93 protein-coding genes (1 of these 93 running past the window's edge) are annotated in these 115,343 nt (G+C 62.0%); 36 read left to right on the top strand and 57 right to left on the bottom strand.

Annotated elements, in window-relative coordinates; genetic code table 11:
- The 5 genes from CH292_RS28095 to rho (CH292_RS28075) all read left to right on the top strand — a co-directional run.
- Nucleotides 1-4,301, top strand: the 3' portion of a protein-coding gene (locus CH292_RS28095) for a non-ribosomal peptide synthetase (RefSeq protein WP_094656336.1). 556 nt of this gene lie to the left of the window's left edge; 4,301 of the gene's 4,857 nt are visible here — the last part of the coding sequence; its start codon lies beyond the left edge, outside the window; it ends in the stop codon at nucleotides 4,299-4,301.
- Between the two features lie 56 nt (nucleotides 4,302-4,357).
- A complete protein-coding gene (locus CH292_RS28090; protein WP_094656337.1) occupies nucleotides 4,358-5,329 on the top strand; it encodes a thiamine pyrophosphate-dependent dehydrogenase E1 component subunit alpha in 972 nt (323 codons plus the stop codon).
- Entirely contained in the window at nucleotides 5,326-6,312 is a 987-nt protein-coding gene (locus CH292_RS28085; RefSeq protein ID WP_094656338.1) for an alpha-ketoacid dehydrogenase subunit beta, read from the top strand. Before CH292_RS28090 ends, CH292_RS28085 begins: the two co-directional genes overlap by 4 nt.
- 89 nt (nucleotides 6,313-6,401) lie before the next feature.
- The gene (locus CH292_RS28080) at nucleotides 6,402-6,995 is read left to right on the top strand and encodes a maleylpyruvate isomerase family mycothiol-dependent enzyme (RefSeq protein WP_218830212.1); all 594 of its coding nucleotides are present in this window, start codon (nucleotides 6,402-6,404) and stop codon (nucleotides 6,993-6,995) included.
- Between the two features lie 533 nt (nucleotides 6,996-7,528).
- Nucleotides 7,529-9,154: a transcription termination factor Rho gene (gene rho / locus CH292_RS28075; RefSeq protein ID WP_094656339.1), complete on the top strand. Its 1,626-nt coding sequence runs from the start codon at nucleotides 7,529-7,531 to the stop codon at nucleotides 9,152-9,154.
- Between the two features lie 101 nt (nucleotides 9,155-9,255).
- Here rho (CH292_RS28075) and CH292_RS28070 read toward each other — a convergent pair whose 3' ends face one another.
- Nucleotides 9,256-9,768 carry a recombinase family protein gene (locus CH292_RS28070; RefSeq protein ID WP_256978610.1) on the bottom strand — a complete coding sequence of 171 codons (513 nt, stop codon included), beginning with the start codon at nucleotides 9,766-9,768 and terminating at the stop codon, nucleotides 9,256-9,258.
- A gap of 217 nt (nucleotides 9,769-9,985) precedes the next feature.
- Here CH292_RS28070 and CH292_RS28065 point away from each other — a divergent pair, with 217 nt between their 5' ends.
- Nucleotides 9,986-10,534 carry a recombinase family protein gene (locus CH292_RS28065; RefSeq protein ID WP_032406393.1) on the top strand — a complete coding sequence of 183 codons (549 nt, stop codon included), beginning with the start codon at nucleotides 9,986-9,988 and terminating at the stop codon, nucleotides 10,532-10,534.
- 124 nt (nucleotides 10,535-10,658) lie between these two features.
- On the opposite strand, the gene CH292_RS28060 is transcribed toward CH292_RS28065, so the two are convergent.
- The 4 genes from CH292_RS28060 to CH292_RS28045 form a co-directional block, all read right to left on the bottom strand.
- The gene (locus CH292_RS28060) at nucleotides 10,659-13,211 is read right to left on the bottom strand and encodes a DEAD/DEAH box helicase (RefSeq protein ID WP_032406392.1); all 2,553 of its coding nucleotides are present in this window, start codon (nucleotides 13,209-13,211) and stop codon (nucleotides 10,659-10,661) included.
- Complete coding sequence (locus CH292_RS28055) at nucleotides 13,208-15,226, bottom strand: site-specific DNA-methyltransferase (protein WP_032406391.1); 2,019 nt, start codon at nucleotides 15,224-15,226, stop codon at nucleotides 13,208-13,210. The genes CH292_RS28060 and CH292_RS28055 overlap by 4 nt, the downstream gene beginning before the upstream one ends.
- 316 nt (nucleotides 15,227-15,542) lie before the next feature.
- Complete coding sequence (locus CH292_RS28050; RefSeq protein WP_052060480.1) at nucleotides 15,543-15,902, bottom strand: hypothetical protein; 360 nt, start codon at nucleotides 15,900-15,902, stop codon at nucleotides 15,543-15,545.
- Entirely contained in the window at nucleotides 15,899-17,095 is a 1,197-nt protein-coding gene (locus CH292_RS28045) for an ATP/GTP-binding protein (protein WP_094656341.1), read from the bottom strand. The genes CH292_RS28050 and CH292_RS28045 overlap by 4 nt, the downstream gene beginning before the upstream one ends.
- Before the next feature lie 200 nt (nucleotides 17,096-17,295).
- Here CH292_RS28045 and CH292_RS28040 point away from each other — a divergent pair, with 200 nt between their 5' ends.
- Nucleotides 17,296-17,577, top strand: a complete 282-nt coding sequence (locus CH292_RS28040; protein ID WP_052060479.1) for a hypothetical protein — start codon at nucleotides 17,296-17,298, stop codon at nucleotides 17,575-17,577.
- Between the two features lie 1,045 nt (nucleotides 17,578-18,622).
- Here the strand turns inward: CH292_RS28040 and CH292_RS28030 are convergent.
- Nucleotides 18,623-19,525, bottom strand: coding sequence for a DUF2637 domain-containing protein (locus CH292_RS28030; RefSeq protein WP_052060478.1), 903 nt, complete (start codon nucleotides 19,523-19,525; stop codon nucleotides 18,623-18,625).
- 440 nt (nucleotides 19,526-19,965) lie between these two features.
- Complete coding sequence (locus CH292_RS28025; RefSeq protein ID WP_032406388.1) at nucleotides 19,966-20,736, bottom strand: ParA family protein; 771 nt, start codon at nucleotides 20,734-20,736, stop codon at nucleotides 19,966-19,968.
- 458 nt (nucleotides 20,737-21,194) lie between these two features.
- Between CH292_RS28025 and CH292_RS28020 the strand changes: the two genes are divergently transcribed.
- Both CH292_RS28020 and CH292_RS28015 read left to right on the top strand, forming a co-directional pair.
- The gene (locus CH292_RS28020; RefSeq protein WP_032406388.1) at nucleotides 21,195-21,965 is read left to right on the top strand and encodes a ParA family protein; all 771 of its coding nucleotides are present in this window, start codon (nucleotides 21,195-21,197) and stop codon (nucleotides 21,963-21,965) included.
- A 440-nt stretch (nucleotides 21,966-22,405) separates the two neighbouring features.
- Complete coding sequence (locus CH292_RS28015; RefSeq protein ID WP_052060478.1) at nucleotides 22,406-23,308, top strand: DUF2637 domain-containing protein; 903 nt, start codon at nucleotides 22,406-22,408, stop codon at nucleotides 23,306-23,308.
- A 1,045-nt stretch (nucleotides 23,309-24,353) separates the two neighbouring features.
- Here the strand turns inward: CH292_RS28015 and CH292_RS28005 are convergent.
- Entirely contained in the window at nucleotides 24,354-24,635 is a 282-nt protein-coding gene (locus CH292_RS28005; protein ID WP_052060479.1) for a hypothetical protein, read from the bottom strand.
- Nucleotides 24,636-24,835: 200 nt separating this feature from the next.
- On the opposite strand from CH292_RS28005, the gene CH292_RS28000 reads away from it, so the two are divergent.
- From CH292_RS28000 to CH292_RS27985, 4 genes are all read left to right on the top strand, one after another.
- Nucleotides 24,836-26,032: an ATP/GTP-binding protein gene (locus tag CH292_RS28000; RefSeq protein WP_094656341.1), complete on the top strand. Its 1,197-nt coding sequence runs from the start codon at nucleotides 24,836-24,838 to the stop codon at nucleotides 26,030-26,032.
- Complete coding sequence (locus CH292_RS27995) at nucleotides 26,029-26,388, top strand: hypothetical protein (protein ID WP_052060480.1); 360 nt, start codon at nucleotides 26,029-26,031, stop codon at nucleotides 26,386-26,388. The genes CH292_RS28000 and CH292_RS27995 overlap by 4 nt, the downstream gene beginning before the upstream one ends.
- Nucleotides 26,389-26,704: 316 nt before the next feature.
- Entirely contained in the window at nucleotides 26,705-28,723 is a 2,019-nt protein-coding gene (locus CH292_RS27990; protein ID WP_032406391.1) for a site-specific DNA-methyltransferase, read from the top strand.
- On the top strand, nucleotides 28,720-31,272 hold the full coding sequence (locus tag CH292_RS27985; RefSeq protein ID WP_032406392.1) for a DEAD/DEAH box helicase: 2,553 nt from the start codon (nucleotides 28,720-28,722) through the stop codon (nucleotides 31,270-31,272). The genes CH292_RS27990 and CH292_RS27985 overlap by 4 nt, the downstream gene beginning before the upstream one ends.
- Before the next feature lie 124 nt (nucleotides 31,273-31,396).
- Here CH292_RS27985 and CH292_RS27980 read toward each other — a convergent pair whose 3' ends face one another.
- Complete coding sequence (locus tag CH292_RS27980) at nucleotides 31,397-31,945, bottom strand: recombinase family protein (protein WP_032406393.1); 549 nt, start codon at nucleotides 31,943-31,945, stop codon at nucleotides 31,397-31,399.
- 217 nt (nucleotides 31,946-32,162) lie between these two features.
- On the opposite strand from CH292_RS27980, the gene CH292_RS27975 reads away from it, so the two are divergent.
- The gene (locus CH292_RS27975; RefSeq protein WP_256978610.1) at nucleotides 32,163-32,675 is read left to right on the top strand and encodes a recombinase family protein; all 513 of its coding nucleotides are present in this window, start codon (nucleotides 32,163-32,165) and stop codon (nucleotides 32,673-32,675) included.
- Between the two features lie 101 nt (nucleotides 32,676-32,776).
- Here CH292_RS27975 and rho (CH292_RS27970) read toward each other — a convergent pair whose 3' ends face one another.
- From rho (CH292_RS27970) to CH292_RS27925, 10 genes are all read right to left on the bottom strand, one after another.
- Entirely contained in the window at nucleotides 32,777-34,402 is a 1,626-nt protein-coding gene (rho, locus tag CH292_RS27970; RefSeq protein WP_094656339.1) for a transcription termination factor Rho, read from the bottom strand.
- 533 nt (nucleotides 34,403-34,935) lie between these two features.
- Nucleotides 34,936-35,529: a maleylpyruvate isomerase family mycothiol-dependent enzyme gene (locus CH292_RS27965; RefSeq protein ID WP_218830212.1), complete on the bottom strand. Its 594-nt coding sequence runs from the start codon at nucleotides 35,527-35,529 to the stop codon at nucleotides 34,936-34,938.
- Nucleotides 35,530-35,618: 89 nt separating this feature from the next.
- Nucleotides 35,619-36,605, bottom strand: a complete 987-nt coding sequence (locus CH292_RS27960; protein WP_094656338.1) for an alpha-ketoacid dehydrogenase subunit beta — start codon at nucleotides 36,603-36,605, stop codon at nucleotides 35,619-35,621.
- Nucleotides 36,602-37,573, bottom strand: a complete 972-nt coding sequence (locus CH292_RS27955; RefSeq protein WP_094656337.1) for a thiamine pyrophosphate-dependent dehydrogenase E1 component subunit alpha — start codon at nucleotides 37,571-37,573, stop codon at nucleotides 36,602-36,604. The genes CH292_RS27960 and CH292_RS27955 overlap by 4 nt, the downstream gene beginning before the upstream one ends.
- A gap of 56 nt (nucleotides 37,574-37,629) precedes the next feature.
- Nucleotides 37,630-42,486, bottom strand: a complete 4,857-nt coding sequence (locus CH292_RS27950; protein WP_094656336.1) for a non-ribosomal peptide synthetase — start codon at nucleotides 42,484-42,486, stop codon at nucleotides 37,630-37,632.
- 83 nt (nucleotides 42,487-42,569) lie between these two features.
- Nucleotides 42,570-44,567, bottom strand: coding sequence for an amino acid adenylation domain-containing protein (locus tag CH292_RS27945; RefSeq protein WP_179278121.1), 1,998 nt, complete (start codon nucleotides 44,565-44,567; stop codon nucleotides 42,570-42,572).
- 1 nt (nucleotide 44,568) lies between these two features.
- Entirely contained in the window at nucleotides 44,569-45,609 is a 1,041-nt protein-coding gene (locus tag CH292_RS27940) for a cytochrome P450 (RefSeq protein WP_179278120.1), read from the bottom strand.
- A 185-nt stretch (nucleotides 45,610-45,794) separates the two neighbouring features.
- Nucleotides 45,795-46,937, bottom strand: coding sequence for an LLM class flavin-dependent oxidoreductase (locus CH292_RS27935; RefSeq protein WP_094656333.1), 1,143 nt, complete (start codon nucleotides 46,935-46,937; stop codon nucleotides 45,795-45,797).
- Nucleotides 46,938-47,047: 110 nt separating this feature from the next.
- The gene (locus CH292_RS27930) at nucleotides 47,048-47,311 is read right to left on the bottom strand and encodes an acyl carrier protein (protein ID WP_094656332.1); all 264 of its coding nucleotides are present in this window, start codon (nucleotides 47,309-47,311) and stop codon (nucleotides 47,048-47,050) included.
- 456 nt (nucleotides 47,312-47,767) lie between these two features.
- Nucleotides 47,768-48,910 (bottom strand): GAF domain-containing protein, encoded by a 1,143-nt coding sequence (locus CH292_RS27925; protein ID WP_143545843.1) that lies wholly within the window; start codon nucleotides 48,908-48,910, stop codon nucleotides 47,768-47,770.
- 240 nt (nucleotides 48,911-49,150) lie between these two features.
- Between CH292_RS27925 and CH292_RS27920 the strand changes: the two genes are divergently transcribed.
- Complete coding sequence (locus CH292_RS27920; protein WP_143545842.1) at nucleotides 49,151-49,399, top strand: hypothetical protein; 249 nt, start codon at nucleotides 49,151-49,153, stop codon at nucleotides 49,397-49,399.
- 338 nt (nucleotides 49,400-49,737) lie between these two features.
- Here CH292_RS27920 and CH292_RS27915 read toward each other — a convergent pair whose 3' ends face one another.
- The 4 genes from CH292_RS27915 to CH292_RS27900 form a co-directional block, all read right to left on the bottom strand.
- Nucleotides 49,738-50,826 (bottom strand): BsuBI/PstI family type II restriction endonuclease, encoded by a 1,089-nt coding sequence (locus tag CH292_RS27915; protein WP_256978609.1) that lies wholly within the window; start codon nucleotides 50,824-50,826, stop codon nucleotides 49,738-49,740.
- Entirely contained in the window at nucleotides 50,823-52,580 is a 1,758-nt protein-coding gene (locus tag CH292_RS27910) for an Eco57I restriction-modification methylase domain-containing protein (protein WP_094656329.1), read from the bottom strand. The genes CH292_RS27915 and CH292_RS27910 overlap by 4 nt, the downstream gene beginning before the upstream one ends.
- 177 nt (nucleotides 52,581-52,757) lie before the next feature.
- A complete protein-coding gene (locus CH292_RS27905; protein WP_094656328.1) occupies nucleotides 52,758-53,606 on the bottom strand; it encodes a hypothetical protein in 849 nt (282 codons plus the stop codon).
- A 111-nt stretch (nucleotides 53,607-53,717) separates the two neighbouring features.
- Nucleotides 53,718-54,086 carry a hypothetical protein gene (locus CH292_RS27900; RefSeq protein WP_143545841.1) on the bottom strand — a complete coding sequence of 123 codons (369 nt, stop codon included), beginning with the start codon at nucleotides 54,084-54,086 and terminating at the stop codon, nucleotides 53,718-53,720.
- Between the two features lie 369 nt (nucleotides 54,087-54,455).
- Here CH292_RS27900 and CH292_RS27895 point away from each other — a divergent pair, with 369 nt between their 5' ends.
- Entirely contained in the window at nucleotides 54,456-55,235 is a 780-nt protein-coding gene (locus CH292_RS27895; RefSeq protein WP_143545840.1) for a hypothetical protein, read from the top strand.
- A 128-nt stretch (nucleotides 55,236-55,363) separates the two neighbouring features.
- Here the strand turns inward: CH292_RS27895 and CH292_RS27890 are convergent, their stop codons facing one another.
- Nucleotides 55,364-55,732 (bottom strand): Lsr2 family protein, encoded by a 369-nt coding sequence (locus CH292_RS27890; protein ID WP_042940532.1) that lies wholly within the window; start codon nucleotides 55,730-55,732, stop codon nucleotides 55,364-55,366.
- Between the two features lie 584 nt (nucleotides 55,733-56,316).
- Between CH292_RS27890 and CH292_RS27885 the strand changes: the two genes are divergently transcribed.
- Together CH292_RS27885 and CH292_RS27880 are read left to right on the top strand one after the other, a co-directional pair.
- Nucleotides 56,317-57,540: an IS110 family transposase gene (locus CH292_RS27885; protein ID WP_143545839.1), complete on the top strand. Its 1,224-nt coding sequence runs from the start codon at nucleotides 56,317-56,319 to the stop codon at nucleotides 57,538-57,540.
- A 20-nt stretch (nucleotides 57,541-57,560) separates the two neighbouring features.
- A complete protein-coding gene (locus CH292_RS27880; protein WP_032406394.1) occupies nucleotides 57,561-57,776 on the top strand; it encodes a hypothetical protein in 216 nt (71 codons plus the stop codon).
- 182 nt (nucleotides 57,777-57,958) lie between these two features.
- Here the strand turns inward: CH292_RS27880 and def are convergent, their stop codons facing one another.
- Entirely contained in the window at nucleotides 57,959-58,525 is a 567-nt protein-coding gene (gene def / locus CH292_RS27875) for a peptide deformylase (protein ID WP_072692221.1), read from the bottom strand.
- Between the two features lie 176 nt (nucleotides 58,526-58,701).
- On the opposite strand from def, the gene CH292_RS27870 reads away from it, so the two are divergent.
- The 3 genes from CH292_RS27870 (at nucleotide 58,702) to CH292_RS27860 (ending at nucleotide 60,431) form a co-directional block, all read left to right on the top strand.
- Nucleotides 58,702-58,926, top strand: a complete 225-nt coding sequence (locus tag CH292_RS27870) for a hypothetical protein (protein WP_032406395.1) — start codon at nucleotides 58,702-58,704, stop codon at nucleotides 58,924-58,926.
- A 125-nt stretch (nucleotides 58,927-59,051) separates the two neighbouring features.
- Nucleotides 59,052-59,981: a hypothetical protein gene (locus CH292_RS27865; protein WP_032406396.1), complete on the top strand. Its 930-nt coding sequence runs from the start codon at nucleotides 59,052-59,054 to the stop codon at nucleotides 59,979-59,981.
- A 237-nt stretch (nucleotides 59,982-60,218) separates the two neighbouring features.
- Nucleotides 60,219-60,431, top strand: a complete 213-nt coding sequence (locus tag CH292_RS27860; protein ID WP_139278526.1) for a hypothetical protein — start codon at nucleotides 60,219-60,221, stop codon at nucleotides 60,429-60,431.
- Here the strand turns inward: CH292_RS27860 and CH292_RS27855 are convergent.
- The 3 genes from CH292_RS27855 to CH292_RS27845 are packed head-to-tail and all read right to left on the bottom strand — an operon-like array spanning nucleotide 60,421 to nucleotide 61,950.
- Complete coding sequence (locus tag CH292_RS27855; protein WP_094656324.1) at nucleotides 60,421-60,759, bottom strand: hypothetical protein; 339 nt, start codon at nucleotides 60,757-60,759, stop codon at nucleotides 60,421-60,423. The two genes, CH292_RS27860 and CH292_RS27855, sit on opposite strands and share 11 nt — an antisense overlap.
- A 30-nt stretch (nucleotides 60,760-60,789) precedes the next feature.
- Entirely contained in the window at nucleotides 60,790-60,993 is a 204-nt protein-coding gene (locus tag CH292_RS27850) for a hypothetical protein (protein ID WP_139278527.1), read from the bottom strand.
- A gap of 15 nt (nucleotides 60,994-61,008) precedes the next feature.
- The gene (locus tag CH292_RS27845; protein WP_072692222.1) at nucleotides 61,009-61,950 is read right to left on the bottom strand and encodes a hypothetical protein; all 942 of its coding nucleotides are present in this window, start codon (nucleotides 61,948-61,950) and stop codon (nucleotides 61,009-61,011) included.
- Nucleotides 61,951-62,137: 187 nt separating this feature from the next.
- On the opposite strand from CH292_RS27845, the gene CH292_RS27840 reads away from it, so the two are divergent.
- The gene (locus CH292_RS27840) at nucleotides 62,138-62,350 is read left to right on the top strand and encodes a hypothetical protein (protein ID WP_032406401.1); all 213 of its coding nucleotides are present in this window, start codon (nucleotides 62,138-62,140) and stop codon (nucleotides 62,348-62,350) included.
- Nucleotides 62,351-62,370: 20 nt separating this feature from the next.
- Here CH292_RS27840 and CH292_RS27835 read toward each other — a convergent pair whose 3' ends face one another.
- Nucleotides 62,371-62,877: a hypothetical protein gene (locus tag CH292_RS27835; protein ID WP_032406434.1), complete on the bottom strand. Its 507-nt coding sequence runs from the start codon at nucleotides 62,875-62,877 to the stop codon at nucleotides 62,371-62,373.
- Nucleotides 62,878-63,005: 128 nt separating this feature from the next.
- The gene (locus CH292_RS27830; protein ID WP_032406402.1) at nucleotides 63,006-63,551 is read right to left on the bottom strand and encodes a hypothetical protein; all 546 of its coding nucleotides are present in this window, start codon (nucleotides 63,549-63,551) and stop codon (nucleotides 63,006-63,008) included.
- 273 nt (nucleotides 63,552-63,824) lie between these two features.
- Between CH292_RS27830 and CH292_RS27825 the strand changes: the two genes are divergently transcribed.
- Nucleotides 63,825-65,081, top strand: coding sequence for a hypothetical protein (locus tag CH292_RS27825; protein ID WP_032406403.1), 1,257 nt, complete (start codon nucleotides 63,825-63,827; stop codon nucleotides 65,079-65,081).
- 37 nt (nucleotides 65,082-65,118) lie between these two features.
- Here CH292_RS27825 and CH292_RS27820 read toward each other — a convergent pair whose 3' ends face one another.
- Both CH292_RS27820 and CH292_RS27815 read right to left on the bottom strand, forming a co-directional pair.
- Nucleotides 65,119-65,769 carry a M48 family metalloprotease gene (locus tag CH292_RS27820; protein ID WP_032406404.1) on the bottom strand — a complete coding sequence of 217 codons (651 nt, stop codon included), beginning with the start codon at nucleotides 65,767-65,769 and terminating at the stop codon, nucleotides 65,119-65,121.
- Complete coding sequence (locus CH292_RS27815; protein ID WP_139278519.1) at nucleotides 65,769-66,056, bottom strand: hypothetical protein; 288 nt, start codon at nucleotides 66,054-66,056, stop codon at nucleotides 65,769-65,771. Before CH292_RS27815 ends, CH292_RS27820 begins: the two co-directional genes overlap by 1 nt.
- A 175-nt stretch (nucleotides 66,057-66,231) precedes the next feature.
- On the opposite strand from CH292_RS27815, the gene mobF reads away from it, so the two are divergent.
- The 3 genes from mobF (at nucleotide 66,232) to CH292_RS29585 (ending at nucleotide 80,063) form a co-directional block, all read left to right on the top strand.
- A complete protein-coding gene (gene mobF / locus CH292_RS27810) occupies nucleotides 66,232-72,033 on the top strand; it encodes a MobF family relaxase (RefSeq protein ID WP_162182871.1) in 5,802 nt (1,933 codons plus the stop codon).
- A gap of 24 nt (nucleotides 72,034-72,057) precedes the next feature.
- Nucleotides 72,058-72,852, top strand: a complete 795-nt coding sequence (locus CH292_RS29535; RefSeq protein ID WP_256978608.1) for a hypothetical protein — start codon at nucleotides 72,058-72,060, stop codon at nucleotides 72,850-72,852.
- A 659-nt stretch (nucleotides 72,853-73,511) separates the two neighbouring features.
- Nucleotides 73,512-80,063: a helicase-related protein gene (locus CH292_RS29585; RefSeq protein WP_306437493.1), complete on the top strand. Its 6,552-nt coding sequence runs from the start codon at nucleotides 73,512-73,514 to the stop codon at nucleotides 80,061-80,063.
- 20 nt (nucleotides 80,064-80,083) lie between these two features.
- On the opposite strand, the gene CH292_RS27800 is transcribed toward CH292_RS29585, so the two are convergent.
- On the bottom strand, nucleotides 80,084-81,160 hold the full coding sequence (locus tag CH292_RS27800) for a toll/interleukin-1 receptor domain-containing protein (protein WP_032406407.1): 1,077 nt from the start codon (nucleotides 81,158-81,160) through the stop codon (nucleotides 80,084-80,086).
- Nucleotides 81,161-81,195: 35 nt separating this feature from the next.
- Complete coding sequence (locus CH292_RS27795) at nucleotides 81,196-81,912, bottom strand: hypothetical protein (RefSeq protein WP_143545838.1); 717 nt, start codon at nucleotides 81,910-81,912, stop codon at nucleotides 81,196-81,198.
- 173 nt (nucleotides 81,913-82,085) lie between these two features.
- Here CH292_RS27795 and CH292_RS27790 point away from each other — a divergent pair, with 173 nt between their 5' ends.
- From CH292_RS27790 to CH292_RS27780, 3 genes are all read left to right on the top strand, one after another.
- The gene (locus CH292_RS27790) at nucleotides 82,086-82,607 is read left to right on the top strand and encodes a hypothetical protein (protein WP_081371410.1); all 522 of its coding nucleotides are present in this window, start codon (nucleotides 82,086-82,088) and stop codon (nucleotides 82,605-82,607) included.
- A gap of 96 nt (nucleotides 82,608-82,703) precedes the next feature.
- On the top strand, nucleotides 82,704-83,729 hold the full coding sequence (locus CH292_RS27785; protein WP_139278520.1) for a hypothetical protein: 1,026 nt from the start codon (nucleotides 82,704-82,706) through the stop codon (nucleotides 83,727-83,729).
- 430 nt (nucleotides 83,730-84,159) lie between these two features.
- The gene (locus CH292_RS27780) at nucleotides 84,160-85,578 is read left to right on the top strand and encodes a hypothetical protein (protein ID WP_032406411.1); all 1,419 of its coding nucleotides are present in this window, start codon (nucleotides 84,160-84,162) and stop codon (nucleotides 85,576-85,578) included.
- A 4-nt stretch (nucleotides 85,579-85,582) separates the two neighbouring features.
- On the opposite strand, the gene CH292_RS27775 is transcribed toward CH292_RS27780, so the two are convergent.
- The 22 genes from CH292_RS27775 to CH292_RS29145 all read right to left on the bottom strand — a co-directional run bounded on the left by CH292_RS27775 (nucleotide 85,583) and on the right by CH292_RS29145 (nucleotide 106,601).
- Nucleotides 85,583-85,981, bottom strand: coding sequence for a thermonuclease family protein (locus CH292_RS27775; protein ID WP_256978607.1), 399 nt, complete (start codon nucleotides 85,979-85,981; stop codon nucleotides 85,583-85,585).
- A gap of 182 nt (nucleotides 85,982-86,163) precedes the next feature.
- Entirely contained in the window at nucleotides 86,164-86,859 is a 696-nt protein-coding gene (locus CH292_RS27770) for a hypothetical protein (protein WP_139278521.1), read from the bottom strand.
- Between the two features lie 47 nt (nucleotides 86,860-86,906).
- The gene (locus CH292_RS27765; RefSeq protein WP_032406413.1) at nucleotides 86,907-87,302 is read right to left on the bottom strand and encodes a hypothetical protein; all 396 of its coding nucleotides are present in this window, start codon (nucleotides 87,300-87,302) and stop codon (nucleotides 86,907-86,909) included.
- 31 nt (nucleotides 87,303-87,333) lie between these two features.
- Nucleotides 87,334-88,173 carry a DUF4913 domain-containing protein gene (locus CH292_RS27760; protein WP_052060484.1) on the bottom strand — a complete coding sequence of 280 codons (840 nt, stop codon included), beginning with the start codon at nucleotides 88,171-88,173 and terminating at the stop codon, nucleotides 87,334-87,336.
- On the bottom strand, nucleotides 88,163-90,127 hold the full coding sequence (locus tag CH292_RS27755) for a TraM recognition domain-containing protein (RefSeq protein WP_052060485.1): 1,965 nt from the start codon (nucleotides 90,125-90,127) through the stop codon (nucleotides 88,163-88,165). The genes CH292_RS27760 and CH292_RS27755 overlap by 11 nt, the downstream gene beginning before the upstream one ends.
- Nucleotides 90,127-90,525 carry a hypothetical protein gene (locus CH292_RS27750; protein ID WP_139278522.1) on the bottom strand — a complete coding sequence of 133 codons (399 nt, stop codon included), beginning with the start codon at nucleotides 90,523-90,525 and terminating at the stop codon, nucleotides 90,127-90,129. Before CH292_RS27750 ends, CH292_RS27755 begins: the two co-directional genes overlap by 1 nt.
- Nucleotides 90,526-90,536: 11 nt before the next feature.
- Nucleotides 90,537-91,085, bottom strand: coding sequence for a hypothetical protein (locus CH292_RS27745; RefSeq protein ID WP_052060486.1), 549 nt, complete (start codon nucleotides 91,083-91,085; stop codon nucleotides 90,537-90,539).
- The gene (locus tag CH292_RS27740; RefSeq protein WP_032406415.1) at nucleotides 91,082-91,765 is read right to left on the bottom strand and encodes a hypothetical protein; all 684 of its coding nucleotides are present in this window, start codon (nucleotides 91,763-91,765) and stop codon (nucleotides 91,082-91,084) included. The genes CH292_RS27745 and CH292_RS27740 overlap by 4 nt, the downstream gene beginning before the upstream one ends.
- Nucleotides 91,766-91,807: 42 nt before the next feature.
- Nucleotides 91,808-93,430: a M23 family metallopeptidase gene (locus tag CH292_RS27735; RefSeq protein ID WP_032406416.1), complete on the bottom strand. Its 1,623-nt coding sequence runs from the start codon at nucleotides 93,428-93,430 to the stop codon at nucleotides 91,808-91,810.
- Nucleotides 93,431-93,434: 4 nt separating this feature from the next.
- Nucleotides 93,435-93,704 carry a hypothetical protein gene (locus CH292_RS27730; RefSeq protein ID WP_032406417.1) on the bottom strand — a complete coding sequence of 90 codons (270 nt, stop codon included), beginning with the start codon at nucleotides 93,702-93,704 and terminating at the stop codon, nucleotides 93,435-93,437.
- A 1-nt stretch (nucleotide 93,705) separates the two neighbouring features.
- On the bottom strand, nucleotides 93,706-95,481 hold the full coding sequence (locus CH292_RS27725) for a hypothetical protein (RefSeq protein ID WP_052060487.1): 1,776 nt from the start codon (nucleotides 95,479-95,481) through the stop codon (nucleotides 93,706-93,708).
- Nucleotide 95,482: 1 nt separating this feature from the next.
- Nucleotides 95,483-97,000, bottom strand: coding sequence for an SCO6880 family protein (locus CH292_RS27720; protein WP_052058295.1), 1,518 nt, complete (start codon nucleotides 96,998-97,000; stop codon nucleotides 95,483-95,485).
- Entirely contained in the window at nucleotides 96,997-98,793 is a 1,797-nt protein-coding gene (locus CH292_RS29150) for a hypothetical protein (protein ID WP_176580241.1), read from the bottom strand. Before CH292_RS29150 ends, CH292_RS27720 begins: the two co-directional genes overlap by 4 nt.
- Nucleotides 98,787-99,668 carry a hypothetical protein gene (locus CH292_RS27710; protein WP_052060488.1) on the bottom strand — a complete coding sequence of 294 codons (882 nt, stop codon included), beginning with the start codon at nucleotides 99,666-99,668 and terminating at the stop codon, nucleotides 98,787-98,789. Before CH292_RS27710 ends, CH292_RS29150 begins: the two co-directional genes overlap by 7 nt.
- Nucleotides 99,665-100,297, bottom strand: a complete 633-nt coding sequence (locus CH292_RS27705) for a hypothetical protein (RefSeq protein ID WP_032406419.1) — start codon at nucleotides 100,295-100,297, stop codon at nucleotides 99,665-99,667. Before CH292_RS27705 ends, CH292_RS27710 begins: the two co-directional genes overlap by 4 nt.
- A 26-nt stretch (nucleotides 100,298-100,323) precedes the next feature.
- Nucleotides 100,324-100,593, bottom strand: a complete 270-nt coding sequence (locus tag CH292_RS27700) for a hypothetical protein (protein WP_139278523.1) — start codon at nucleotides 100,591-100,593, stop codon at nucleotides 100,324-100,326.
- Nucleotides 100,590-100,883, bottom strand: coding sequence for a hypothetical protein (locus tag CH292_RS27695; protein ID WP_052058297.1), 294 nt, complete (start codon nucleotides 100,881-100,883; stop codon nucleotides 100,590-100,592). Before CH292_RS27695 ends, CH292_RS27700 begins: the two co-directional genes overlap by 4 nt.
- Before the next feature lie 14 nt (nucleotides 100,884-100,897).
- Nucleotides 100,898-101,539 (bottom strand): hypothetical protein, encoded by a 642-nt coding sequence (locus tag CH292_RS27690; protein WP_094656322.1) that lies wholly within the window; start codon nucleotides 101,537-101,539, stop codon nucleotides 100,898-100,900.
- The gene (locus CH292_RS27685; protein WP_081371413.1) at nucleotides 101,536-102,675 is read right to left on the bottom strand and encodes a MinD/ParA family protein; all 1,140 of its coding nucleotides are present in this window, start codon (nucleotides 102,673-102,675) and stop codon (nucleotides 101,536-101,538) included. Before CH292_RS27685 ends, CH292_RS27690 begins: the two co-directional genes overlap by 4 nt.
- A gap of 25 nt (nucleotides 102,676-102,700) precedes the next feature.
- Nucleotides 102,701-104,440: a cutinase family protein gene (locus CH292_RS27680; protein WP_094656321.1), complete on the bottom strand. Its 1,740-nt coding sequence runs from the start codon at nucleotides 104,438-104,440 to the stop codon at nucleotides 102,701-102,703.
- The gene (locus CH292_RS27675; RefSeq protein ID WP_052060491.1) at nucleotides 104,440-105,270 is read right to left on the bottom strand and encodes a hypothetical protein; all 831 of its coding nucleotides are present in this window, start codon (nucleotides 105,268-105,270) and stop codon (nucleotides 104,440-104,442) included. The genes CH292_RS27680 and CH292_RS27675 overlap by 1 nt, the downstream gene beginning before the upstream one ends.
- Before the next feature lie 59 nt (nucleotides 105,271-105,329).
- Entirely contained in the window at nucleotides 105,330-106,601 is a 1,272-nt protein-coding gene (locus tag CH292_RS29145; protein WP_155290478.1) for a hypothetical protein, read from the bottom strand.
- Between the two features lie 1,049 nt (nucleotides 106,602-107,650).
- On the opposite strand from CH292_RS29145, the gene CH292_RS29695 reads away from it, so the two are divergent.
- The 5 genes from CH292_RS29695 (at nucleotide 107,651) to CH292_RS27635 (ending at nucleotide 111,291) form a co-directional block, all read left to right on the top strand.
- Nucleotides 107,651-108,094: a helix-turn-helix transcriptional regulator gene (locus CH292_RS29695; protein WP_032406423.1), complete on the top strand. Its 444-nt coding sequence runs from the start codon at nucleotides 107,651-107,653 to the stop codon at nucleotides 108,092-108,094.
- Nucleotides 108,095-108,427: 333 nt separating this feature from the next.
- Nucleotides 108,428-109,075: a hypothetical protein gene (locus CH292_RS27650; RefSeq protein WP_052060493.1), complete on the top strand. Its 648-nt coding sequence runs from the start codon at nucleotides 108,428-108,430 to the stop codon at nucleotides 109,073-109,075.
- Between the two features lie 18 nt (nucleotides 109,076-109,093).
- A complete protein-coding gene (locus CH292_RS27645; RefSeq protein WP_032406424.1) occupies nucleotides 109,094-109,537 on the top strand; it encodes a hypothetical protein in 444 nt (147 codons plus the stop codon).
- A 48-nt stretch (nucleotides 109,538-109,585) separates the two neighbouring features.
- Nucleotides 109,586-110,101, top strand: coding sequence for a hypothetical protein (locus tag CH292_RS27640; protein WP_072692217.1), 516 nt, complete (start codon nucleotides 109,586-109,588; stop codon nucleotides 110,099-110,101).
- On the top strand, nucleotides 110,098-111,291 hold the full coding sequence (locus CH292_RS27635; protein WP_306437492.1) for an MAB_1171c family putative transporter: 1,194 nt from the start codon (nucleotides 110,098-110,100) through the stop codon (nucleotides 111,289-111,291). The genes CH292_RS27640 and CH292_RS27635 overlap by 4 nt, the downstream gene beginning before the upstream one ends.
- A 31-nt stretch (nucleotides 111,292-111,322) precedes the next feature.
- Here CH292_RS27635 and CH292_RS27630 read toward each other — a convergent pair whose 3' ends face one another.
- On the bottom strand, nucleotides 111,323-112,006 hold the full coding sequence (locus CH292_RS27630; protein WP_032406426.1) for a class I SAM-dependent methyltransferase: 684 nt from the start codon (nucleotides 112,004-112,006) through the stop codon (nucleotides 111,323-111,325).
- A gap of 768 nt (nucleotides 112,007-112,774) precedes the next feature.
- On the opposite strand from CH292_RS27630, the gene CH292_RS27620 reads away from it, so the two are divergent.
- Together CH292_RS27620 and CH292_RS27615 are read left to right on the top strand one after the other, a co-directional pair.
- On the top strand, nucleotides 112,775-114,631 hold the full coding sequence (locus tag CH292_RS27620) for a hypothetical protein (protein WP_052060495.1): 1,857 nt from the start codon (nucleotides 112,775-112,777) through the stop codon (nucleotides 114,629-114,631).
- A gap of 100 nt (nucleotides 114,632-114,731) precedes the next feature.
- Entirely contained in the window at nucleotides 114,732-115,220 is a 489-nt protein-coding gene (locus tag CH292_RS27615) for a hypothetical protein (RefSeq protein WP_032406428.1), read from the top strand.
- Nucleotides 115,221-115,343 lie beyond the last annotated feature (123 nt).

Below are 115,343 nucleotides of genomic sequence, written 5' to 3'. Positions count from 1 at the left end.
ATGAACTCGACGGGTTCGAGCCACTACGACTACCGATCGACCAGCCTCGTTCAGCCACTCCCCAGTTCGCAAGCGATCACGTAGATTTCGAGCTACCAATCGAATTGACATCGAAACTCCGGGCGTTCGCCTTACGCCAACGAAGTCCTCTCTCGAGCACGATGGCCGCACTGTTTCAGGCCCTGCTATCCCTCCATTCTGGGCAAGAAGACATCACAATCGGAACGGTGCTGGCTGGACGCGACGACCGCCGGTTCGCTGACGTACTTGGCTTCTTCGTGAACACGGTCGTCCTGCGCACCCACGTAACCCAGTCCACAACATTCCGAGATCTACTGCAAGTGGCGCGGAACAAGATGGTCGAGGCATACGCCCATCAACAGGCACCGTTCGAGCAGGTAGTTGCACAAGTTCGACCTAATCGAGAAGCCGGTCGAAACGCGATCTTCGATGTCGTGGTCGTGCACAACGGGGAGATTGCTTCAGCCGACGATGGTGAAATCACGACTGTGCCGTGGGCAGGCGTCGCCACCCGATTCGACCTGGAGCTTGTGACCCACGTGCAGGACGGCCGACTTTGCGGATCCTTGGTATTCCGCTCCAGCCTTTTTCGTCGCTCAACCGCTACGCGTCTGGTCAGCAGGCTCGCCTGGCTTATCGAACGTGCACTCGACCATCCGGACGAACCGATCTTCGGATCCTTGTCCGAACAAATCGACTACTGGCGCTCAGAACTGGCCAATACACGACCTGCACTGGACATATCGTTCAATCATCTACGCCCAGAGGTGTTTCCGCGCGATAGCGCATCAGTGTCTTTCGATGTTGAACCCTTCGTTGCCGAGCGCCTACGTGGTCAGGAGTCTCGTCGCGGAATCGGCCTGTTCACAGCGTTGCTAGCTGGGTACGCCGTCGTTCTATCCCGCTACGCGCGTGTCAATAAAGTTGCGGTCGGTACATCTGTAACAGCGCGCCTTCTCCCTGAACCACTTGTCGGCCACGAGGTCAACACTCTGGTGATGGGTGTCGACCTGTCCGGCGACCCCACCTTTTCGGAACTGATGGATCGCGTGCAAACCACTGTCTCTGGCGCATATGCAAACCCAGACGTACCGTTCGAGCGCCTCGTGGCAGAGCTGGTACAAACACGCGAATTCAACCGCGGCGACCTCACCCAAGTCGGCCTTCAGGTCGTGAGCACTCCGTTCTCAGAGGAACTCCCTGACAGCTCGGGTGCTGGCCTGTACGACCTTCTGTGCCGCATGTCGGATGTAGACGGTCGTCTGGAAGGCCGACTTGACTACGCCCCCGAACTGTTCGATCGAGTCACGATCGAACGATTTGCCAACAACTTCCGGCGGCTGCTCTCGTCCGCTGCGGACAACCCGGACCGATCACTGTCTGCGTTGCCGATGTTGAGCGACGTCGAGGTCCGTCAGCTGACAATTGATTTGAACGACACCACGGTGCCGTTGCCCACGCCGGCTACCGTGCCGTCGGCTTTCGCCGATCAGGTCCGTCACCGACCTCACGCAACAGCCCTGGCTTGCGGCGACGCCTCGTTGACCTACGCTGAACTCGACATCCGATCGACCCAATTTGCTCACCGGTTGCAAACATTGGGTGCCGGGCCGGGCACTCTTGTCGGGGTCTGCATGCCACGGTCTATCGACCTGGTCATCGCGCTGCTCGCAGTTCTCAAAACCGGTGCCGCCTACGTACCGGTCGACCCAGAATTTCCTGACGAACGCCAAGAACTCATTCTCGGCGACAGCGGGGCCCTGTTTGCGATCACCGCCGACCTGATCAACGATCCCAGCGTCTACAGCGAACCCACGATCGCGCTCCAAGTTGCGGCAAAACCTGACGACTTGGCCTACGTCATCTACACATCTGGTTCAACAGGGATCCCCAAAGGGGTCGAGATAGAACATCGATCCATCATTCGACTGGTCACTGGACTACCAGATGGGGTCCTAGGTCCGAGCAAAGTAGTTCTTCACGCTTCCGCGATCTCGTTTGATGCTGCCGTTTTCGAAGTCTGGGGCGCGCTCTTGACCGGAGCCACCTGTGTCGTGTCGACCGACAGGGTCCTTACGGCCCTGCCACTGGCCGCAGCGATCGCTCGTCACCGGGTGAGCACCCTCTGGCTGACGTCATCGTTGTTCAACCACGTTGTCGACGAGGACACCACGGCTCTGACCGGACTACGGCATCTCCTTGTCGGCGGTGAGGCACTATCTGTCGCTCACATCCGGCGCGCCGCCACTGTCCTTGGCGATACACAACTTTTCAACGCTTATGGTCCCACCGAGTGCACAACGTTCGTCACGTGCTATCCCATCTCTGCTCCGCTACCGAATGGCATCAACAACATCCCAATCGGCCGACCAATCGGCAACACCCGCGTGTACATCCTCGACGACCACGACCAACTCGTCCCAATAGGAGTTCCGGGCCACCTCCACGTGGCCGGAATCGGAGTCGCACGAGGCTACCGCGGACAACCGGACTTGACCGCTCAGCACTTCGCCACCAAGAACCACGACGCGATCCGCGACCGGCTGTATGCAACTGGAGACTTGGTCCGCTACAACGAGAACGGCCAAATGGAATACCTCGGGAGGATCGACAGCCAGGTCAAGATTCGTGGCTATCGCATCGAGCCTCGCGAGATCGAGGCCGCGCTACATGACCATCCGGACATCGCGAACGCCGCGATCGTGACCCGCGAAAGCTCGTCCGGGGAGAAGGAGCTTGTTGCCTACCTGCAACCATCAGAGAAGGCCGTTCTGAACGAGAACACCGTACGCTCCCACTTACGTCACAAGCTGCCCGAGTATATGGTGCCCTCCTTGTACGTGAGCCTTCTTCAGCTGCCGCTGACAATAAACGGAAAACTGGACTACAAGGCCCTTCCGCCGGCAACCGGTGATATTCGATTGAACACAGCCCCGACGCTCGCTCCACCACGCAACCAGACCGAGGAAACGTTACTGCAGATTTGGACCACCGTTCTCAACACCGACACGATGGGAAGAGACGACAGCTTCTTCGACCTCGGCGGCCACTCGCTGAAAGCCGCTCAACTCGTCGTCCAGATCGAGAAGAGCTTCGGTGTGCTCCTACCGTTACGGACGCTTTTCGAACGGCCGACGATCGCAATGCAGGCCAGAGAAATCGAGGGCGGGCCGGAGAGGCAGACCGCCCCTTCCCGTACCTTCGACCCTCACAGAGCTCTACACGACGTAGTTCCGCATCACTTACCACCTCGCAAACGCCGTCAGATCTCGAACATCTTGCTTACAGGAGCTACCGGCTTCGTGGGTGCATTCCTGCTTCGGGAATTGCTGGCCCAAACCAACGCACGGATCTTTTGCCTCGTTCGCGCCGACGACGAACGATCGGGACTGGAACGTCTTTGCGCCAACCTCAAGCGGTACGAGCTGTGGCATGACGTCGACCAAGAACGAGTCACCGTTGTTCGGGGGGACCTGGCGCTGCCGGGTCTCGGTCTGTCAAACCCCGCCTTCGAGCAACTGGCGAGTGACATCGACTTGATTTGCCACAATGGTGCCCACGTCGACGCGTTGTCTAGCTATGAACAGCTCGAAGCAGCCAACGTAGGCGGTACCCGCGAACTCATCCGACTCGCCAGTACTACTAGCTCGAAGCACCTACAGTTTGTATCCACAATTTCAGCCGGCGACGTCACAGGTCCCCGGAGCGGATACGCAGAGACCAAATTGGATGCTGAGGAACTAGTCCACGCCGCGAACCGTCTGGGCGTGTCTGCCGCGATCTATCGGCTACCCCGGGTTGTCGGAGATACACACTCAGGTCAAGGGAATGCGCGCGACATCATGTTGCGGGTTCTGCGGATCATCCTCGAACTGGGGGCTGCACCCGATACGGCGCTCGAAGAACCGTGGATCGCGGTGAACGATGTAGCCAGCCGACTCGTCAAGCTCGCAACACGACAGGCAATTGAAGGAAGCCGATTCGTGCTGACCAGCGAGCCCCCGGTACGTTTGACCCACCTCGTGGACTTGCTTCGACATGCCGGCACATATGTCGCAACTCAGCCCCTCGTCGACTGGCTGACATCGCTTGAAGCGTATTCGCCAGAAGAACATGCCATTCTCAAGGTCCTTTTCGACGCCGCTCCGCGCGACTCCAACAATATACTTTCGCCGCAGACTAATGAGTTCACATCTGTTGTCGTTCGACGCCCAGATGACGTTGCGCTTCTGCGCTATATCGACAGAATGCTGGTTCGGTCTCCCCAACTCGCGACGTAGAGCGAGCATCAGGTCGAAATGTTTGTGCCGAGGAATTAGGAAAGGGTTGACGAACCATGACCGCAAATCAAGTGGCTTTGTATCGCTCGATGAAGCTGATTCGAGAGTTCGAAGAACAGTGTCTGGAGATGGCAATTTCAGGGGAGATAATCGGCGGGATTCATCCGTATATTGGTCAAGAAGCGGTGGCTGCTGGCGTGTGCGCCCACTTGACGACGCGTGACTACATCACCAGCACTCACCGGGGGCACGGGCACGTCCTCGCTAAAGGTGCGGAGCCGCGTCGCCTTCTGGCGGAGCTTCTTGGCACCGTCGAAGGTTTCAACAAGGGTCGCGGCGGATCTATGCATGCTGCTGACATCGAGCTGGGCATCCTCGGCGCGAACGGGATCGTCGGTGCTGGCGGTGCAATTGGCACCGGCGCTGCGTGGGTCGCAAAAACGAGCGGCAGCTCGGACATAGTTGTCAGCTTCTTCGGCGACGGAGCTATGAGCCAAGGGGTGCTGCTTGAAGCTTTCAATCTTGCCTCGCTATGGTCTCTTCCTGTGCTGTTCGTCTGTGAGAACAACAGATACGCCACCAGTCTCAAGCTCGAATCCGGCTTAGCCGGCAACGCAGCACGACGCGCCGAAGGTTTCGGGATGACTGCGCATACCGTGGACGGTATGGACGCAGAAGCCGTATCAAGTAAGGCCGAGGAACTCATAGAGCGGTGCAGACTTGGTGCCGGTCCGGCGTTCTTAGAGTGCTTGACCTACCGCTTTTTCGGGCACCATTCGATCCTTGAGAAGCTCGGAATCGAGTTCCGCGACATCGACGAGGTTGCCGAATGGCGTCAGCGCGACCCTATCCTTGCCCTTCGAAATAAACTGCGCACTGAAACCGTCACCGAGATCGACAGTGCCGTTAAAGAAGAAGTTGCGCGTGCTGTTGATTTTGCCAGAGGAGCCGAGACCCCAAACCCGAGAGATGCGCTTTTGTACCTCTACTCGGGCTTGGGCGCGGCCAAAACAGGAGTGACCCAATGACTGACGTGCAATCTCCCTCAATTCCCGGTTACCTTCAAGCACTGAACCGCGCACTACATGACGAAATGGCAGCAGATGATGCCGTACTCGTGATCGGCGAAGATGTCGGAGTCGGCGCGAGCGGGGTCACTGCGGGACTGCTGCCACAGTTCGGAACAGAACGCGTACTGGACATGCCCTTGTCCGAGCAGGCATTTACAAGTTTCGCAACCGGCGCTGCAATGCTCGGTAAACGACCCGTCATCGAGTACGCCATTTCATCCCTGATATATCTAGTATTCGAACAGATCGTCAACCAAGCCCACAAGTTTTCCTTGATGACTGGTGGCCAAGTCCAGGTACCTGTGACGTACATGGTCTCGGGATCCGGCTCGCGATACGGGTGGGCCGGGCAACACTCGGACAGCCCCTACAGCTTGCTCGCACACGCAGGTATCAAGACCGTCATTCCAAGCACACCCGCAGATGCGTATGGACTGCTGCGGTCTGCAATTCAGGACCCCGATCCCGTCGCCATCTTTGCCCCTTCATCGCTGTTGGAGACGTTCGGGGCCATGGACTCCGGGTCAGTTGAGCTGATCCCACTCGGGCAAGGCAACGTCCTGCGGGAGGGTCGGGATCTGACGGTAGTGGCTGTTGGGCAGCATGTGGACACAGCGCTACACGTGGCAGAGAGCATGAGTGGTCTGGTGGATCTAGAGGTAATCGATCCCCGGACGATCTACCCACTCGACTGGGATTGCCTTCTCAACTCAGTACAGAAGACTGGCAGACTGGTTGTGATCGACGACTCGAACCGAATGTGCGGTCTAGGGGCGGAGATTATTGCGACCGTGGCTGAGCACTGTGAGCTACTGGCACCCCCAAAACGGGTATGTCGGCCCAGCGGGACGGTAATTCCGTACTCTCTGGCACTCGATAAAGAGTTGATTCCTGGGCCTGAACAACTGACACAGGCAATAACTGAAGTGTTGGCTCGATAGATCGGAGAGTCAAGAGTCGAGATGCACAAGCCGCAGGGGCAGCAGACGGTCTCTGTAGAGGCTTTCCTACGATAACCCGGCAAGGACCAATGGAAACAACAAATATCGACATCTTGGATAACTATCGTCGGTCCCAGGACGCCTTCGACGCGGTGCTCAGCGTTGTTCCCACAGACTTATGGGGCAATGCGTCGGCGTGCAAACACTGGTCACTGCGCGACGTTGCAGGGCATGTCACCTGGAGCTTGGAAGTGCTACGCCACCACCTCGCGGGCCACGACTACATCACCGATGTAGGTCCACCTGGGTCTACTAATCCGGGCGCCCTGGCAGGTGACAACCCCCTGGCCACCTGGCGTGCCGCTCGGTCCACGACCGCCCACGCCATTGTCGAGGAGACCCTCCTTGAACCCGCGCCGGCGTGGTTTGTGGACCGCCGACCCCAATCGACCCTTGCAGACTTCGTCGAGTTGTCGACACTCGATACTCTCGTGCATGCCTGGGACATCGGGTCCGCAGTCGGCATAGACGTTCGCATGGAACCCGATCTTGCTGCGCGGTCGTTCTCCCTCGCGCGCTTGATCGTGATTCGTTCCCCGACCACCTTCGGCCCCAAACTGACACCGCCTCCAGGTGCGGACAAACAGGCTCGTCTGTTGTCGTTCCTTGGGCGAGCAATCTGACACCCAAGAAGCGAGACAAGGTCCTGACACGACAACCAACGGTTGCAGGGAGATTGTTCGCTGGGCAGGCTAAGGCGGTCACGCAGAACCAACTCGTCATTATCGCAGCAGCCCAATAGATTTCGCTCTGCGGGCGAACTGCAGAACGCCACCTAACGATATTCACGTCCGCGTGCCACCCCAAGGACAAAGGAGAACCCTCCTGGAGTCGTCCACCATCGAGGGAAACTCCGGCTGAAGAGCATCAGACTTGATATCTGACGAACCCTCGCGTACTGTCGGTCTCAATCCCAACGCACCGACCGTATCGTGTAGCGTTCAGGGTAACAAATCGTCCTTCACGACGTAACGCTGGCACAAGCTCGAATGTTCACCAGCAAAGATCAATGTCCGACATCGCGGATTGTCTCCGATTCTCTTCTCGCCAATATACGTCTAGATAATCAGGCGCAAAAACCGCGATCTCGCAAAGTTCACATCTTCCGAACTATCCTTATTCACTGGAACAAGACTGGAATCGAAAGGATTTTCTTATGACGAACACGGACATTATAATAATGTCGAGTTCCGACTCGGGTGCCGACTGGCCGCCCAAGGACTTGTCATCAATGAAGCTTCCAGAATTGAAGTCGGTTGCGTCAGATATGGGCGTTAAAGGCGTATCAGGCATGCGGAAACCTGAATTAGTACAATTGATTTCCGATCTGATGAATGCGAATACCTCTGAGTTTGTTGATAGAGCCGACGCGACGACAGCGCTAAAGGTCTCGCAATCAACAACTAAATCGACAGAAGAGATTGCAGAGCCAGACGGGAGTCAGCCACGGTCAAACAATCCTCAGCCCGAACCCGATGCGGATGACACACCAGACGACCGGACTACGGGACGGAACGGTGACGGAAAGAACAACCGACGAAATCGTAACGGCGCACGCAGTGATGGTCGCGGAAGAGGACGCAACCGACGACGACCACGCGAAATCGATCAACAACAGGACAGCGATCCACAGGACAATCGATACTCCAATGATGATGCTGTTTTGCAGCCCGTCGCGGGTATCCTCGATGTCCTTGACAACTACGCCTTTTTGCGCACGTCCAGTTATATGTCGGGCCCGGACGACGTCTACGTCGCTATGAACATGGTTCGCAAGAACGGTCTTCGCCGGGGTGATGCGATTACTGGGAAGGTTCGGATTGTTCATGAGACCGAACAACGAAACCAGCGGCAGAAGTTTAATTCGTTAGTTGAGCTGGACACCGTAAATGGAGGTGGCGTCGAAGCCGCCAAACGCCGTCCTGAATTCGGCCGACTAACGCCACTCTATCCGAATGAAAGACTGCGTCTCGAGACAACGTCCGATCGCTTGACCACGCGAGTAATCGATCTGATCATGCCGATCGGGAAAGGCCAACGTGCACTGATCCAGTCTCCTCCAAAAGCGGGTAAAACAACGGTTCTGCAGGACATAGCTAATGCAATCTCTACCAACAACCCCGAGTGCTATTTGATGGTTGTGCTGATCGACGAACGGCCTGAAGAAGTCACCGATATGCAGAGATCGGTGAAAGGAGAGATTATTTCGTCAACCTTCGACCGGCCGCCTTCCGACCATGTGTTGGTCGCTGAGCTCGCTATCGAACGCGCAAAACGGTTGGTCGAAGATGGTAAGGATGTCGTTGTGCTGCTAGATTCGATTACCCGACTGGGCCGTGCCTACAATAATGCGTCGTCAGGCTCGGGCCGAATCTTGTCCGGTGGAATCGACTCAGCAGCGCTATACCCACCGAAGCGATTCCTCGGTGCCGCCCGGAACATCGAGAATGGCGGGTCACTTACCATCGTTGCAACATGCCTGGTAGAGACTGGCTCGACCGGCGACACGGTGATATTCGAGGAATTCAAGGGCACCAGCAATGCAGAACTGAAACTGGACCGGAAAATCGCCGAACGCCGCGTTTTTCCTGCCGTCGACGTCTCCCCATCTAGTACCCGAAAAGATGAGCTGATCCTAGCCCCGGACGAAGCGCCAATAGTATACAAGTTGCGACACGTCCTTAGCGGGCTCGATTCCCAGCAAGCAATTGACCTGTTGATTGGACAGTTGAAGAAGACCCGTAACAACGCTGAATTTTTGATGCAAGTACTGAAACAATAGATTCTAGAACGGCCTAAATCCCAGATTGTCAGTCGTCCTGCACCTCGGATTCTAGGTGTCAGTTTCAGAATACGGCTGCACTGTTTCAGAAGTGGACTGCACTACTCACCTCTCGCGACAGCCAGAGCGTCTCGCTCGTCCCGCGCGAGGGTGAGGTTGTTGTAGAGGGCGGATCGTTTCAATCCGGTGTTCTTGCAGAGCGTTTCGATCTTGAACTGCCGTGTCTCATACACCTGAAGTAGGTATGCGCGCTCTTCTGGTGTGAGTGTGTGGGGCCGTCCTTTCATCTTGCCGGCCGCGGCGGCTGCGGCGATGGCGTCGCGGGTGCGGGCTCGGATGAGGTCGGATTCGAATTCGGCCATCAGACCGAGCATTCCGATGAACATCTTGCCCATGGGGTCCGACGGGTCGTAGACCTTCCCGTCGATCGACAATGCCACTCCCCTGGCGACCAGTCGGTTCACGGTTTCGTGGAGGTCGCCGGCCGATCGGGAGAGTCGGTCGAGTTTGCTGACGCAGAATTCGTCACCTTCGCGGCTGGCGTTGATGGCGTTTGTCAGTTTCAGAAGACGAGTGCACGAGTTCAGAAGTGCGCTGCACTTGACACCTCTCAAGTAATCTAGCGAAAACGCTAGATTGCTCCTTTGGTGCTTTGACTGCCCGATCGTCCGAACCTAGGCGCTCACTTATGACTACGTGTCTTTAACCATCGTTTTAGACACATCGAGCTATTGACACAGGGTCGACGAGCAATGTATGTGTCAAAACTCATGTCCAAAACCTGCCGAACGCAATGTGTCTATATGACGAGTTCTGACACACTTGATCGTTGTGGGTGAACTTTTGGGGTACGCGAGGGTGTCGACGACCGAGCAGAGCGCCGATGCGCAGAGGGACGCTCTCAGCGCTGCGGGGTGTTCGCGAGTGTGGGTGGAGACGGCGAGCGGCGCGACGACGTCACGGCCGGAGTTGTCGGACCTGTTCTCGCATCTGCGGTCCGGGGACACTCTGGTGGTGTGGCGGCTCGACCGTCTCGGGCGATCACTCCCCCACCTTCTACAGACGGTCGAAGATCTCGACTCCGATGGTGTGGGGTTTCGGTCGCTGACGGAGTCGATCGACACAACCACCTCGGGCGGCAAGTTGATCTACTCGATTTTCGGTGCCCTGGCGGAGTTCGAGCGCAACCTCATCCGCGAGCGCACGCAGCTCGGGCTGGCGGCCGCGCGGGCGCAGGGCCGAACGGGTGGCCGACCGCGATCGATGTCGGAGGCGAAGATCAAGCAGGCCCGGCGAATGCGTGCCGGCGGCATGTCACTGGCCGATATCCGAGACGTCGTGGGCGTATCCCGATCGACGCTATACCGGTACCTGAAATAGCGCGCGTAGCAACGGGAACCCCCAAACCGTGTCCCGAATTGCCAAGGTGACAGGGATGTCGGACTCAGTCACGTAGACCAACAAAGTAGTTGCTAGCCTCCCCTGGTTGCCAACGATCCGGGTCTCAGGGATAGGCCATTCCTTCTGCGGCGAACAGGGCCTCGATAAGGTTCTGGTTGGTCGCTGCGGCAATCCGCGCCTCAATTCCGGCTGCTGTGAGGTCCAACGCTCGTAGCGCCCCACTCACCTCGGCGACGGCGAGACAGCGGCGGACTCGATCTGGATGTTCATGGGCATAACGCGCGAGCGTCGACCACTTCGACGAAGTATCAGCGAGATCAAACCTGTGCGGATCGACGATGTCCATGACGTACTCTCCATCACCGTCGTCGTGCCAGAACAGGAAATCGGGGTGCATCAGTTGGTGCTTGTCCCCGAATTCATAAGGAACTGCGAGCGCGTGCCGACCTGACGAGGGGTTGCGATACCACCCGACGAGAGTCTCGACTGCTAGTTCGGCATCGAGCACCTCCGCTTCCCACGACGACCGGGACGTGTCGACAGGAAAGCGGCCGGCGTGGGGCTTGCCGTCTGGGATGACGAAAAGGTGCGCCGGGTATGTTTCGATGGACTCGACGGTGTTACCACGAATCTTCTCTGTAGCGGCCGGATAAGTATCGCGCGTCTCGACGGTGGTGGGGAGCATCGGTTCCGAGCCGAGGTGCCAGAGCGGTTCTGTCTGGTCGCGGATATGGCGGGGTTTGGCAGATACCTTCGCAGCGTGTTGATTTCGCCAGTCGGTGATCAGAAGCGTCGCCTGGTTCTCCACGACGGATGCGAATCCAAGATCGGCCATCGCAACCAGACGCGCGGATGCATCGATTTCGTCCTCGCCGCGGTCGCAGAGCTCGTTGAAATACCAGTTGGCGGATCCGTCCGGGAGCAAACGCTTGGCTCGCTGGAAGTAACCTTCAAGGTCGCGTTCATTAGTTGGGGTGTCGGTTTTACCGACACTCTGCATGATTGATTCTCCGTAGGAGACCATCGTCGTACTGATGGACAGCGACATGATGTCGTCGACCTTGGCGTCGATCTCGCTGCTTCGCTGACTGTCGGCCGCGTGCATCTGATCGACGATCCATCGCTTGGCCTTGGCCGAGCCTTGATCGATCAGACCATGCTCCGTGAGCGTTGCGGCCAGTCGCATCAACTGCCCGGTGCGGGAACCGAACGATGTCCTCTGTCTGGTGTACGAGGGAAGCGTGTCCAGCAGGTCGAACAACGCCGGGGGAACAGCTGTCGATCTCCCGCATAGGACGGGGGCGATGACGATGTCGATCTCGACAGTCTCGTCTTCGGTCAGCGCGTTCACTACTCGCGCCACGTGCTCGGTTCGGAACCCTGGCAGGTAGGCCGCCACCTCCCCCAGTCGCTCGTCGCCCCCCTCGATGCGCTTGGCCAGCGGTGTTCGGACCAGTCGGCCGATGAGCTGGGCGATCTCGGTGTAGCTGTCCTTGTTCTGGAACGAAATCATCACTTCTGCTCGCGGGCAGTCCCAGCCGGTGGTCAACGCCGATTTGAACAGCACCACGCGTGCCTGGTCGTCGCCGGAGATCGCCTCGGGAGGAAGGTAACGAATCGTCTTGTCACCAACCTTGTACTGGGCGTGATCGCCGAAGGCGTGAGCAATCGCGTAGTCGGAGAGCTTCGGCCATGTCGATTCCATTACTGCGAGGATTTCGGCGAGCCTTGCTTCTTCCTTCGCCGGCGAAAGCCCTTGTTCGACTTGAACGACCAGAAGCGGCTCGACGAGCCGGTCGCCGGTGGCTTCGTGGTGGCTTCGCCAGGATGCATCGGAAGACCTCAGATCCTCCACGGCGAGGGCGAGCATCGTGTTGTCAGCCGACTGCGACTCCCCCAGGCTTCGCAGCAGGATGCGGTCTTTGAGAAGACCAGACTCACGGACGTCGCCGGCTTTGACTTCGACCAAGCGCGGTGTCCGATTTGCGGCGTTCATAGCGGCGAGGAAGCGATCGGGGGTGGCTGAGATGCCCAGTACGACTGGAGCGGGCGGTTGGTTGGTGCCGATGTTCGTGGTGCCACCGTCGACAATGGTTCCGGCGATCGACTTGCGGTCGGTGTTCTTGGTGCCGGAGCCGCGGTGCGCTTCGTCCCAGATGACAAGGAAGTCCTCGCCACGTTCGCGGACGGTGTTGGCGATCATGTCCCATGCGCCGTGGGTTCGTTTGTCGTTAGGAGTGCCGTCGGCGCGCACAGCGTGCAACGTCGAGTTCTTCTGCATTGCCTGGATGTGGACAAAGTAGATATGACCTTGTTGCAGGGTGCGGTGGTCGTCCTCAGCGATGAAGCGGATGCGGTTGATGTCGATCGCGCCTCCCGATGCCTGGGTGATTTTTGCGATGGTCTGGGCGTTGAGTGCTCGGTCGTCAGTGATCCACAAGACCGTCATGTTGGGGTTGGCAGCCCTGATCGACGTGCCTTTGTAGATCCCCTCAAGCACCGCCGTGGCGATGACGGTCTTACCGGCACCGGTGGGAGCGGTCAGGCCCACCGCAGTGCGTTCACCATCGTCGAGGTATCCGGCACGGGCTTTGGCGAGGTTGGCGAGCACGGATTCGACCGCCGAGCTCTGGTAGGGCTCCAGAGTAAATTTCACCGCGCGCCACCAGCGATGTTGATGGTGTAGTTCGACAGGTAATCCTCATAGAGTTGCACGGTGTTGACGCCAACCGGGAGGCGCTCGACGGCTCGCTGGTACTCGGCTTCGGAGTCTGTAATGACAAACACAACCGTAGGCGAAGCCCCAGTCACAGACTCGCTGGCGATTGCCCGAGCGAACTCCACCAGCACGTCGACGTCGAACAACACGCCGTAGCTGCCAGTCAGCGCCCAACCCTTGTCGGGGATTCGATCAATCCGGGGGCCGCGTGCGCCGGCTTCGAGCCACATCAGAGGAGCGACGGCCTCAAACTCACGGCCCCTGCGAACCATGCCTGGATCGAGGTAGGTCAGGTCGAACATCTCCACGTTCGCAGGCAGTCCCTGCGAATAAATGGTGCCATCTGGGCGGTGACCGGAAACAACGGTCGAGATACGAGGCCTGCAAACGTGCTCGAAGACGCCTTTCGACTCCCACTCATCATCGCCTGGATGAAGACCAGCCTTGCGTAGTTTCTTCGCTTCGGTGGCCCCGATCTCGTTGTTGGTCACCAAGATCGCCTGTCGGGTTCCGTTGTCCTGCCTATTCAATTCCATGACAGCATCACAGGTTGTTCCCGAGCCGCCGAAGAAATCCAGCACAATAGCATCAGCGGGTGCAACGAGACCGATCCATCGCATGAGGACATCGCGATCCTTCGGGTTCGGAAATCGCAGGTCTCCAATAATGTTCCGAAACTGGGTATTCGACGCCTTGCGGTCCTGCGTAAACACAGACAAGGCAACCTGCTCATCCATTTCGTCCAAAAACGTTATCTTGCGGGGAATTGTCGACTCGTCGTCTCCGAACCAGACGCGCCCTTCAGCAATTTCTCTCTCCATGCGCGCTGGGTCCTTGTACAGCCAGCCTCTGGAGGGAGACTTCACCGGCTTACCGGTCACAGGATGTTTGACCTGGTAGGTTCCACCGCCACCGCCAGGCCATGTGATGTCCTGGTAAGTGTTGATGGGGCGTCCTGTTGCCGGGTCGAGTAGGTCGTAACGCGCTACCGAATCGGTGATTTCCCCGCCTGTTTTCTTGGCACGAAGCCAACGCTTCCATTCGGTGTTGGCGTTGTCGATGTCGGCACTGCTGGCCTCCCAGATGCTTTGAGCCTTCTGCAGGGCAGCGTGAACGCCTACCTTCTCCTCGCGCCACCGCGTCCCAGCAGCGCTCAACGCTTCCAAGTCGCGGGCGTAGAAGAACATGTAGTCGGCCCCGTTGGAGATATATCGGGAATCGTTCTTACGACCGCCCTGCCATACGACGTTCGAAATGAAATTTGCACTTCCGAATACTTGGTCGAGCAGCATGCGTAGTCGGTGGTGCTCCTCGTCACCTATTGCCACGATGATGACCCCGGTCGACTTGAGGAGGTCTCGGGCGATCAGCAGACGCCGTTCCATGAACGACAACCATTTCGAGGATTTGGCCCGATCATTCTGGTCGACGTAACGGTCGTTGTAGATCCAGCCATCATTCCCCGTGTTGTAGGGAGGGTCGATGTAGATCAGGTCGACTTTGTTGCGGTGAGTCGACCGCAAGGCCTGGAGGGCGTGGAAATTTTCGCCGTTGATGACGATGTGCCACGGCGCGTCTGATGGCCCGTTTTCGATCCGTTCGACAGTACGGAGTCCTGGATAGATTGGCTCGTCGAATTCTCGGACAACGACAAGGTCGGCAACGTGGCGCGTACCTCCGTCTCCACTGAGGACTGCTCTCTCACGGGTTCGGTCGGTGAAGTGGTCGACGAGCCAGGTTTCGGGGGACGTTTCGTCGCGTAGTGCGACACGGATCCCTTTTCGGACGGGGTGGTCGGGAAGGCGAACGGACTCGGGCAGATGGCGGTCGAAAACAAGGCCGAAGCGGCGGGACCCGCGGAGAAGTTCGACCTCGGAGGAAAGCCGGGTTCGAAGGGTGTCGTCATCAATGCGGGCGATGAGCTGGTCGAGGACGTTGGATTCGTCAGACATGGCACTTCTTGGCGGCGCCGCCTGCGGGGGTCTGGTCCATTGCCGGAGCTTATCGCCGGGTCTCCTGTTAATCGTCCACCAGGTCAACTCTGTGCGAACCTATCGTGTTCACCGTGAGGTGGCGACGAACGCTGACCGCCGTCGGGGTGCGCCATCGTCGCTCGAAGTGTCGAATATGACCGAGGACTTCGGCCTACCGACCGAACAAGCCTGAGCGAAGCCTTAGGGGACGTGCGCGGTCCCTACTGGGCGCGCCGGTGAAGGTGTGGGATGTCAGCTCGATAGGTCGGCGTCGCGACGGATCCGGTGCACGCTGTCAACCACCCGGCGCGGTGGGGGTGTCCCAAATGGCCGCGTATATCTCGGCTACCAATGGCCACACCTGGCGAAGACCGTCCTCGACGGAGCCGACGACCTGGGCGAGGTCGCCGAAGATCACGAACTCGTGGGGAATCACACGGCCAGCCGAGTCTCGGCGCCCGAGAGGATCCTCGATGCGAAGCGCAACACGCCCATCTCGGCGGTGCCACGCAGTCAGCGCGTCTCCAGCGTCGTCGAACGCGCGTTCGTAGTCCGGGAGTGGGTCGCTGAGTCCGGCGTCGAGAAGAAACCGAAAACCCCAATTACGGCCCCGAGTGGACCAGATGATGTCCGAGGGTCCGGAACTGGTGCTCACTTCGGGTTCCTGATCACCTTGTCGTCGACGCCCTGCTCGAGGTCCAGCTTGAACTGCGTCAGTGTCGCTCGCAGGTAATCGTGCTGAGCGCGGGCCTGCGAATTCATCTCTCTGAGTTTCGGTCCCACCAACCGCGCCGCGTCCGCCAGGATGGGCAGCGCGACGGCGGCGATCTTTTTCGCCTTTCCGCCCTTACCTGGGTTGACCAGTGCCAGAAGCTTTTCGATCGACGCGAATTTCTGACCTGTCAGACCTGCTGCCAGCAACTCTGCGCCGTCGGCGAGCGAGTCGAGCACTTTGCCGGGAATGTCGTGCTTCTCCTGCCATTGCACACGGCGCTGAAGCGGCAGAATCGACGCCACCGGGAGTACGAGATCGAGACCGATGCGCCGGGTCATGTCGATATTAAGCGTCTGTGAACCAGTGGACTCGCGCTCGAACTTGGCGGAGGACAGCAGCAGGAAGTCTTCCCCGATGGACAGGGCGGCGGGGGTGTCGATGAGTTCGGCGATAGTCGATCGGAGCTGTTCGATGTCTGCTGCTGCATTGAGAATGATCAGATCGCGGAAAGTGTCGACGTCCCAGTCCGGGAACAGATCCGCTTTCGAGAGCGCCAGGATCCACACCCGAGGGAACTCGACGATGGGCCCGTCCTCGAGCAAGTCGCCCTTGATTCGTAAGAGCCCCTGACGAAAGCTGAACATCAACGACTTCAGGTACAGCTCTTCGTCGCGTCGGTGGTCGAGTAATTTTTGTCCGTCGACCAGCAGGAAGGCGACGTCGGACCGAAGTAGAGAACGGAAGGTGTCGGTGCGGCGCTCGCTCTCCATCGCGCTGCTGGGCTCGGTCTCGAACCATTCGCCTGGATAGTCGTGCCATGCGAGTCGGAGGACGTCGAAGGGCCGCTTCTTGGCGGCGTCGGTGTCTGCGCCTTTGAGTTTGACCGAGAAGTAATGAGTCGTCGCCTTGTACTGGGTTTGTCTCGGTGCCGTCGCGAGATCCCGCATGCGGAGGTAGTTCCTGTAGAGCCGATTCCCTTGGCCGATGTCATCGGCAACGAGGTCCCAGAGATCGTTCGCGTAGCCCCCATCCTGGGTCGGCCCGAAAAACGACGACAGCAAAACAGTCTTGCCCGAACCGCTCTCGCCGAAAACAGCGATGTGTTGCTCTCGAACCCTGGGAAATTTGGCCATGGCAGGGAAGGTACAACACACGGCGTGAGCGCCTCTGCTGCGACAAGAGACCGCAGGTGAAACGTGCACGCAGTGCCGCCACCTTCGGTACCCAGAGCTGCACCTCTCGGCCGTAACCTACCGGTCTCGGGTACATCTACGACTTCGAGAATCGATAGACGCATAATTAGCCACGAAAATTCGTCTGCTTCAATTCCATCATGACCGAACCGGTAGAGATCACAACGACACCACCCACCATTGGTGACACACTCCAAGTGCGACGCCTAGAGGGCGGCACCGCTACCGGGACCGTAGTCGAGGACTTCGCCGACTACTTGCTGACCGTCCCTGCCGCCGGCCGAGACCGGGCCATGCCCCATCGATGGGCCATCGCGTCGGAGGACGGAACGCTGATCTTCGCCGACGACGCCGACATCATCGAGCACCACAAATCCGAACCATCGACGACAGCACCGACAGACGTCAGCGACAAGACCTGACCGGTGGACATCTACTCAATTCTGGTCGCCTCGGCTATCGGGTCCGCGGCCGTACTAAGCATTGCCATACCAGCCCTGTTGGCCATGACGATCATCGACATCACGCGAGCGCTGCGAAACCGCACCAAGGGTTCCCCAGGCCAACACCCGGTGTCAGCACGAAGTGCAGCCAACTTCTGACACTGACAAACGTCATCGACACTACTGATCCTCGCGTTGATCGCCCTCGCTGATGGAAGTCGATTCACGTCGCGATCACCCCATTTCCACACGCCACTGAGTGCATCGCGAACTTCGCTACCGGCCCGACGATGGCGTAGGCGTGTGGTACGCATGGGAGTACTCACGGAGTCGATCACGGACATCGTCGTCCAGGTCTGGGCCACTGGGCAGATTCAAGGCCCACCACAACCGGCGCCGATACTCCGCACCCGAAATCCCGAACGCCACGAAGATGTCTTCGTCATCGGCACCTCCATAGGGTTCCCAGCGCACCGCGAACCCCACAAAAGTCTCTGCCGACCGCTCTTCCGTCATACCGATGATTCTGGTCGACGTATCGACCGTCCGCACATCGGCCGCCCACCCCCACCACAGCCTTGAACACCCCGACCTGTGGTGCCGATTGTGCAGTTCACTTCTGCACTCAGAATGTCAGAAGACAACTGCAATCACGGGTAAAACCCCAGCAAATCGTGCAGCCTACTTCTGAAACTGACAGACTCGGCCCTGGAAGGCCGTTCTCGATCGTCCGTTATGACGATGGTCAAAACGCACACCCAAACCCGCAGGAAGCTGCTGCGCCGCGGGTTTCGGTCACAGCGGGCCCGACGCCTCTTCAGATCGGTCGCTCGGGGGTGATTGGTGAGCGCAACCGAAACTCGCCTCTACGAGGCGAGTCCTGCGAAAGTGGTTTTGCTCGCTCGATGAATGAGTTGGCGATGATGTTTTTGATCGATGCGCCGGCGTAACCGCGGTCGGTAAACTCATCGGCGTCCGCGCGGTGATCACAGCGCCGCGGGGTCTTAATGGGCTCGTTGCTGTGTCACCGTGTCGCCTCCGCATACTCGGGAGCCGCAGTGTCGGAACTTGGGCTGGAAACTAAAGGATCATCCGCCGCGTCGCGTTTGAGGCGATCCTGGTTGCGGTCCGCCGAGTTTCGAGCTTCGGCTTCCGCTGCTTTCGCTGCGGTCACCGCATTCATCAGCGTCGCCCACTTGTCGTAGCGCTTTGACACGGCCGTAGCCGTTACGCCTAAGTGCCTGCTGACGGCGGCGAAGTTGCCTTGAGTGTCTGGATGGTTCTGATACATGTGGGCGGTTAGCCAGACAGCGTCATCAAGGCCACCACGCTCGTCGAAGAGAGTGATGAGCTGGGCTGTCGCTTCGTTGGTCTGCGCGCTCTCGGCCTTAGGCGGCACCTCGACATCGGGGGCGGTGGTGTTGGGTGGGCCCGAGGCGCGGAGCCGAGGCGCGCTGATGACGATGGAGATCATCTCGCTCATCGTCATCACCATGAGGGGGGCAAGCGCTCCGATCGCCCCTGCAACCGAGGCATCGAGATCTGTCACCGTTAACACTGCGTGGTACGCGTTTCCCGCCATGCTGGCCAGGCCGGTAAGGGCAAAGACCGCGATAATGAATCTTCGACCAACGATGGTTCGCCGGTCGGAGTGCTGAGACAGCGCGATTCGGAAGATGCCGGCCGCGAGGATCGGGCCGTCCAGCACTACGGGGATTACCCACGCCAAGTCGCGCGCGCCTGCCATAGCTGCCAGGTCATAAAGCGTCACGAAGCTGAGAGCGAAGCTTGATGCTGTGACCGCGAAAGCGACTATAAGCCCGATTACGAGCGCCCACACGATGACAGCAGGGTGTATTTCGACCGAAGGTGCCTCAGAGGGGCTCCCAGGGTCTTCGATGGCGGCTTGCGAGTTACGGTGGTTCATAGGTCACAGCTCCTTGGTTGTCTGTGGCCGATGGCCCCGGTGGTGTGTCAGCACTGCCGGGGCCCTGCAGGTGGTAGTCAGGCCTGGGCGTTTCAGCTCGCCGTCTTACCGCTGCTTCGACGACTTTTGCTTGAAGTGGCCTGGGTAGGTCTCTAGGAGAGCGTGCTCGATGATTTCGCGGATGGTGTCGCCGGTTTCATCCATGACCGAGTCGATGGCTTCTCGGTAGCTCATACCCAAACGCGTCGAGAATTGAATGACTGGTTCGGCCCTCTGACGGCGGGGTCGCCCCACCGGTCGGGGCGGGATCTTCGTTGCCCGTGCGACCTCAGCGGAGTCAACGGCTTCATCGGCGGCGGGACGGGGCCCTCTGCGTGGGATGCTCAGGTCGGGTTCGCTACTCACTGTCGCTACCTTTCACGAATGCGTGAACGCATGCATTAATTAATGATTTTTGAAAATACCTGCTGGTAAGCGGCAAGCACAGGGGAACCCTTGTCGAACTTGCCGTACCACTCCCCTGTCATTCGCGACTGGTCAACGATCGTCCGGTTCGGGATGATGGGGCTGAGCTGAAGTCCTGTTTCATGTAGAAGCTCAAGCGCCTTGGTGGACACCTTCGTCATCACCGTGTCCTTCACAGCTCCGACGACAATCCCTGCTTCGTGGAGGTTGACCGTCGCCCCGATCTTCTCGCGGCTTGCTCGGAACTTTTGGACACTCTCTCGCGCCCCCTCGACCCCGTCGAGTCCGTCTTGATTGGCCGTGGCCGCATAGACAACAAGCGTGGAAGCAGCCAGCGCGTTCTGGGTCAGAAGACCACCCTGCCGGTTTGGGCAGTCGATGACTACGACATTCGAGGAGTGTCCCTCTAATGCCACGGCGAGGCGTAGCTCTGCATGGTCTTCGTAGTCCTTTTCGCGATTCGAGAGGGACCGCGCTGAAGGAAGAATTCGCAGACGTTCGGACCACTCGGTGGGAATTGCCAGGTCATCAGCCCACCCCTCCGGATTCGAGTCCGCAAGGATCGCTCCCACATGCTTCCAGGATTCGTCTGGATAACTGCCGACCCACTTGGTGGCAGCACCTCTAGGGTCCAGATCTATCAAGGTGGTGGAATTTCCAGCCGCCGCCGAAACCATCGCCAGCGATACAGCTGTGGTGGTTTTCGTGACGCCCCCGGCCTCGCTATACACCATGATTACCTTCATGAACTCATGCTAGCACTAACTCACTCACTCACGCGTTCGTTCACTCACTAGTTATCTAACTCACGCGTTCGTTCACTCACTAGTTATCTAACTCACGCGTTCAGTCACTCACTAGATAACTAACTACTTAACGCATGCGTGCATGAGTGCGTGATTGCGTGCGTGCGTGATTGCGTGCGTGAGTGCAAGACCTAAAGACAGAACGCACTAGTTCATGCAAGCATTAATTAATTAATGCTTGCATGAACTAGTGCGTTCTGTCTTTAGGTCTTGCACTCACGCACGCAATCACGCACGCACGCAATCACGCACTCATGCACGCATGCGTTAAGTAGTTAGTTATCTAGTGAGTGACTGAACGCGTGAGTTAGATAACTAGTGAGTGAACGAACGCGTGAGTTAGATAACTAGTGAGTGAACGAACGCGTGAGTGAGTGAGTTAGTGCTAGCATGAGTTCATGAAGGTAATCATGGTGTATAGCGAGGCCGGGGGCGTCACGAAAACCACCACAGCTGTATCGCTGGCGATGGTTTCGGCGGCGGCTGGAAATTCCACCACCTTGATAGATCTGGACCCTAGAGGTGCTGCCACCAAGTGGGTCGGCAGTTATCCAGACGAATCCTGGAAGCATGTGGGAGCGATCCTTGCGGACTCGAATCCGGAGGGGTGGGCTGATGACCTGGCAATTCCCACCGAGTGGTCCGAACGTCTGCGAATTCTTCCTTCAGCGCGGTCCCTCTCGAATCGCGAAAAGGACTACGAAGACCATGCAGAGCTACGCCTCGCCGTGGCATTAGAGGGACACTCCTCGAATGTCGTAGTCATCGACTGCCCAAACCGGCAGGGTGGTCTTCTGACCCAGAACGCGCTGGCTGCTTCCACGCTTGTTGTCTATGCGGCCACGGCCAATCAAGACGGACTCGACGGGGTCGAGGGGGCGCGAGAGAGTGTCCAAAAGTTCCGAGCAAGCCGCGAGAAGATCGGGGCGACGGTCAACCTCCACGAAGCAGGGATTGTCGTCGGAGCTGTGAAGGACACGGTGATGACGAAGGTGTCCACCAAGGCGCTTGAGCTTCTACATGAAACAGGACTTCAGCTCAGCCCCATCATCCCGAACCGGACGATCGTTGACCAGTCGCGAATGACAGGGGAGTGGTACGGCAAGTTCGACAAGGGTTCCCCTGTGCTTGCCGCTTACCAGCAGGTATTTTCAAAAATCATTAATTAATGCATGCGTTCACGCATTCGTGAAAGGTAGCGACAGTGAGTAGCGAACCCGACCTGAGCATCCCACGCAGAGGGCCCCGTCCCGCCGCCGATGAAGCCGTTGACTCCGCTGAGGTCGCACGGGCAACGAAGATCCCGCCCCGACCGGTGGGGCGACCCCGCCGTCAGAGGGCCGAACCAGTCATTCAATTCTCGACGCGTTTGGGTATGAGCTACCGAGAAGCCATCGACTCGGTCATGGATGAAACCGGCGACACCATCCGCGAAATCATCGAGCACGCTCTCCTAGAGACCTACCCAGGCCACTTCAAGCAAAAGTCGTCGAAGCAGCGGTAAGACGGCGAGCTGAAACGCCCAGGCCTGACTACCACCTGCAGGGCCCCGGCAGTGCTGACACACCACCGGGGCCATCGGCCACAGACAACCAAGGAGCTGTGACCTATGAACCACCGTAACTCGCAAGCCGCCATCGAAGACCCTGGGAGCCCCTCTGAGGCACCTTCGGTCGAAATACACCCTGCTGTCATCGTGTGGGCGCTCGTAATCGGGCTTATAGTCGCTTTCGCGGTCACAGCATCAAGCTTCGCTCTCAGCTTCGTGACGCTTTATGACCTGGCAGCTATGGCAGGCGCGCGCGACTTGGCGTGGGTAATCCCCGTAGTGCTGGACGGCCCGATCCTCGCGGCCGGCATCTTCCGAATCGCGCTGTCTCAGCACTCCGACCGGCGAACCATCGTTGGTCGAAGATTCATTATCGCGGTCTTTGCCCTTACCGGCCTGGCCAGCATGGCGGGAAACGCGTACCACGCAGTGTTAACGGTGACAGATCTCGATGCCTCGGTTGCAGGGGCGATCGGAGCGCTTGCCCCCCTCATGGTGATGACGATGAGCGAGATGATCTCCATCGTCATCAGCGCGCCTCGGCTCCGCGCCTCGGGCCCACCCAACACCACCGCCCCCGATGTCGAGGTGCCGCCTAAGGCCGAGAGCGCGCAGACCAACGAAGCGACAGCCCAGCTCATCACTCTCTTCGACGAGCGTGGTGGCCTTGATGACGCTGTCTGGCTAACCGCCCACATGTATCAGAACCATCCAGACACTCAAGGCAACTTCGCCGCCGTCAGCAGGCACTTAGGCGTAACGGCTACGGCCGTGTCAAAGCGCTACGACAAGTGGGCGACGCTGATGAATGCGGTGACCGCAGCGAAAGCAGCGGAAGCCGAAGCTCGAAACTCGGCGGACCGCAACCAGGATCGCCTCAAACGCGACGCGGCGGATGATCCTTTAGTTTCCAGCCCAAGTTCCGACACTGCGGCTCCCGAGTATGCGGAGGCGACACGGTGACACAGCAACGAGCCCATTAAGACCCCGCGGCGCTGTGATCACCGCGCGGACGCCGATGAGTTTACCGACCGCGGTTACGCCGGCGCATCGATCAAAAACATCATCGCCAACTCATTCATCGAGCGAGCAAAACCACTTTCGCAGGACTCGCCTCGTAGAGGCGAGTTTCGGTTGCGCTCACCAATCACCCCCGAGCGACCGATCTGAAGAGGCGTCGGGCCCGCTGTGACCGAAACCCGCGGCGCAGCAGCTTCCTGCGGGTTTGGGTGTGCGTTTTGACCATCGTCATAACGGACGATCGAGAACGGCCTTCCAGGGCCGAGTCTGTCAGTTTCAGAAGTAGGCTGCACGATTTGCTGGGGTTTTACCCGTGATTGCAGTTGTCTTCTGACATTCTGAGTGCAGAAGTGAACTGCACAATCGGCACCACAGGTCGGGGTGTTCAAGGCTGTGGTGGGGGTGGGCGGCCGATGTGCGGACGGTCGATACGTCGACCAGAATCATCGGTATGACGGAAGAGCGGTCGGCAGAGACTTTTGTGGGGTTCGCGGTGCGCTGGGAACCCTATGGAGGTGCCGATGACGAAGACATCTTCGTGGCGTTCGGGATTTCGGGTGCGGAGTATCGGCGCCGGTTGTGGTGGGCCTTGAATCTGCCCAGTGGCCCAGACCTGGACGACGATGTCCGTGATCGACTCCGTGAGTACTCCCATGCGTACCACACGCCTACGCCATCGTCGGGCCGGTAGCGAAGTTCGCGATGCACTCAGTGGCGTGTGGAAATGGGGTGATCGCGACGTGAATCGACTTCCATCAGCGAGGGCGATCAACGCGAGGATCAGTAGTGTCGATGACGTTTGTCAGTGTCAGAAGTTGGCTGCACTTCGTGCTGACACCGGGTGTTGGCCTGGGGAACCCTTGGTGCGGTTTCGCAGCGCTCGCGTGATGTCGATGATCGTCATGGCCAACAGGGCTGGTATGGCAATGCTTAGTACGGCCGCGGACCCGATAGCCGAGGCGACCAGAATTGAGTAGATGTCCACCGGTCAGGTCTTGTCGCTGACGTCTGTCGGTGCTGTCGTCGATGGTTCGGATTTGTGGTGCTCGATGATGTCGGCGTCGTCGGCGAAGATCAGCGTTCCGTCCTCCGACGCGATGGCCCATCGATGGGGCATGGCCCGGTCTCGGCCGGCGGCAGGGACGGTCAGCAAGTAGTCGGCGAAGTCCTCGACTACGGTCCCGGTAGCGGTGCCGCCCTCTAGGCGTCGCACTTGGAGTGTGTCACCAATGGTGGGTGGTGTCGTTGTGATCTCTACCGGTTCGGTCATGATGGAATTGAAGCAGACGAATTTTCGTGGCTAATTATGCGTCTATCGATTCTCGAAGTCGTAGATGTACCCGAGACCGGTAGGTTACGGCCGAGAGGTGCAGCTCTGGGTACCGAAGGTGGCGGCACTGCGTGCACGTTTCACCTGCGGTCTCTTGTCGCAGCAGAGGCGCTCACGCCGTGTGTTGTACCTTCCCTGCCATGGCCAAATTTCCCAGGGTTCGAGAGCAACACATCGCTGTTTTCGGCGAGAGCGGTTCGGGCAAGACTGTTTTGCTGTCGTCGTTTTTCGGGCCGACCCAGGATGGGGGCTACGCGAACGATCTCTGGGACCTCGTTGCCGATGACATCGGCCAAGGGAATCGGCTCTACAGGAACTACCTCCGCATGCGGGATCTCGCGACGGCACCGAGACAAACCCAGTACAAGGCGACGACTCATTACTTCTCGGTCAAACTCAAAGGCGCAGACACCGACGCCGCCAAGAAGCGGCCCTTCGACGTCCTCCGACTCGCATGGCACGACTATCCAGGCGAATGGTTCGAGACCGAGCCCAGCAGCGCGATGGAGAGCGAGCGCCGCACCGACACCTTCCGTTCTCTACTTCGGTCCGACGTCGCCTTCCTGCTGGTCGACGGACAAAAATTACTCGACCACCGACGCGACGAAGAGCTGTACCTGAAGTCGTTGATGTTCAGCTTTCGTCAGGGGCTCTTACGAATCAAGGGCGACTTGCTCGAGGACGGGCCCATCGTCGAGTTCCCTCGGGTGTGGATCCTGGCGCTCTCGAAAGCGGATCTGTTCCCGGACTGGGACGTCGACACTTTCCGCGATCTGATCATTCTCAATGCAGCAGCAGACATCGAACAGCTCCGATCGACTATCGCCGAACTCATCGACACCCCCGCCGCCCTGTCCATCGGGGAAGACTTCCTGCTGCTGTCCTCCGCCAAGTTCGAGCGCGAGTCCACTGGTTCACAGACGCTTAATATCGACATGACCCGGCGCATCGGTCTCGATCTCGTACTCCCGGTGGCGTCGATTCTGCCGCTTCAGCGCCGTGTGCAATGGCAGGAGAAGCACGACATTCCCGGCAAAGTGCTCGACTCGCTCGCCGACGGCGCAGAGTTGCTGGCAGCAGGTCTGACAGGTCAGAAATTCGCGTCGATCGAAAAGCTTCTGGCACTGGTCAACCCAGGTAAGGGCGGAAAGGCGAAAAAGATCGCCGCCGTCGCGCTGCCCATCCTGGCGGACGCGGCGCGGTTGGTGGGACCGAAACTCAGAGAGATGAATTCGCAGGCCCGCGCTCAGCACGATTACCTGCGAGCGACACTGACGCAGTTCAAGCTGGACCTCGAGCAGGGCGTCGACGACAAGGTGATCAGGAACCCGAAGTGAGCACCAGTTCCGGACCCTCGGACATCATCTGGTCCACTCGGGGCCGTAATTGGGGTTTTCGGTTTCTTCTCGACGCCGGACTCAGCGACCCACTCCCGGACTACGAACGCGCGTTCGACGACGCTGGAGACGCGCTGACTGCGTGGCACCGCCGAGATGGGCGTGTTGCGCTTCGCATCGAGGATCCTCTCGGGCGCCGAGACTCGGCTGGCCGTGTGATTCCCCACGAGTTCGTGATCTTCGGCGACCTCGCCCAGGTCGTCGGCTCCGTCGAGGACGGTCTTCGCCAGGTGTGGCCATTGGTAGCCGAGATATACGCGGCCATTTGGGACACCCCCACCGCGCCGGGTGGTTGACAGCGTGCACCGGATCCGTCGCGACGCCGACCTATCGAGCTGACATCCCACACCTTCACCGGCGCGCCCAGTAGGGACCGCGCACGTCCCCTAAGGCTTCGCTCAGGCTTGTTCGGTCGGTAGGCCGAAGTCCTCGGTCATATTCGACACTTCGAGCGACGATGGCGCACCCCGACGGCGGTCAGCGTTCGTCGCCACCTCACGGTGAACACGATAGGTTCGCACAGAGTTGACCTGGTGGACGATTAACAGGAGACCCGGCGATAAGCTCCGGCAATGGACCAGACCCCCGCAGGCGGCGCCGCCAAGAAGTGCCATGTCTGACGAATCCAACGTCCTCGACCAGCTCATCGCCCGCATTGATGACGACACCCTTCGAACCCGGCTTTCCTCCGAGGTCGAACTTCTCCGCGGGTCCCGCCGCTTCGGCCTTGTTTTCGACCGCCATCTGCCCGAGTCCGTTCGCCTTCCCGACCACCCCGTCCGAAAAGGGATCCGTGTCGCACTACGCGACGAAACGTCCCCCGAAACCTGGCTCGTCGACCACTTCACCGACCGAACCCGTGAGAGAGCAGTCCTCAGTGGAGACGGAGGTACGCGCCACGTTGCCGACCTTGTCGTTGTCCGAGAATTCGACGAGCCAATCTATCCAGGACTCCGTACTGTCGAACGGATCGAAAACGGGCCATCAGACGCGCCGTGGCACATCGTCATCAACGGCGAAAATTTCCACGCCCTCCAGGCCTTGCGGTCGACTCACCGCAACAAAGTCGACCTGATCTACATCGACCCTCCCTACAACACGGGGAATGATGGCTGGATCTACAACGACCGTTACGTCGACCAGAATGATCGGGCCAAATCCTCGAAATGGTTGTCGTTCATGGAACGGCGTCTGCTGATCGCCCGAGACCTCCTCAAGTCGACCGGGGTCATCATCGTGGCAATAGGTGACGAGGAGCACCACCGACTACGCATGCTGCTCGACCAAGTATTCGGAAGTGCAAATTTCATTTCGAACGTCGTATGGCAGGGCGGTCGTAAGAACGATTCCCGATATATCTCCAACGGGGCCGACTACATGTTCTTCTACGCCCGCGACTTGGAAGCGTTGAGCGCTGCTGGGACGCGGTGGCGCGAGGAGAAGGTAGGCGTTCACGCTGCCCTGCAGAAGGCTCAAAGCATCTGGGAGGCCAGCAGTGCCGACATCGACAACGCCAACACCGAATGGAAGCGTTGGCTTCGTGCCAAGAAAACAGGCGGGGAAATCACCGATTCGGTAGCGCGTTACGACCTACTCGACCCGGCAACAGGACGCCCCATCAACACTTACCAGGACATCACATGGCCTGGCGGTGGCGGTGGAACCTACCAGGTCAAACATCCTGTGACCGGTAAGCCGGTGAAGTCTCCCTCCAGAGGCTGGCTGTACAAGGACCCAGCGCGCATGGAGAGAGAAATTGCTGAAGGGCGCGTCTGGTTCGGAGACGACGAGTCGACAATTCCCCGCAAGATAACGTTTTTGGACGAAATGGATGAGCAGGTTGCCTTGTCTGTGTTTACGCAGGACCGCAAGGCGTCGAATACCCAGTTTCGGAACATTATTGGAGACCTGCGATTTCCGAACCCGAAGGATCGCGATGTCCTCATGCGATGGATCGGTCTCGTTGCACCCGCTGATGCTATTGTGCTGGATTTCTTCGGCGGCTCGGGAACAACCTGTGATGCTGTCATGGAATTGAATAGGCAGGACAACGGAACCCGACAGGCGATCTTGGTGACCAACAACGAGATCGGGGCCACCGAAGCGAAGAAACTACGCAAGGCTGGTCTTCATCCAGGCGATGATGAGTGGGAGTCGAAAGGCGTCTTCGAGCACGTTTGCAGGCCTCGTATCTCGACCGTTGTTTCCGGTCACCGCCCAGATGGCACCATTTATTCGCAGGGACTGCCTGCGAACGTGGAGATGTTCGACCTGACCTACCTCGATCCAGGCATGGTTCGCAGGGGCCGTGAGTTTGAGGCCGTCGCTCCTCTGATGTGGCTCGAAGCCGGCGCACGCGGCCCCCGGATTGATCGAATCCCCGACAAGGGTTGGGCGCTGACTGGCAGCTACGGCGTGTTGTTCGACGTCGACGTGCTGGTGGAGTTCGCTCGGGCAATCGCCAGCGAGTCTGTGACTGGGGCTTCGCCTACGGTTGTGTTTGTCATTACAGACTCCGAAGCCGAGTACCAGCGAGCCGTCGAGCGCCTCCCGGTTGGCGTCAACACCGTGCAACTCTATGAGGATTACCTGTCGAACTACACCATCAACATCGCTGGTGGCGCGCGGTGAAATTTACTCTGGAGCCCTACCAGAGCTCGGCGGTCGAATCCGTGCTCGCCAACCTCGCCAAAGCCCGTGCCGGATACCTCGACGATGGTGAACGCACTGCGGTGGGCCTGACCGCTCCCACCGGTGCCGGTAAGACCGTCATCGCCACGGCGGTGCTTGAGGGGATCTACAAAGGCACGTCGATCAGGGCTGCCAACCCCAACATGACGGTCTTGTGGATCACTGACGACCGAGCACTCAACGCCCAGACCATCGCAAAAATCACCCAGGCATCGGGAGGCGCGATCGACATCAACCGCATCCGCTTCATCGCTGAGGACGACCACCGCACCCTGCAACAAGGTCATATCTACTTTGTCCACATCCAGGCAATGCAGAAGAACTCGACGTTGCACGCTGTGCGCGCCGACGGCACTCCTAACGACAAACGAACCCACGGCGCATGGGACATGATCGCCAACACCGTCCGCGAACGTGGCGAGGACTTCCTTGTCATCTGGGACGAAGCGCACCGCGGCTCCGGCACCAAGAACACCGACCGCAAGTCGATCGCCGGAACCATTGTCGACGGTGGCACCACGAACATCGGCACCAACCAACCGCCCGCTCCAGTCGTACTGGGCATCTCAGCCACCCCCGATCGCTTCCTCGCCGCTATGAACGCCGCAAATCGGACACCGCGCTTGGTCGAAGTCAAAGCCGGCGACGTCCGTGAGTCTGGTCTTCTCAAAGACCGCATCCTGCTGCGAAGCCTGGGGGAGTCGCAGTCGGCTGACAACACGATGCTCGCCCTCGCCGTGGAGGATCTGAGGTCTTCCGATGCATCCTGGCGAAGCCACCACGAAGCCACCGGCGACCGGCTCGTCGAGCCGCTTCTGGTCGTTCAAGTCGAACAAGGGCTTTCGCCGGCGAAGGAAGAAGCAAGGCTCGCCGAAATCCTCGCAGTAATGGAATCGACATGGCCGAAGCTCTCCGACTACGCGATTGCTCACGCCTTCGGCGATCACGCCCAGTACAAGGTTGGTGACAAGACGATTCGTTACCTTCCTCCCGAGGCGATCTCCGGCGACGACCAGGCACGCGTGGTGCTGTTCAAATCGGCGTTGACCACCGGCTGGGACTGCCCGCGAGCAGAAGTGATGATTTCGTTCCAGAACAAGGACAGCTACACCGAGATCGCCCAGCTCATCGGCCGACTGGTCCGAACACCGCTGGCCAAGCGCATCGAGGGGGGCGACGAGCGACTGGGGGAGGTGGCGGCCTACCTGCCAGGGTTCCGAACCGAGCACGTGGCGCGAGTAGTGAACGCGCTGACCGAAGACGAGACTGTCGAGATCGACATCGTCATCGCCCCCGTCCTATGCGGGAGATCGACAGCTGTTCCCCCGGCGTTGTTCGACCTGCTGGACACGCTTCCCTCGTACACCAGACAGAGGACATCGTTCGGTTCCCGCACCGGGCAGTTGATGCGACTGGCCGCAACGCTCACGGAGCATGGTCTGATCGATCAAGGCTCGGCCAAGGCCAAGCGATGGATCGTCGATCAGATGCACGCGGCCGACAGTCAGCGAAGCAGCGAGATCGACGCCAAGGTCGACGACATCATGTCGCTGTCCATCAGTACGACGATGGTCTCCTACGGAGAATCAATCATGCAGAGTGTCGGTAAAACCGACACCCCAACTAATGAACGCGACCTTGAAGGTTACTTCCAGCGAGCCAAGCGTTTGCTCCCGGACGGATCCGCCAACTGGTATTTCAACGAGCTCTGCGACCGCGGCGAGGACGAAATCGATGCATCCGCGCGTCTGGTTGCGATGGCCGATCTTGGATTCGCATCCGTCGTGGAGAACCAGGCGACGCTTCTGATCACCGACTGGCGAAATCAACACGCTGCGAAGGTATCTGCCAAACCCCGCCATATCCGCGACCAGACAGAACCGCTCTGGCACCTCGGCTCGGAACCGATGCTCCCCACCACCGTCGAGACGCGCGATACTTATCCGGCCGCTACAGAGAAGATTCGTGGTAACACCGTCGAGTCCATCGAAACATACCCGGCGCACCTTTTCGTCATCCCAGACGGCAAGCCCCACGCCGGCCGCTTTCCTGTCGACACGTCCCGGTCGTCGTGGGAAGCGGAGGTGCTCGATGCCGAACTAGCAGTCGAGACTCTCGTCGGGTGGTATCGCAACCCCTCGTCAGGTCGGCACGCGCTCGCAGTTCCTTATGAATTCGGGGACAAGCACCAACTGATGCACCCCGATTTCCTGTTCTGGCACGACGACGGTGATGGAGAGTACGTCATGGACATCGTCGATCCGCACAGGTTTGATCTCGCTGATACTTCGTCGAAGTGGTCGACGCTCGCGCGTTATGCCCATGAACATCCAGATCGAGTCCGCCGCTGTCTCGCCGTCGCCGAGGTGAGTGGGGCGCTACGAGCGTTGGACCTCACAGCAGCCGGAATTGAGGCGCGGATTGCCGCAGCGACCAACCAGAACCTTATCGAGGCCCTGTTCGCCGCAGAAGGAATGGCCTATCCCTGAGACCCGGATCGTTGGCAACCAGGGGAGGCTAGCAACTACTTTGTTGGTCTACGTGACTGAGTCCGACATCCCTGTCACCTTGGCAATTCGGGACACGGTTTGGGGGTTCCCGTTGCTACGCGCGCTATTTCAGGTACCGGTATAGCGTCGATCGGGATACGCCCACGACGTCTCGGATATCGGCCAGTGACATGCCGCCGGCACGCATTCGCCGGGCCTGCTTGATCTTCGCCTCCGACATCGATCGCGGTCGGCCACCCGTTCGGCCCTGCGCCCGCGCGGCCGCCAGCCCGAGCTGCGTGCGCTCGCGGATGAGGTTGCGCTCGAACTCCGCCAGGGCACCGAAAATCGAGTAGATCAACTTGCCGCCCGAGGTGGTTGTGTCGATCGACTCCGTCAGCGACCGAAACCCCACACCATCGGAGTCGAGATCTTCGACCGTCTGTAGAAGGTGGGGGAGTGATCGCCCGAGACGGTCGAGCCGCCACACCACCAGAGTGTCCCCGGACCGCAGATGCGAGAACAGGTCCGACAACTCCGGCCGTGACGTCGTCGCGCCGCTCGCCGTCTCCACCCACACTCGCGAACACCCCGCAGCGCTGAGAGCGTCCCTCTGCGCATCGGCGCTCTGCTCGGTCGTCGACACCCTCGCGTACCCCAAAAGTTCACCCACAACGATCAAGTGTGTCAGAACTCGTCATATAGACACATTGCGTTCGGCAGGTTTTGGACATGAGTTTTGACACATACATTGCTCGTCGACCCTGTGTCAATAGCTCGATGTGTCTAAAACGATGGTTAAAGACACGTAGTCATAAGTGAGCGCCTAGGTTCGGACGATCGGGCAGTCAAAGCACCAAAGGAGCAATCTAGCGTTTTCGCTAGATTACTTGAGAGGTGTCAAGTGCAGCGCACTTCTGAACTCGTGCACTCGTCTTCTGAAACTGACAAACGCCATCAACGCCAGCCGCGAAGGTGACGAATTCTGCGTCAGCAAACTCGACCGACTCTCCCGATCGGCCGGCGACCTCCACGAAACCGTGAACCGACTGGTCGCCAGGGGAGTGGCATTGTCGATCGACGGGAAGGTCTACGACCCGTCGGACCCCATGGGCAAGATGTTCATCGGAATGCTCGGTCTGATGGCCGAATTCGAATCCGACCTCATCCGAGCCCGCACCCGCGACGCCATCGCCGCAGCCGCCGCGGCCGGCAAGATGAAAGGACGGCCCCACACACTCACACCAGAAGAGCGCGCATACCTACTTCAGGTGTATGAGACACGGCAGTTCAAGATCGAAACGCTCTGCAAGAACACCGGATTGAAACGATCCGCCCTCTACAACAACCTCACCCTCGCGCGGGACGAGCGAGACGCTCTGGCTGTCGCGAGAGGTGAGTAGTGCAGTCCACTTCTGAAACAGTGCAGCCGTATTCTGAAACTGACACCTAGAATCCGAGGTGCAGGACGACTGACAATCTGGGATTTAGGCCGTTCTAGAATCTATTGTTTCAGTACTTGCATCAAAAATTCAGCGTTGTTACGGGTCTTCTTCAACTGTCCAATCAACAGGTCAATTGCTTGCTGGGAATCGAGCCCGCTAAGGACGTGTCGCAACTTGTATACTATTGGCGCTTCGTCCGGGGCTAGGATCAGCTCATCTTTTCGGGTACTAGATGGGGAGACGTCGACGGCAGGAAAAACGCGGCGTTCGGCGATTTTCCGGTCCAGTTTCAGTTCTGCATTGCTGGTGCCCTTGAATTCCTCGAATATCACCGTGTCGCCGGTCGAGCCAGTCTCTACCAGGCATGTTGCAACGATGGTAAGTGACCCGCCATTCTCGATGTTCCGGGCGGCACCGAGGAATCGCTTCGGTGGGTATAGCGCTGCTGAGTCGATTCCACCGGACAAGATTCGGCCCGAGCCTGACGACGCATTATTGTAGGCACGGCCCAGTCGGGTAATCGAATCTAGCAGCACAACGACATCCTTACCATCTTCGACCAACCGTTTTGCGCGTTCGATAGCGAGCTCAGCGACCAACACATGGTCGGAAGGCGGCCGGTCGAAGGTTGACGAAATAATCTCTCCTTTCACCGATCTCTGCATATCGGTGACTTCTTCAGGCCGTTCGTCGATCAGCACAACCATCAAATAGCACTCGGGGTTGTTGGTAGAGATTGCATTAGCTATGTCCTGCAGAACCGTTGTTTTACCCGCTTTTGGAGGAGACTGGATCAGTGCACGTTGGCCTTTCCCGATCGGCATGATCAGATCGATTACTCGCGTGGTCAAGCGATCGGACGTTGTCTCGAGACGCAGTCTTTCATTCGGATAGAGTGGCGTTAGTCGGCCGAATTCAGGACGGCGTTTGGCGGCTTCGACGCCACCTCCATTTACGGTGTCCAGCTCAACTAACGAATTAAACTTCTGCCGCTGGTTTCGTTGTTCGGTCTCATGAACAATCCGAACCTTCCCAGTAATCGCATCACCCCGGCGAAGACCGTTCTTGCGAACCATGTTCATAGCGACGTAGACGTCGTCCGGGCCCGACATATAACTGGACGTGCGCAAAAAGGCGTAGTTGTCAAGGACATCGAGGATACCCGCGACGGGCTGCAAAACAGCATCATCATTGGAGTATCGATTGTCCTGTGGATCGCTGTCCTGTTGTTGATCGATTTCGCGTGGTCGTCGTCGGTTGCGTCCTCTTCCGCGACCATCACTGCGTGCGCCGTTACGATTTCGTCGGTTGTTCTTTCCGTCACCGTTCCGTCCCGTAGTCCGGTCGTCTGGTGTGTCATCCGCATCGGGTTCGGGCTGAGGATTGTTTGACCGTGGCTGACTCCCGTCTGGCTCTGCAATCTCTTCTGTCGATTTAGTTGTTGATTGCGAGACCTTTAGCGCTGTCGTCGCGTCGGCTCTATCAACAAACTCAGAGGTATTCGCATTCATCAGATCGGAAATCAATTGTACTAATTCAGGTTTCCGCATGCCTGATACGCCTTTAACGCCCATATCTGACGCAACCGACTTCAATTCTGGAAGCTTCATTGATGACAAGTCCTTGGGCGGCCAGTCGGCACCCGAGTCGGAACTCGACATTATTATAATGTCCGTGTTCGTCATAAGAAAATCCTTTCGATTCCAGTCTTGTTCCAGTGAATAAGGATAGTTCGGAAGATGTGAACTTTGCGAGATCGCGGTTTTTGCGCCTGATTATCTAGACGTATATTGGCGAGAAGAGAATCGGAGACAATCCGCGATGTCGGACATTGATCTTTGCTGGTGAACATTCGAGCTTGTGCCAGCGTTACGTCGTGAAGGACGATTTGTTACCCTGAACGCTACACGATACGGTCGGTGCGTTGGGATTGAGACCGACAGTACGCGAGGGTTCGTCAGATATCAAGTCTGATGCTCTTCAGCCGGAGTTTCCCTCGATGGTGGACGACTCCAGGAGGGTTCTCCTTTGTCCTTGGGGTGGCACGCGGACGTGAATATCGTTAGGTGGCGTTCTGCAGTTCGCCCGCAGAGCGAAATCTATTGGGCTGCTGCGATAATGACGAGTTGGTTCTGCGTGACCGCCTTAGCCTGCCCAGCGAACAATCTCCCTGCAACCGTTGGTTGTCGTGTCAGGACCTTGTCTCGCTTCTTGGGTGTCAGATTGCTCGCCCAAGGAACGACAACAGACGAGCCTGTTTGTCCGCACCTGGAGGCGGTGTCAGTTTGGGGCCGAAGGTGGTCGGGGAACGAATCACGATCAAGCGCGCGAGGGAGAACGACCGCGCAGCAAGATCGGGTTCCATGCGAACGTCTATGCCGACTGCGGACCCGATGTCCCAGGCATGCACGAGAGTATCGAGTGTCGACAACTCGACGAAGTCTGCAAGGGTCGATTGGGGTCGGCGGTCCACAAACCACGCCGGCGCGGGTTCAAGGAGGGTCTCCTCGACAATGGCGTGGGCGGTCGTGGACCGAGCGGCACGCCAGGTGGCCAGGGGGTTGTCACCTGCCAGGGCGCCCGGATTAGTAGACCCAGGTGGACCTACATCGGTGATGTAGTCGTGGCCCGCGAGGTGGTGGCGTAGCACTTCCAAGCTCCAGGTGACATGCCCTGCAACGTCGCGCAGTGACCAGTGTTTGCACGCCGACGCATTGCCCCATAAGTCTGTGGGAACAACGCTGAGCACCGCGTCGAAGGCGTCCTGGGACCGACGATAGTTATCCAAGATGTCGATATTTGTTGTTTCCATTGGTCCTTGCCGGGTTATCGTAGGAAAGCCTCTACAGAGACCGTCTGCTGCCCCTGCGGCTTGTGCATCTCGACTCTTGACTCTCCGATCTATCGAGCCAACACTTCAGTTATTGCCTGTGTCAGTTGTTCAGGCCCAGGAATCAACTCTTTATCGAGTGCCAGAGAGTACGGAATTACCGTCCCGCTGGGCCGACATACCCGTTTTGGGGGTGCCAGTAGCTCACAGTGCTCAGCCACGGTCGCAATAATCTCCGCCCCTAGACCGCACATTCGGTTCGAGTCGTCGATCACAACCAGTCTGCCAGTCTTCTGTACTGAGTTGAGAAGGCAATCCCAGTCGAGTGGGTAGATCGTCCGGGGATCGATTACCTCTAGATCCACCAGACCACTCATGCTCTCTGCCACGTGTAGCGCTGTGTCCACATGCTGCCCAACAGCCACTACCGTCAGATCCCGACCCTCCCGCAGGACGTTGCCTTGCCCGAGTGGGATCAGCTCAACTGACCCGGAGTCCATGGCCCCGAACGTCTCCAACAGCGATGAAGGGGCAAAGATGGCGACGGGATCGGGGTCCTGAATTGCAGACCGCAGCAGTCCATACGCATCTGCGGGTGTGCTTGGAATGACGGTCTTGATACCTGCGTGTGCGAGCAAGCTGTAGGGGCTGTCCGAGTGTTGCCCGGCCCACCCGTATCGCGAGCCGGATCCCGAGACCATGTACGTCACAGGTACCTGGACTTGGCCACCAGTCATCAAGGAAAACTTGTGGGCTTGGTTGACGATCTGTTCGAATACTAGATATATCAGGGATGAAATGGCGTACTCGATGACGGGTCGTTTACCGAGCATTGCAGCGCCGGTTGCGAAACTTGTAAATGCCTGCTCGGACAAGGGCATGTCCAGTACGCGTTCTGTTCCGAACTGTGGCAGCAGTCCCGCAGTGACCCCGCTCGCGCCGACTCCGACATCTTCGCCGATCACGAGTACGGCATCATCTGCTGCCATTTCGTCATGTAGTGCGCGGTTCAGTGCTTGAAGGTAACCGGGAATTGAGGGAGATTGCACGTCAGTCATTGGGTCACTCCTGTTTTGGCCGCGCCCAAGCCCGAGTAGAGGTACAAAAGCGCATCTCTCGGGTTTGGGGTCTCGGCTCCTCTGGCAAAATCAACAGCACGCGCAACTTCTTCTTTAACGGCACTGTCGATCTCGGTGACGGTTTCAGTGCGCAGTTTATTTCGAAGGGCAAGGATAGGGTCGCGCTGACGCCATTCGGCAACCTCGTCGATGTCGCGGAACTCGATTCCGAGCTTCTCAAGGATCGAATGGTGCCCGAAAAAGCGGTAGGTCAAGCACTCTAAGAACGCCGGACCGGCACCAAGTCTGCACCGCTCTATGAGTTCCTCGGCCTTACTTGATACGGCTTCTGCGTCCATACCGTCCACGGTATGCGCAGTCATCCCGAAACCTTCGGCGCGTCGTGCTGCGTTGCCGGCTAAGCCGGATTCGAGCTTGAGACTGGTGGCGTATCTGTTGTTCTCACAGACGAACAGCACAGGAAGAGACCATAGCGAGGCAAGATTGAAAGCTTCAAGCAGCACCCCTTGGCTCATAGCTCCGTCGCCGAAGAAGCTGACAACTATGTCCGAGCTGCCGCTCGTTTTTGCGACCCACGCAGCGCCGGTGCCAATTGCACCGCCAGCACCGACGATCCCGTTCGCGCCGAGGATGCCCAGCTCGATGTCAGCAGCATGCATAGATCCGCCGCGACCCTTGTTGAAACCTTCGACGGTGCCAAGAAGCTCCGCCAGAAGGCGACGCGGCTCCGCACCTTTAGCGAGGACGTGCCCGTGCCCCCGGTGAGTGCTGGTGATGTAGTCACGCGTCGTCAAGTGGGCGCACACGCCAGCAGCCACCGCTTCTTGACCAATATACGGATGAATCCCGCCGATTATCTCCCCTGAAATTGCCATCTCCAGACACTGTTCTTCGAACTCTCGAATCAGCTTCATCGAGCGATACAAAGCCACTTGATTTGCGGTCATGGTTCGTCAACCCTTTCCTAATTCCTCGGCACAAACATTTCGACCTGATGCTCGCTCTACGTCGCGAGTTGGGGAGACCGAACCAGCATTCTGTCGATATAGCGCAGAAGCGCAACGTCATCTGGGCGTCGAACGACAACAGATGTGAACTCATTAGTCTGCGGCGAAAGTATATTGTTGGAGTCGCGCGGAGCGGCGTCGAAAAGGACCTTGAGAATGGCATGTTCTTCTGGCGAATACGCTTCAAGCGATGTCAGCCAGTCGACGAGGGGCTGAGTTGCGACATATGTGCCGGCATGTCGAAGCAAGTCCACGAGGTGGGTCAAACGTACCGGGGGCTCGCTGGTCAGCACGAATCGGCTTCCTTCAATTGCCTGTCGTGTTGCGAGCTTGACGAGTCGGCTGGCTACATCGTTCACCGCGATCCACGGTTCTTCGAGCGCCGTATCGGGTGCAGCCCCCAGTTCGAGGATGATCCGCAGAACCCGCAACATGATGTCGCGCGCATTCCCTTGACCTGAGTGTGTATCTCCGACAACCCGGGGTAGCCGATAGATCGCGGCAGACACGCCCAGACGGTTCGCGGCGTGGACTAGTTCCTCAGCATCCAATTTGGTCTCTGCGTATCCGCTCCGGGGACCTGTGACGTCGCCGGCTGAAATTGTGGATACAAACTGTAGGTGCTTCGAGCTAGTAGTACTGGCGAGTCGGATGAGTTCGCGGGTACCGCCTACGTTGGCTGCTTCGAGCTGTTCATAGCTAGACAACGCGTCGACGTGGGCACCATTGTGGCAAATCAAGTCGATGTCACTCGCCAGTTGCTCGAAGGCGGGGTTTGACAGACCGAGACCCGGCAGCGCCAGGTCCCCCCGAACAACGGTGACTCGTTCTTGGTCGACGTCATGCCACAGCTCGTACCGCTTGAGGTTGGCGCAAAGACGTTCCAGTCCCGATCGTTCGTCGTCGGCGCGAACGAGGCAAAAGATCCGTGCGTTGGTTTGGGCCAGCAATTCCCGAAGCAGGAATGCACCCACGAAGCCGGTAGCTCCTGTAAGCAAGATGTTCGAGATCTGACGGCGTTTGCGAGGTGGTAAGTGATGCGGAACTACGTCGTGTAGAGCTCTGTGAGGGTCGAAGGTACGGGAAGGGGCGGTCTGCCTCTCCGGCCCGCCCTCGATTTCTCTGGCCTGCATTGCGATCGTCGGCCGTTCGAAAAGCGTCCGTAACGGTAGGAGCACACCGAAGCTCTTCTCGATCTGGACGACGAGTTGAGCGGCTTTCAGCGAGTGGCCGCCGAGGTCGAAGAAGCTGTCGTCTCTTCCCATCGTGTCGGTGTTGAGAACGGTGGTCCAAATCTGCAGTAACGTTTCCTCGGTCTGGTTGCGTGGTGGAGCGAGCGTCGGGGCTGTGTTCAATCGAATATCACCGGTTGCCGGCGGAAGGGCCTTGTAGTCCAGTTTTCCGTTTATTGTCAGCGGCAGCTGAAGAAGGCTCACGTACAAGGAGGGCACCATATACTCGGGCAGCTTGTGACGTAAGTGGGAGCGTACGGTGTTCTCGTTCAGAACGGCCTTCTCTGATGGTTGCAGGTAGGCAACAAGCTCCTTCTCCCCGGACGAGCTTTCGCGGGTCACGATCGCGGCGTTCGCGATGTCCGGATGGTCATGTAGCGCGGCCTCGATCTCGCGAGGCTCGATGCGATAGCCACGAATCTTGACCTGGCTGTCGATCCTCCCGAGGTATTCCATTTGGCCGTTCTCGTTGTAGCGGACCAAGTCTCCAGTTGCATACAGCCGGTCGCGGATCGCGTCGTGGTTCTTGGTGGCGAAGTGCTGAGCGGTCAAGTCCGGTTGTCCGCGGTAGCCTCGTGCGACTCCGATTCCGGCCACGTGGAGGTGGCCCGGAACTCCTATTGGGACGAGTTGGTCGTGGTCGTCGAGGATGTACACGCGGGTGTTGCCGATTGGTCGGCCGATTGGGATGTTGTTGATGCCATTCGGTAGCGGAGCAGAGATGGGATAGCACGTGACGAACGTTGTGCACTCGGTGGGACCATAAGCGTTGAAAAGTTGTGTATCGCCAAGGACAGTGGCGGCGCGCCGGATGTGAGCGACAGATAGTGCCTCACCGCCGACAAGGAGATGCCGTAGTCCGGTCAGAGCCGTGGTGTCCTCGTCGACAACGTGGTTGAACAACGATGACGTCAGCCAGAGGGTGCTCACCCGGTGACGAGCGATCGCTGCGGCCAGTGGCAGGGCCGTAAGGACCCTGTCGGTCGACACGACACAGGTGGCTCCGGTCAAGAGCGCGCCCCAGACTTCGAAAACGGCAGCATCAAACGAGATCGCGGAAGCGTGAAGAACTACTTTGCTCGGACCTAGGACCCCATCTGGTAGTCCAGTGACCAGTCGAATGATGGATCGATGTTCTATCTCGACCCCTTTGGGGATCCCTGTTGAACCAGATGTGTAGATGACGTAGGCCAAGTCGTCAGGTTTTGCCGCAACTTGGAGCGCGATCGTGGGTTCGCTGTAGACGCTGGGATCGTTGATCAGGTCGGCGGTGATCGCAAACAGGGCCCCGCTGTCGCCGAGAATGAGTTCTTGGCGTTCGTCAGGAAATTCTGGGTCGACCGGTACGTAGGCGGCACCGGTTTTGAGAACTGCGAGCAGCGCGATGACCAGGTCGATAGACCGTGGCATGCAGACCCCGACAAGAGTGCCCGGCCCGGCACCCAATGTTTGCAACCGGTGAGCAAATTGGGTCGATCGGATGTCGAGTTCAGCGTAGGTCAACGAGGCGTCGCCGCAAGCCAGGGCTGTTGCGTGAGGTCGGTGACGGACCTGATCGGCGAAAGCCGACGGCACGGTAGCCGGCGTGGGCAACGGCACCGTGGTGTCGTTCAAATCAATTGTCAGCTGACGGACCTCGACGTCGCTCAACATCGGCAACGCAGACAGTGATCGGTCCGGGTTGTCCGCAGCGGACGAGAGCAGCCGCCGGAAGTTGTTGGCAAATCGTTCGATCGTGACTCGATCGAACAGTTCGGGGGCGTAGTCAAGTCGGCCTTCCAGACGACCGTCTACATCCGACATGCGGCACAGAAGGTCGTACAGGCCAGCACCCGAGCTGTCAGGGAGTTCCTCTGAGAACGGAGTGCTCACGACCTGAAGGCCGACTTGGGTGAGGTCGCCGCGGTTGAATTCGCGTGTTTGTACCAGCTCTGCCACGAGGCGCTCGAACGGTACGTCTGGGTTTGCATATGCGCCAGAGACAGTGGTTTGCACGCGATCCATCAGTTCCGAAAAGGTGGGGTCGCCGGACAGGTCGACACCCATCACCAGAGTGTTGACCTCGTGGCCGACAAGTGGTTCAGGGAGAAGGCGCGCTGTTACAGATGTACCGACCGCAACTTTATTGACACGCGCGTAGCGGGATAGAACGACGGCGTACCCAGCTAGCAACGCTGTGAACAGGCCGATTCCGCGACGAGACTCCTGACCACGTAGGCGCTCGGCAACGAAGGGTTCAACATCGAAAGACACTGATGCGCTATCGCGCGGAAACACCTCTGGGCGTAGATGATTGAACGATATGTCCAGTGCAGGTCGTGTATTGGCCAGTTCTGAGCGCCAGTAGTCGATTTGTTCGGACAAGGATCCGAAGATCGGTTCGTCCGGATGGTCGAGTGCACGTTCGATAAGCCAGGCGAGCCTGCTGACCAGACGCGTAGCGGTTGAGCGACGAAAAAGGCTGGAGCGGAATACCAAGGATCCGCAAAGTCGGCCGTCCTGCACGTGGGTCACAAGCTCCAGGTCGAATCGGGTGGCGACGCCTGCCCACGGCACAGTCGTGATTTCACCATCGTCGGCTGAAGCAATCTCCCCGTTGTGCACGACCACGACATCGAAGATCGCGTTTCGACCGGCTTCTCGATTAGGTCGAACTTGTGCAACTACCTGCTCGAACGGTGCCTGTTGATGGGCGTATGCCTCGACCATCTTGTTCCGCGCCACTTGCAGTAGATCTCGGAATGTTGTGGACTGGGTTACGTGGGTGCGCAGGACGACCGTGTTCACGAAGAAGCCAAGTACGTCAGCGAACCGGCGGTCGTCGCGTCCAGCCAGCACCGTTCCGATTGTGATGTCTTCTTGCCCAGAATGGAGGGATAGCAGGGCCTGAAACAGTGCGGCCATCGTGCTCGAGAGAGGACTTCGTTGGCGTAAGGCGAACGCCCGGAGTTTCGATGTCAATTCGATTGGTAGCTCGAAATCTACGTGATCGCTTGCGAACTGGGGAGTGGCTGAACGAGGCTGGTCGATCGGTAGTCGTAGTGGCTCGAACCCGTCGAGTTCATTCCGCCAGTAGTTGAGGTGCTGCGCCACCGAGTCGTCGTCGGTCACCGAACGTTGCCATGCGACGAAGTCTGCGTAGGTTACGTCGAGCCGAGGGGGAGTTTTCGATCCGTAGAAGGCGATGAGGTCTTCGGTTACGATCTGGATCGAGCGACCGTCGGTGATGATGTGGTGGTTCACCAGGCAAAATACGCTTGATCCGTCTGAGCATTCGATCACCATGGCGCGTACAGGCGGTGCCGCGGCAAGATCGAACGGTTCAGCGGCCAAATCAGCCGCGTGAGTCCGCCATCCGTTCTCGCCGGGATCAGCAATCCGTCGTGCAACTGGGATGCGAAACCCCGGAACGGTCGTGGCGCAGGGTATTCCTACCTCGTTTGCTGTATATAGCCAGTTGAGCACGGGATGCCGTTTGACCAGTTGAGCGAGTGCACTTTCGAGTGCTATCGAGTCAATCCCACCTCGAAACCGCAGTACGATCGGAATGTTGTACGCGGCACTGGTCTGGTCGAGCTGCTGTACGAGCCACAAACGTTCTTGCCCGGGCGACAACCTCATCGAGTCCTCCTAAATTGAAAGCTTGTGGACTACACGTCAGCTTGGTGTGCAGATGGTCTTGCGTCGGTAAGGTTGATCGACGTTCAGGATTCGCGGCCGGCCAGAACGCCGCCGTATGAGCCCATCGAATTTGGTCGTTTCGAGGAATTGATCAGAGCTTGTTCGTCAATTTTTCCGTTGCGGGTCAACGGAATCTCGTCGACCACCACCCACAGTGGAGGTATCGCATAGCTGGGAAGGACATGCGAGAGATGCGATCGCCACGCTTGGGGGTCGACATCAGCGCTCGGGTGCACAATGATGGCCGCGACGAGTTGCATGCTTTGATCCGGTTCTTGCGCAACGACAACCACAGCATCGCGGATATCTGGGTGCTGAATAAGAGCCGAGCAGATCTCGTCGGTCTCGATGCGATGCCCGTGGAGTTTTACCTGCTTGTCCGCGCGTCCAAGAAAGACCAAGTCACCATGCGGGTTGATCCGGACGAGGTCGCCTGTCCGGTATAGACGCTCGTCGATGTCAGGCGAAAAGTAGCCGAACCGTTTGGCAGTCTCGAGTTCATCGCCGAGATACGAATCGGCGAGACCTGATCCTGCGGCGTACAGCTCGCCGATTGCACCTGGAGGGACGAGGCGAAAGCCCTGGTCGAGGACGTAGACCGTGGACCCGCCTATCGGTTTACCGATCGGCAGCGGCCCGTCGATTTCTGCACTGTCCCGAACTGTGTACGTAGTTGTGAAGGTGGTGTTCTCTGTGGGTCCATAACCGTTGGTGATAGTCAGCCCAGGATGCATGCCGAGCGCCTGTGCCGCAGTTTTGTGCGGTACGACCTCACCTCCACTCAACAGCCAGCGTAGGCCACTGAGTATTTGGGGTCGAGAATCTACAACAAGACGAAATAGACTTGCGGTCAGCCAGGCCACGGAGATTCTCCGTTCGCGAAAGAACGTTTCGAGCCTTCCGACCGTCGGAATTCGACCCGGGAAGACTTCGAGTGTCGCACCGTTGAGCAAGGTGGCCCAGATTTCGTACGTCGACGCATCGAATGCCAACGGTGCCATGCGTAGCACCCGGTCGCCGGGGAGCACCTGCAGCTCAGGTGTGAGAGCGAGCCGGGTAACCGCACGGTGTGGAACCACAACTCCCTTTGGTTCGCCGGTCGACCCAGAGGTAAATGCGATGTATGCCGTGCGCCGGGGGTCCTGAGGGGCAGGCTCGAAGGATGAGTAGTCAAAGGGTATGTCGCCATGTTGGACGGGCTCCCATGCTTCGACGCGGGTGACCCCTCGCAAAGCAGGATGATTGCTGGTAGCAGCGTCGACCACAGCGGCCGCGGGCGCAAGCCGTTGCACGATCCGAGACAAACGCTGTTCTGGTGCGTCGTCATCGAACCCCGCGTACGCAGCTCCGATACGGAGGGTCGCGAGTAGCGCCACCACTTCGCCTACTGACCTGCGGATCGCGACAAGCACGGTATCCATGGGTTGGACTCCAGCTTTTCTGAGCGCATCAGCGAACTGTGAGGATGCACTTGCGAGCTGCGTGTAGGTCAGCTGCATCTGCGTGTCTCGGACTGCAACAGCCTCTGGACGGTCCTTCACCTGCTGAAAGAACAGGCTGACGATATCGACCGGAGGGCAATCAGCTCCGACGAGGGTGTGCAGTATTCGGCGTCGTTCAGGTGCAATGCAACGCACGTCGTGGAGGTAGCCCTCCGTGAGGAGTGAGAGCTCGTTCACCGCAGTCGCCACATCGGTGATAAATCCGTGTTCGGAATACGGCACGGCGACGTTGAATCGGACTTCCCCGGACCTCGGATCGCCGGAGGAAGAGGTAATGGCGAGGTCGATAGTTCCGTTTTGATCATCGACGGCGGTGCAAACGCTCGTCAGAAACTCATCGATGCGAGAGTGATCGTCGACTTCGAGTCGGACTGCCCTACCGTCACATGAGATGGTGGTGAACGCTGTACCAGTCCAGCGGCAGAGCGTCACCGCGAATGCAGCTACGACTAGAGCCGTCTGGTCCGGCACGGACACGTCTTCGAGTTCGGCTGTCAGATCGTAGTGAGCGGTCTGCACATTAGGCGCTGACATTGTCGCTCTCGGCGACTCGTCGATCGAACCGAACCTGGAGGTGGTCTGGGCGTCGGAAGATGTGGCCCCGCTCTCTCAGTCGCCAAAAGCCTGGCCGGACGCCGTCCAGGGAACCACTGCGGTGAACTCCACCGAAGCGGAGCGACATCCGCTCGAATAGCGTGTCGAACTCGGCGAGTGCCAGCTGAATGCCGAGGCACGTGTGCGGACCAGCTGAGAAGGCCAGCATCTTCTGATCATTCCGAGCCGGACGCCATTCGTCAGGGTCTTCGAACGCTCTCTCGTCACGGCTGGCAGAACCCAGCGAGAGCAATAGTGCGGACCGTCGCGGAACGTCCACGCCACGAATGGTCAGGTCAGCGGAAGCGTACCTGAGAATCGTGTGGCTCGGCGGCTCCCACCGTAGCGTCTCGCGGATCACCTGAGTTCGGTATTCGGGGTCTGCCAATGCCTGCAGATCGACGTTGTGAGCGAGTACCGCGTACATGATCTTGCCGATGGTGGCGACGCTGGTTTCGGTTCCGGCAAGCAGAAAGAGAGTAGCCGTACCCAGGAGATCCTCGTCGACAGGTTGACCTGGGGGAAACACCAGATCAAGGAACGGCATCCGATCGCCATTCTGGCGGTTGGCCAGCGCGTTCTTCAAGTGGTCGATCAGCTCTGCCTTGGCCGTGAGCGCCGCGTCCAACGAAGTCGCTGGGAACTCGATCGCACCGGCCAGCGGAAGAACCCGAGGTCGAAGCCAGGCTGCATCTTCGGGAGGCAGCCCGAAAAGCCGCGTGACCATCGCGTAGGGCACCCCGACAGCAACACGTTCCATGAACTCGACGTCGACCTCACCGGCGGAGCCCATTTCGTCCGCGATCGAGTCGAGTACTTGATCCACAGCAGGAATCAGTATCTCGTTGCGCAATCTTTTGACCGAACCGCCCGCGAACAGCGGCATGAACAACTTTCGTAGGTCGCGATGTCGGGGGCCGTCGACGTCCAGCAACGTTCGGCCGAACAGTCGACGACTACTGCGCATCGGAAATCCACTGATTACCTGTCGGTCGGATAGGAGGGCGTGGACGTCCTCATACCTTGTGACCAGGAAAGCGCTGAATGCGGTCGACCAGTGCACCGGTTCTTCCCTACGAAGCTCTTTGTAGATTGGCCATGGGTCGGCCAGGAATTCATCCGAACTGAAATCCAAACGCACTCCAGCGGAACTCATTTGCTGCCTCCATTGCCGTCGATTTCGGTCCGAGCTTTCAATTGGCGACCCGCGTCTTCCGATGTGAGCCTCATGGACTCCTCGATCCCGTCGAATCCATTGAACAGGGCAGGGATTATCTCGTGTGCGATAGTCGTCAACTGATCGAGAGTGCCCCTATGTGATATCCACCTGGGGACAAAAAAGTTGAGTGTTACCGGGTCGCCGATGCGATCAGCCAGCTCGCGTATCTGAGCCGTGCAGGTCGCGGCATCTCCGATTATGAATCCGCCCGCATCGACCAGTCTTTCCAGCGTCTTTCGATGTGCGACCGACGAGTCTGGAATAGGCATGCCCAGTGTATTGCGATACAAACCGCGACGTAGTGCAGAGAACCCAGACAAGATCTCTTCAATGCCTGTGGCTGGCGAGTCGGCAACGTGTACGAAGACGTTGCACCGAATACGGGTTTCACCAACGGATTTGTTTCGGTAAGACTCGATACGTTCGATCAGTGAACCGATTGGATCGGAGTCCATTCCAGGTCGGATTGCGCCCCATGGCGGTACTATGTGCACGGTCGGGGTAGTCGCGGTGTCCGTGAGAAGTTCGATACCGTCGTCGCTGAGCGAAGATGCAACTACAGTTTCGATGGGGCCTCTGTGAGGTCGGAGTTGGAGTACCGCTTTTTTGGCAGTAAACCACGGTGTTGTAATGTCCACCGTTTCACCGTCTAACAACGCTTGTACGGTTTCTAGAGCGGCGCGAAAGTGATCCCGAAGGGTGGTTGAATCTACCCCGATCATTTCCATATCGTGAACGTACGTTCCTGTCCCGCATCCTAGGATTGCTCGACCAGCGGTGAGATGATCGAGAAGTACCATGCGCTCTGCAACGTGGAGTGGATGGTGGTAGGGGAGCGGTATTACGCCAGTCGCAAAACGAATCCGTCGAGTTTCGCGTGCAACCGCTGCAATGAAGAGTTCCGGAGCGCTGAGCGTGCTCCAACCGCTGGAGTGGTGCTCGCCGAGCCACAGCTCGTCGAATCCCAGATCATCTGCAACGGTGCAGAGTTCGATATCACGCTGAAGTGATGCGGCTGGGCTGACAGCGGGGTCATGGAAGGGGGGCAGGAAACAGCCAAAGGTCTTTGAGTTCACGGTACCGGGGACCTCTTACATGTTTGGAAGACGCGGGCTCGCTGGTCTGGGTATCGGACCGGCAAATTGGGTACGAGAGATGTGCAATCAGCGGTGTATTGTTTCTAATCTCACGAAGTAGGAACTTGTTCGAGAAGGTAATCGCAGAACTTGTCGACGCTCGTCAGTTCCTCGTTTTCCTCGAGGTCGATGAATACATCGAGTTTTGTTTCTATCTTTTCGATTAGAGCCAGGTACTCGATCGAGCTCATTCCTGTATCGGGAAACTCCGTATCGCCCTCGATGACCTGATTATCCAGCACTCCGCCAGCGACTTCAGACAATATTGCAAAAAGTTGCTGCCGCAATTCGGTTCGCGCGTCTTCTGTGCTCATTGGTATTCCTTCGTTAGTCTTCACCAGACAGGTGTCACCCAGAGGTGTGAGTTCGGGAATTTCTGGTTGCTTCCGTGGTGGCAGTGGGCAGAACAGTGCGAATACTGCGAGCGACTGTCGCACTCACGAGGTTTGTGTCGTTTGCTCCGACCTTGTGGTCGGCTTAGTCGAAGATGAGTTCCCTATTTCGCGCACCTGTCGCAGTGGTGCCTCTGTATGCCCAGAAGAGTTTGAGATGCGTCGCTCATAGGATTCCTCGCATGAATGTACTGACCGCGTTGCGCTTGGTGGCAGGCCAAGTTATGACACTGCCCTCTGTGCGACGACACGGTAGGAGATGATGCGTCCGATTTGGACGTGGAGGGTGCCCCGACTACGACAGGGTGCTCACCTCAGGCGCTCGTTGAGCGTGCCCTGAACGTATCAAGATCTTCTGCCCTTGGCAACGGATTCGGCTTATTCGTCCGTTTTCGGGTGCAAGGTCAATAGAAGGGCGCGTGATCTGTCGTCGAGGTCTATGGCACGGGCGGTCACACTGATGGGGGTGTAGCCATCTTGATATGTGAGAAATCGCAGGTTCAGTTTTCTAGTCGTTCCGAAGGGCGAACTCTTCAACAGCTTTGCTGTGACCGCTGCGTGAATTGCGTCCTCAGGGTGGAGCACGGGTTTGGCACCGACGACGTGTGCGTTGCGCCAAGCGATGTCTTCTGGTGCATCGCCGTACCAGTAGAGCAGCCTCAGCGAATCGGGGTCTGCGATCGCACGGTATTCGCGTGGACTGGTCAGAGACAGTGCGATCCGATCGCCAAGGCTTGAGGCTTGGAGTCCGGCATGTTCACACGTCTGAACGGCCCCCAAATCAACTGAAATTCCGCGGACTAGTCGATTGCCAGTTCGGTCTGAGCTGTTCGTTGGCTCGGTCACGAAGCGCGCGGTGAACTGGATTGTCCGGGGGCCGCCAAACGGCCGTTGTTCGACTGCAGTCTGCTGCACCAACGTGCCGTGGCTACCCGAGACGAGGTTCGCGAGGATGGACGCTGTCGTGGAACCGAGGTCGAGTTTTGCCAGCCCGTCGGAGATCGGCCTGTTCTGCTCGACTCCGAGCTCCGCCCATGTCTCGGTGTCGCTGACTATTGCGCATCGCCTTGCTACTCCAGTGTCGAGGTTCCATTCGAAGGCCCATGCTGATGGTCGATCGATCGGATCCGCAGACCGGTGGGTGACTCGCAGCCATACTCCGTGAACTAGACCGGTGACTTCGTCGGCAATCGGGTCCACTGCGACAGCCCGAGAGCCTGAATTGGCGTGCACGGACGTGCCGTGGCGGCACGCTTTCATCACTGCTGCCAGGACGAGGTCGCGATCCCATGCTCGGATGAAGGAGCTGAGTGCAACTCTGCTTCTGGTCCGCGCACCGACGGCAACAACACTTGGGTGCCGCGGATCCAGCACATCTATCAGGAGCCAGTTGTTTGGAGACGGCATGGCATAGCCCTTCCGGGTAGGTACACACTTTGGGTTCCGGCGAGCGAATGCAAACGCGGGCTCGGTGACCACCGAGTGGGCGTGTAGCGCGGCCGGGAAGACTCTTGCAACCATACCGATTTCCCCGGAACTAAGGAATCACGATCCGATGGCACACCCCTGGAATGGCTGACAGTGGAGAGGTCATTCATATTCAACTGTTTTCCCGTCGTTCGTTTTTCTTGCTTCTGCAAGACGCAGATAGTGTTGAAAACGTTTGTCCAACTGGTTAACTGAAGGGAGAATGCGGTTGATCACCGTAGCCGGCGGCGGGTGAACGCATGCGGTCGTGCTGCCGCGACACAGACCATCACCATGAGCACCATCGACGTCGACGACTACTGGACCACCTACGGCAAAGCGCTCGACGCGGCCGCGACGTGCAGGAGCGTTGAAACCCTGATCGACACCCTCAACCGCTACTACCCGCCCTCGCCCGGAGCCGCGTTCTTCCTCAACGGGGCCAACCGAGACCTACTCGGCACTCCCACCGACGCCGGACACTTCGATACCGTTTGGGTCCAAGCGGACTATCGCTTCGCGCTCGGAGACGGGTTCACCTAGACCGAAGGCGACATCGTCAGCGGAACCTCACGCCTGTGCCCAACCGCCCCGGTGCCCAACGGCACCGGGGCAGCAACCCCATCACCTGGAAGGAACGCCCCTATGCCCGCTCAAGAATGGGTGAACCTGATCATCGGTGTCTTCGCCGTCGTCGGCGTCGCCCTGACCGTCCGCCAACGCACCGTGGCCGACAAACGCGCCCAATCAAAGATCACCGGTCGGCACTGGTCTGTCTGGCCAGGCGTCGCACCAACGTGCTCTACGCAATGCTCCAACGAGGTACGACCTACCGTTCGGGAAACCCCACCGCAATCGCGGCGTGAACAAGAGGAAGCGACCTACGTATCCGTGCCGTCGACTAGCCGATACCAGGCAAGTTCGTGTCCTGGCTCGTCGGCGAAGTATGCGTACGTTCCCGAGGCAAGGTCCTTGAGCCTCTTACGGGCAGCTGGATCCGTTCGGGAGGTGAATGCGGTCAGGAAGTGACAGTGCGCAGGGTTGATGCCCTGATTGGTCGCCCACGTCAGCAGCGACTGCTTACGCGCCTCGTTGATTTCACCGTCCGTGTTGACGGCTTCGACAAACCAGAACTGGACATCGTCGCCGCCCACGTCAGCAATCAACGCGTCCGGTAGGAGCGCCTGCGTATTGATCGTGATCTGAAGGTAGGTGAGCAGCTTGGCATCGGCTGTGAACACCTTGTCGCCTGGTTCGCTGATCGTGACCACATACGGTGTCGTCAGTCGCGTGGCTGCCCACTCCTCGACCACGCTTTTGAGGATCAGGGACGCTTTGCCGGACTCCAATGTGCGAACGCCAGCCCCGTTCGGGAGTGTGACAGATACTGCGTGCGCAGTCTGGCGTCCTTGCGCTGCGAACTGAACCTTCAGTTTGGCGGCCGGGGAAAGGTGACGCTCTCTCCACTGCACAACTTGGGACACGAGTTGATCTCCGGCAAGACCGGGGTCGAACAAGTCGGCGAAATGCGGTTCGAGCGCCCAACGGCCCTTGCTCGAGTTCTTCGGCACACCTGCTTTTTCTCGAATCGCGCTGTTCTCGCGCCACTTTCGAAAGGTCTCGTCTCGCAGTGTTTCTCGTGAGTTATCGGCGTATCCAGAGGCTGTGGACACACCCCACTCGTCGAGTACCTTCACGAGATCCTTGTTCTTCTTCGCGGCTGCCTCGCGCCATTGCACACGATCATCTTCGGAGTCGCGAATACGCATCTCTTCGGACATCCAGGTGACCATCGAGGGTCGGGCCCAGAAGGTCGTGGAGTCGTTGCCGGTCGCGATCGAGTCGACGTAGATCAGTGCGGACACCGCGGCCCCTGCCAGGGGGCTGGACATCACTGTATCGAATGCTTCCCGGGGGAAGATCAGCAGCAAACGCTCGGTAGCGCCTGACGCGGTGATGATCGGTCTCACGGCGTGGCTTCCACGGATCCGTAGACACTCTTCACGGCGGACTCCAGGGCATCGCCGGACAAGAACTCCCACTGCTCGAGGACTTCCGCAGCAGGCAACGCCACCGATTCGAGTTCGTAGGCAGACAACGCAACTGATCCCGAGATACACCGCACCAGTCTGTCCATGGTGTCGGTTGCCAGTAGTCGCGTGAGCAGCGCAGACGAGAGTAGTGGCTCAGGTGTAGCTGGTCGGAGGACGTTGACGTGGTTCTCCACGACCACCGAGCCGCCGAAGCTGTCGAGATGCTCCTGAGTCAGTTCGGCCGCGACCAGGCGCCGGACCTGCTCTGGTGCAGTGGTTCGTTGGACCAGGATGCGAGGGCCAGATGTAAGCATTGTCTTCGAGTCCGCAGGCGATCTGACTGCGAGATAACGCATGTGGGCGCGAGCAGCATCGCGATGGAGCACGCCTCCATCGATATCTGCTGCCCACAACACCACATGACGATCGTTCGCCGGACGAGCGTGAAGATCGTCCTTCCTGCGGTTCCACACCAGAGGGCCTGTGCTCACCTTCCAGCCAGCGGCTGCGACCGACAGCGGCAGTGCGGCTGCGGCGGCGGCAATGGGCGCGAGGTCCGAACGTCGAGGAAGTACCCAGGGCCGACCGCTGGTCGGCGTCGCGACCGTCGCAACATAGGTGGTCTGTGACCCGATTGTCTGAATAGTCGTACGACGAATCTTGCGCGACGTGAACGTTGCCAGACAGGTTTCCTGAAGAACGGACGTGAACACGCCCGATCTGTCTGCTACGAACGCAATCTCCTGCAGACGTGTGCGCTGCGCCAACAATCGTCGGAGCGGCTCGAAGTATCTGCCCGCTGTGAACGATGTCGGCACCAGCGCCGCCACGACACCTTTGTCGTCGATCGACTGCACCGCTGCGGCCATGAAGATCCCGTACAGGTTGGCGTGGCCGTAGAGCGAATCAGCAAAGCGCACGCGATCTTCCGCACTCAAGCGGACTCGGCCGTACGGAGGGTTCATGACGACAATTCGCGCTTTGTCGGTGCGCTCCCTCAGACCGTCGTCCGTCTTCGCGAGAAGCGGGAACGGACGTCGGTGTTCCTCAGGGATCCGTGCCTGTAGCGGAAGCATCTCCGCTGCCATCACCACGTTGGCCACCCACACCGCGGCAGGGTCAGTGTCGACCCCCTCGATGACGCTGGACAGGCCACTCAAGACGGCCTGGCCGTCGGTGCCGCCGTCAATGCTCGCTGAAAGATGCTCACGAAGCGCTGGCAGCAACAGAGCTCCAGCACCGCACGCGGGGTCGAGCACCAGCCCCGGGAGAGGCTGAAGCGGTGCCTTGAAGCCAACCGCGGAACGCGCCATCGACCACAACTGGTCGGCCAGTTCATGCGGGGTGTAATGCCGTCCGTGACGCGCCCGGGTCTCCGGTGCGAGCGAGTCGACGTACGCAGCACCCACAGCCTCAGGGGTGAGCGGACCCCACTCCAGCTCCAGCGGCGGGGCGTCGGACAGGATCAAAGGCGGTTCTGTGTCAAGTGCCCAGTGAACATCAAGCCAGTCACCGCTCAGACCCGCCATCGTCGCTCTGGCCGACCACCATGCCGGAATGGCCGCCAGCACTGCGGCAGCTGTTGGTGTCAGCTCTGCGGCGGGGTCGGACGAGCCGACCAATGACCGCGAACCTCGTGCACCGAGAGTTCGTGCGGACACCGCAGATGAGATGGCGGTCGACGGTTCCATGCCAAGGAGGTTAACTGCTCCTCGCACGGGAATCCCACAACCGCCGCCGACGGTCTCATGTCAAATTCGTGGCAAGACCGGCGCACGGGGTTGCGAAGAGATTAGGAGCCCCGTCGCGCTCCCCCTCGAACGCGCCCATGACGGCCGCCCCGGTGGCATCGGCATTGCCCCTTTGTTCTAGTAGACCAGCGGTAGAAGCTGTTCTCGCAAGTCCGCATCCTTGTACGCAGCCCTCACGTCGTAAGGGAGGCTGATGTAAACGCCCCCCTCCGGGTGAGCATTATCGAAAATCTCCACCAGCTCGTCATCGCTCACGCCGTTGTCCAGCGCAGTCTTGATCTCGTGCCAGTGAGAACCGAATTTCGTGCGTCCCTCATTATCTCGTGTCTGGTGCCATAACATCCGATACGCCCGCAATTCCGCGTCAGGTTCCCCTGAATCCGCAAACAGCGACGCTGACTGCGGCGTCAACTTCCATGACAGCCGGCGCGACGACAGCTCCGCTCTGCGGCCTGCTGCTGTAGCGCTTCCGCGCACAGTGAAGTTCCTCTTACTGGTCAGATGCTTGGACCCCTTGACGAGTGACCAGAACGGGAAAATGACGGTAACGGTGCTACCTGGATCTAGTCGAGCCGACGTGGAATCGTGGCCCTCGTATGCTTGGACCACGAGTCCCTCGGTGTTCCTTCGGCCCCTCTTCCACGGCCAGGATGAGGAGCGCCCGAAATCAAGCGAGATATTCTCGACTGACACGGAAATTCGGCCAACGTTGGTGACCTTGATCAGGGCCAGCTCGACACCTATCTTGGACACCTCGGGGCCGTCGAACATCTCGAAGTTGGCTGTGAGGCCACTCCGCCCGGCTCCTCTGCAGATAGTGTGATGTCTGTCCAGGTAGCCGGGCATGAGTCGAACCTGCAACCGCGCGCCTGATAAGCGATACAGCATGAGCTGCCAGAACAGTCCGCCAAGCGTGATGAAAGCACTCGCGCCCGAGACTATGAGAGCAACTTCGGCAGTCTCCATTGCGCAAGTCTAGTTACGAGCTCGAAAGTTGCTGTAGTCCAGTGAGGTCCACGGGATGCCGCGCTACTTGACGACCGGGCCTGAGATGCGCTCGCTGGACAAGAGCAATCTTCAGAAGAAGGCCAGCTGTGCATCGTCGACACGATTGCGACCTGTGTTCGCAGCGCGGGGCCTGACTACCTGCCGTTGTCGAGCTGGGACGTGGAGGTCGGCAGCGTGCTTCGGGCTGAGTTTTGCGACCGCAAGGCGCGTCAATTCGATCCGCACGCGAGATCTTTCTTGGTCGCGGGCATGCCCCACCGCAGTGTCCCGCTGCTTCCACGTCGACTCCCACGTAGGCGATCCGGCCACCGGTGCCGCCATTCCTCGATCGGTCAGCCGGTCGAGCAGTTGATCGACTCTGTCCACCAGAACGTCGGCGAGCTCGTGAAGCACACGATCGGGCACCGGAGTTATCCCCATGTCGTCGCTCTCGCTCACACGCGACACCGTAGAGGTAGACACCGACACGTATCGCCGAACTGGCTGGGCGCGCACAACGAGTGTCGCGCCCAGAGTGATCGCTACGATCATCGAATGCCATTTGACGAGGGGTTGTCCGATTGGCGAGTCTATTCTGCAGAACAAGCCGTCGGTTCAGACGAGGTCCTCGACGACATCGACGCTTGCCAAGCCCTCGTCGACAGCCTGACATCCAGCTCGTGGTGGCAGTCCCACTTTTCGAACACCCCGCCCATCGAATTAGTCGGGGGCGGATCTGAGGACCAACATCTCAATCTCAGGGAATCCTTCGCTAGTCCGTGGGGGCATCCGCAGACCACACGGTGGACTATCTCGTTGCACCCCGCCATGCTGACGACCCGTGTGCTGTTGCACGAGGTCGCTCACTGTGCTGCGCCGTACTACGTCGTGGAGGATGTCGAGCAGCGTTACCGCGGTGGCAAGTTGCTCGCCGTGTCGCACACCAAACATCTCTCCCACGGGGCCTTCTTCACCGCCACTTTGGCTGCGATCACCGGGCACGTCGTGCTAGGAGACCAAGGAAGACTGAGGGCGGCGTTCGACCATTTCGAGGCACCCGTTGCCTCCGTTGACGAGCTTCGCCGCGAACTCGATGCACAACCGAGAATCGTCGCCGACGAAGTGGCCTACCTTGCTGACCTTCGACAGTTCATGGAAGACGCCCGCGCATCGACCCCAACCGCTGGTACCCCCAGACCACCCAGTTCGTACGTTCCGGAAACCCCCTGGGGCTTTTATCTGGAGATGACGCGACGCCGGATTCATCGTCGACGCAAAGACGGCAGTCCGTTGCTCTCTCAACGACGACTCGCCGAGCAGATATCAACCGTGTTTCCCTGCTCGGCGCGCAACATCTCAGAGCTTGAACACTTGAGGCAACCTCCCGACAGTCCCGCGCAGCTCACCAGAGCGATGATGGTCACGATCTGCCTGGGTATGGACCCGATCTGGACCCGATACAACCTGCAGCTCACCCGGTGGGGTTGCGGCGACGTCACATTGGAACAGGCACGTCGCCTCAACCCCGAATGGGCGGACCTCGTCGAGCACATCAACGGACTTCTCAAGGCGATGCCACCAAGATGGAGTGTTAGTGGCTCGCGCTGATCTGATGAGTGACGGCGGTGGTCGCGACGACTCCTCCTGAGTTGTGAAGAAGATAGAAGCACTCGAGCTCCCCCGCACGGCGCACCACCACCGGCCCGCTCAGGTCGAGGCGGGCGGCTCACCGCCCGTCAGTGTGCGGCGTTGTACGCCTCTTCGATATCGGCCGGAATCCGGCCACGCTCGCTGATCTCGTAACCCTGGTCGAACGCCCACTGTCGGATCGCCCGCGTCTGCTCCGGATCACGCTTGACCGATCCGCCGGCCGCTGTCGCGGTCGACGCGGCAGCGGGGGAGGGCTTACGCTTACGGCCACCGACCCGCGTCGCATGCCCGACGTAGTAGTCGAGCTTCTTGTGAAACTCGTTCGCGTTCTTCGCTTTCAGGTCGATCGAGTACTCGACGCCGTTGATCGCGAACTCGATCGTCTCGCCGGACTCGTCGTCTATGACCGACCCGTCGATATCGTCCACCAATTGGGTTGTCACTCGTTTGGCCACAGCCGCAGGAACCTTTCATCGACACATTCGCTATGCGCAACCGCATTCGCCTGTACAAGGGTAACCAGCGTCGATATCCGCATTCTTCATCGACACGGTAAGTCGAGCCGCTATCGAGGCGTATTCGATTTCCGGCAGTCGGTCTCATAGGCACCGAGAAGGCAATATAGCTTTGGCATCCATAAGGGGTCGCGGTAGCCGTAGCCGTTGCAGTGCAACAGTATTCGGCCCGCGTGAACGCGTCCGCACGTCCCCGCCGGGGCCGCCACTTGTGGTCACCATTTTGGTCGTACGAGTCGCCCAAGCCTTACATGCCGGGGGGCCGTCCAATCAACCCACGGTCGCAAGCTCCTCTTCGGGGTTGAAAGACCACCCGTTATCTTCTTCCCAGCCCCTGATCGCCGGGGGCTGGTCGACCGATCCGGTATGGCTGACTAGTCCACTGGCCACTGTGTAGGTCTCGGTGAGTGACGCCGCCGGATCGGTAGGCACCGATTCACCGCTGATAGAGGCATGGCTACAACGACGGGTCTGCATAACGTGGGTGACGGGAACGGTGCCACGACCACCACAAACCGGAAGAACTGGGGGAGACTGTGGACAACACTAACTACCAGGTGTTCTGCGGCATCGACGTCGGTAAGACCAGTCACTACGCCGTCGCTTTGAACCGAGACGGTGAGCGTCTCGTCGGACTCGAGGTGTATCAGGACGAGGCGGAGCTTCGCAGGCTGTTCACCGACCTCAGCCGGCACGGGAAGGTGCTGGTGGTTGTCGATCAACCACGCAACATCGGCGCACTGCCGGTAGCGGTCGCGCGGGACTGCGGTGTCGAGGGCGCTTACCTGCCCGGACTGCGGATGAGGCGTATCGCGGATTTGTACCCAGGCAACGGAAAGACCGACGCCAAAGATGCCTTCATCATCGCCGACGCGGCCCGCACGCTCCCGGACACACTGCTGCCGATCGGAGAGTCCAGCGACCTCGTCGAGGGTCTGCGTCTGTTGTCCGGATTCGACGCTGATCTGGCCGTCGACGAGAATCGGCTGATCAACCGCCTGCGCTCGGTCCTGTTGTCGGTCCATCCCGCGCTCGAACGCGCGATCGGCGCACAGATGCACCGCCCGATCGGTCCTGGTCTGCTCGCGAAGTTCGGTGGACCGGTGGGGTTCGCGGCAGCATCACGGCGCCAATTGGACTCGTGCGCTGAAGGTCTCGCGCCGCGCCTGTGGAAGAAGATCGTCGACAGCATCGTCGCATCGCTGGCCGAGCAGACCGTAAGTGTTCCTGGCGCAACTCAGGCAGATCTGGTCATCAAGCACCTTGCCGGTCAGCTGCTCGACGTCCGGGTCGCCCGCCGCGACCTGGCCGCGCGGTTCGAACACGCCCTGACCGAACACCCGGCGGGTCCGATCCTGACCTCGCTGCCTGGGGTGGGGGTGCGGACCGGGGTGACGATGCTCGTCGAGATTACCGACATCGGCCGATTCCGTGACGCAGGCGCACTCGCCGTCTACGCCGGGGTCGCGCCGCGGACACATCGCTCCGGAACGTCGATCAAAGGTGAGCATCGACAACACAGTGGCAACGCCAGACTCAAACGTGCCATGTATCTTTCAGCTTTCGCAGCTCTCAAGGACCCTGTCTCCCGTGCCTACTACGACCGAAAACGCGCCGAAGGCAAGAACCACCGATCCGCATTGATATGCCTGGCTCGACGTCGCAGCAGCGTCCTCTACGCCATGCTCACGAACGAGACGCACTATCGAGTGGCGCCGCAGCGAGCACAGGACATGGTCGCAGCCTGACGGCCGCTACTGTCGCCTCCATGGCGGATATCGCAAGCTACGACGTGTACACACTCGAACTGGGGCCGTTCGAGACCCTCTCCGAGTTGCACGCAGTTCTGTCCAACCACACCGCAACCTTCGCGACGATCAACTGCGAAAGATCAGGGCAAGAAGTCGTCTCGATCTCCCACTCGATCCTTCACATCGAGGGCAAGTTCTACGTGTCCGCGGTGACAACGACCAGCAGCCGATAGCCCTCGGTTTCGGAACAGCGAAGCGTCACCGCCGAAAGTTTTCGACAGTTGGGTGAGGTCCGGCGCGCGGGCGCGACGTCGCGGGCGCTCCGCTAGCGCCAGTGCAGTCGGATTGGATGCGGCGCAGTTGACCGAGAAATCAGCTTCCCAAATTCAGGGCGGTATAATTGCGGTGCAGCAGGTTATGTTGCTGGCCAGTTCACTGCGTAGTGAGTGGAAACCGCCTCGTGGTCGCGATAGAGCTGCTTGCGTCTACGTGTCGAAAGTCTGTCGCCGAATACTGTGCCGTTGATGTGGTCGGTCTCATGCTGAAAGCAGCGTCCGAGAGTGCCACCGGCGATCAGCTGAAGCGGATCACCGTACTGGTCCTGGCCGCGGCAGGTGGAGAATTCGGGCCTGGCGAGATCGCTATACGCACCGGGCAGTGATAGACATCCTTCCCCGAACTCGATGAGCCGCCGACTATTTCCCTCCGGTAGTTCGACGATTGGGTTGCAGACAACACCCGTCTGCCGTCGCCCCGTTTCGTCATTGCAGTCGTATATGAATACCGCCAGATCGACCCCGATCTGCTGGGCTGCAAGACCGGCACCATCAGCAGCAGCGTTGGTCGCGAACATATCGGCTAGTAATCCCTGAAGCCCCGAGCCGAAATCGGTTATCGGACGGGCTGGAGTGTGCAGAACTGGAGCACCCCAACGGATTATCGGCCGTGCAGTACCGAGACGAATGAGCTCAGAAACAGGCATGGCACCTACTATCCCACGTTGGCGTCTGACCGGGGGCCGATGCGTGCGACCTTGCATACGCGCGCCAACACGCCTTTCCCGCGAACGTTTCTGCAGTTACGTGTTGCGAAGTTGATAGAAGCACTCAGCCTGTCAGTCCAGGACGTCTCATCCGAACCTTTGGAAGGTGTCCAGTCATGAACAACAACGAACTGCTCAACGATCACCAGATCATCACCGATCTCATCGGCACAGCCGCTCAGCTCCCCGCCGAAGATCCGCGCGCGGCCCGCTGGGCCACCGAAGCGCTCGCGCTCGCCAGCGCAGCAGAGCTGCCCATCCTCATCGAGGAAGCCGAGGAGTGCTCGGACGCATCGAGCACGACACCACCTGCCGATGGTGCGCAGGGCAGCCGGGAGTAGACATCCCGGGCGGGTCTTTCCGGTGCACCCACTGAGCACCAGGACCTCTTTTTGTTTCCAATTTCGTTACCGCAACGTAATGAAATGAAACGTAACGATATGAAACGAAATGGTAGAGTTCAGTCATGACCGCAGCTGAGCCGCCCCGCAAGCCAGGCCGACCCCGCATCCACGCCACCCCCGCCGATCGGGTGCGCGCGCACCGCGCCAAAGCCGCGCAGAAAGCAGGCACCGCGGCTGAGTCCGTCGGCGTCGACGAGGCCGACACCGCGACCCCGGAACTCGCCGTTGCGTCCCTCGCTGCCGTTCTGCCGGCACTGCACGCACAGTTCGGGCAGCTCGATGACCTTGTCCAACGAGTCCAGACTGCGATCGGCACCGTCTCGGACCCCAAAGCTCTCGATCAGCGTCTCGAGCTGATGCGCGCCGAAACCGCCCGCACCGTCTCCGCCGCCGAAGAACGTGCTGCCGCCGCCGAAGCAGCCGCGCACGCCGCGACCGTCCGCGCCGACGCCCTCGACGCCGAAAACGACGAGCTCCGCGCCGACGCCGCCGACGCATGGGAGCAGACCGATGCAGCAGAAAACGCCGCCGAGCAGGCCCGCATCCAGGTCGAGGAGCAGAAGGCCGCGCACCGCGCCGAACTCGACGAGCTCGACGCACGCCAACGCGCCGAAATCAGTGCCCTGCAGGACACTCACGACACCATTGTGGCCTCGCTCAACACCAGTCACCGCGAATCGATCGACCGCTACGACGAGAAGGATCGCCGCCGCGAGGACGAGCTGGTCGAGCTGCGCGCCGAAGCGAAAAGGTTGCGTGCCGATCTCGCCGCCGAACGCACCGCACGCCAGGATGACAACCGCACCAGCGCAGCAACACTCACCCAGCAGCGCACCGACGCCACCAAACGTGAAGCCGAGCTGCGCCGCGACTACACCGAACGCATCGACGAACAGAAGACGATCGCCGCCGATCTGCGCGAAGAGATCTCGTTGCAGCGCGCCGAACTCGATCGTCTCCGTGGCCTCGAGGAAGACCGCCGCCACAACTGAAAGGCCGGGTCAGGTGCGGTCATGCCGGGGAGTGGGCGTCCCACTGCGCTACCTCGCAGCCTCCGGCGTTGCCCCATATGGGTCACCAAAGGGGGTCGTACGAGGACGCCGAGTCTGACACGCCGGGGACCCCCGTCCAGTAAAACCACGGTCGCAGGCTCCCAAGACGTGGTTTGACAGTCCACCCTCGTCATGTCCGATCGCTACGTCTCATCCGAACCTCGAAAGGATCTCGCCATGCTTCCAGATCGGCTCTCCGCCATCGCCTCCGCTGCCCTGAATCGCGGCGCAACGAGCGCCACCCACAACCTGGGCGGACTGCACGCGGACGTGCACCACGCCACGATGTGCGGGCAGTGGGTCACAGCCGAGCAGCTCGACACCCGCACCTGGGAATGCCTACTCGGCAAGCACCGCACCGACGAAGCTATCGAACCTCTCAAGCTCTAGGCCGGACGGCTCCGCCCACACCGGGCGGGGCCCAACCCGTCCCATCTGGTCGGGGGTCCGGACCCTCGTCCAGCTCATTCACACGAATGACTGTTGCCGGAACCAACCCGAGAAGGTTCAGCGGGGCGTCGACCGCGAAGTTCGGATCTGACAGTCCGTTAATGATCGAGAGCAAGTCGGCGAACCGCGCCGCGTTGGTCGGGCGGACGTTGGCGTGCATCATCTCGAACGCGTCCACCGCTTCGGGGGAACACAGTTCAGTGAGGATCGCCAGCTCCAGACTGTCGATCTCCGACAGCGCGGTGGTGGAGGATTCGGGTGAACTCATGGTGTGTGTCCTTCGGTGAGGTGAGACAGGTCAGAGGGGTAGTCCGGGGGTGAGGGGCAGGGAGGTGACGATGGCACCGACGAGGCACCCACATGCGATCGTCGCCAGGCGTCTGTTGGTGCGGTCCTCCCAATAGGCCTCGGCCACGAACACCTTGCGTAGCAATCCAGCAGCCCACGCGAGAAACGCGACCACAACCAGTAGTAAGAACACCCAGCGTAGGGCTGTCGTCAACAGGTCCATCATCGGTCAGCGTCCGAGATCGTGTGCAACGCGCGGCTGCGGGGATTGCACCGGTGGCGTCGCTTCACGTGGGTGACTCGGTCGGCGATTGAGCACAGCCCGCAAGGAGGGCGTCGCCATCGACGGCGTCGAGGGCTGGCCGGCAACTGACACGTTTGACTGACCCTGCGCCGCGGGGTCGTCTATCGGCGCGATGTCCGCGCGTGGCTCGAACGACTGCGTTCGCTTCTGCAGATCGCCCAGCTCGCCACTGAGCGCGGCGACATGGTCGCGATCACGCACGGTATCGAGAGTGGCGATGTTCGCCCGAAGAGAGGCGATGCGATGACGCCGCTCGACCGCCTCACGCTCGTGCACCGTGATCGGTGCCGCATGGCTCACGGTCAGTTTCTGGCTCTCGGGATCCGCGGTGACCGAACCGCCGACCCGCTCGGCGATCGCGGAAGCAATGCGCTTCGCATCCGCTGTCGAATACACCCCGACCACCGTGCGCGAATCGGGAATCGGCCCCGGACGGGTCGACTGCACTCGGACCTCGCTCACGTCCGGCGCGGTAGGGGGAGCGTCGATCCGCGAGGGTGCGGAGTCGGCGAATCGAGCGATCACTTCGGCCACTGCGGGCGGGGCCGGCACTTGCGCCTTGCGCACACCCGCTGCGTACCCGGGTTCGCTACTGAGCACCACCGCCAATTCGTTGGGAGTCCCGGTGAACGGGAGCTCGGTGTGTGCGCCGTCGCTCGACCGAACATTGACCGCGGCGGCGATACGGTCGACCTCCCGGCCGGCGGACAGCATCGCGGCCTGACTGACCGCGAAGGACGACGCCGCTGTCCGCGACTGAAACTCGGCGCGCGCGAACACATGGCCGGGATCGTTGTGTTGATCGAGGGTCGCGACCTCGACGGTGATCAATTCGGAGTGGGTAGGACGATTTCGTGCAGAAGTCATGAGGAGTGATCCTTTTTCGTCGTGCGCGCGTGTTCTCCCGGAGACGGCACGCGCGGAGAAGTGCGGAAGTGTGTTGGTTCAGCCGGCGTCGACACGCCGGCTGCAACCGAGCGCGGCGGAACTTGTCGGTGGCCTGGTGTCTACTGGCCGCCACACGGGGTGACCCCCCAGAACGAGAAGCGAGGTGATGATCGTGGTGATCGCGATAGTGGCCGGCATCGTCATCGTCGTTGCGGTTTTGCGCGCCGGCGTCACCGACGACGGCGGCTGGCGATTCGCGCCGGTACGCGCAACGGGCATGGTGTTCGGAATGGGCTTCCGAATCGTGGCCGTGGTGGCCGGCATCCTGTTCGCGATGGCAGTTGCCGTCGTGGCCAGTGCGTTCAGCAGCCCGCTGTGACTTCTCGCCCGGCCACAGTGTCAGAACAGCGTGGGAGTACCGCTCTCCAATAGAGCTGCCTGCACCGCTGCGTCGTCCCAACCCTGGCGTACCGCCGCACGCAACCGGCGCGAGCGCGCAGCACGTGCGGCTCGATCCGGCCCGTACCAAAGCCCCGGTTGGCGACGTCCACCGCCGCGACCTTTCGCGGCCATGTCGCGCAGATTCTGCGACTGGTTCCCGTCGACCACGTGAAGAGGCTGTTGCTGCGCCTCGTCCAGCGTCACTCGTACACAGATCGGGTTGTCGCACATGTGCAATGCGTTCACCGACTCGTCGATCGCCCCACCGAGCGCGATCGCCAATGCGTAGCGATGCGGGCGAACCACCCGCGGTTGTCCACCGCGGGAGACCCAGAATCTGCCGTACCCGTCGTCGGCAATGGCCCCGATCCAGATCGCACACGAGGACCGATGCGGCCCGTGCACCACGTAGCTGCGAAACCGAGCTCGCTCGTCGGCATCGCCTACTGCTAACGGTTTCGGCACCGACTCCCCACCCACCTAACGGTTCCCGGCCGGTCGGCCTGTCGTGAACACGACGGCCGCTGTGCGCCAACGACTTCTCGCCGCGAACACGGCCCGCTGTCGAGGATCTCATCGACCCGTCTCCCGCGCTATCCGGTGTGCGCCAGTGACTGTACGTCGGGAGCGTTGTCAGCGTGGACGTGTTCGTTCTGCGTCTGATGTTCCGGCGGAACGGCCGTCGCCGCCGGCCCGGTGGAGCTTCGCTCACCGGTGTTGGTCGAAGACGCATCTTCGCTCGCGTTCAGGCTGATCCGCGGGCGCTTCGTCGTGGAGCCCGTACCGCGTTTGCGTGACTCCGACGACTTACCTCCGGAGGCAGCTGCGATGACCGACGTCGGCACGGTGAGGCCGATGTCGCGGAGTTCGGCTGCAGTCCACCCGCCCGTCAGCGCTTCTTTCATGGCGGCGTGAACGGCCTTCTTGCTGGCCTCGACCGATTTCGTTGCTGCGCGTTTGGTGGCTTCGGCGGCTTTGATCGCGGCGTCGGCTTCGGCTCGTTGCTTGGCGGCGTTCTCCTCGGCGGTGCCGACTGCTTGCTGGGCGGTGACGATGGCTTCGGCCAAGGCGACACGTCCACGAACGGCAGCCTCAGCTGCGGCGTAGATGGCGTCTGTGTTGATGGGGGTGGCACTCATGAGTTGCGGGCCTTTCAAGTCGCCCGAACCGTCGGCAACATCAGCGCGACGAGTTCGGTGGGTACACGAATTGGCGCTTGAAGGATCGACCCGCAACGGCATCCTCAGCGGGTGTCAGTCTACCCGGTCATAGCCGCACACACACGGATCGAAGGTCGGCCTTCCCTCCGCGATCGAGGACAACGGAACGCTGCACTGGTATGCCGGGGTGAGCGACGGAGGGTAGCTACTCTCGCGGTTGCACCGTTGTTCGAGATCGGAAGGCCCCTTTAGATGACGCGCACGGATGAGACGTGGTTCCGCCTCCGAGAGTGGACGCAAGGCCAGACTCCATCAGAGCGCCTCGCGGCGCACGTCCTCGATGCGGAGGGATACGAGAACATCGACCCCTCACACCCCCTCGGCGGCAAGGACGGCGGCAAAGACGCCGTCGCCACCAAGGACGGAAAGAGCTGGGTCATGGGTGTGTACTTCCCCAGGGGCCAGCAGACGTTCACCACGATCAAGAACAAGTTCACCGACGATCTGACTGGCGCAAAGACGCACTCACCGCATGGCTTCGTCTTCGTAACCAATCAGGAGCTGACCTTGGGTGAACGAGCGAACCTGGTAGATCTCGGAGACGGAACCGAGATCGAGCTCTACCACCTCGAGCGAACCACGGGTGTCATCGATCGACCCAAAATGGCGCAGATCCGCAAGCAGTATCTCGACATCGAAGCCGGCCCACCTCCCATCGACGTATCACTGTTCATCGACGGCGCTGCCCGCTACTTTTCCAACGGCGAGGCTGCGAGAGAGCACCTCACCTCCGCGATCAGTGACGATGAGCGGAAGCAATTCGCCGAGGCCGAGGCAGCATCACGAGAGGCGTCACCGTTCGGTGTCCCGCCGCACATCTCGAGTCTGTTGGGAATCGGGTACGACCCACAGCCGCGAACGAGAGCGGACCTCGACGCACGTCTTGCCCAGTGGTCTGAGGAAGTGCGAGAAGGCTGGGTTGACAGCGAGCAGTACCTGGCCGCAATTACGTGGCCGGGATTGCGACTGCGGCTCCGAAACATCGAACAGGTCTTTCTCAACGACGTTCAGGTCATCATCACAATCAAAGGCGCGCAAGGTCTCGACTGGGAGGAGCGCGACACCTTCGGGTTCGACGAGTTCATTCCCCCCGTCTCGCCGCCCGGACAGCCATTGTTCGACACGTATCTGCCTCCTCCGGTGACGGACTACCGCAAAGGCTTGCAACTGGCGGACGCGCCCCTTGAGTGGGACAACACAGATGCCGAGACGATCGTCATCACAATCGACCTGCCACACCTCCGTCCTGATCAGACATGGACCAGCGATAACGAACTGCTGATCCTGCGCGCGATCGATCACACCGCGTCCTCTCTGACTGCCGAGTGGACAGTGACCGCGCAAACCTACGGCGAGTCCTACAGCGGAGTGCCACTCAGCATCCCGGTCCAGGCCGAAAATCTCGGTGACAGCTACCGAGCGGCGGTCACCCGGTCCGATCAGACCTGATGGACACACACGTAGACAGCTTCTCGTCCCGAGCAACCTAACGTCTCTGGGCTTCGCGGCGACGTTGGCGCGCGATCCGCATCCGGTGTGAGGGGTGCGTGTGCGACGGCCAGACGGTCGAACGAGGACCGTTCGCGGCGTACACCGCCAAGCACGCCGCAACACCGTCACTGCCGAACAGACGCGCCGCGACACCGTCGGCGTAGTACTCACGCGGCCAACTCATCACCATGAGCGAGACCACTATGGCAACACCCATCGACGGAATGAACAAGGGGAACCACACCGACCCGGCCAACCCGCCGTTCGCATCCCGCGTCGACGACACGAACGCTGCGGCGCAGCCACCGAGCAGGATCACCACCAGAACGACGTACGCCACGTAGTAGAGCCGGCGGGCGCGACGAAGCTTGGTCAAGTCCTCACGGTGCCCCAATTCGTGGGCCAGTAATGCCGACGACGGCAACGACTGCGGATCCGGCTGTGCACTGATCCATCCGTCCGTGACACCCAACGTGTCGGTGCCGTGGTGGTAGCGAGCACCCATACCCAACGGACCGGGGAGGAACTCGACGGACGGGGGAGGGGACTGACCGAGTAGAGCCGCGATTTCCCCAACACGAGCCACCCACATCTCGCGCTGCTCGGCGCTCGTCGTCGACTGCGGCACCGGTCGACGCACGGCCATCACCCACCCTCGCGTTCAGCGCCATCGGCAGCCACACGCGAGACCAGAGCGCGGGCCGCTCCCGCGTCCAGGCCCACCATCTCCGCCGCCACATCGAGACCGCCGACATGGGCCTGCAACTCGATCAACGCCGCCACCATCGCCCGCTCCGCTGCGACCACCTGAGCTTGCGCAGCCAGAAACGATGCCACCGCCGGACGGGCCGAGCTGGCCGCGCCGGCCACCTTCGCCGCCGCCGCCGCGCGGAGCTGAGTCCGCGTGGAGATCCGATCACCCGACCTACTCACCGCAGTACCCACCTCCACACAGACACGCCAGTCAGCACTCGTCACGACCCACAGGCCCTCTCCTACAGCCCAGTTCTCGCTGCCACACCATTTCACCTCACGAACCCAAGATCAAGCCCTACAGACCTCTTGCATTAAGGATAACGAAAAGATAACAGCAGCTATGATCTGTTTCGTGACCGCGACGATGCACAAGCTGACGGCCGGGGACGGGTACATGTACCTGATCCGGCAGGTCGCTGCGCACGACGCCACCGCACGTGGACGCGACACTCTCGCGGACTACTACTCCTCGAAAGGCGAGTCGCCCGGCCTCTGGATGGGATCGGGGCTACCCACGCTGCGCACCATCGGCGCAGGCGACGAGGTCACCGAAGCGCACATGCTCGCGCTGTTCGGCGAAGGCAAACACCCCGACGCCACCGCCATCGAAGGCAGGCACGCCACCGCCCTCGTCGCCGACGGTGCCAGCAAGAAAGACGCCGCCGCGCTCGCACTGCGAGAGAGCAAGCTGGGCAACCCCTTTCGGATTCACTCCGGCGTCACCGAGTTCCGCAAGGCGGTCGGCGAAGCGTTCACCGAACACAACGCCGCCCTCGGTCTGCCCTCCCACGCGCCGGTCGACGACGACGTCCGCGCGCAGATCCGCACCCGAATCGCCCGCGAGATGTTCGAGACCGAACTCGGCCGCGCACCGCTCGACGACCGCGAACTCAGCGGCTGGGTGGCCAAGAACTCTCGCGCCAAGACCACCGCCGTCGCCGGATACGACGTCACCTTCAGCCCGGTGAAGTCGGTCAGTGCCCTGTGGGCGCTGGCCCCGCGAGAGATGTCCGAAGCGATCGAAGCCGCCCACCATGACGCGGTCAAAGACGCGCTCGACTGGTTCGAGAACAACGCCCTGCTCACTCGGCTCGGCACCGATGGTGTGCAGCAGGTCGACACCGAAGGAATGCTCGCCGCCGCCTTCACCCACCGCGACTCCCGCGCGGGCGAGCCCGACCTGCACACCCACGTCGCGATCTCGAACAAGGTGAAAGTCAAAGGGCAGAACAAGTGGCTCGCCATCGACGGCCGGCCACTGCACAAAGCGATGGTCGCGATCTCCGAGACCTACAACACCCGCCTCGAGGGATACCTCCGAGACCGTCTCGGCGTCGACTTCGCCGAGCGCGCCGGCACTGACCCCGGCAAACGCCCGATCCGCGAAATCGTAGGCGTCGACGCCGATCTGGCCGCCCGCTGGTCCTCCCGCGCCGGGATGATCGACCTGCGCCGCGGAGAACTCGCCGCCGAGTTCCAACGCGAACTCGGCCGCGAACCCACACCCGCCGAAGCCCGCAAACTCAACCAACGCGCCAACCTCGAAACCCGCGAAGCCAAACACGAACCACGCTCGCTGGCAGAACAACGCACTGCCTGGCGCGCCGAAGCAATCGAAGTCCTCGGAAACGAACGCGCTCTCTCGGAAATGATCCGACGCACCACCCACGACCACGGGCCCGTACGCGAACCCGTCACCGTGGACGCACAGTGGATCGCCGAAAGCGCCGACCACGCCCTGTCGGTGGTCGGGCAGAGCCGCGCCCGCTGGCAGGAGTGGCATGTGCGCGCCGAAGCGGCCCGCATCGTGCGCGCGCACTCGGTCCCGAGCGAGCAGATGGAATACGCCATCACCGCCATCACCGATGCTGCTCTGGACCCGCAGCGATCGGTCGCGTTGGGACCGGACGACGACCTGGACGAGCCCGGGGTATTGCGCCGCAGCAACGGGGCCAGCGTCTACACCACCGAAGGCACGCGCCTCTACACCTGCGAGTCCATCCTCGCCGCCGAAGACCGCCTCGTGCAGGCCGCGCAACTGGGCGGGGGACGCAGCGTCGACCCGCTCACCGTCGACCTCGCGTTGCTCGAACACGCCGCCAACAAATTCGATCTCAACACCTCCCAAGCACAGATGGTCCGGGAGCTCGCCACCTCCGGGCAACGCCTCCAGCTCGCCCTCGCACCCGCCGGCACCGGCAAGACCACCGCCATGGCCGTACTGCGGAGCAGCTGGGAAGCAGAAGGGGGCCACGTCCTCGGTCTGGCACCGACCGCCGCCGCAGCCTCCGCCCTCGAACAAGACCTCGACGCAACCACCGACACCCTCGGCAAACTCGTCGACACACTCTGCGAGCTCGACGACGCCGCACCCGGCGAGGTCGTGACAGTCCCGGACTGGTTCGACAGCATCGACCACCGTTCCCTCGTCGTCATCGACGAAGCCGGCATGGCCTCGACCGCCGACCTCGACCTGGCCGTGCAGTTCGTCCTCGACCGCGGTGGCAGCGTCCGTCTGGTCGGAGACGATCAACAGCTCGCCTCCGTCGCCGCCGGCGGAGTGCTCCGCGACATCGCTACCACCACCGGGGCGATCACCCTCACCGACGTCGTCCGATTCAAGGACAACGCCGAAGGCCTCGCCTCCCTGGACCTGCGAGCCGGAAACGCCGAAGCCATCGGCTTCTACATCGACAACAACCGAGTCCACGTCGGAGATCTCGTTGCCGCCGAAGACCAGGCCTACTCGGCATGGCAACGCGACATCGAAAACGGCCTCGACGCGGTCATGCTCGCCCCCACCCGGGACACGGTCCGCACCCTCAACGAACGCGCCCGTATCGACCGCCTCGCTGCGACGGGCAAGACCATCATCGGCCGCGAGGTCACCTTGGCCGACGGACTGCACGCCTCGGTCGGTGACGTCATCACCACCCGTCGCAACAATCGACGACTCGTCATCGGGGCCACCGACTTCGTCCGCAACGGCAACCGGTGGACCGTCGAGGAAACGAACGCCGACGGCAGCCTGAAAGTCCGCCGCATCGGAGACGGTCGTGTGGTGACCCTGCCCGCCGACTACGTCAGCGAGAAGGTCACCCTCGGATACGCCCGCACCATTCACGGCGCGCAGGGCATCACGGCCGACACCTGCCACACCGTCTTCAGTGGACGCGAGACCCGGCAGCTCGCCTACGTCGCCGCTACCCGTGGCCGCAGCGAGAACCACCTGTACTTCGGGTCCGCCCTCGACGGCGACGAACACTCGGTCATCACCCCTGAAGCCGTCACACCGCAAACGGCTGTGGACCTGTTCACCCGCATCCTCGGCCGAGACGGCGCGCAGGAATCGGCCACCACCGCCGCCCGCCGACTCGCAGACCCCGCCGAGCGACTCCCGATCGCCGCAGCGGCCTACGACGATGCCGTCGGCACCGCCGCAGAACAGGTCCTCGGCGACGACGAGATGGAGCGCATCGATGCCGAAGCGGACAAGGTCGTCCCCGGCGTCACCGACGCTGCAGCATGGCCCGTGCTGCGCAAGCACCTGGCCATCCGCGCCGTCGGGGGAACCGACCCGATCGCCGCACTCGCCCGCGCCGCCAGCCACCGCGAACTCGACACCGCCGTCGACGTCGCCGCCGTCCTGGACTGGAGGCTCGACCCGAGCGGAGAGCATTCCGCCGGCAGCGGCCCCCTGCCGTGGCTGCCCGCCATCCCTCCAGCCCTTCGTGCAGACCCGACGTGGAGCAACTACCTCACCGCCCGCGCAGAACTGGTCGACACCCTCTCGACAGCGGTCGACGAACGAGCCCGCGGCTGGACCAGCGAGACCGCGCCGGTCTGGGCCCGGCCCTTCCTCGAACACCCGGACCTGCTCGCGGACCTCGCCGTGTGGCGCGCAGCGCGCACAGTCGACGACATCGACCTCCGGCCCACCGGTCCCCCGCAGTTCGCGGCCGCACACAAACGGCAGCAGAACCGGCTCGACAAGAGGGCAGCAGCGGTCATCGGCTCGCCCGATGCCGCCACCAACGCCTGGAGAGCGCTCGCCCAGAAGATCGAGCCGCGGATCCTCACCGATCCGTTCTGGCCGGTGCTCGCACTCCGGCTGACCACCGCCCGCCGCGCCGGTCTCGACGTCCCCGCTCTGCTGCGTTCGGTCACCGGGGACCGCCCACTACCCGACGAGATGCCCGCTGCAGCCCTGTGGTGGCGGCTCTCGCGCACCCTGAGCCCGGCCGCTCTGGACTCCACGACACCGTCCAAGCACCTCGCACCGCACTGGACGCCGACCCTCGACGTCGTGTTCGGCGAGGAGACCGCGCGCACGATCCGCAGCGATCACGCATGGCCCTCCCTCGTCGCCGCGGTCGACAACGCGCCCATCGACTGGGAGCCGCAGCAGATCCTGGCCTTCACCGACGAGCTGCTCACCCAGGCCCGCGACGTCGACGACGAACTACGCCCCGACGAGCTCACCCAAGCGTTGGCGTGGCGGATCACCGCCCTGAGCCATCACGAGTTCACCCACCACGACTTCCCAGCCGTCGAACACGCACTGGTCGACCCTGCCGAGGACGAGGCAGCAGCAACCGTCGCCGGAAAAATCGACCCGTACGAGTCGACCCCCGCCACCACGCAGAGCCACGCCCCCGAGACCACCACCGCAACCGTCACCGGGACCGGCCCGGTGTTCGAGGCCGGCTTCGACGACTACTACCCCGAGCTGAGCGACGCGGACCTGCCTCCCGACCCGGAGTCCGACCTGCCGCCACCGGACTTCGAGTACGACACCGGGGCCGACTGGGACATGCTCGCGGAGTCGATGGACTCCCTGCGCATGGTCCGCCCCGAACACGAAGACATCGCACCCGCTGCCCGGGTGGCCGCGCTGCACGCCGAGCTCGCGGACGCACGCACCCGCAGCAACGATCTGTGGCGCGCGTACCTCGACGAACGAGGCCCCGCGATGACCGCTGCGATCCCCATGATCGTCGATGTCCGCAGCCGCGCCGACGCCCTGCGCCCGCTGTACTTCGCCGCACAGGACGCGCACGCCCGGTGGCTGGAGACGACCCGCGAACTCGAAACCACCGACGCTCGATGCCGAGACCTGGCGCGAGCTGCAGCAGCCGCGACCAAGGACGGCCGCGACGACGACGCACTCCACGCCCAGGCCGACCTCGCCCTGGTCGAGATACTGCGCGAGCACGCGCACGCCACCGAACGCGACGCCCACCAGCTCTGGCAGCGGGCCCAGGCCGACCTCGAGACCGCAGCCGGGGGACCCGGCAACATCGTGACCACCGCCGATGCCGACGTCATCCGCGACACGGCAGCCAGCATCGACCAGATGTCGGTCGACGACGCCCGCGCCACCGTTCGCGCACTCGAAGGCGAGATCATGCGCGCGGAAATGCACGAGGCCCACCACGATGCCCCCGCCGTCGCCGAACACACCCCCCTGCCGCCGGCACGCTCGCCCGAGCCGGACAGTCGCGGCCAGGTCGCCGTCCTCACCAAGCCCGACGTCGACCGTGCAAGCCCCACCGCCGCACCGAAAAAGCCTGCGCAGAATCGCAGTACACCGGCTCGATCCGACCGCACCACAGCGCGCCTTGCTCTGTCGGATCCAGCGTTCGCGGCGGTCGAGCCCTCCCGAGATCCCCGTGCACTCACCACCGAGTCCGTCGATTCGGAACTCCCGGCATCCGAAGCGTCGGCGATGCCCGACTCCGAGCCGGACCTGCACGGGACATCGCTTCCCGACGAGAGCGCCCCACCGGTGCCGAGCAGTGTCAGCACTGAGGCAACTGCTACTGCCGAACCGACAGAGACCACAGTCGATCCGGACCTGATCGAGGAACGCATCGCCGAGGGAACCAAGGCCATGAAGACCGCAACACCCGAGCTCAAAGCCAAGATCAAACAGACCACGCTCAGTCAACGGCTCAATCCCAGCGAGAGCGGGGCCGCGACGTTGGCTCGCTACCGCGCAGAACTCGAACGCCGCGCCGCCCTCACGCAGGGCGAACGCGCCGCCGAAGACGCGGTACGCGAACGACTACGCAGACAGCAGGCAAAGGGAAGCAAGGGACCGCACCGAGAACCCGAGAGCGGCCCACGAAAGGACCGTGGCCATGAACTGTGAGCACCGAATGAAGGACGGACGACGATGGACGAGCCCGACCAGTCGAACGGCCGCACCGATCCGGTGTGCCGCATGGGTAGATTTTTCGCTTTCACCACACACCGAGCGGGGGCGCAGCGACCATGGCGCGTGACGACCAGGATCAACCGTCCCTGTTTTCGATCGGAGAGGGGACCGACGATGTCGGAACCGGAGATGAACGTGGATCTGCGGATCCGCGACGAAGTGCGCAGGATCTGGGGGGAGTGGATCGGACTCGATCCGGACCTGCCCGAGGCCGTACGCGAGGAACAGATCGAACGCGAAGCGGCGCGACTGACCCAACTGGTGGAGGAAACGGTGGGGGACAGCGCCCACGGCTTCCTGATGGATCGGTGGCGGGCCGAGAACCCGGGAGTGACACCGGACTACCCCACGACCGTGGCGTTGATGACCACGGCCTGGCACTCGGCACGATCGAAGATCCTCGAGGAACACCTGTACCCGCAGGTGACCGAGGAGATCTACCAACGGGTGATCTCCACGGACGCAGTGATCGAGGAGGAGCGCCGAGCGCACCTGCAGAGCGCGCAGGACAAGGGCGACGAGATGCGTTGGACGACACTGTCGGTGGACATCTCGCCGCTGGCGAGCCGGATCGTGGACCGGGTGTGGATGGACCGTCCGGGTCGATTCCTGCTGCTCGCCCAGGCGCTGATCCAGCAACGACTCGACGACAACCAGCCGACGCCGACCACAGCGAGCGATCCGATCGCCGCGGAGCTCGAAACGTTGATCCTCGACGAGATGGACCGGACGCCGGGCGCGACTCCCTTCTGACCCTTCGGGCGCAGTGGGTCGACGCCCACACGGCCACCGCCGACATTCTGCACCGAGGAGGCCGTCTCAGGCAGCACCTCGACAACGCCGAGCGCGCGCTCGAACGCGCACGCCAGCAAGACAACCGCGACGGCATCGAGGCACTGACACAGCGGATCTCGGACCTGTCCTACCGGCGCACCCGACTGCTCGCCGACTACGAGCGCGCCCGCGCGGCCGAAGGGCAGCTCGGCAACGCCCTGCGCGCCGCCGGGATCGATCCCGCCTCGATCAACCACAGCGCCGTCGCCCGCGCCGACGCCGCGCAACGCCGCACGCCGCCGACCTGGGCCAACGACCCCGCCACCGGACGCCAACTCGACACCCTGCGCACGCTGCTCGCCCGATCCGGACTACCCGACGACACCGTCGACGCGCGCCTGACCAAAGCCGAGGCCGACCGCTCCATCAAGGCCATCCTCGCCGGCGAGCTGCCACTGCTGCGCAGCACCGACGATGCAGCGCCGCCGGCACCCCCGCAGGCGTCGGCACACGAGGTACTCACCGAGCGCATCCGCGCCGCCGTCCTCGCCGACGCGGATCTGACCGTCTCGGCTCAGGCGTCGTCGAACACCTTCGCCCAGTTCCAGTCGTGGGCGCTGGCACGGACGAAAACGGTCATGCTCGACGCCGTCGTGGGCGTCGACGACACCGACACCGCGCTCACCGGCGCCGCACAATCGCTGTTGGCCGATCCTGCCCGCCTCGATGCACTTCCCCACGAGCTGGTCGACTTGCTCTGGCAGACCCACCACCGGGCACCCGAGGCAGACCCCACAGAGCCGGACACCACAGGGCCAGAGACCACCGACGAAGCTGCACGTCAGCACCTGGCCCAGAACGAGCTCGACAATGCCGCCACTGCTGCGATCGTCGACTTCGACGATCGCGGCCGCCGCGCCTACGACCCGCGCGCGCCCTTTGCCGCGCCCGATCCCTCCGCCGACCCCGTCGTCGGCGCAGCACTCGAATCCCTGCCCTCCGACAGCGTCGACGCCACACAGATCCGCGCCGACTTCATCCACGGCTACGCCACCGCCGCCAGCACCGATGCTGCCAGGCGCGCCGCTGCGGCCACCGAAACATCGCTTCCCGCTGACGATTCCGCCGACACCGCGACACCCCGCGAGGTACACGCTGCGCCGGTCGAGGTGCCCCAGTACGAGACCGGAGAACCCCTCACCAGCCCGTTGTGGCGCAGCAACAGTCTCATCGCCGCCCAACGCCCCGACGGCTCCACCGTCTACATCAGCGCCGACACCGCCCGCCGCTATGCCGCCGTCTCCGACACCGTCACGCCAGAACCCGAACCCCAGACCGCGACCGGACCGGAAGCGACGCCCGAACCCGAGACCGCCGCCGAACTCGGCGGCGTCGACGCGGGCGGACCGAGCCGGGAACCGTTAGGTAGCGGTGTCGACTCCGCTGACCACTCAGCCCGATTTACTGCTCCCGCAGTCGATTTCGTTCTCGGCACGGACGTTCTCGTCCCATCCGGAGCCAAAGCCCGAGCCCGCGCCAACCTCGATGCCCTCGCCATCGTTCAGCGGTTGGCCACCGAGTCCCGCCCCGCCACCGACGCCGAGCAGGACGCACTGGCTCGCTGGTCGGGATGGGGCGGCGTGCCGCAGATATTCGACACCGCCAAGACCGAATGGGAGCCCGAGCGCGAGGAACTGCGCACCCTGCTCAGCGCCCCGGACTACGCCGCAGCCCGCTTGAGCACCGTCAACGCCCACTACACCGATCCCGCCATCGCTTCTGCCCTCTGGCGCGCGGTCGAACGCGCCGGTCTGCCCGAGGGTGCCCGCGTCCTCGAACCGGGTTGCGGCAGTGGACACTTCGTCGGTCTCGCCCCCACCGGAACGAAGATGGTCGGCGTCGAGCTCGACCCCATCACTGCAGCGATCGCCCATCACCTCTATCCGAACCAGCACATCCGCAACCACGGATTCGAGGCAGCGTTCGCCGGCGACGGCACCTTCACCGCAACCATCGGCAACGTCCCGTTCGGTGACTATCCGGTCTACGACGACATTCACAACCCCAACAGTCGCTCGATCCACAACCACTTCATCATCAAATCCCTGCACCTGACCGCCCCCGGCGGGTACGTCGCGGTCATCACCAGCACGTTCACTTCCGATTCGGTGCGCCCGGCCGCGCGGCGCGAGATCGCCGCCCTGGGTGACCTCGTCGGCGGCGTCCGGCTGCCGTCGGCCGCGCATCGTCGCCAGGCCGCCACCGACGTGCTCACCGACGTGCTGATCTTCCGCAGGCGAGAGCCGGGCCGCGAGGCCACCGAACAGACCACGCTGTGGACCGAGGTCGCCCAAGTCACCCTTCCCACTGGGAACGGAGACAGCACCGCACCGGCCCACCTGAACCGGTACTTCAACCGGCACCGAGACCGCATCCTGGGCACCGTCGAGGTCGGTTCCGGAATGTACGGCTCGACCACGATGAAAGTCGTTGCCCCGCAATCGCAATCCGTACCAGCCCTGCTGACGCGGGCGCTGGAGAACATCGTCGACGATGCCCTGGACTCGGGCCTGGCGATGACCGCCGCGGCTCCAGATCGAACCCAGCATCACGAGCTCGATACCGCCGGCCTGCACACCGACTCCGGGACCGATACCGGAACCATCCCCGGCACACTGCGATTCGACGCCCACAGCTCCCGGTGGGAGCAGTACCAGGTCGGTGCCGGATGGGTTCTCACCCCCGCCAAGGGCCGCGAGATCAACGATCAGTGGCAACGACTGCTCGCCATGGGCGATACCGTCCTGGACATCGGTGAGAGCGCGCGCACCGCCGACTCGACCCCCGAGCACCGACAAGACCTGCGCGAGAAGCTCGATCGGCAATACACCGACTACACCAACCGATACGGCTTCATCAACCGGTTCAAGTGGACCAACCACGCCACTGAGAACAGCCCCGAGAAGACCGCCGAGAACTTCACCGCCCTCGAAGCGCAGTGGCGCATCGACGCAGCCGGGCAGGCCGCCCTCGATCGAGGGGTGGATCCCGACGACCTCGCAGACCTCGATCTACCCCCCTACGGGGGTGAGATGCCCACCGAGGTCACCGAAGCACTGCTGGAGAAGGCGCGCACACCGGCGCAGGGGCCCCGTAAGAGCCGCCATCACCTTCAAGGGGCCATCAGCTTCGACCCCCGCATGGCGATGGTCCGCTCGCTCGAACTCTTCGACGACGAGACCGAGCAGGCCACCAAGACCTCGATCTTCGATACCGACGTCACTTTCACCACCGAAAGCGCCACCAGCGCGGCCGGCATCGACGAAGCGATCGCCATCGCCTTCGATGAACGCGGCAGCATCGACCCCGAACGGGTGGCCGAGCTGCTCGATACCGACGTCGAGGACGTACTAGACCGATCCCGAGGCAAGATCTACCCCTCACTCACCGATCCGAGTACCTACGAGGTCGCCGGCCAATTCCTCGCCGGCGACGTCCGCAGCAAGCTCGCCCGCGCCCGCGTCGCCGAAGCCGAGAACCCCGACGTCTACACCGGTGTCGTCGACGCCCTCGAGGCCGTCGTGCCACCGGATGCCGACCCCGCGCGCATCGGGGTGCGTCCCGGCGCGGAATGGGTCGGAGTCGACAACCACAAGCAGTTCCTGGTCCAGGAGTTCGGGATCGACCCCGACGAGCTGACCGTCTCGTACGCCGCAGTCAACGCGACCTGGCAGTTCGAGACCAGTTCGGCCCCGAACTGGGACGACCCGCAAGGCTACGAGGACCCGTGGGGCATCGCCGGCCGCTACTCCGGGCTCGAGCTGTTCACCGCGATCGCCAACAACAAGCCCGTCGAAGTGCTCAAGACCGAGAGCGAGCTCGACCGCGAGCCCAAACCGCGATTCCACCCCAAACACACCACCGACCTGCGCAATCGCGCGGTACGGCTGGAAGAGAAGTTCGTGCAGTGGCTCTGGTCCGATCCGGCCCGCTACGAGCACCTCACCGAGGTCTACAACGGGCGGTTCAACCGGTTCGTCAAACCCCAGTTCGCCACCGAGCACAAGCAGTACCCGGGCCTGAACCCCAACTACATTCCGTACTACTACCAGTGCCAAGCCGAACAACGTCTGACTCACGGGGAGACGATCCTGCTCGATCACTGCGTCGGATCGGGCAAGACCCTCACCATCACCATCAGCTGCATGGAGATGCGCCGACTCGGACACAAACGCCAGCCGTGGGTGGTCGTGCCGAACCACCTCGTCGACCAGTGGGCCGCCGAGGTTCGCGATGCCTACCCGGCCGCGAAAGTGCTCGTCGGCGGCGACCTGTCCGGGCCCCGCGACCGGCAACGCTTTATCGGCCAAACAGCGGTGACCGACTGGGACATGGTCATCGTCCCCGAATCGGTGATGAAGCTGATCGCGGTCAGCAAGGACACCGAGCTCGCCTACATCGAGACCCGCATGATGGAACTACGCGAAGGCCTCGAACGCGCCAAGGAGACCGGCGGCGAGCACACCGTCAAACAGATCGAACGCGTCCTCAAACGCGAACAAGCCAAACAGCAGAAACTGGTGTCCTCCAAAGCATCCGACACCGGACTGACATTCGAGCAGTCCGGCTGCGACTTCCTCTGGGTCGACGAGGCGCACTACTACAAGAACCTCGCCCGCACCTCCAACTCCGCCGACCTGTCCCTGCCCGAGGGATCGCAACGCGCCTCCGACCTGGAGATGAAAGCGCGCTGGCTACGCGACCGCGCCATCCTGCGCAACGTCGAATCCGGACAACCCGACGCCCCCGCGAAAGCGATCGCCTTCGCCACCGGAACACCGGTGAGCAACTCCCTGTCCGAGCTGTGGGTGATGAACCGCTATCTGCGCCCCGATCTGCTCGACGCCGCCGGAATCGGCCACATCGACGCCTGGGCACAGACATTCGCCAAACAGCGCACCACCGTCGAAATGAACATCACCGGTACCTCACTGCGGCCGATCTCGCGGATGGCCGAGTACCAGAACTTGCGGCAACTGATCGCCATGGTCGATCAATTCCGCGACGTGGTCACCGAGGACCAGATCCCCGTCGAGTTGCCGCGAATGCGCACCGGCAAGCCGCTGGTCGTCGAATTCGACCTCGCACCGCAGGTCCGAGACTTCATGTTCGATCTCGACGAACGCATGGCCGCGACCTCCGGACGCAGCATGGACGTCGACAACGCGTTGAAGATCTCCAACGACGGCCGCAACGCCTCCCTGCACCCGACCCTGGCGAAACTGCCCGAACCGGAACCCGAACACGACCGAGTCGCCGTCGCAGCGGATCTGCTCTGGAACACCCACCTCGAGCACCGCGACCTGTTCACCCCCGCCGACCGGCACGGCCCCGACGCCCGCGGGGTATTCCAGATGGTCTTTTGCGACCGCGGCACCCCCAAGGCCGGCGGGGCGGCGGACAAGAGTCTCTACGCTCGCCTGCGAGAAGCGTTGGTGGACAGAGGAATGGAGCGATCGGAGGTCGTGTTCATTCACGACTACCCGACACCGAAACAGAAGCAGCAGCTCTTCGCCGACTGCCGCGCCGGCAAGGTTCGCGTGCTGATCGGCTCGACACCCAAGCTCGGCACCGGCGTCAACGCCCAACGCCTGCTCAAGCAACTCATCTCCCTCGATCCCGCGTGGACCGCAGCCGACATGCAGCAGCGGTTCGGGCGCATCATCCGGCAGGGCAACGTCCACCGCGAGGTCGACGTGGTCAACATCGTCGCCCGACGCTCCTACGACGCCACCATGTGGCAGATCATCGAACGCAAAGCCCACTCCGTCCAGCAGCTACGCGGAGGCGAGATCCCCGACACGATGGAAGACGTCGGCGGCGACATCGCCCTGTCGGCCGCGCAGACCAAGGCCGCCGCCACCGGCGACCCCGTCTACGTCCGCGCGATCGAGCAGCAGGCGCACGTCGACGCGCTCGAATCCGAACAGACCATGATCGCCAACGCGAACGCCTCCCGCCGCGCGGCCATCGACCGCCTCGACCGCGCCGCCCAGCGCCTCGACGCCGACATGCCCACTATCGAGGCCAATGCCGACCGCGCTGCAGCATGGCTCGACATCGACGACCGCGCCGAGAAGATGATCACTATCGATCACCGGACCGCCGCCGACGACGACACCGAATCGCTCGTCGACGCGCTGCAGAACGTCCTGCGCACCACCTACATCGACATGCGAGCAGTCAAGAGCGGACGACCGAGCGAGTTCGCGGAGATCGCCGGCGTCGCGATCGCCGGCACCTACCGCCCGGTCAACGACCAGCTCGAACTCTCCATACCAGCAGGCCCGAAACGCTACGTCGAGCACCGCAAACTCACCGAAGCGATGTCCAGTACCACCGCCGCACGCGGGATCCTCCAGCAGATGCGCAACATGATCAAAGAGCTGCCCGTGCGCGCGACCGCAGCTCATGCCGACCGCGCACACATCGCCGGGAGACTGACCGAGCTCACCGCGCAGGAAGACCGAACCTTCACGCGCACCGACGAACTCGCCCAGGCCCGCTACGCGCTCGCCGAACTCAAAGCAGACGTCAACGCCCGCGAGAACTCACCCGAAGCGCTCACCGAACGCGGCCGCGACCTCGACCGGCGCCGATCGCAAGGGCTATACCCGAAATGGAGCCTCGACCTCAACCCCACCCCCGCACACGCGGACGCCCAACACAGCAGCCGCGCAGCACTCGTCCAGTCCGTCCCCGACCGGATGCAGGCCTTCGCCGAAAAGTGGGCCGCAGCCCAAACCGAGCGAGACGCACGCCGCGCCGACTACCCATGGAAGCCGAAATCGCCTGACGGATCACGCTTTCAACGCGGAGCAGACCGCGACAGCGGTGCACCAGGAGCGGCGATCCAATGGACTGACCGCACCTGGCACTGGACCGCATGGACAGGCCCCGACAACTCGACCTCCGGGTTCGAGGAACGCCGCGACTCGGCCCGTTACGCCGCCGAAGGCGCACTACGCGACCTCGAAACCGAGGCATCGAGTCACGAATCGCCTCAGGCCGAGCGAGACGTATCGCCGCTCAAATCCATGCTCAACCGCCAGTCCACCAAGAAGGCCGGCACCATCCGCCCGCCTGCGCCGGAACCGGATCGACACCGCGATCACGGCCTGGACAGGTGAACCGGTCGGCTGACTGGTGGTCAGGGACGCAGCACAGCATCCCAGACATCGGAACTCTTCAAATCGACGGGCAAGTCGAACTGGTCCTCGAACCACCGTTTGAACCCCTCCGTGCGACTAGGTGAATCGAACCATTCGACGAAGGCTTCGACGAGCGCGAGCGCCTTCTTGATCCTTGGGTGCTGCTGATTGAGTGCGACCTCGAGCGGGGGGTCGTTGTCGATCACCAAAAAACCGCGTTCGGCGGCGTCGTAGAACGCGGGATTTTCGTCGTCTACGTCATGAAAGCTGTCGGGCAGGATCAGATCGTCGTTGGAGACATGGAAGCGAATCGCCGTGATTACGGAGCCTGGCATGCGGGATTCTTGAAAGTACTTGACGACCGCACCGGCAAGGTGCTCGAACTGCTCCCTTTCGCCCTCGGGCAATTCCACAGCCGCAATCTGCTCCTGGGTCTTCGCCGCTAATAGGGCGTCATAGCGATCCTCGAGCTCCCCGAACTTCTCAAGCAGAAGGTTGTAGCTTTCCGTCTTTTGCTCGAGCTGAAGTTCGATTTCGGCGACCTGTTCTGCAGAGTAGGTCTCGACCTTCCCCAGCAACTCCTCGTATCGTGAGGCGCTGACCAGCCACTTGTCCCTGTGAATAGTCCAATCTGCGGTATTCGCCTTGAGACCGAACGCTTCGATGACCCTGTCGTGCATTACGTCGAGGTCCTGCCCAGCGGTGGCCTCGTCGAGCTGACCGATCAGCATTGCTTTCAGTGGTCCCGGCAAGTCCTCTCTGGCCAGCCCAGGTGTGAGCACCGGGAGGAACGTCCCTTTCACCCATGCGGCACCCATTTCCGCCAAGCATGTCGGACGGGTGAGGTAAGTAGGGGAGACGATCGCAATGACCAATGGCGACGCCGCTGCTTCTTCCCTCATTTCGGTGAACAGGTCGAGTCCGGATGCGATCCCTGTCCCGCGCTGAGAGGTGTAGAAGACCTGTTCACGAGGGAATCCGCACCCGAGCCGGAGGATCTTTTCCACGAACTTGGAGACGTATTTTTCATCGTCACCTGCGTGACTGATGAACAGTTTCCCGGTCTTCTTGGCCATCGGACCATGCTAGTAGGCGCGTAGTGGTGGCCGAGTTACTCCAGCCTTTCCGTGCTGTCGCTTTCCAGCAATTGCAGAACACGGACCACCGTCACCGTGGCCTGCGCGGCTGCATAGGCCTCCACGTGATCGACGCCTGAGTGGGTCACACGCTGCGCGAGATCCCACGTCGCCCTGACGAAGACGCGCAACTCCTTGTGCGAGCTTCCGGCGGCGTATCGCTTCAGATACAGCCCTATCCATTGCTTCGCATCTGCCGCCTTGGGTTCGTCGTCCCCGTCCGGTACCAAGTCGGGGTCTCGAATGATCGAGGTGGCGTCGATGAGGATCTCGCGGGCCCGTCGGCCTACGTCTTGGCGGTCGTCATCGGTGCGCGCCTGCTCCAGTGCACGCGCTAGACCATCGATACGATCTTGCAGACTTGCCCACGTCGGGTCGGCAGTGGTGGAGGCGGTAACCAAAGCGCCCGACCCCTGAATGCTCGTCAGTGTGGCCGCTGTGTCCGCTACGAGGGTGCTGACGAACTCCCTGCGGTGAACCCATGTGGAGAGATCACCTTTGCTCCAGCGTCCGCCCCATTCCCCAAGCGTGCTGTAGGGGATGGGGTTCGGCACCCCCAATTGCTGAAGCAGTCTCTTTAGCTGTTTGTGGCCCGTTTGGTACTCACTGTCGGCCTTTGCTTTCTTCGTCGATCCAATCCTCGTATCGGTCGTCGACGCCGCGACCAGACGAGCAGCTTGCAGGTCGAGCATCTCAGCGGCTTGTCGAGCGATGTGCTGCCTCGATGGGAGGTCCTTATCGGTCATGAAACCAGGATGCCGGTAGACCTGACGTCGACTGCGGTCGCGTGGCGATTCAACGGTGAGGGGCGCTGTGGCTACACCCCGTAGGTGCGATGCACCCCTGTCGTCTACCGTCTCGAATCGTGCACGCTTACGTCGACGAAACCAAAAGCAGAGGTCTCGTCGTCGTGGCCGCGATTGCCGATGTCCGCGACCTTCAGGCCTCACGCAAAACACTCGTGGCACTGCGCCTGCGAGGGCAGGAGCGCATCCACTTCAAGTCCGAAAGCGACTCTCGTAGACGAACCATCGCCGACGCCATCGCCGGGCTGCCCATCCGCATTCACGTCTATGACGCAGCAGCACTGCCCGAACGAGAAGGTCGCACCCAGGCACTGCAAATGCTCGTGGCCGACCTCGCAGGTATGTCGGCCACCCGCCTGGTCATCGAGCAGGACGACTCCCTACTCAGAGCAGACCGACAAACACTGTTCGCCGCAACTCGTAAGCAACAGATCCAGGATCGCTTGGCCTACGAGCACCTCCGCGCCAAACAAGAGCCCATGCTGTGGGTGCCGGACGCAGTGGCATGGTGCCTGGCCAAAGGCGGACATTGGAAGACGCGAATCGAGCCGATGATCACCACCTACAACACGTTGACTTGACCGAGTGAACTCCCTCCGACCCTTAGTCTTGCGCCTGAGTTCCACACTGAAACCCGTGTAGTTCCCAAATGGGAACCCGAAACGTATGATTCTGAAATGGAGTCCACACTCGATCCCAGCACTGTGCTTATGGCCGGATCCGCCAAGACCATCGCCGACGTACACGTGGCCACGTTCGAGCAACTCGTGGAAATGCTGGTGCTCAACCCCACCGTCAAACAGTTGCTTGCAGCCGGATACACACACGCGCAAGTGGCGCGAACCGTGCACATCAGGAAACAGCAGGTCGGACGCCATGCCCGCACGGCATTTCATCCGGTGACCCTTGCGGATGGGTTGCACTCGATCGACGTGTGGGCGCTCGCCCTCTCGCTGTGGGGGGACTCCGAACAACGGCTGCAGCTCGCGATCGACACCGCATTCGAGTGGGATGCCACGCGGCTGGCCGACGTCGCGCTGCCAGAACAGAATCTTGAGCAATACCGGATCGGTTCTGTAGCCGATGAACTCGACACGTACGGCTGCGCATTCGCTCGATGCGAGGCAGCGCGTCCGTATACGCCGCGCCAGGAGGACTCGAACGCGGCACGAATCGATGCGTTACGCGCCAGAGCAGCCGGAGCGAGCGAACTCGACCTGAGCGACCGCGAGGACGAAATACTCGGGCTTCTGCGCACCCCCGTGGTTCCGGAAGTCCCCGACTTCCTGTTCCGAAACCGGCATCTGCGATACACCAACACTACGTCGAACAGTCAGCCCTGGGCAGTCAAGTACGAACAGCGGCACGTACGCGAGCACACCGAAATGAAACGGTACGGCCAGCTACTTCCCACGCTGCCTGACGACTCCAATGACCCGCGCGTGCTCGCCCGCGACCTCGTGCTGTTGAACCTGGGCGATGCACGAGTGGTGTCCCTACCCTCGTCGGACACTGCCCCGTTCGAGAGCCGCAGTCGGGTACTCGAGCGGTTTGCGGGTGTGCTCGGCGTTCGGCTGGATGAGTCGCAAACCTATGCCGAAGGCAAGACAGTCTCCGAGGTCGAGTCCGAGATTTTGGGTGCGTTGGACAAGTACCTGAATGCTGAACTCGCTGCCCGTTCAAGCACGTCGCAAACGCTGTAGATACGCAAAACCCGGCTCACCAACCGTCCGGAAGGCTGCCGGGTTCACTTCGACGAGGCTAGTGCCTCACGCCAAGATATTATCGCACCGAATCTCGGATACGTCCAGTGCCGAACCCATGCCTTGCCGATGATAGGTGGACGGATCCGTGGCCGGTAGAGCCCTCGGGGTGCGCATCGGTTCAGGCGTCGGTACCGTGGATGGCTCAGTTTCCTCCAGCGAAAGGAAGTGCCCGAATGCTCGGACTCGGCCCGCTCGGTTTCTGGCTCCGTGATTGGAGCGGCGCGATGGGTAACGTCGCCCCCCAAGGCCCCATGGCTTGATTCCCTGTACGCAAAGGGCACGGACAGTCATTGTCCGTGCCCTTTCTCGTCTAATCAAGCTCCGAGGACAGAAACACAAGAGAGTTGCGTCGATGGGCTTCCCGCGGATGTCAGTGCATCACAAGGCCGCGGGCGATCCGCCGGGCCCGTTCGATCAGGGTGGCCGGCCGCTACGCATCGTCCTCGACGTAGCGCCGGACAAGCGCCGGATCGAAGAGTGGATCGATCCCCCCCTCGACATGCCGGACCCGGAAACCTTTCTGTGGTCGCTGACAGAGGACGACAGTATCGACCGCTACTGGATCGGCACCGCCAACGACCCGGCAGACGCCGGCCGGGTCCTCATACCACCAGGCCCCCTCGCCCCGGATGCCCACGACTACCTGGAGTTCTCGACCATCGACGGCCCGGGGCGACGGACCGGACATGCAATCTGGCCCTACAGCACCTACGAAAAGATCGCTCTGCGTGACGCCGGAGCCCAGGGAGTGAGCGCCGGACAGTGGTTGAAGGAACTTCTCGTCGCAAAGGCCAGCAGCACAATGCCCGCCGATCTGCTGGCCACCACCAATCCGCGCATCCTGTCCAGCCAGGCGACCGACATAACGAACGCGCACCCCTATTCCGCAGCCGAGGCCGTAGGGGTCGTCGGGCTGTACCTCCGCAATAAGGGGAAATACCCCGTCATCGGACCGGATCAACTGGTACTCGACGAACGCTCGACGTTCCTTCTGGCAGTCGAGGAACTCCTCCCGTCGTGGCGGGTGTGGGCCTCCGAGCTCAGCCAACACAGTCGCACGACCGGCAACGACACTGCTGCACTGTTGGCCCAGACGGTCCGGGAACGCATCATCCGGATGTTGCGGTGCCGCGACCAACTGCTCATCGCATCCGTGGCTACACAGACCAACAACACCGCGGACCGTACGGTCGAATTCCTGGACTACTTTCTGGTCAATCTCGTCGGGGCTTTCGACGCAGCGGCTAGGGCTGCTCACCTCGTCTACGATTTGCCGAAGAACGAACGTAGACAGGCGGGTTGGCAAAACAGACAGTGGCTGAAGAAACTGGGCAACGCCAAACTCACGGCCCTGTTCAAACGGCGCAGCGACGGCTATCGGATGTTCGAGGTCTGCCGCATTCTCCGAAATACTGTCCACAGCGAAGGGCTGTCGCCTATTGCGTTGAAGGAACCGCAGGTTGCGCACCTGCAGACCCTCGTGAGGCTGCCCCAGGAGGAAGCCGACGACCTTGTCCGACTCTTCACCCAGCTCGGCGGATACAACACTTGGGGATTACGACGCTTAGGTGTCGGGATCGGTGACTACGTCGACGCGGCGACGTTCATCGAGCGGCTTATCCCCTTGGCAATGGCCGTGTTGGATAAAGCTCTTGTGAACACGCCTGCTTCCGCACTGACCGGCATCGTTCAATCCCCGACCGGGCTTCCTCCAACGAACAGTGCGCGCGACAGTCCTGGCACGCGCGCACGTGTGATGCTCCTGCTCAGACTCGCGAAGACGTGAGGGGTCAGCGTCGGGCTGTCTGTCCGTAGCACGGCGAGCCCCAGAGACCGGCACCGTTGCGTTGCGCTGTCGATTGTGCGGCAACGATATTCGCCGCTTCAGAGAGCTGCTGGTTCTTGTAGGTGTAGGCGCGGGCCATACCCGATTCGGCTGCGAATGCGCTGTAGTTGCTCCCATCCGGGAGGACGACGTACCGCAGGGCACGGCCGTAGCGGTCGGTGTCGTCTGCGACCGGATCGCTTGTGAGGGTGACAGCGGCGTTGTCTAGCTGCTGGTGCGCCCACGCGCTCGCTTCCGGCCCCCAGCACTCCACCGGTGCGTCGGGGGCGACTGTCTCGGGGGTATCGATACCGAGAACGCGAACTCGTACCGGGTCACCCCCTGTGGACAGGCGCACCTCCACCGTGTCTCCATCAATGACCCGTTCCACGACCCCGCTGGACACAGAGACAGCCTCATGGGCCGTCTCAGGCGTCGGGGGAGCGATCAGGGGATTGCACCCCGCCAGCAGCGCAGCAGCAACAGGGACAGCCACACAGGCCGTGAAAACTCGGACGGTCGGCCGATATCGTGTCCGTACCCGGCTCATGCTTGTCCAAAGACAACGAGAATGCCGATCAGGTACGCGCCGAGCGCGACGATCGCCAGCCCCGCCACCGCCATGACGGAATGTGCGACCAGGACCGAGCAGTGCCGAAGCGGAGTCCGGCTGCGACGATGCGCCCTCGACGGAATCCAATAGTCGCGCAGCTCCGATACGAGCTTCAGCGCCAAGAGCCACGCTGCAATCTGCACGATCACGGTGGTGCCCGATGAGAGCGCATCCGTCATCCGCTCGACTGGAGTCCCTGCGGGCCAGTCGTAGTACGACAGGTCGGGGGACCAGCCCCGCCATGCCAGGATCGCGAACGCGATCGACACCGCTAATGCAGCTGCCAGATACGCGGCCGTCACGCCGGGGTGAGTGATGCGGCTTGCTGCGCGAGTGTGTGCGTCCGCGATCGAGGCGAGCTGGCGACCGGTGATGACCGGTTGCCGCCCCCGGCCACGCACAGCCAGCCTGCGCTCGACTTCCAGTATTGCCGCCGAATGCGCGGCCGCACGCTCGGCCGGCGTCGACGACAGACCGTGCCGCGCACGGAAACGTTTCTGGTCACGGTCTATGTCGCGGATCCACTCGTCGCGATCGCTCTCGGGGGTGTACCGCACCTCGATGCCCCCGACCGCGCTGACGATCGAGCTGAGCATGGAGCTGGGGTGGTGCCGTGTACTCGTCTTCATGGTCGTTGCTCGCCTTCTTGGTTTTTCGTTGGTAGTCGAGTTGGTGGTCACAGGGGTTGCACTCCGCCGGCGGCGAGAACGCTCACGGCCCAGATGGCCCACATCACGGCGAGGCTGCTCGCCAGGCGTACCGAGTTCTTCCATGCGGTCAGCGCCCAGCGCCGTCCGTTCATGCAGTCGAGGGCGACGGCGATGAGGCTGCCGATCGACAGCGCGGAGACGACGGTGATGATCGCCCACCAGCCCTGTGCCACAGCATCGTCGGCGGCTTCACGCCGGACGGGGTCGGCCGAGCCGCTCGACGAGGACAGGACCCACTCGGCGAAGGGTATCGACCAGGTGAGCCACCAGGTGACGGCCGCCAAGGCAATCGCCGCCAGTAGTTGGGTCCGATCGCTCGGCGCTGTCGACGATTCGATTGCGGGTGCAGGTGCTGTTCTCATGGGAGAGGCCTTCTCTCGGTGACGATGGCGGTCAGGGGGTCAGATATTTCGGTGTCTGCCAGTCCTCGGGTGGATAGGCGATCAGCAGCGAGCCGTGGCCGGGCCAGCTCCCGTCGACGTCGGCGTTGCTCATGGGTCCGGATTCGCCGTCGAGGAGCACACGCATGTGGGGGTCGCAGTGCCGAAGCCACCAGCTCGACATCGCCGCCGGATCGTCCGGTGAACTGCGCGCTTCCTCGAACGCCCACCACAGGGCCTTGAGCCGCGACACGACCTCCTGGTGCTGCCACCAGCGCCGATCCCAGGACAGTCCACGGCCTGGCTTGTCGTCGATCTTGCGGTTGATGACGTGGCGGAGGTAGTTCTTCACGAAGTCCTCGAGCCGCAGAAACGCCGGGGCCGGCAACTCGTCGGCGTCTTCCCCGATCGGGATCGGGTGCTCGTGCGAGAGGTCTGCGAGATCGTCCGCGATCCAACCTTCTGGAACTGGATCGCACGTCAGGGGTCCGTAGCCACCCCAGGTTCCGGTGTCGTCGGCTCCGCTCATCGGCCCGGTGACGCCGTCGAGAAGCATCCGCAGGTGAGGTTCGCAATGCTCGACCCACCATCCCGACATCGCTGCCCGGTCCTCGACCGAACGGCGCGCGGACTCCCAGGCCCACCACAGAGCGGTCAGGCGGGCGACCGCTTCACCGTGCCTCCACCACCGGGCATCCCAGGTCAGTCCGTGACCGGGTCGGTCGCTGATCCGTCGCTGGATCACCCTGGCGAGGTAATGCTGAACCCAGTCATCGACCGACTCGTACGCGGGCTCGACCTCCGGTTCGGCGTCGAGATCCAGTTCCTCGTCGAGGTCGAAATCAACGTCCATCGACGCTCACCGCCGATCGGTCCCAGTCTTCGAGCTCGTACTCGTCGACGTCGTCGTGGTCTGGTTCGTAGTCGATGTTGAACGGTCCGTCGAGCAGTTCCTTCGCCTGTTCGGCGGATCCGCTGTATTCGATGATGGACTGGGTGATCATCTCGGCGTCGTCGGTGTCGGTCCACCAGACTTTCTTGATCAGAACGGGCGGGTTTTCCGGAAAGACCACGATGGCACGGCTTTTCGGGAGGGCCGCGAGTTCGTTGATCGGAAGAATGGGCCGTTCTTGCCAGCTGTGCGACGTACTGCGGTTTCCTTGGCCGTTGCTGCGGGTGGTGGATTGCACTTCGTGCGAACCGATTTGCTCGGACAGGTCGCTGAGGTACTGCTTGTCCTTGATGTTGCCGCCGTAGAAGTGCACGGCACCGGCGATCATCGAATCGAACTCGTCGCGGCCCCACACCCGGGCACCCTGCTGTGGTGACTGGAGAATCGCGATCGGGATGATTCCGCGGCCACCGAAATGCGAGTACTGGTCTGGCAGTTGGCGAAGCAGGACGGTGTTCGCGGCCTCGTCGAGAACGGCAACGAGAGGAACGTCGAGCCGGCCTCCCTGAGTGCGAATGGTGGGCTGCCACATCCTGGTCGGCCACCACCGCGGCATCTGCTTGTCGTAGGTGCGTGCCGGGGTCCGTGAGGCCAGCGCAGTGGCTTCGTCGAAGATCTGCCCCACCAGTGCGGTGGTCAGCGGTGCCGCCGAATCCGGTCCTTCGAGCGAGAGCGCGTAGAGGGTGTCGGTACTGGCCACGAACGCCCGCGGATCGAACTCGCGGCGATCGTGCAGCGGCTCCCCGTACCGCGTGGTCACGCGCGGGACTACGGTCTTGTCCGTCGCGTCGACCTCGATGATCGCCCGCGCAGGCGGTGTGACGGCGCGGGCGTACTCGTCGTCGGAGAGGATGTCGAGGAATCGGCGTGCCATGTCGAACAGGCCGTCGCGCTGGCGATCGGTCAAGCCTTGGGCTTCTCTCACTCGCGCTGCTGCGCGTTTCTTGTCGAACGCATCGAGGATCTGGGCGGGGGTGCCGTCCTGATCGCGGCCGAGCCAACTCACCGCGTGCAGGAGATCTCCGCCGGCCGACGCCGCAGCCAGGCAGTAGAGGGCGAGCAGCTCTTGAGCTCCACCATCGAAGTAGCCGTCGGTCTTGGCGTCTTTCTTCGTCGACGCGGACACGAAAAAGGAGGCGAGCTTGCGGGCCTGGGCGAGGGTGGTGACGTGTTTGAGCGGGTTCCACCAGAACGTGAGCTGCACCGATCCGCTGACCGCCTGCAGATCGAACACCCACACCTGCCCGTACCGTTCGCGGCCGAGGCGAGTCGCGGCATACAGGTCGGGTTTGTTGCTGGTCACGATCGTGGCCCCCGGTGCTGCCAAGGCTGCGCGCACCGCAAGGGCGACAGTCTTTCCCATCCGGGTGCCGGCCAGGGCGACCATCACCATTTCCCACGACAGGTACACCGGCTTGTCGCCTACCACGGTCGTGCCGAGGAGGAATCCCCACGACCGCGGATCGGACTTGTCGAACTGGGGCATCAGGCGATGCGACTCTTTCGGGGAGACTCCGCGAAGCTTGTTCGGTGCGACCATCGTGCGCGCGGCCCGGTCGACTTCGGTACGCCCCTTGGCTCGCCGAACTGCGATCGGCAGTGCGACCGCAACGATCGACACCACCAATGCCACGGCGATGGCCGTCGACTGCCACGGCCAGGGGCGCTGTCCGGTGAAGGACTCGAATACCCCCTGGATGGGGTTGCCGCTGGGGTCGCCGCCGGAGAGGAACGTTCCTGCCCACCACGACAACACGAGGGTGATCACGACCGCCAGGCCGATGCACAGCAGCACCGCCTGCAGAAGGTTCTCCTGTGCTCTGGCACCGGTTCCGGATCTGCGTGTCTGGGCCATCAGAGCGCCTTCCCCTCGATCGCGTCCTGGATGGTGGTAGCGGTCATCGGATCGTCCTTCTGATCGTTCGAGTCGGGTCGGGGGCGAAGGTGCACGAACACGTGCAGCAGGCCGGCCACGCCGAGGGCGAACACGGGCATGACATACGCCGTCGCCGCCAGAGCGGTGTGGGGTGTGACGATCGAGCGTCCGGCGGCTGCCGCACCGGCCAGAACGGCCAGGGTGAGGGCCACCGCTGCCGCTCTCGCCCAGGTGCGGCGGACCGACCAGAGCAGAATGATGACGGAAACGAGCAGAGCTGCAACAGTATTGATCGCCGTGAGCGCTGCGAGGTCGAACACCGATGGCGCTGGACCGATGTAGCCGATCGGGTCCGAATGGATGATGTGCCTTCTCATGATCGACGTCCTCATTTCGGTGCCAAGTTGTATTCGGTCAGTTGCCATGTTTCGGAGTTCTTTTCGACGACGGCCCGGACGCGGTAGTCGCTGTAGGGGGTGGTACTTCCGTCGCGGTGTAGGACGGTCTGGGTGAGGGCGACGTCGAGTACCTGCCGGCTATCGGAGGCGGTGATCGGCTCGCCCGATTGTGCTGTGGCAGTGACGATGTCCCCGGAGTCGCGCCATCCCGCCCACTGCGGTAGCGGCCGGACCCCGGTGGCGGCCGGTTGTGTGGCGTCGGCGGCGAGCGGACCGCCGAGCCAGCGCTGCGCTCGTCCGACAGCGGCAGCGGGGGAGGGGTCGATGGCCGGTTGCCACGAGAACATCGCCGCCAGTGCAGCTTCGGCGACGGCGTCCGGATCGGAGCCGCGGTCGTCGTCGAGGTGCACGTGGGCGTCGGTGGCCGGGTCGTGGCTCTCGTCGGTGCCACTGAACTTGACGAGGGTGACCACAGCGGCGGCGACAACCACGACGAATACCAACACCGCGCTGACCGCGATGAGCTGCCCGCGTTTCATCCTGCGATCCGTTCGTCGTCGACGACGAGGGTGGTCAGGTTCGTCTCTCGCCACGACTTGTAGCCGTTCTCGCGGCACCACTCCGCCGCCGGGTTGTCCTGGTCGATTTCGACACTCACGTGCACGCGGCCACGCAGCGCGGTTCGCTCCAGGGCCGGGTCGTCGGCCGCGACTTCGTGGTTGAGCACGTGCAGGATCAGCCGGACCGCCTCGACGTCTAGTTCCTCGCGGGCCTGACCTGCGACGAACACCGCGTGCTGCGCCACCGACCGGTCGGCCGAGACCTGATCACCGTTGCGGTAGAGCTTGTCGTCGGGGTGAAAGGTGTTGTAGGTGACGACGGCACCTTCGGGTCCGCAGATCGCGAACGAGGACACCTCGTCGTCGGCCGCGGTCCACAGCTCGAGTACCGGGCCATCGGCTGCGGCCGCAGCGATCTGCTCTCTGCGCTGGGCGTAGGCCTGCTCGCGCAGTGCGTCGTAGTCGATCCCGAGCTGTTTGGACAGTTCGGTCTTGAACTTCGGGAACAGGCCTGGGACGGCGAGGTCGTGCTCTTTCGCCCATGTGTAGAGCTCGCCGTGGGTCTCGAGCGCGCGGAGGTCGTCGAGGTGTTCCTTGACTGCCTTCTTCGCGGTCTCCCATTCGGCGACCGAGTTGTGGGTGCTGCGTCGTTTGGCCATTTCGGGTATCTCCTTGGTTGTCGTGTCGGTCGGTGTGTGTGCTCAGGCGATCGAGGCGAATTCGGTGGCGTACTGCTGGATCAGGTCGGCGTAGGGGCGGGTCTGGTTGACGTAGTCCGGTGAGCCGGTGGGGAATCCGCCGGAGGACTGGACCGCGCCGAAACCTGCGTTGTAGGCGGCGAGATACAGCTCGAGCGGGCCGTTGGGGGCCGAGATGGACCCGTTGGCGATCCCGGCGTCGACCTGGCCTGCGATCTCGCACATGTAGCGGCCTTGGGCCATAACTGCGTCTCCGATGTCGTAAGGGGAGACCGAGCCGTTGCCGTCGTCGTCGCGCCCGTAGCCGGGCCAGGTGCCGGGCATGAACTGCGCCGCTCCTTCGGCTCCGTCCGGGCTGACAGCGCGCGGGTTGAAGCCCGATTCCTGCTTGAGCTGTCCGGCGATGACGGGCGGGCGGATCTGCGGGCAGGTGTTGCCGGCCCTGATCACCCACGGCTCGAACTCCGGGGGCACTTTCCCGGGTGCGAGATCGGCTTCGCCGCCGCTCGCAGCCGGATTGACCCCGCACGGGGTCGGGACCGCCCCTGGGCTGCCTGCTGCGCCCGGTGCCGGGCCGTAGTTGGTCAGAGCGTCGGGCATCCCGCCGCCGACGGTGGTGACGTGGACGTGGTCGAAGTGATTCTGTGTGGGGGAGCCGCGGTCCTCCATCTGGTTCGAGGAGCCGTCGGCCGGGATGTAGGTCTGGCGCCAGATGATGTACTCGATGTGCAGCTCGGTCTTGTTTGCCATCAGGTACTCCACGACCCGATCGCCGAGCTCCTTGCCGGCCCCGGTGTCGTAGTCCGGGATCATGATGTCCGCGGCCCGGCCGCTGGGGTGATCGTCGTAGGTGTCGTACGGCCGCCACCCACCGATCGTTTTGATCTCGGGGAACTTCTGCGCGACCGATCGGGCTACGCGAACCGTGTCGACCTGCCAGTGCTCTTCGGACCCGACGGACGGCGGTAGAGGCGGGAGGTCGCCGCCGGGGGCAGGTGTTGTCGGTGACGGCGACGGAGTGGCCGGGCTCCCGGCGGGGGCGTCGGGCTCGGACGCTGCGGCGATCCACGGGGCCGGGTCGACGGCTTCGCCGGCGTCGTGGCCGCCTTGCCAGATCTCGAAGTGCAGGTGCGCACCGCCCGGTCCAGGTGGTGAGACTTCGCCGTTGTAGCCGACTTTCGCGATTTCCTGGCCTGCGTGGACCTGCTGGCCGGGGGTCACCTCGAGGTCGTCGGGAAACATGTGGCCGTAGACGCTCGAGATGATCTGTCCGTCGATGTTGTGGTCGATGACGATCCACTGCCCGAACCCCGTTGCCGGTCCGGCCTTGGACACCACACCGTCGGCGGTGGCGTAGATCGGTTCGCCTGCAGCCGATCCGAAGTCCTGGCCCTTGTGCATGGTGCCCCAGCGAGGACCGAATCCGGACGTCAACTGGTAGGTGCCGTCCTTCATCGGCTTGACCTTGGTGCCGGCAGGGAACGTCGCGGTCGGTGCGCCGCCGGGCAGGCAGTCCCCGACTTTGGGTTCGTCGTCGTCGGGGAAGATCAGCAGCACCAGCGCCAGGATCAGGGCGAGGAACAGGGCGACGCCGACCAACGTCCCCTTGCTGGCGGTGCTTTTCAACGGTTCAGATCCTTTCGCGGCCGAGAGCGCGTTGCAGGATGGCCACTTGGTCGCGGAGCTCGCGGACGGCCAGTTCGGTGTCTGCGGGGAATTGGGTGGTGCGTGCTGCGCCGCGTTCGTTGCGCACCCAGTTACGCAGGGTGGTCACCGGGATCTGCAGTGCGGCAGCGACAGCGACGACGGCCTCTTCGCGTGAGGACGCGGTTTTCATCTGCTCACTGACCAGCGCGAGGCACTTGTCCCTGAATTCGGTGGTGTAGAACCGTTTGGCCATCTCACGCGACCTCGTCGTAGTCGTCTTCGAGGTCGTCGCCGACGAAGGTGAATCGGTGGTTGGTGTCGTGGACACCGGATTCGATCTCCGACGGCATGAGCACGGTCCGGAACGGAATACCCGGTGCGCCTTGCTCACCGAGTTTGACGATGAACTTGCCCTGCCCGGGTGGAGCGCTCAGAGCGCCTGCCTCGCCGGTCAACGCTTTCGGGGACGACCAGGAGGTGATGTCGGCGATTTCGGTGTCGGTGAACGGTTTGATGTCGGATAGTCGGGTCATCTCCTTACGTGGCAATGCACCCACCACCAGCACTCCGGCGCGTTCGACCAGGCCTTTGGCGGTCGCGACGTCTTCGGGGTTGGGGAGGGATTCGAGGTCGCTGATGGTGTGGGTGCACATCAACAGCGCGGTGCCCCAGGCCCGGTTCAGGCGAGTCAGTTCGTCGACGCGGTCGACCATGCCGACGCCCGCGCGCAGGACCTGCCACATCTCGTCGAGGACGACCAGGAAGTTCCGGCGCGGCCCGCATCCGGCGTCGGCCAGGTAGTGGGCGGCGTCGGTGGCGGCGAAGCCGTGCTCCCAGCAGGCGAGCAGCACTGCGCCTTTGAGGGTTTTGTCGGCGGTTCCGATGCCGGAGACGTCGACGCAGACAGCAGCGGCGTTGATGTCGATCGGCACGGTGGTCTGGCCGCAGAACACCTCACCGAACTCACCGTCGATCAGGGCGTTGAGGGTGCGCCGCAGTGTCTTCGAGTCGGCGCGGTAGTCGGCGTCGGTGTCGGATTTGAATGCCCGCCGTACCGGGTCGGGGCCTTCCTCGAGGACGTCGGCGAGGTCGGAGAGCAGCGGTTGGACGTCGCCGGTGAAGCGTTCCTCGAGGAGACGGATCGCGGCACCGAGGGCGGAGATCTCGAAGTCGTCGATCGGGGCGTTGCCGCGGGTGACCTGTAGCAATGTCTTGACCCGGCGCACCCGGTCGCCGGCGATGCGTTTGCGCACCAGGGCCGCGGTTTTGTCGGCGGCGTCGGTGCCGGCGGCATCGAGGGTCGCCAGGATCTGGGCGAGAGGTCCCATGTCGAGGGGGTTGATCTGCCCGCGGCCCAGGCCGAGGTCGATGATCTGGCCTCGATCGCCGAGGGCTTCGACGAGTTTGCGGTAGTCGGGCCGCATGTCGCCCATGATCAGGGTGGACACTCCGGCGTAGATCAGTCCGAGGATGATCTTGCGGGCCAGCGTCGATTTACCGAAGCCGGGCAGGCCGAGCAGCATCATCGAGGGCTGTTGGAGGAATCGGGCGCGGGTCATCCATGAGAGCGGGTCGAAGCACACCGGTGCGCCGGTGTAGAGGTGCACACCGAGTGGGACGCCGACGATCGGCGCTCCGGCCCCGACCGGGAACGGCCACATACCGGCTGCTTGCAGTGTGGTGGCGCGGAATTCGGTCAGGGGTAGGACGGGTCCGGCTTTGCCGCCGCCGCGTCCGGACAGGCCCATGTGGTTGCCGCGCAGGGTCTCTGCGTCGCGGCTGTGCCCCACGGTCTTGGACCGCGCTGCAGCGTCACGTCCGAGATGCAGGCGTGCGCGCCAGGAGACGGCGATGTTCTTCGATTCGGCGGCGCGTTCGAGTTCGCGGCGTTCGTTGTCGTCGAGTACGGCCACCGGTGCGGAATCGATGCTCTCGCAGTGTTGTTCGCGCTGACGTTGCGCAGCGGTGCGGTTGAGGTCGCGGTGGGAGGCGGTACTGGCGGCGCGTCTCCAGGGGCGTTTGATGCTCATTTCATGCTCCCAGCTTCTTTGCGACGTTCTTGGTGTGCGAGGGCATGAGGACGCCGACGCCGAGGGTCGCGGCGAATCCGGTGTCCTGGGTGAACCACAAGCGCTGCAGGCGAAGTGAGGATCGGGTGCCGAGATCTTTGGTGACCGAATCGGCCTTGGGTCGGTCTTCGCCTTCGGGTGTCGTCACGGTCACCAACAGTCCGATCATGGTCAGACCGTGTCCGTGGCCCTGTTCTTCGAGCTGGTCCTCGACACTCTTCAGTCGTTGCTGCGCCTCGAAACTGGGGCCTTTCTTGCCGAGGTTGTTCACACCGCTGTTGGCGTGTTTGAGGTCGCGGCCGATGATGGTCGCCGCTTCGGCCGGCGAGTGGGGGCGGTAGCAGATGGCCACGCGCTTGCGCAGGACGTCCGGGTTGGGGTCGAGCAGTGGTCGCAGCACGGTCTCGACGAAGGCGTTCTTCGGTCGTTCGGCCATTTCCCATGTCGTGGAGTAGCAGCCGTCGTGGAAGAGGTTGGAGATGTTCGCTTTCTGAGCTTGAGGGCCGGCGTCCTCCCAGCCCAGATCGTGCCCGCCCTTCATTTCCGAGAGTTCGAGATCGTCCAATGCGGCCGGGGTGTAGGCGTGTTTGACGAACGAGACGATCTCGTCCGAGGCGAGCAGTCGCGGGTTGAGCTGTGCTTCGTTGAGCACGGTCAGGACACCGCCGATTCGGCGTGCCAGTTCCTTGATCTGCTCGCCCGGGTCCTTTCGTCGGCTCGCGGTCGCGGCCCGGTAGGTGATGGCCACCCGTGCCCACAGTCGCGGTGTGCCGGTGGCGAGGTATTCCGCGGACTCGAGCATCATGCGTGCGGGGAGTTCTCCGCCGTAGAAACCGTCTTCGTGGGCCATCGACCGCACTTCGCGGCGGAGCCGGTTGCCGGACTCGGGGCCGTTCTCGATCACGACGGTGACACCGTCGACGTCGCCGGTCTGGGAGATGAAGTTGACCGCCGCACCCCAGGAGAACACCGAATTGTCGACTGCGTCCTGGTCGATGGCTTCGTTGCCCTGGGGCCAGCATTCGATGACGATGGTGAATTGGTGGGTCTTGGGCATCTCGATGACCCCGAACTTCTGCCGGGACTGATGTTGGACCCAGCCGTCGTGCAGGACGCTGTCGTAGAGCACGCCGGGCAGGCGGTTGGTGCCGCCGGGAACGCGGGAGAAACGTCCGGAGAGGTACAAGTTCTCGCCTTTCGACAGGTGGATCAGCCACTGCACGGACAGGGCGATCCACTGGTAATAGGTTTTGCGTTGGAACCGCAGAATCAGCGGTAGCGCGGTGATGGCCATGACGCCGATGAAGGCGAGGGCGTAGAGCTTGTTGTCGGCGATCGAGAGCACGCCGACACCCATCAGGGCGCAGCCGAAGAGGTAGACGCTTGCGGCGATGTTCAGGCCCAGTAGGAACGATTCCTTCGGGACGGGGCCGATCACGTAGGTCTGGCGGCGACGCATGGGTGCGCTGGTGGTGCTCACTTCATGACCTCGTTCGTTGCGAAGGGACGGCCCGGAACATCGCCGGCGATGTCTTGGGCCATGGAGTCGAGGGAGTGACTGCCGCGCGAGATCCCGGCGCGGGCGGACTGGACGCCTCCCGAGATCGACGGGATCCGCCGCCCGCCGCTGCGGCCTGCGAAGCTGCCCCGCGAGGGGCCGGTGCCAGCGCTCGATGTACGACTGCGAGCCCCACCGCCACCGCCACCGCGGCCGCCACCGCCGCCACCGCCGCCGCCACCGCCGCCTCCGGTTCCCGGGGCTTTGCCGCCGTAGCCGCCCTGGCTGCGGGTGACCACGCCCCCGGCCGATTTGGCTGCGCGGGCCGCGCCCATGACGGCGGCGCTGGTTCCGCCGCTCATGGCGGCCATGCCCAGGGCTGCTCCACCTGCGGCCATGCCGGCCAATGCCATCGGGCTACCGGAGGAGGCGCTCGAGACGTTCAGCACCCTCAGTAGCGCCGGAAGTGCCACTGCCGCAACGGTGAGCAGAATCAGGCCTTGAAGCTTGGTGACGTCGGAGCTGGGGTCTGCGGCCCAGAACGCGGTGGCCATGATCGCGGCCGACGCGGGCTTGAAGAGGATGAACGCGATTGCCCAGTTGCGCATCTTTTCGTAGGACTGCGAACCCATCTCTGTTCCCGATGCTGCCGCGGCGACGGGCAGGACACCGACGATGACCATCAGGAACGCCATGCGGACCACCAGCAGCACGACCTGGACCAGTGCGCCGAGCATTCCGAACAGAGCGATCAGCAGAACCCAGCCCGGTCCCCAGGTCGAGGTGTCGTCGATCATCATCGCTTGGACTTTGGTGCCGAGGTCGTTGCCGCCCGATTCGCTGAGCAACCACAAGCTGATGCCGTCCGAGACCTGGATGGCCAGGCCGATGGCCACACCGAACAGCGACATCGAGGTGATAGTCCGGACGAAGGTACGCACGAGATCCATTGCCGCGGCGTTCTCGTTTCCGGACTGTGCCAGGGCGACGCGGATGCAAGCGACGAAGATCGAAATGACCAGCACCGCACCCTGAATGGGGAGCATGTATGTCTGGAGGACCGTGAGGTAGTTCGCGTCCGACAAGGCCGGTGAGGGTGTGGTGAACCACCAGTTGATCATCGTGCCCCAGCCATCGGCGACGCCGGCGATGAGAGATTTGACGTTCTTCCCGAACGCCGAGTCCCACATCTTCTGCAGCGCATCGCCGGGATGAGAGACGACGTTAGCGAGCTTGCAGACCTGTTCCGAAGGGTTGGCGAAGATCTTGCGCAGTGCGCCCGAGACGCTGGCCCACGATCCCGTGTCCTGCGTCATCGACTCGCACTTTTGGTCGAACCCGAACGTTCCTTCTCCTGGTGCGCCGTTGCCGATTTCGGGCAATGCGGGTGCCTGGGGTGCTTCGGTGGGTCCGCCTTCGGGGACGGCGTAGGTCACCGTGGGGCACGTCTGCGTCGATTGTCCGCCGCCCAGTGGGACCGTGATGCAGGTCAGCTCTCGTTGGACCATCGTGTACCCCGCGGGCAACGGCTTGGGTGTCGTACCTCCGAGACCGCCGAGGGTGATCGATCCTGCGGGAAGGTTGTTCGCCTTCAGATCGTCCGCACCGACGAGCTCGTAGCCCTGCGGTGCGGCCGGAATCGCAGGGCCGGTGGTCTCCTGCGCGGATGCCGGCTGAGCCAACGCGCCTATCAGCGATGCGGCCGCGATGAGTACGACCAGCGCGGCGAGGACAGCGTGGACGATCCGTCCGGCGCGTAGCCGCATCGTCACCATGGGGTCCACCCGCTCAGAGAGGTCGCGGTGCCGGAGAGATCGCCGAGCTGCTCGGGGAAAGTCAGCTTCCAGTCGCCGTCGACCCAGGTGGCCGTCAACCTGGTGGTCAACCACTGCGCGGTGCCGTTGTCCGCTTTCTGTGCGGGACTGGCAGTTTCGATGACGGCGAGATCGGGGGCGTAGTCGAGGATCCGGAACGCGTCGGACTTGGTCTGGTAGCTCAGGGCAGCGTCGGTGGCACCGCGATGGAACGGGCCTTCGGCGTCGAGCTGCGCGTACAGCTCGCTGCGCTGTGCCGCGGTCATGATGGTCTGGTTGTCGTAGATCCCGCGTGCGGTCTCGTTGTTCGCTGACCCCAGGCGCAGCGCGATCTGCACGGCCGCCAGGGCGGCCCCTTGTGGAGTGTGAGCGAATCCGCTGGCGGTCAGACCTTTTACGGTGGACGGGCCGTCCGAGGTGGAGAACGGGACGATCGCTCCGTCGTTGACCTTCTGCCAGCTCACTCCCGCGGGAGCGGGCACCGGTACGGCCGGGTTGTAGGGGCCGTAGTCGACAGGTGACTGCGGCAGTGCCCACCCGCCGGGCCATTTCGGGACGTCGACCCGGCGGCCGAGACGGTCGACGGTCGGGGTTGCCAGCCCTTGCATCGCGCCGTCGGTGTTCGGGACGGCCGTGGGGCCGGTGGAGGGAGGCGCGGTGACCGTCGGTCGAGGCGTCTGGGCGGTCGGCGACTCGTCGTCGGAGTCGCCGCTCACTCGAAGGACGACCGCGACGACGGCGCAGATCACGATGATCGCAACGACGAGCATCGCCGCGCCGGTCAATATGCGGTGCTCTTTGGCGGGCTTGTCGGCTCCGGGGGTTCCGGTACTCATGATGCCGCCGCGAATTCGGTGAAACCGGCGGTGTCGGTGAGTGTTTCGGGCTCGGGGATGTCGTCGGGTGCAGGCAGCAGTAGCTTCCAGTCCTCTCCCGACCAGACCAGGGTGTGGGTGGTGGCCATGAGCGCACCGTCGGGGCGCTCGACCGCCAGTCGAACTACAGCCCGGGTGTCGGTGAAGTCGGTGACCTCGAAGCCCTGCAGGTGTGCTTCGGTTCCCTCCGGTGCCGGATCGGTGATGGAGACCTGTGCGCGGTTGACGGCGTAGGTGTCGCGGCCGACGCCGGGTGCTGCGACCGCATTGACCACTTCGGGCCAGGAGTTGTCCGGTGCCAGACGCAGTCTGGTGATTCCTTGTGCTGCGGCCAGGACCGCGCCCTGAGGCGTCGGGGTGTAGCCGGTTGCGATGTCGCCGGCCACCTCACGCGGACCGTCCGTGCTCGAGGTCGGCAGGGAGGCACCCCGCCAGCTCTGCCACTGCACGTCGGCAGGCGCGGCCGAGGTATCGACGGCGGCTGCGCTCGTCGAGGTTGTCGTGGTGTCGGATGTGGGTTCGGCGGATCCGCATCCGGACAAGGCCAGGACCGCGGCGACGGTGGCTGCGGCGATGAGGTGGCGTTTCATATGAAGGGTCTCCGATTCGAATTGCGTTATGAGAGGGCGAAGCCCGCGAGTGCGCCCGCCGAGCTTGCGGCGATCGCGGCGGCACAGATCCACAGGATCTTTCGGACGGTCCGGTTCAAGGGTGTCGAGGTGGCGAAGTGCCACCACAACATCCCGGCGGCGACGATCAGTGACGTCACCAGTACTGCTCCGACGATCCACATTCCGTAGCCCAGAAGTTGATCGAGTGGTCCGGTGACTTCGGGTGGGAGTGGTTGCGACGGTGGTGCCGGTTGGGCGAGCGGTGTCACGCTCACGTCATCACCCAGGTGATCCATGACGCTGCGAGCGACATGATCAACGCGCCGATCACAGCGCCGATGACGATCTTGATGCCTTTACCCCTCATCGCTCCGTCGCCGGCGGCATGGTCGAACCACATCACCCCGCCGCCGACGATGATTCCCAGGACGGCACCGGCGGTCAGAATCCACAGGGCGACGCCGATCATGCGCCATATCCGGTCGCCTCCGGGCGGGGGTACGGGATCGGGCTGCGGGACGGCCAGGATGGTGGTGTGGACTGCGTCGAATGTGTTGATCAGCATGGTGTTTCGCTCTCTTATGGGTTGGTCTGAAGGATCGAGATGATGGTGGTGCGGATGGCGTCGGCAACGTCCGCGACCTCGCGCGGTACGGCTCGGTCGGGCGGTTCGCGTTTGCGTCCGGTGGGAATGGGATCTCCGGGAGTCCAGAACGGGAGCTCGTCGGGTGTCAGTTCGTTCCAGGTGTCGATCCACGGGATTCGCCAGTGATGGTCGTCGACGAGCCCCGCGACCACTTCGAGGCGTTGGCGCAGCTCGCTTTTGAGTCGGCTCGGTGATGCTGCGACGGTGACGAGCCCGACCAGAGTGGTTGTGCCGCCGTAGCCGGACAGATGCTGCGTGAGCAGATCGTGAGCTCGGGTGATTCCCCATGCGGATTCACGGGCGACCACCACGACGAAGGGTGATTCCTGCTCGAAGCCGGCCGGGAACGCGCCCATCGCATCGCCGGCGATCGACCACGAGGCGGTCAGCATCGACACTCCGGCTCCTCCGTGGCCACCGACGAGCCACCACGAGGGCACAGCCCGGTCGGTGGGTGCGTAGACCGGCTCGGGCCAGACGTCGATGCACCGCTCTGCAGGCGGCGGGGTGATCAACCCGTGTGAGCGTCCCGGCTCCCGGGAGTCGTCGGCGGCCGCCCATGCCGTGGCGCTCACAGTGCCGGCCCCTGTGCTTGGTTTCGGTTCTGCCATCCGGCGGCGAAGTCCGTGGCCACCAGCTGAGCGAGATCGCGATACGCCGCCCGTGTCGCGGGAAGCAGCCGATCCCAGTAGATTTCCGCGCCCTCGTCCAGATGCGGATCGAACGGGATGGTCACCACTGCGCGGACGCGGTCACCGAAGTACTCCTGTAGCTGGTGGTCGGTCAACGGTGTCTTCGAGCTGCTCGACATCCGGGAGACGACGATCACGCACCGCTGCACCAGGTGCGAGTAGTGATGGGCGTCCAACCAATCGAGCAGCGCGTTGGTTCTGGTGACCGCCGAGACGTCGAGCTTGGTGGGCGCGATCAGAGAGTCGGTCAGGTCGAGCACTCCCGCCATCGCGGGGTGGGTGATGCCGGTGCCGCAATCGGACAGCAGCACCTGGAAGTGGTCTTGGAGGATCTCGATCACGCGCCGGTAGTCGTTCTCGCTCAGCGCTTCCGAACGCTCCGGATCATCGTGTGAGGCGAGAACTTGCAGACCGGTCTCGGCTTCGAGGGTGTGTTGGCGTACGTCCGCGTAGCGATCGGTACGCGGGGCGGCGAGCAGGTCGTAGATCGTCGGTGGATGCTCGGTGCGGGGCGCGATCGCTGCGATGCGTTCGGCGAGGACACCGGCATCGGGGTTGGCGTCTATGGCCAACACCCGATCGGTGCGCACGTCCGCGAAAGCGTGGCCCAGCACGACCGAGACGGTCGACTTTCCCACTCCACCTTTGAGCCCTGCCACGGTGATCTTGTGATCGGTGCGCACCGGGGCGGCGATCTGCGCGTCGAGCTCACGTGCACGTTTGTCCGCGGGCGACTCGCCGGCGTTGATCGTGCGCAGAGACAACGCGTAGAGGGCGCGTCGCCACCCCGATGTCGGAGCAGCTCGGACACCGTCGATCTCCAACGCGGACGCCGTCGGGGGGCGCGGCGGCTGCGTTCTGTCGCCGCGCCCCAACATCACCACCGCGGTGGTGTTGCGGTCCAGATCGATTTGCCCGAACGCCGGTCGTGGGCCGACCGGTGTGGACGTCGTGTCGACGTCGTCGATGTCGGGACTCGTCCGATCGGCCATCAGGCCGTCTTTCCAGTCTGTGCTCATCGGGTGGTCCTTACTGGGGTCGCCATCAGTTGGACGGGGTCAGCCACGAGGAGTCGTCGGGAGCGGCAGCGGGGAACTCCATCGGGAACGCATCGCCCGATGGGGCCGACGACGTGGTCGCAGTACTCGTGCTGTCGGCGTCGGTGGCCGTCTGCGGGGTGTAGGTCGGCGTCGTCAGCGTCGACGAGGACTCGGCCCAGGGATCGAAGGCGGTGGAGGTCGAGGCCGGTTGTGCGCCGACCTGGAACTGAAGACCGGGAAGGCCTTGGTAGGAGCCCTGCCCGTCGACGGGAACGGTTCGTGCGAAGGCGTCCTTGTCCGCAGCGGGGGCGGTCGATCCGCTTTCGAGATCCTTGACCAGCGCGGTGATCCAGTCCGAGGCGAAGCTCAGCCAGGTTCCGCCCGACGGTGTGACCGCATCACGTTGGTAGGACTCGTGATTGGCGCGCACCGCCCAGTACTTGACGTCGGTGGCCATCTTGATCAGGCCCTTGTTGTCTGTGAGTTCGTTCTGCACGATCTTCGACACGGCCGTGGTCGTCTTGTCGGTGATGTTCGCCGGAACCAGCTGCAGAGCAGCCTCGGCTGCTTTGGCTCCCAGTAACGCCAGGGCTGCCGGCGGATTGGTCAGGCCGACGGTGGCCAGTTGCGCGATGTTGTCCATCGTCAGGACTTTTTTGGCGAACGTGACTGCGGTGTTGATTCCGATGCCGAGGACTTTGTCGATCGCGGCGAAAGCATCGACCTGGTGTGTCGGGTTGGAGGCATCGGCGGCGCGGTTGCTCAGGGAATCTCCCGGCCGGTAGTCCAGGCCGCGGGTGGTGCCGTCGCTGCTGGTGATGTCTTCGTTGACGACGTCGACGCCCATCTTGAGCGCGGTGGTGCCCATGACCTGCGCGGCCGACCACAGCACCCCGATGGGATCTTGGGCGTCGAGGTTCATCTGGCCGCTGACGTTGGTCACCAGACGGGCCAGCGGGGCGTCGGCGGGTGTATCGCAGGCGATGTCGCCGCTCGCGCAGGCCGATGCGACTCGGCCGGTCAGGGACCCGAACGAGGCCGGGGTCTGCGCGGCGAGAGGTGCGATGCCGCCTCCGTCGGACGGCGGTGTGGGCAGCGTTTCGAGCTTGGTCACCTCCGCGCCGCGGGTACCGGGTGCAGGTGCGGGGTGTTCCTGGGAAGGTGCACCGGGGAAGATGCCGTCGCCCTGCTTACGAGTGGGATCGGAGTAGAGCATTCCCATCGCGACCCGTGCGGGCGGGATCGGACCTTGGCCAGCGCCGATCAGCCGGAGCAGCTCCGAGGCAACTCCCGCGCCCTGCGAGTACCCCAGCAGCCCGAACTTGGTGTTCGGGCAGCGAGCGGCTTCGTCGGCGATGATCTTCGAGGCGTTCTCGACTCCGCGCGCGGCCGAGTCCTTGTACGAGGTTCCGGTGAAGCCGTAGTCGGCCGGGTACGGCACGTAGGTGCGGTCGAACTTGTCCGAGGTGGTTCCACCGAACTCGGCCAGGACCGGAAGGATCGCCGCCGACAGCGTGCCCGAGTCCTGCTTGGGCATGGACCCTTCGGTGGACTCGGTGGTGCCCTGCGTGACGACGACGTGCAGCAGCGCGCACGGAGCGTTGGTGGTGGAGTCGGCCGAGGGGGACGTGGTGTCGGGGGGCGTGGTGGTCGGTTGCGCTGCAGCCTGGGTCCCTGCGCTCACTGTGATCGCGACGGACCCCAGTAGAGCCATCGCGACGTAGGTGGATCGGTTGGCCTTCATCAGTTCTCCGTTTCGGTGATGTCGACGATCGAGGTGATGAGGGTCCGATCACCGTCGGTTCGTGTTCGTACGATCTGGGTCCACGTCACCGGCTCTGCGCCCGGGACGGCATGGGTGAGGTAGACGGTGTATTCGTCGGGGCCTCTCGGGGTGATGCGCAGGCAGTGCGTGGTCTCGGACGGGAAGGTGTCGATTCCGGCGCTCTGCAACAGTTCTGGGCTGCCGACTGCGGCGTCGGGGGTGGTGAACGCACGCGCGGCGGCTCCGCTGCGCTTGACGTAGTAGGCGTAGTCGAAGCCGAGGATCGCGTCCGGGCCCGAACCGAACCCGCCCGGTCCGGCACCGGTGACTTCGCTACTGGTCCTGGACTCGACACACGGCGGCGGCGCGGCCGGGGCCGGGGTGGTGGACGTGGGCGGCTCGGTTGTGGTCGCGGGTGCCTCCGGGGTGGTGAGCATCGACGACATTCCGGCCGCGAACGATGCCTGGTCGTTGGAGTCGGGGGACAACACCCACGACACGGCACCTATGGCCACACCCAGCAGCAGGCTGGCCGCGGCGAGTGAGCCCCAAATCGCCAGCCGAGAGCGCCGGCCGCGCTTGTTCTGCGGGATCGGACGCGGTACCGGTTTCGGCACCGGCTTCGGTGAAAGACCTGCGACCGCAGCCTCTCGGCTGGTGTGTGCCGGTGGGGCCTCGCTCGCCGGCCGCGGAGGAGCGGCCGGAGTGCGCGGGTCAGGCGTGCTCGGTGTGTCGGTCAGTGTGGCTCGCTCCCACGGTTTGCTTCCTGGACGGGAGGTGCCGGGACTGCGATCAGACAGCGATGCCATGGCTGCTGCTCACTCCTTCTGGTCGACGAAACGCTGGAACACCGAGCACGCCTGCTCCTCTAGACGGGCTGGCTGGTGGTCAGGGCCTGCCACGCCGCATTGGCCTGCGCGAGGGCCGGACCCGCAGCGGCTACCGCGTCCGCGACGGCGGGCTGTTCGACGACCGTCGAGGCGAAGCCCGCCGCCGCGTTAGCGGCTGGTGCAACCCACGTGCCTGCGTCGCTGACGGCCTTTTCGACGACCGGAGCAGCATTCTGAACGGCGGTGTTCGTCTGAGCGACCAGGTCCGGTCCCGCCTCCGTCGCCAGTGGTGCCGGGGTGACCGGAACTGGGCTGGTGGCCGGCGGTGCGGGTGCCGCATCGACAGCGGGAGCGGGTGCAGGCTCCTCGATCGTCGCCGCTTCGCCGCCGGCGGCCGCGCCGCCGATCAGAGCACCGGCTGCAGCACCGACCGCGGTGGTCGCCGCGACGATCGGTGCCGAAACCGCCGCTCCGACACCGGCTCCAGCGAGTGCCGCTGCACCGGGGACGAAGACGTAGCCGACCGGGCCGGCCCAGACGATCGCCGGAGTCAGGACGGGGGTTGCGGCCACGCCGAGTCCGGCACCGATGGCCGCGCCGCCGGCGGTGATCGCTGCGCCGGGGACAAGTCCGACACCGAGTCCGACAAGGCCGCCCGTCACGGCACCGGCAGCGGTACCGGCGGCGATACGGTCAGCTCGCGGGGCGGTCGCAAGGCCGTTGTCTACGAGGAGGTTTCCGCCGTCTGCCTGGATGGCCTGGAAGGTGTTCGAGACCTGGCGGGCGAAGACACGGTCGACGCCGTCGGGGATTCGATACGGGGTCGCGCCGATCAGGACGGAGTCGTCATCGACCTCGATCGGCACGATCGTCGGCCGCTTGACCGTCGGCACCGGCGCTGGTGCCGGTACCGGTGCGGGAGCGACGGTCTCGGGACTATCGCTGATGCCGGGGCCCTGGATCGGTGCCGGGCTGCTCTCGTAGACGACCGGTTCGGAGTAGTAGGTGGTGTCGTAGGAGGGCCGCTGTCGACCTGCGTTGTAGTCGTCGACGGTGCGCGTCTCGGAGTAGTCGTAGATCGGGCTGTAGCCGGCGATGTACGAGTCCTCGGGAGCGGGCGGGGCGGGTGCCGGAGCGGGCTGGGTCACACCGGGCTGCTGGCCCGGCGCAACGGACACACCCGGCTGACCCGGTGCAGCCTGAGCGACACCGGCGCACGCGATGCACAATGCAATGGGGATGGCGCATGCAGCGGCGATCCGCGTCGAGGTACGCCGATGCCGACCCCCACTACCAGTCGATCTGAACATTTCTTCACCTTTCATTGACGAACAATGCGTTTGGGTTACAGCGAGTAGATCCAAGAAGGGAGCTGGTGCTCTCGGCCCGTCCTCGATTGGTTGTCAACCAATCATGCTGAACAGCAGTGTGATTCAGGTTCTAACCTCGTAGCTCCGCCGACGTGCGATTGGGAGTGCGGGTGATGCCGAAGGTTTGCGGGTCCGATCACCCACACCACCACTCGCTTTCGGCATCAGGAGGCGAACTGCGATGAGAGGGAGTTCAGAAAGAGAATCCACTGAAGGAAGAACGGCACCTGTCTAATCCTTTCTCTGAGAGGGGGTTACGGGATTCTGGTGATGTCCCGGCGGGGCCGCGCAGCACCGAACATGATGAAATGCGCTTACTGCGCGACCCTCGCGCCGGTCCATCGGTCGAGCTGCAGGGCGTCGGGGAGCTCCTGTAGCTCACGACTGGGTGTCAGAGATGACCCCAATCGAGATTGAGGGCCAGATCAGGCCGCATCGCCGAAGTTGAGAGGGCAGGCGCGGAACATGGTCGTCGAACCGTCCACGGGTACACGGAACGTCGGATCACCGTCGGTCCACTCGCCCATGAGATCGCCAGTCTCTTCGCACAAAAGCGCGTGAGTGGAATGCGGTGCGGAGCCAAGAGAGCACACGGCGAGACCGAGAACCCGGTCGTTCACTGCGCCGCACCGGCTCTGCTGCTTACGCACGGACACCGCGGGTGTTTCGAGGATGGTTGAGTTGCTCGACAGCACAGTTGCGCTCCGTTTCCGGGGCGCTCTCCTAGGCGACGTCCGATAGGCTGTAAATGCCCATGTGGACGCGACTAAGTCGCACCCCTGTCTGCTGGGTCGGCCCTCGTGGATGCGCTTTGCGGACGCCAATCAGCTACGCGCACCACGGGGGTTCTTCTTTGGTCGGGTCGTGTGCTAAACCTTACTTGGAGCGTCCGGTTTAAACAACCCGTGGTAACCAATCTGTTTAATCACTGCATCATGTGCTACCAGGAATAGGCGGGTGACATTGTGAGTCACCGTGGAGTACCAGCGATGAAGCGCCGCCTCCGCGGCTTCGATCCGAGCCGCCTGCGGGACGCCCGAGCGAGGGCGCGACTCAGTGGCGCGGAGGTTGCCAGGCGAAGCGGCATCGGTGCATCGACCTACTCCCAGTGGGAGCAAGGGAAAGCCGATCCGGGCATTGCTGCGCTGTCGCGCTGCCTCGCAGTGCTGAATACTGCTGTGACTGACGTGGTGATCGTGGATCCGAGCGAGGAACACCTCGGAGACTTGCGAGTAGCTCGAGGCCTCACTCAGGGCGACCTCGCTGGACGAGTCAAGGTAAGCCCCCAGCACATCGGCGCACTCGAACGCGGACATGTAAAGCTGTCCGATGCAATGGCTCAGAAAATCGCGAGTGCTCTTGGTTTCGAGGTGTCGCGCGTGGTGGCCTCCTTTGATCGAGTTAGGAATCGACCGCCGGACGTCTTGCCCTGACGATCGCCTTCGATAGCTGGCCTTCATGTCGCATGCAGTGCAGTCCAGTGGCAGCTGAACGGGATCGACCTCGTCTGTAACGAGCCGGCCACCTTCCGGCTGCGAGACGTTCCGCAGCTGGAGTCTTGTCGATCCACGAAACACGACGCCCGATCGGAGCGCGTCGCCTTTCGTCATCACGCGTGGAACACTATGGCCCCCCTGAGCGATGGGCAAGTAGAAGTCAATTTCGAATAAGTCACACCGCGCTGACCTGCCAATTTAGGCCAACTGCGTTTCTTTACCGCAATTCGATTATTGACCACATATTGACCTCGACCTTAGGATGGTTCAGTGACGCAAACGGGACACCCCCTCTGGTTTGCCACCTGCGTCAGCTCTCGCAGAAGGCAGCGGAACCTCACGATCGTTGGGTTGCGCGATGCCGGCGGCCCAACAAAACCCGTCGTGTTGATGGCAGAGCGCGGAGAGCTCAGTAACCCGCGGCCGAGTACCTTGCGAAAGTTCGATACAGGACTGAGTTGGAAACCGGGAAGCGCGGCGAATGTCTATTGGGAACGCGCCCAGCCAGTTGTTCTAGGCCGAGCACCGTACAAGTCCGGCACGGGCAATATTGCCGTCGGGCTCGACCCTCTAACTAAACTGCTCGCTGCTCAGCGGGACATTCACGGGAAAGTCGCCGGCCTGGAAAACCGCACATCAAGTCTGGATGACTTGAGGACGGCCCTTGGCCAGCTCGATGTTGCAGTTTCGGCCATCGCCGGGTCCTTCGTCACCGAGACGCTGGAACGCAACCACGGGCAGCACAACAAGGCAATCGATTCCGCCATTGCGGCGCTACTGGAGCTTCCTGTCAGTGACGACGATCCGGAGCGCGAGGAAAAACTGTATCGGCGTTGGCTTTACGGCAATGCCATAGACATAGACCAACCAACAGCCAAGCGATTTTCACGCCGGCTGAAAGACAGTCGAACCCGCTGACGAAGAACGGAAATGGATATGTCGAAGACGACCCCACCTCTCCACCTGAGAATCAACAAACTGTTCGAGGCAACTCACACGGCCGACGACCCGGAACTCAGCAATGCCGCGGTCGCCGAAGCGGTTTCTAGCTCCCTGGAGCGGCTGGTTCGCGACACGGAAATTGCGGCGTTACGTGCCGAGTCCGGTCTGCGATTCGTCGATAGCGACCTCGTCCAAGCTCTCGCCGCCTACTTCGAGGCTCCGACATCCTTTCTCGCGAACAAGTGGGACGCGGTTGCGGAGAGCTACGACCGCGAGCTGTCGGTACTGATCCATCTCCGTGAATCTGGGGTCCAGCTGCTCGCGATGCGTGACGGAGGCGAAATGAGCGCCGACGACCTCATGAACATCCTTCAACAGCTTCCTGAGCAGCAAGAACGCAGAGAAACTGATGCAGGCGGTACCAGGAGTAACGTGTAGCGGCGTTCGTTGTTTTTAAGTAACAAAGGTCGGAGGGAGTCGGGACCCGTGAGCCAGGAGAGTCAAATTCGTTCGGCTGTACGGCGTATCGCAGAGAACATGCCGTCAGACGAGCCGTGGTCGCGTCGTAGATTTATCGACCTTGTCGCGGAAGAGCGCAACCGGCCGATTGTTCTATGGCCAGTTGAGTCGGCACTCCTGAGCCGTGTAGGCCTGACCGGGACGCTTTGCGGCTTATGGGTTGCACGCAAGCAAGACGACTTCATCGTGTACGGGTCGGACGTGGCTGAGTATCAAGCAGATCAGGTGATCAGTCATGAGGTCGGGCATATGGTGCTATCTCATACTGGACTGCCTGAATCGCAGCACAGCAAGGCGATGCTCAGGGTGTTGTTGCCGCACATACCGGAGCGGACGATCGAAATTGCGCTGGGCCGCGACAGTTTCGAGGACGACCAGGAGGTCGCTGCCGAGTCCTTCGCAGACCGCATCATGGTCGAGGCAATGGTCAACCGGAATCGCCGCCAGTCGCCCCTGCGATCAACATTCTTCAGAGCGAAATGACGTCCCCCGTCCCGGCCTGGATCTCGTGGCCAATCATCGTACTAATGGCACTGACTTTGGTAGTGCGCGTCGCTTGGCTGAACTCGTCGTTCATCGATCGGCTCACTACGCGCTCGCTGATCATCGGATGGTTCGGCTTGGTTCTTCGAGAACGAGCGGTTCAGGATGCGATCAGGCACCTGCCCAAACCGCTCGGCGACGTCGCACTATTCCAGCAGCTCACCTTCTGTTGCATTGTCATGATCGTGATGGCTATCTACGGCATGTCCCGATTGTGGATCGGGGCTGACCCTTCCACCGTATGGAAGCGGCAACGGGTCTACGACGCGATCGGTCTGGCGCTCAGCGCTGTCATCTTGGTAGCCGGCACACCATCACGGAAGGCCGGTGAGCTGGTCGATCAGTACTTGGGGTGGCCAGCGGTTGTCTTGTGGACCGCCTTCTACGCCCCCATCCTGTATGTCGCCGTCGCTGTCATGCGGATCTTTCTCCGAGAAGCCCGGCACCCCGATACCGCAGTGCGGGAGAAGGCCCTCTACAGCTTGGCGATAGTGATTGCGCTCGGGCTCGCGGTCGTTGGTGTAAGCACCCCGATTCTCACGCTCCAAGAGGTCCTGACAGGTTCTGGGTCGGCTGACCCTGAGATGCATGTGAAGGCCCTGACTTACTTCCTCGCGGTCGCTGGATCGTTAATCATGGGTGCGGTTCCGGTTGCGGCAGTACTGCGGGCGAAGCTAGGGCAGGATCGAATCAGTAAGAATCTGAAAGAGATTGAGCTTCTTTGGCGCGACATGACAGATCTGTTTCCGGAGGTCAGACGGCCTGAGGCGAGACCAGAAACAGACAGTTTCGATGAAGCGGACCGTGACGAGGAGCTCCCCGACGCCGCGAGGAAACTACACCGCAGAATTATTGAGATTCACGATGCTGCACGCCGACTCAGCAAATGGAACGCAAGCCCATCGAACGACACACCTTCGACGGAACTCAAGGCCGAAAGGATCGCCGCCGAGCTCGAAAAGGCTTATGTCGCCAAGGTGTCGGGGCAAACACCCCCCGAACGCTACGACCTTTTGATGTTGCTGGCGCAGCGATCGGGGGCCTACGACCTCACCGCGACGAGCGATGAACTGGTCCACGTGGCCAGGGCTTGGCGCAAACTACGCCAACAGCAGACAGTACGGCCCTAACGGGCGTCTCTAGTGCTTGAACCAGCTCGCCTCATTCGCCTCGGTTTTCACGCTCCAGGCCGCGTGGATCCCTGGCGACAAACAGCGCTACGTTCCCCACCATGTTGACCTCTACCTGCTTGAATCGGATGTCGAGCGCTTTTTCCAAGCCCGGCAGATCGTCGTGCCAATTTCCGAACGCACCGATCTTGTTGTACGCCGTCATCAGTGCCTTGCCGAATAGGGTGTACCGCTGGTCAACTCCGATCACGGTCGATCCGAACAGCACGCCCTGAGGCTTCAGTAGGGCAGCGAGGTTATCGAACGCCGCATCTTTGGTCGACCAATCGCCTGGTAGGCAGTGCAACACATAGTTGATCGAAATTGAGTCGAACTTTCCGATGGTGTCGTCGAACGGTTCGAGCACATCGTGCTCGATCGACGTTGTGGGGATATGAAGTCGAGATGATGTGTGCTGGAGTGAATTCGGACTGAGATCAGTGAGTGTGAGATCGACGTCCTGGGGTAGCTGCGCGTTGGCGAGTAGCCAGCCTGAGCCGGGGCCGACCTCAAGGTGTCGCTGCCCGATGCGTCCGTTATACAGGTCAAGGAAATTCTGTCGGTTGCAGCGCCAGGCGTAGCTGTTCGATAGTCGCATGACCCAGAGGTCGTACACATTCAAGAACAGATTGCTGCTGTATGGAGCCGCCCCTGCTTGGGTCGAGTCAGATGTCATCGAGCCGATGTTCCTTTCGGAGTGTGTGAGCCATTCCCCCGCGTGGCTACCACGCGGTCTAAGAGTCTGCCTCATCTGTTTGCTTGTTCGCTTAGGCGGATCGGCCCAGGAGTTGAGGCGGAGTGCTACGGCTAGCGCTCTTCCATCGGGCCACTGGGGCGTAAGTGAATTGCTCTTGCAAGCCAATGCCCGAATCTTGTTACAGCTTCACGGCGTGTCAAACCGCCGCTGGGCGCAATCTGTTACAGAATCCGGGGATGGATTGGCGTCCGGGAAAGGTGTCAGCGATGGCCATGCAGAGCAAGGGGTCGAGGCGTATGTACGCAACTCGCATCCCTGTGGAGGTTGGTGACCTGATCGAACGGCGAGCACTTGAGGCGGGCTGCACGTCTACGTCGCAGTACCTTGCGGATCTGCTCGCAGTGGTTCACGGACGCCCCGACCTGGTACGCGAACTGAACCAAGAGGTGATGCCCCTAACCGCATAGCAAGGACAAAATGAGGCGGGTTTGAGGACGGTTAGCCTCTGCCCCCATTTGCACATCAAGTGCAGACCGAAAAAATCGAGCCCCCGACTGGCAGGTCGAGGGCCCGAGGTGAAACGGAGAGCCAATCTTCGTTCCGGTACTGCATTCCCCTGGAAGGGACAGACTATTGCTGGTCTTGTCTCAGGGTACCTCGCGCCCTGATGAAGGTTCAAGAACTGATGCTCGTGTCGGGTCGACGATGTCGACGCCCGACCACATTTGGAGACGACTGTCTCCATTAATGACCGCGCGTCGGTCCATGCGGGTGTGGAGTGCCGCTAGCGGCAAGTTCGATACGTCGCGGAGTCTGACGAAGCACCTACCGTCCGTGCCGGCCGCGCTGCCGATCTATGCGCGCGGCCGCACGAGCCTGCTAGCGCTGGACTTCGACGCAAAACACCACACGCCAGAGCAAGTCGACGTTGATGTCGAACGTGCCTTGGGATGGCTCCACGAATGCGGCGCGCGCACCGTCACCGACCGCTCTACGAGCGGTGGCCGCCACGTCCTGGTGCCCATGGCCACCGACATCCCTCTGCGCGTCGACGACATTAAAATTGTGATGCAGCTGCTCACTGCCCGCCTGGTCACCCTGGACGCCACTCCGATGCTCAACGCGGACTGGGGATGCATCACTCCCCCTGGCTCACCCTGTCGAGAGGGTGGCTACCGACTCCTCGACGGCACTCTCGACGCCGCGATCGACGCCTTCACCGTTCGGTCCGATCGCGGCGTCGTCGCACGACTGATCGCTCTGCTGGGCGGTGCAACCACTCCTCGACATCGAACTCCCACTGCGGCTGTCGCCGCCTCCCTGACCCAGGACGAGCGCCTCGTCGGTGTCGGACGCGATCGACGCCTGGACCCGCGTTTCCACCGCAACACGCCCGTGCCAGAGGCCGTCGCGACGTACGCGGCCACCGGCAAGTTCACCAGAGCCCACAAAGCCCTCTGGGAATCCCCGTCGGAAGCACGCCAGTCCGTCATCAGCCACGCAGTCCTTCGTGGTGCCAGCGCTGCGGACATCGAGAAAGCGATCGCCACCACGAAGTGGGCCGGGCTACGTCGCGCCTACATCGACAAGTACGGAACCCATTCGGTCGCAGCATTGCAACGAGACGTGGACAAAGCCCTGAGCTGGGCGGCGACGATCGTGCGGCCACTCCACGAACTCACGCACAAGAACAGATACACAGGGGGGGATGGTTCCTTCCTGAAAGATCGAGTTCGTAGACAGTGGCTTGCGCACGCGAAGCTGTGGATCGACGCAGAATTTCTCGGTACCCGCCAACGACCGGTCTTACTCGCAGTAGTCCAGGCTCTCGCATACACGTCCGCTTTGGCCGGCGAACTGGTCGAGGGAGTGCCGGTAGTCGCAGTTGGCGGTCGAAGCCTCTCGCACGCAGCGGGACTGATGTCGGAATCGACCGTGTGGAGTGCGCTCAGATTGCTCCGAGAGACCCCAGGCTCTCCCCTGCTGCTGGTTGCACGCGGTGCAGGTCGAGAGGCGGATCGCTACGCCTTGACCACAGCAGCGACGACGAACGGGCCTAGACGGTCGGATATCGACCGAGCACGGGTTGAACCGATACACCCGGCCTGGAGTGTGTTGGGCCTTCGCGGCCGAGCACTGTACGAGCTGGTCGAGGCCGGGCTCGCCACCAACGTCGACGACACATTCGCTGCCGCCAAGCTCAGGCCCTCCAACGGGTACGCAATCCTCGCGGATCTGATGACCGCCGGGCTCATCGAACGGGATAGCGCAAAGCTGACCCTAGGACGCCGCACGCTGGACGACGTAGCGGCCGCTCACGGACTAGGAACCATCGCGGCCGACCGTATCGTTCGTCACCGAGCTGAAAGGCTTCTGTGGCAGGTCTGGCTTGAGCGACGTTTCGAGCCGCAAACGGGGCTCACTGCCAACGTGGGCGCAAAAAGCAGCTGGTTGCCAGCGATGTATCCCGCTCCCCCACTCGGCGACGACGTCGAGGAGCTCTGGGCAGCCAGGATGTCAGCGGGCCCACCCAGAAGAGACCCGGAACTGGAAGCGATCGAGCTTGTTAGCGACCAACTAGGTGCCGTGATCGTGGCAGGGTGAACGCCGTACGTCGGAGGTAGATCTCCGACGCATTTGAGGCGTCTCACCAGGGCGCATACAACGAGATTCGATATAGCGAGCCTCTCGATACCATCTGCCTATGGGCTATTACCGAGACGCTACGGAAGAAGAAATCGCACGCGGAGAAGCTACGAGCTGGAGCTTGCGCACTCCTGACGACGCCAAGGATCTGCCTATCGACGAGCGCTTCCGCCGAACAAGCGAGGCGGACATGCGGTACGACCACAAAGTGTGGGTGTCTGAGCCGAGCGACGATTGGCTAACAGCCGTGCAACTGGTCAGTGAGAACGGGTACAGACCCGAAGCGCTCACAGGCCTCTTCGGCCCCGCGACTAATGGCCCGGATGGGATACGAGGCTGGCTGGCAGTGCACGTCGACCACATCGAAGAAACCGTGATCAATCGGGCTGTCGAGTTGCTCAAAACGAGTCTGTTCAATTCCCGCCTCGAAGATCTGTTCCCCGTTGTCGCCGGCCCCGAAGACTGGCCATCAGAAGCAGAGGCCACGGACATGATCGCCGGCCTCGCAGCAAGCAACGAGAACTCTGACGGTGAGGCGGGCGTGTAAATGACCCATTCAAACGCGCCGCGGAGTTCAGTGCGGTTGGCCGTAGTGGCGGAAGAGCGGGGGGGGGGGGGGGGCCCGAGGACACGGGTCTGCCGAAGTGCAAAGGAGGGGTCGCGGGTCAAC

This window comes from Rhodococcus sp. 14-2470-1a, assembly GCF_002259425.1.
Classification (GTDB): domain Bacteria; phylum Actinomycetota; class Actinomycetes; order Mycobacteriales; family Mycobacteriaceae; genus Rhodococcoides; species Rhodococcoides fascians_E.
This window is presented reverse-complemented; position numbering and strand designations above follow the sequence as displayed.

What these genes read in the sequence shown, in the direction of transcription:
- CH292_RS27680 (WP_094656321.1), bottom strand. Translation starts at nt 104,440, where the DNA reads ATGAAGGCCAACCGATCCACCTACGTCGCGATGGCTCTACTGGGGTCC.
- rho (WP_094656339.1), top strand. Translation starts at nt 7,529, where the DNA reads ATGACGAACACGGACATTATAATAATGTCGAGTTCCGACTCGGGTGCC.
- CH292_RS27730 (WP_032406417.1), bottom strand. Translation starts at nt 93,704, where the DNA reads ATGGCCAAACGGTTCTACACCACCGAATTCAGGGACAAGTGCCTCGCG.
- CH292_RS27870 (WP_032406395.1), top strand. Translation starts at nt 58,702, where the DNA reads ATGAACAACAACGAACTGCTCAACGATCACCAGATCATCACCGATCTC.
- CH292_RS27645 (WP_032406424.1), top strand. Translation starts at nt 109,094, where the DNA reads ATGTCGAAGACGACCCCACCTCTCCACCTGAGAATCAACAAACTGTTC.
- CH292_RS27920 (WP_143545842.1), top strand. Translation starts at nt 49,151, where the DNA reads ATGAGCACCATCGACGTCGACGACTACTGGACCACCTACGGCAAAGCG.
- CH292_RS28015 (WP_052060478.1), top strand. Translation starts at nt 22,406, where the DNA reads ATGAACCACCGTAACTCGCAAGCCGCCATCGAAGACCCTGGGAGCCCC.
- CH292_RS27820 (WP_032406404.1), bottom strand. Translation starts at nt 65,769, where the DNA reads ATGGCCGTGCGTCGACCGGTGCCGCAGTCGACGACGAGCGCCGAGCAG.
- CH292_RS27685 (WP_081371413.1), bottom strand. Translation starts at nt 102,675, where the DNA reads ATGAGCACAGACTGGAAAGACGGCCTGATGGCCGATCGGACGAGTCCC.
- CH292_RS27950 (WP_094656336.1), bottom strand. Translation starts at nt 42,486, where the DNA reads ATGAGGTTGTCGCCCGGGCAAGAACGTTTGTGGCTCGTACAGCAGCTC.
- CH292_RS27860 (WP_139278526.1), top strand. Translation starts at nt 60,219, where the DNA reads ATGCTTCCAGATCGGCTCTCCGCCATCGCCTCCGCTGCCCTGAATCGC.
- CH292_RS28040 (WP_052060479.1), top strand. Translation starts at nt 17,296, where the DNA reads ATGACCGAACCGGTAGAGATCACAACGACACCACCCACCATTGGTGAC.
- CH292_RS27940 (WP_179278120.1), bottom strand. Translation starts at nt 45,609, where the DNA reads ATGCGCAGTAGTCGTCGACTGTTCGGCCGAACGTTGCTGGACGTCGAC.
- CH292_RS28045 (WP_094656341.1), bottom strand. Translation starts at nt 17,095, where the DNA reads ATGGCCAAATTTCCCAGGGTTCGAGAGCAACACATCGCTGTTTTCGGC.
- CH292_RS28090 (WP_094656337.1), top strand. Translation starts at nt 4,358, where the DNA reads ATGACCGCAAATCAAGTGGCTTTGTATCGCTCGATGAAGCTGATTCGA.
- CH292_RS28055 (WP_032406391.1), bottom strand. Translation starts at nt 15,226, where the DNA reads ATGTCTGACGAATCCAACGTCCTCGACCAGCTCATCGCCCGCATTGAT.
- CH292_RS27965 (WP_218830212.1), bottom strand. Translation starts at nt 35,529, where the DNA reads ATGGAAACAACAAATATCGACATCTTGGATAACTATCGTCGGTCCCAG.
- def (WP_072692221.1), bottom strand. Translation starts at nt 58,525, where the DNA reads ATGCCTGTTTCTGAGCTCATTCGTCTCGGTACTGCACGGCCGATAATC.
- CH292_RS27615 (WP_032406428.1), top strand. Translation starts at nt 114,732, where the DNA reads ATGGGCTATTACCGAGACGCTACGGAAGAAGAAATCGCACGCGGAGAA.
- CH292_RS27740 (WP_032406415.1), bottom strand. Translation starts at nt 91,765, where the DNA reads ATGGCCAAACGACGCAGCACCCACAACTCGGTCGCCGAATGGGAGACC.
- CH292_RS28020 (WP_032406388.1), top strand. Translation starts at nt 21,195, where the DNA reads ATGAAGGTAATCATGGTGTATAGCGAGGCCGGGGGCGTCACGAAAACC.
- CH292_RS28005 (WP_052060479.1), bottom strand. Translation starts at nt 24,635, where the DNA reads ATGACCGAACCGGTAGAGATCACAACGACACCACCCACCATTGGTGAC.
- CH292_RS27755 (WP_052060485.1), bottom strand. Translation starts at nt 90,127, where the DNA reads ATGGCCCAGACACGCAGATCCGGAACCGGTGCCAGAGCACAGGAGAAC.
- CH292_RS27800 (WP_032406407.1), bottom strand. Translation starts at nt 81,160, where the DNA reads ATGGCCAAGAAGACCGGGAAACTGTTCATCAGTCACGCAGGTGACGAT.
- CH292_RS27930 (WP_094656332.1), bottom strand. Translation starts at nt 47,311, where the DNA reads ATGAGCACAGAAGACGCGCGAACCGAATTGCGGCAGCAACTTTTTGCA.
- CH292_RS27745 (WP_052060486.1), bottom strand. Translation starts at nt 91,085, where the DNA reads ATGAAACGCGGGCAGCTCATCGCGGTCAGCGCGGTGTTGGTATTCGTC.
- CH292_RS28000 (WP_094656341.1), top strand. Translation starts at nt 24,836, where the DNA reads ATGGCCAAATTTCCCAGGGTTCGAGAGCAACACATCGCTGTTTTCGGC.
- CH292_RS27705 (WP_032406419.1), bottom strand. Translation starts at nt 100,297, where the DNA reads ATGAAACGCCACCTCATCGCCGCAGCCACCGTCGCCGCGGTCCTGGCC.
- rho (WP_094656339.1), bottom strand. Translation starts at nt 34,402, where the DNA reads ATGACGAACACGGACATTATAATAATGTCGAGTTCCGACTCGGGTGCC.
- CH292_RS27855 (WP_094656324.1), bottom strand. Translation starts at nt 60,759, where the DNA reads ATGAGTTCACCCGAATCCTCCACCACCGCGCTGTCGGAGATCGACAGT.
- CH292_RS27785 (WP_139278520.1), top strand. Translation starts at nt 82,704, where the DNA reads ATGGAGTCCACACTCGATCCCAGCACTGTGCTTATGGCCGGATCCGCC.
- CH292_RS27925 (WP_143545843.1), bottom strand. Translation starts at nt 48,910, where the DNA reads ATGGTTGCAAGAGTCTTCCCGGCCGCGCTACACGCCCACTCGGTGGTC.
- CH292_RS27795 (WP_143545838.1), bottom strand. Translation starts at nt 81,912, where the DNA reads ATGCTCGACCTGCAAGCTGCTCGTCTGGTCGCGGCGTCGACGACCGAT.
- CH292_RS27905 (WP_094656328.1), bottom strand. Translation starts at nt 53,606, where the DNA reads ATGGAGACTGCCGAAGTTGCTCTCATAGTCTCGGGCGCGAGTGCTTTC.
- CH292_RS28080 (WP_218830212.1), top strand. Translation starts at nt 6,402, where the DNA reads ATGGAAACAACAAATATCGACATCTTGGATAACTATCGTCGGTCCCAG.
- CH292_RS27960 (WP_094656338.1), bottom strand. Translation starts at nt 36,605, where the DNA reads ATGACTGACGTGCAATCTCCCTCAATTCCCGGTTACCTTCAAGCACTG.
- CH292_RS27760 (WP_052060484.1), bottom strand. Translation starts at nt 88,173, where the DNA reads ATGGACGTTGATTTCGACCTCGACGAGGAACTGGATCTCGACGCCGAA.
- CH292_RS29585 (WP_306437493.1), top strand. Translation starts at nt 73,512, where the DNA reads ATGCTCGACGCCGTCGTGGGCGTCGACGACACCGACACCGCGCTCACC.
- CH292_RS29695 (WP_032406423.1), top strand. Translation starts at nt 107,651, where the DNA reads ATGAAGCGCCGCCTCCGCGGCTTCGATCCGAGCCGCCTGCGGGACGCC.
- CH292_RS27725 (WP_052060487.1), bottom strand. Translation starts at nt 95,481, where the DNA reads ATGAGCATCAAACGCCCCTGGAGACGCGCCGCCAGTACCGCCTCCCAC.
- CH292_RS27630 (WP_032406426.1), bottom strand. Translation starts at nt 112,006, where the DNA reads ATGACATCTGACTCGACCCAAGCAGGGGCGGCTCCATACAGCAGCAAT.
- CH292_RS27895 (WP_143545840.1), top strand. Translation starts at nt 54,456, where the DNA reads ATGCTGACGACCCGTGTGCTGTTGCACGAGGTCGCTCACTGTGCTGCG.
- CH292_RS27830 (WP_032406402.1), bottom strand. Translation starts at nt 63,551, where the DNA reads ATGAGTGCCACCCCCATCAACACAGACGCCATCTACGCCGCAGCTGAG.
- CH292_RS27635 (WP_306437492.1), top strand. Translation starts at nt 110,098, where the DNA reads ATGACGTCCCCCGTCCCGGCCTGGATCTCGTGGCCAATCATCGTACTA.
- CH292_RS28085 (WP_094656338.1), top strand. Translation starts at nt 5,326, where the DNA reads ATGACTGACGTGCAATCTCCCTCAATTCCCGGTTACCTTCAAGCACTG.
- CH292_RS27880 (WP_032406394.1), top strand. Translation starts at nt 57,561, where the DNA reads ATGGCGGATATCGCAAGCTACGACGTGTACACACTCGAACTGGGGCCG.
- CH292_RS27620 (WP_052060495.1), top strand. Translation starts at nt 112,775, where the DNA reads ATGACCGCGCGTCGGTCCATGCGGGTGTGGAGTGCCGCTAGCGGCAAG.
- CH292_RS27770 (WP_139278521.1), bottom strand. Translation starts at nt 86,859, where the DNA reads ATGAAGACGAGTACACGGCACCACCCCAGCTCCATGCTCAGCTCGATC.
- CH292_RS27780 (WP_032406411.1), top strand. Translation starts at nt 84,160, where the DNA reads ATGTCAGTGCATCACAAGGCCGCGGGCGATCCGCCGGGCCCGTTCGAT.
- CH292_RS27765 (WP_032406413.1), bottom strand. Translation starts at nt 87,302, where the DNA reads ATGAGAACAGCACCTGCACCCGCAATCGAATCGTCGACAGCGCCGAGC.
- CH292_RS27710 (WP_052060488.1), bottom strand. Translation starts at nt 99,668, where the DNA reads ATGAGTACCGGAACCCCCGGAGCCGACAAGCCCGCCAAAGAGCACCGC.
- CH292_RS27675 (WP_052060491.1), bottom strand. Translation starts at nt 105,270, where the DNA reads ATGGCATCGCTGTCTGATCGCAGTCCCGGCACCTCCCGTCCAGGAAGC.
- CH292_RS27695 (WP_052058297.1), bottom strand. Translation starts at nt 100,883, where the DNA reads ATGCTGATCAACACATTCGACGCAGTCCACACCACCATCCTGGCCGTC.
- CH292_RS27955 (WP_094656337.1), bottom strand. Translation starts at nt 37,573, where the DNA reads ATGACCGCAAATCAAGTGGCTTTGTATCGCTCGATGAAGCTGATTCGA.
- CH292_RS27825 (WP_032406403.1), top strand. Translation starts at nt 63,825, where the DNA reads ATGACGCGCACGGATGAGACGTGGTTCCGCCTCCGAGAGTGGACGCAA.
- CH292_RS27910 (WP_094656329.1), bottom strand. Translation starts at nt 52,580, where the DNA reads ATGGAACCGTCGACCGCCATCTCATCTGCGGTGTCCGCACGAACTCTC.
- CH292_RS29150 (WP_176580241.1), bottom strand. Translation starts at nt 98,793, where the DNA reads ATGGTGACGATGCGGCTACGCGCCGGACGGATCGTCCACGCTGTCCTC.
- CH292_RS27750 (WP_139278522.1), bottom strand. Translation starts at nt 90,525, where the DNA reads ATGAGAAGGCACATCATCCATTCGGACCCGATCGGCTACATCGGTCCA.
- CH292_RS29535 (WP_256978608.1), top strand. Translation starts at nt 72,058, where the DNA reads ATGGACGAGCCCGACCAGTCGAACGGCCGCACCGATCCGGTGTGCCGC.
- CH292_RS28030 (WP_052060478.1), bottom strand. Translation starts at nt 19,525, where the DNA reads ATGAACCACCGTAACTCGCAAGCCGCCATCGAAGACCCTGGGAGCCCC.
- CH292_RS27845 (WP_072692222.1), bottom strand. Translation starts at nt 61,950, where the DNA reads ATGACTTCTGCACGAAATCGTCCTACCCACTCCGAATTGATCACCGTC.
- CH292_RS29145 (WP_155290478.1), bottom strand. Translation starts at nt 106,601, where the DNA reads ATGTTCAGATCGACTGGTAGTGGGGGTCGGCATCGGCGTACCTCGACG.
- CH292_RS28025 (WP_032406388.1), bottom strand. Translation starts at nt 20,736, where the DNA reads ATGAAGGTAATCATGGTGTATAGCGAGGCCGGGGGCGTCACGAAAACC.
- CH292_RS27990 (WP_032406391.1), top strand. Translation starts at nt 26,705, where the DNA reads ATGTCTGACGAATCCAACGTCCTCGACCAGCTCATCGCCCGCATTGAT.
- CH292_RS27865 (WP_032406396.1), top strand. Translation starts at nt 59,052, where the DNA reads ATGACCGCAGCTGAGCCGCCCCGCAAGCCAGGCCGACCCCGCATCCAC.
- CH292_RS27840 (WP_032406401.1), top strand. Translation starts at nt 62,138, where the DNA reads ATGATCGTGGTGATCGCGATAGTGGCCGGCATCGTCATCGTCGTTGCG.